Origin of the sequence: Accumulibacter sp. (assembly GCF_023806565.1) — a bacterium.
Taxonomy (GTDB): domain Bacteria; phylum Pseudomonadota; class Gammaproteobacteria; order Burkholderiales; family Rhodocyclaceae; genus Accumulibacter.
In genome coordinates, this window is record NZ_JAMTDV010000102.1 from 1 (window position 1) to 99,378 (window position 99,378).

At 63.4% G+C, this 99,378-nt stretch carries 85 protein-coding genes, 2 tRNA genes and 1 pseudogene; 52 read left to right on the plus strand and 36 right to left on the minus strand.

Annotated features, from left to right (window positions below):
- Window positions 1-10: 10 nt before the first annotated feature.
- The 4 genes from NFV80_RS11380 to uvrA form a co-directional block, all read right to left on the minus strand.
- Window positions 11-86: transfer RNA gene (locus tag NFV80_RS11380), tRNA-Ala, on the minus strand.
- A 90-nt stretch (window positions 87-176) separates the two neighbouring features.
- Window positions 177-779 carry a hypothetical protein gene (locus NFV80_RS11385; protein ID WP_295324269.1) on the minus strand — a complete coding sequence of 201 codons (603 nt, stop codon included), beginning with the start codon at window positions 777-779 and terminating at the stop codon, window positions 177-179.
- A gap of 100 nt (window positions 780-879) precedes the next feature.
- Window positions 880-1,218 (minus strand): HU family DNA-binding protein, encoded by a 339-nt coding sequence (locus NFV80_RS11390; protein WP_295324267.1) that lies wholly within the window; start codon window positions 1,216-1,218, stop codon window positions 880-882.
- A 114-nt stretch (window positions 1,219-1,332) separates the two neighbouring features.
- Window positions 1,333-4,185, minus strand: a complete 2,853-nt coding sequence (uvrA, locus tag NFV80_RS11395; RefSeq protein WP_295324282.1) for an excinuclease ABC subunit UvrA — start codon at window positions 4,183-4,185, stop codon at window positions 1,333-1,335.
- Window positions 4,186-4,263: 78 nt separating this feature from the next.
- Here uvrA and NFV80_RS11400 point away from each other — a divergent pair, with 78 nt between their 5' ends.
- Together NFV80_RS11400 and ssb are read left to right on the plus strand one after the other, a co-directional pair.
- Window positions 4,264-5,478: an MFS transporter gene (locus tag NFV80_RS11400; protein WP_295324264.1), complete on the plus strand. Its 1,215-nt coding sequence runs from the start codon at window positions 4,264-4,266 to the stop codon at window positions 5,476-5,478.
- A gap of 49 nt (window positions 5,479-5,527) precedes the next feature.
- Window positions 5,528-5,998 (plus strand): single-stranded DNA-binding protein, encoded by a 471-nt coding sequence (gene ssb, locus NFV80_RS11405; RefSeq protein ID WP_295324261.1) that lies wholly within the window; start codon window positions 5,528-5,530, stop codon window positions 5,996-5,998.
- Between the two features lie 97 nt (window positions 5,999-6,095).
- On the opposite strand, the gene NFV80_RS11410 is transcribed toward ssb, so the two are convergent.
- Window positions 6,096-6,821 carry a YebC/PmpR family DNA-binding transcriptional regulator gene (locus tag NFV80_RS11410; RefSeq protein WP_295324259.1) on the minus strand — a complete coding sequence of 242 codons (726 nt, stop codon included), beginning with the start codon at window positions 6,819-6,821 and terminating at the stop codon, window positions 6,096-6,098.
- 145 nt (window positions 6,822-6,966) lie between these two features.
- On the opposite strand from NFV80_RS11410, the gene NFV80_RS11415 reads away from it, so the two are divergent.
- From NFV80_RS11415 to NFV80_RS11440, 6 genes are all read left to right on the plus strand, one after another.
- Window positions 6,967-8,484, plus strand: a complete 1,518-nt coding sequence (locus tag NFV80_RS11415) for a helicase HerA-like domain-containing protein (RefSeq protein ID WP_295324256.1) — start codon at window positions 6,967-6,969, stop codon at window positions 8,482-8,484.
- Window positions 8,485-8,652: 168 nt separating this feature from the next.
- Window positions 8,653-9,213: an isochorismatase family protein gene (locus NFV80_RS11420; RefSeq protein ID WP_295324280.1), complete on the plus strand. Its 561-nt coding sequence runs from the start codon at window positions 8,653-8,655 to the stop codon at window positions 9,211-9,213.
- Window positions 9,206-9,487 carry a DUF1272 domain-containing protein gene (locus NFV80_RS11425; protein ID WP_295324254.1) on the plus strand — a complete coding sequence of 94 codons (282 nt, stop codon included), beginning with the start codon at window positions 9,206-9,208 and terminating at the stop codon, window positions 9,485-9,487. Before NFV80_RS11420 ends, NFV80_RS11425 begins: the two co-directional genes overlap by 8 nt.
- A 50-nt stretch (window positions 9,488-9,537) precedes the next feature.
- On the plus strand, window positions 9,538-10,533 hold the full coding sequence (locus NFV80_RS11430; RefSeq protein ID WP_296758727.1) for a helix-turn-helix domain-containing protein: 996 nt from the start codon (window positions 9,538-9,540) through the stop codon (window positions 10,531-10,533).
- Between the two features lie 135 nt (window positions 10,534-10,668).
- Window positions 10,669-12,102 carry an HDOD domain-containing protein gene (locus NFV80_RS11435; protein WP_295324249.1) on the plus strand — a complete coding sequence of 478 codons (1,434 nt, stop codon included), beginning with the start codon at window positions 10,669-10,671 and terminating at the stop codon, window positions 12,100-12,102.
- A gap of 63 nt (window positions 12,103-12,165) precedes the next feature.
- On the plus strand, window positions 12,166-13,371 hold the full coding sequence (locus NFV80_RS11440; RefSeq protein ID WP_295324246.1) for a GNAT family N-acetyltransferase: 1,206 nt from the start codon (window positions 12,166-12,168) through the stop codon (window positions 13,369-13,371).
- Here NFV80_RS11440 and NFV80_RS11445 read toward each other — a convergent pair.
- The 8 genes from NFV80_RS11445 to NFV80_RS11480 all read right to left on the minus strand — a co-directional run bounded on the left by NFV80_RS11445 (window position 13,368) and on the right by NFV80_RS11480 (window position 21,479).
- A complete protein-coding gene (locus NFV80_RS11445) occupies window positions 13,368-14,855 on the minus strand; it encodes a metallophosphoesterase (RefSeq protein ID WP_295324242.1) in 1,488 nt (495 codons plus the stop codon). The genes NFV80_RS11440 and NFV80_RS11445 overlap by 4 nt on opposite strands.
- 24 nt (window positions 14,856-14,879) lie before the next feature.
- On the minus strand, window positions 14,880-15,455 hold the full coding sequence (locus tag NFV80_RS11450; protein ID WP_295324239.1) for a DUF4337 domain-containing protein: 576 nt from the start codon (window positions 15,453-15,455) through the stop codon (window positions 14,880-14,882).
- A gap of 53 nt (window positions 15,456-15,508) precedes the next feature.
- Window positions 15,509-16,321: a Sir2 family NAD-dependent protein deacetylase gene (locus tag NFV80_RS11455; RefSeq protein WP_295324237.1), complete on the minus strand. Its 813-nt coding sequence runs from the start codon at window positions 16,319-16,321 to the stop codon at window positions 15,509-15,511.
- A complete protein-coding gene (locus NFV80_RS11460; RefSeq protein ID WP_295324234.1) occupies window positions 16,322-17,221 on the minus strand; it encodes a radical SAM protein in 900 nt (299 codons plus the stop codon). It lies immediately after the preceding gene.
- Between the two features lie 126 nt (window positions 17,222-17,347).
- Entirely contained in the window at window positions 17,348-18,106 is a 759-nt protein-coding gene (gene moeB, locus NFV80_RS11465; protein ID WP_295324231.1) for a molybdopterin-synthase adenylyltransferase MoeB, read from the minus strand.
- 10 nt (window positions 18,107-18,116) lie between these two features.
- Complete coding sequence (locus tag NFV80_RS11470) at window positions 18,117-18,536, minus strand: hypothetical protein (protein ID WP_295324229.1); 420 nt, start codon at window positions 18,534-18,536, stop codon at window positions 18,117-18,119.
- Window positions 18,537-18,559: 23 nt separating this feature from the next.
- Window positions 18,560-19,969 (minus strand): S41 family peptidase, encoded by a 1,410-nt coding sequence (locus NFV80_RS11475; protein ID WP_295324226.1) that lies wholly within the window; start codon window positions 19,967-19,969, stop codon window positions 18,560-18,562.
- A gap of 22 nt (window positions 19,970-19,991) precedes the next feature.
- Window positions 19,992-21,479 (minus strand): peptidoglycan DD-metalloendopeptidase family protein, encoded by a 1,488-nt coding sequence (locus NFV80_RS11480; protein WP_296758732.1) that lies wholly within the window; start codon window positions 21,477-21,479, stop codon window positions 19,992-19,994.
- Between the two features lie 186 nt (window positions 21,480-21,665).
- On the opposite strand from NFV80_RS11480, the gene NFV80_RS11485 reads away from it, so the two are divergent.
- The 8 genes from NFV80_RS11485 (at window position 21,666) to NFV80_RS11520 (ending at window position 26,835) form a co-directional block, all read left to right on the plus strand.
- Window positions 21,666-21,974: a metalloregulator ArsR/SmtB family transcription factor gene (locus tag NFV80_RS11485; RefSeq protein ID WP_295324223.1), complete on the plus strand. Its 309-nt coding sequence runs from the start codon at window positions 21,666-21,668 to the stop codon at window positions 21,972-21,974.
- Between the two features lie 81 nt (window positions 21,975-22,055).
- Window positions 22,056-22,475, plus strand: a complete 420-nt coding sequence (locus NFV80_RS11490; RefSeq protein WP_295324221.1) for a rhodanese-like domain-containing protein — start codon at window positions 22,056-22,058, stop codon at window positions 22,473-22,475.
- The gene (gene grxC, locus NFV80_RS11495; RefSeq protein WP_295324219.1) at window positions 22,472-22,747 is read left to right on the plus strand and encodes a glutaredoxin 3; all 276 of its coding nucleotides are present in this window, start codon (window positions 22,472-22,474) and stop codon (window positions 22,745-22,747) included. Before NFV80_RS11490 ends, grxC begins: the two co-directional genes overlap by 4 nt.
- Window positions 22,748-22,969: 222 nt before the next feature.
- Window positions 22,970-23,437, plus strand: a complete 468-nt coding sequence (gene secB / locus NFV80_RS11500) for a protein-export chaperone SecB (protein ID WP_295324217.1) — start codon at window positions 22,970-22,972, stop codon at window positions 23,435-23,437.
- 7 nt (window positions 23,438-23,444) lie between these two features.
- Entirely contained in the window at window positions 23,445-23,879 is a 435-nt protein-coding gene (locus tag NFV80_RS11505; protein ID WP_295324215.1) for an SH3 domain-containing protein, read from the plus strand.
- A 353-nt stretch (window positions 23,880-24,232) separates the two neighbouring features.
- The gene (locus NFV80_RS11510) at window positions 24,233-25,354 is read left to right on the plus strand and encodes an alkene reductase (protein ID WP_295324213.1); all 1,122 of its coding nucleotides are present in this window, start codon (window positions 24,233-24,235) and stop codon (window positions 25,352-25,354) included.
- A 56-nt stretch (window positions 25,355-25,410) separates the two neighbouring features.
- Entirely contained in the window at window positions 25,411-25,887 is a 477-nt protein-coding gene (locus NFV80_RS11515; RefSeq protein WP_295324212.1) for a DUF5615 family PIN-like protein, read from the plus strand.
- 123 nt (window positions 25,888-26,010) lie between these two features.
- Window positions 26,011-26,835 carry a glycosyltransferase gene (locus tag NFV80_RS11520; protein ID WP_295324210.1) on the plus strand — a complete coding sequence of 275 codons (825 nt, stop codon included), beginning with the start codon at window positions 26,011-26,013 and terminating at the stop codon, window positions 26,833-26,835.
- 75 nt (window positions 26,836-26,910) lie between these two features.
- Here the strand turns inward: NFV80_RS11520 and NFV80_RS11525 are convergent, their stop codons facing one another.
- From NFV80_RS11525 to NFV80_RS11535, 3 genes are all read right to left on the minus strand, one after another.
- Complete coding sequence (locus NFV80_RS11525; protein WP_295324208.1) at window positions 26,911-28,353, minus strand: hypothetical protein; 1,443 nt, start codon at window positions 28,351-28,353, stop codon at window positions 26,911-26,913.
- A 19-nt stretch (window positions 28,354-28,372) separates the two neighbouring features.
- Complete coding sequence (locus tag NFV80_RS11530; RefSeq protein WP_295324207.1) at window positions 28,373-29,272, minus strand: glycosyltransferase family 2 protein; 900 nt, start codon at window positions 29,270-29,272, stop codon at window positions 28,373-28,375.
- Between the two features lie 239 nt (window positions 29,273-29,511).
- Window positions 29,512-30,414, minus strand: a complete 903-nt coding sequence (locus tag NFV80_RS11535) for an ion channel (protein ID WP_295324205.1) — start codon at window positions 30,412-30,414, stop codon at window positions 29,512-29,514.
- 565 nt (window positions 30,415-30,979) lie between these two features.
- Here NFV80_RS11535 and NFV80_RS11540 point away from each other — a divergent pair.
- The gene (locus NFV80_RS11540; protein WP_295324203.1) at window positions 30,980-31,474 is read left to right on the plus strand and encodes a GNAT family N-acetyltransferase; all 495 of its coding nucleotides are present in this window, start codon (window positions 30,980-30,982) and stop codon (window positions 31,472-31,474) included.
- Between the two features lie 6 nt (window positions 31,475-31,480).
- Here NFV80_RS11540 and NFV80_RS11545 read toward each other — a convergent pair whose 3' ends face one another.
- The 3 genes from NFV80_RS11545 to NFV80_RS11555 form a co-directional block, all read right to left on the minus strand.
- Window positions 31,481-33,502: a methyl-accepting chemotaxis protein gene (locus NFV80_RS11545; RefSeq protein ID WP_295324201.1), complete on the minus strand. Its 2,022-nt coding sequence runs from the start codon at window positions 33,500-33,502 to the stop codon at window positions 31,481-31,483.
- A gap of 280 nt (window positions 33,503-33,782) precedes the next feature.
- A complete protein-coding gene (locus tag NFV80_RS11550; protein ID WP_295324199.1) occupies window positions 33,783-34,463 on the minus strand; it encodes a response regulator in 681 nt (226 codons plus the stop codon).
- The gene (locus NFV80_RS11555; RefSeq protein WP_295324197.1) at window positions 34,460-35,860 is read right to left on the minus strand and encodes an ATP-binding protein; all 1,401 of its coding nucleotides are present in this window, start codon (window positions 35,858-35,860) and stop codon (window positions 34,460-34,462) included. Before NFV80_RS11555 ends, NFV80_RS11550 begins: the two co-directional genes overlap by 4 nt.
- Before the next feature lie 247 nt (window positions 35,861-36,107).
- Here NFV80_RS11555 and NFV80_RS11560 point away from each other — a divergent pair, with 247 nt between their 5' ends.
- Window positions 36,108-37,265 (plus strand): sodium ion-translocating decarboxylase subunit beta, encoded by a 1,158-nt coding sequence (locus NFV80_RS11560; protein WP_295324277.1) that lies wholly within the window; start codon window positions 36,108-36,110, stop codon window positions 37,263-37,265.
- A gap of 49 nt (window positions 37,266-37,314) precedes the next feature.
- Window positions 37,315-37,710: a hypothetical protein gene (locus NFV80_RS11565; protein WP_295324195.1), complete on the plus strand. Its 396-nt coding sequence runs from the start codon at window positions 37,315-37,317 to the stop codon at window positions 37,708-37,710.
- A 71-nt stretch (window positions 37,711-37,781) separates the two neighbouring features.
- Here NFV80_RS11565 and NFV80_RS11570 read toward each other — a convergent pair whose 3' ends face one another.
- From NFV80_RS11570 to NFV80_RS11580, 3 genes are all read right to left on the minus strand, one after another.
- Window positions 37,782-39,125 (minus strand): fused MFS/spermidine synthase, encoded by a 1,344-nt coding sequence (locus tag NFV80_RS11570; RefSeq protein ID WP_295324193.1) that lies wholly within the window; start codon window positions 39,123-39,125, stop codon window positions 37,782-37,784.
- A gap of 85 nt (window positions 39,126-39,210) precedes the next feature.
- Window positions 39,211-40,113 (minus strand): HDOD domain-containing protein, encoded by a 903-nt coding sequence (locus tag NFV80_RS11575; protein ID WP_295324191.1) that lies wholly within the window; start codon window positions 40,111-40,113, stop codon window positions 39,211-39,213.
- A gap of 130 nt (window positions 40,114-40,243) precedes the next feature.
- On the minus strand, window positions 40,244-41,707 hold the full coding sequence (locus NFV80_RS11580; protein ID WP_295324189.1) for a pseudouridine synthase: 1,464 nt from the start codon (window positions 41,705-41,707) through the stop codon (window positions 40,244-40,246).
- Between the two features lie 77 nt (window positions 41,708-41,784).
- On the opposite strand from NFV80_RS11580, the gene NFV80_RS11585 reads away from it, so the two are divergent.
- Complete coding sequence (locus NFV80_RS11585; RefSeq protein ID WP_295324187.1) at window positions 41,785-43,749, plus strand: flagellar assembly protein A; 1,965 nt, start codon at window positions 41,785-41,787, stop codon at window positions 43,747-43,749.
- An 11-nt stretch (window positions 43,750-43,760) separates the two neighbouring features.
- Here NFV80_RS11585 and cphA (NFV80_RS11590) read toward each other — a convergent pair whose 3' ends face one another.
- The 5 genes from cphA (NFV80_RS11590) to NFV80_RS11610 form a co-directional block, all read right to left on the minus strand.
- Window positions 43,761-46,343 (minus strand): cyanophycin synthetase, encoded by a 2,583-nt coding sequence (gene cphA / locus NFV80_RS11590; RefSeq protein WP_295324185.1) that lies wholly within the window; start codon window positions 46,341-46,343, stop codon window positions 43,761-43,763.
- 65 nt (window positions 46,344-46,408) lie between these two features.
- Window positions 46,409-48,580, minus strand: coding sequence for a cyanophycin synthetase (gene cphA, locus NFV80_RS11595; protein ID WP_295324183.1), 2,172 nt, complete (start codon window positions 48,578-48,580; stop codon window positions 46,409-46,411).
- A 151-nt stretch (window positions 48,581-48,731) separates the two neighbouring features.
- Window positions 48,732-49,214, minus strand: a complete 483-nt coding sequence (locus NFV80_RS11600) for a DUF1854 domain-containing protein (RefSeq protein ID WP_295324181.1) — start codon at window positions 49,212-49,214, stop codon at window positions 48,732-48,734.
- Window positions 49,211-51,484 (minus strand): ABC transporter ATP-binding protein, encoded by a 2,274-nt coding sequence (locus tag NFV80_RS11605; protein ID WP_295324275.1) that lies wholly within the window; start codon window positions 51,482-51,484, stop codon window positions 49,211-49,213. Before NFV80_RS11605 ends, NFV80_RS11600 begins: the two co-directional genes overlap by 4 nt.
- 189 nt (window positions 51,485-51,673) lie before the next feature.
- The gene (locus tag NFV80_RS11610) at window positions 51,674-52,432 is read right to left on the minus strand and encodes a spermidine synthase (RefSeq protein ID WP_295324272.1); all 759 of its coding nucleotides are present in this window, start codon (window positions 52,430-52,432) and stop codon (window positions 51,674-51,676) included.
- Between the two features lie 192 nt (window positions 52,433-52,624).
- Here NFV80_RS11610 and NFV80_RS11615 point away from each other — a divergent pair, with 192 nt between their 5' ends.
- The 22 genes and pseudogenes from NFV80_RS11615 to NFV80_RS11720 all read left to right on the plus strand — a co-directional run bounded on the left by NFV80_RS11615 (window position 52,625) and on the right by NFV80_RS11720 (window position 75,783).
- Entirely contained in the window at window positions 52,625-52,987 is a 363-nt protein-coding gene (locus NFV80_RS11615) for a hypothetical protein (protein ID WP_295324178.1), read from the plus strand.
- A gap of 48 nt (window positions 52,988-53,035) precedes the next feature.
- Window positions 53,036-53,260, plus strand: coding sequence for a hypothetical protein (locus tag NFV80_RS11620; RefSeq protein WP_296758741.1), 225 nt, complete (start codon window positions 53,036-53,038; stop codon window positions 53,258-53,260).
- Between the two features lie 118 nt (window positions 53,261-53,378).
- Window positions 53,379-54,095 (plus strand): annotated as a pseudogene (locus NFV80_RS11625) (aquaporin); the annotation flags it as partial.
- Between the two features lie 297 nt (window positions 54,096-54,392).
- Entirely contained in the window at window positions 54,393-54,764 is a 372-nt protein-coding gene (secG, locus tag NFV80_RS11630) for a preprotein translocase subunit SecG (RefSeq protein WP_296758743.1), read from the plus strand.
- A gap of 67 nt (window positions 54,765-54,831) precedes the next feature.
- Window positions 54,832-54,916: transfer RNA gene (locus tag NFV80_RS11635), tRNA-Leu, on the plus strand.
- A 59-nt stretch (window positions 54,917-54,975) separates the two neighbouring features.
- A complete protein-coding gene (gene ndhC, locus NFV80_RS11640) occupies window positions 54,976-55,350 on the plus strand; it encodes an NADH-quinone oxidoreductase subunit A (protein WP_296758745.1) in 375 nt (124 codons plus the stop codon).
- Between the two features lie 3 nt (window positions 55,351-55,353).
- Window positions 55,354-55,830, plus strand: a complete 477-nt coding sequence (locus tag NFV80_RS11645; protein WP_296758747.1) for an NADH-quinone oxidoreductase subunit B — start codon at window positions 55,354-55,356, stop codon at window positions 55,828-55,830.
- Between the two features lie 24 nt (window positions 55,831-55,854).
- Window positions 55,855-56,460, plus strand: coding sequence for an NADH-quinone oxidoreductase subunit C (locus NFV80_RS11650; RefSeq protein ID WP_295331454.1), 606 nt, complete (start codon window positions 55,855-55,857; stop codon window positions 56,458-56,460).
- A complete protein-coding gene (locus tag NFV80_RS11655) occupies window positions 56,453-57,706 on the plus strand; it encodes an NADH-quinone oxidoreductase subunit D (protein ID WP_295331455.1) in 1,254 nt (417 codons plus the stop codon). Before NFV80_RS11650 ends, NFV80_RS11655 begins: the two co-directional genes overlap by 8 nt.
- Window positions 57,706-58,179 (plus strand): NADH-quinone oxidoreductase subunit NuoE, encoded by a 474-nt coding sequence (gene nuoE / locus NFV80_RS11660; RefSeq protein WP_295331456.1) that lies wholly within the window; start codon window positions 57,706-57,708, stop codon window positions 58,177-58,179. The genes NFV80_RS11655 and nuoE overlap by 1 nt, the downstream gene beginning before the upstream one ends.
- Before the next feature lie 26 nt (window positions 58,180-58,205).
- Window positions 58,206-59,501: an NADH-quinone oxidoreductase subunit NuoF gene (nuoF, locus tag NFV80_RS11665; protein WP_295331464.1), complete on the plus strand. Its 1,296-nt coding sequence runs from the start codon at window positions 58,206-58,208 to the stop codon at window positions 59,499-59,501.
- An 11-nt stretch (window positions 59,502-59,512) separates the two neighbouring features.
- A complete protein-coding gene (gene nuoG, locus NFV80_RS11670; RefSeq protein WP_295331457.1) occupies window positions 59,513-61,840 on the plus strand; it encodes an NADH-quinone oxidoreductase subunit NuoG in 2,328 nt (775 codons plus the stop codon).
- On the plus strand, window positions 61,837-62,889 hold the full coding sequence (nuoH, locus tag NFV80_RS11675; protein ID WP_295331458.1) for an NADH-quinone oxidoreductase subunit NuoH: 1,053 nt from the start codon (window positions 61,837-61,839) through the stop codon (window positions 62,887-62,889). The genes nuoG and nuoH overlap by 4 nt, the downstream gene beginning before the upstream one ends.
- A gap of 10 nt (window positions 62,890-62,899) precedes the next feature.
- The gene (gene nuoI / locus NFV80_RS11680; protein WP_295331459.1) at window positions 62,900-63,388 is read left to right on the plus strand and encodes an NADH-quinone oxidoreductase subunit NuoI; all 489 of its coding nucleotides are present in this window, start codon (window positions 62,900-62,902) and stop codon (window positions 63,386-63,388) included.
- Window positions 63,389-63,400: 12 nt separating this feature from the next.
- Window positions 63,401-64,003 carry an NADH-quinone oxidoreductase subunit J gene (locus NFV80_RS11685; RefSeq protein ID WP_295331460.1) on the plus strand — a complete coding sequence of 201 codons (603 nt, stop codon included), beginning with the start codon at window positions 63,401-63,403 and terminating at the stop codon, window positions 64,001-64,003.
- A gap of 73 nt (window positions 64,004-64,076) precedes the next feature.
- Window positions 64,077-64,382, plus strand: coding sequence for an NADH-quinone oxidoreductase subunit NuoK (gene nuoK / locus NFV80_RS11690; RefSeq protein ID WP_295331461.1), 306 nt, complete (start codon window positions 64,077-64,079; stop codon window positions 64,380-64,382).
- A gap of 2 nt (window positions 64,383-64,384) precedes the next feature.
- Window positions 64,385-66,469 (plus strand): NADH-quinone oxidoreductase subunit L, encoded by a 2,085-nt coding sequence (gene nuoL / locus NFV80_RS11695; RefSeq protein WP_296758752.1) that lies wholly within the window; start codon window positions 64,385-64,387, stop codon window positions 66,467-66,469.
- A 23-nt stretch (window positions 66,470-66,492) separates the two neighbouring features.
- Window positions 66,493-67,977, plus strand: coding sequence for an NADH-quinone oxidoreductase subunit M (locus NFV80_RS11700; RefSeq protein ID WP_295330804.1), 1,485 nt, complete (start codon window positions 66,493-66,495; stop codon window positions 67,975-67,977).
- 27 nt (window positions 67,978-68,004) lie between these two features.
- The gene (gene nuoN, locus NFV80_RS11705) at window positions 68,005-69,477 is read left to right on the plus strand and encodes an NADH-quinone oxidoreductase subunit NuoN (RefSeq protein ID WP_295330812.1); all 1,473 of its coding nucleotides are present in this window, start codon (window positions 68,005-68,007) and stop codon (window positions 69,475-69,477) included.
- Window positions 69,478-69,568: 91 nt separating this feature from the next.
- Complete coding sequence (locus NFV80_RS11710) at window positions 69,569-70,129, plus strand: NUDIX hydrolase (RefSeq protein WP_295330806.1); 561 nt, start codon at window positions 69,569-69,571, stop codon at window positions 70,127-70,129.
- A 146-nt stretch (window positions 70,130-70,275) separates the two neighbouring features.
- Window positions 70,276-74,613: a response regulator gene (locus NFV80_RS11715; protein WP_295330808.1), complete on the plus strand. Its 4,338-nt coding sequence runs from the start codon at window positions 70,276-70,278 to the stop codon at window positions 74,611-74,613.
- Between the two features lie 12 nt (window positions 74,614-74,625).
- Window positions 74,626-75,783, plus strand: coding sequence for a two-component system response regulator (locus tag NFV80_RS11720; protein WP_295330810.1), 1,158 nt, complete (start codon window positions 74,626-74,628; stop codon window positions 75,781-75,783).
- A gap of 19 nt (window positions 75,784-75,802) precedes the next feature.
- On the opposite strand, the gene NFV80_RS11725 is transcribed toward NFV80_RS11720, so the two are convergent.
- Both NFV80_RS11725 and NFV80_RS11730 read right to left on the minus strand, forming a co-directional pair.
- Window positions 75,803-76,480, minus strand: coding sequence for a YceH family protein (locus NFV80_RS11725; RefSeq protein WP_296758756.1), 678 nt, complete (start codon window positions 76,478-76,480; stop codon window positions 75,803-75,805).
- 37 nt (window positions 76,481-76,517) lie between these two features.
- Window positions 76,518-78,152 (minus strand): peptide chain release factor 3, encoded by a 1,635-nt coding sequence (locus tag NFV80_RS11730; RefSeq protein ID WP_295324797.1) that lies wholly within the window; start codon window positions 78,150-78,152, stop codon window positions 76,518-76,520.
- A gap of 431 nt (window positions 78,153-78,583) precedes the next feature.
- On the opposite strand from NFV80_RS11730, the gene NFV80_RS11735 reads away from it, so the two are divergent.
- The 5 genes from NFV80_RS11735 to NFV80_RS11755 are packed head-to-tail and all read left to right on the plus strand — an operon-like array spanning window position 78,584 to window position 84,869.
- A complete protein-coding gene (locus tag NFV80_RS11735; RefSeq protein WP_295324799.1) occupies window positions 78,584-79,912 on the plus strand; it encodes a toll/interleukin-1 receptor domain-containing protein in 1,329 nt (442 codons plus the stop codon).
- Window positions 79,909-80,862 carry a MoxR family ATPase gene (locus NFV80_RS11740; RefSeq protein WP_295324802.1) on the plus strand — a complete coding sequence of 318 codons (954 nt, stop codon included), beginning with the start codon at window positions 79,909-79,911 and terminating at the stop codon, window positions 80,860-80,862. The genes NFV80_RS11735 and NFV80_RS11740 overlap by 4 nt, the downstream gene beginning before the upstream one ends.
- The gene (locus NFV80_RS11745) at window positions 80,859-83,744 is read left to right on the plus strand and encodes an SUMF1/EgtB/PvdO family nonheme iron enzyme (RefSeq protein WP_295324804.1); all 2,886 of its coding nucleotides are present in this window, start codon (window positions 80,859-80,861) and stop codon (window positions 83,742-83,744) included. The genes NFV80_RS11740 and NFV80_RS11745 overlap by 4 nt, the downstream gene beginning before the upstream one ends.
- A gap of 3 nt (window positions 83,745-83,747) precedes the next feature.
- Entirely contained in the window at window positions 83,748-83,972 is a 225-nt protein-coding gene (locus tag NFV80_RS11750) for a hypothetical protein (RefSeq protein ID WP_295324806.1), read from the plus strand.
- A 3-nt stretch (window positions 83,973-83,975) separates the two neighbouring features.
- Window positions 83,976-84,869 carry a formylglycine-generating enzyme family protein gene (locus NFV80_RS11755; RefSeq protein ID WP_296758759.1) on the plus strand — a complete coding sequence of 298 codons (894 nt, stop codon included), beginning with the start codon at window positions 83,976-83,978 and terminating at the stop codon, window positions 84,867-84,869.
- Between the two features lie 109 nt (window positions 84,870-84,978).
- On the opposite strand, the gene NFV80_RS11760 is transcribed toward NFV80_RS11755, so the two are convergent.
- The 5 genes from NFV80_RS11760 to NFV80_RS11780 form a co-directional block, all read right to left on the minus strand.
- Window positions 84,979-85,992 (minus strand): AI-2E family transporter, encoded by a 1,014-nt coding sequence (locus NFV80_RS11760; RefSeq protein ID WP_296758760.1) that lies wholly within the window; start codon window positions 85,990-85,992, stop codon window positions 84,979-84,981.
- Window positions 85,993-85,994: 2 nt separating this feature from the next.
- Entirely contained in the window at window positions 85,995-86,780 is a 786-nt protein-coding gene (murI, locus tag NFV80_RS11765) for a glutamate racemase (RefSeq protein ID WP_295329488.1), read from the minus strand.
- Between the two features lie 33 nt (window positions 86,781-86,813).
- Complete coding sequence (locus tag NFV80_RS11770; protein WP_295329490.1) at window positions 86,814-87,158, minus strand: RidA family protein; 345 nt, start codon at window positions 87,156-87,158, stop codon at window positions 86,814-86,816.
- Window positions 87,159-87,225: 67 nt separating this feature from the next.
- A complete protein-coding gene (locus NFV80_RS11775; protein WP_295329492.1) occupies window positions 87,226-88,746 on the minus strand; it encodes a fumarate hydratase in 1,521 nt (506 codons plus the stop codon).
- A gap of 56 nt (window positions 88,747-88,802) precedes the next feature.
- Entirely contained in the window at window positions 88,803-89,342 is a 540-nt protein-coding gene (locus NFV80_RS11780; RefSeq protein WP_295329494.1) for a TIGR00645 family protein, read from the minus strand.
- Between the two features lie 269 nt (window positions 89,343-89,611).
- Between NFV80_RS11780 and acs the strand changes: the two genes are divergently transcribed.
- The 5 genes from acs (at window position 89,612) to NFV80_RS11805 (ending at window position 96,783) form a co-directional block, all read left to right on the plus strand.
- A complete protein-coding gene (gene acs / locus NFV80_RS11785; RefSeq protein ID WP_295329496.1) occupies window positions 89,612-91,576 on the plus strand; it encodes an acetate--CoA ligase in 1,965 nt (654 codons plus the stop codon).
- 99 nt (window positions 91,577-91,675) lie between these two features.
- On the plus strand, window positions 91,676-93,586 hold the full coding sequence (locus NFV80_RS11790; protein WP_295329498.1) for a DUF294 nucleotidyltransferase-like domain-containing protein: 1,911 nt from the start codon (window positions 91,676-91,678) through the stop codon (window positions 93,584-93,586).
- Window positions 93,587-93,588: 2 nt separating this feature from the next.
- Window positions 93,589-94,305 (plus strand): 3'-5' exonuclease, encoded by a 717-nt coding sequence (locus NFV80_RS11795; RefSeq protein ID WP_295329500.1) that lies wholly within the window; start codon window positions 93,589-93,591, stop codon window positions 94,303-94,305.
- A gap of 15 nt (window positions 94,306-94,320) precedes the next feature.
- The gene (locus tag NFV80_RS11800) at window positions 94,321-96,360 is read left to right on the plus strand and encodes a sodium:solute symporter family protein (protein ID WP_295329501.1); all 2,040 of its coding nucleotides are present in this window, start codon (window positions 94,321-94,323) and stop codon (window positions 96,358-96,360) included.
- Between the two features lie 153 nt (window positions 96,361-96,513).
- A complete protein-coding gene (locus NFV80_RS11805; RefSeq protein WP_295329503.1) occupies window positions 96,514-96,783 on the plus strand; it encodes a DUF4212 domain-containing protein in 270 nt (89 codons plus the stop codon).
- A gap of 488 nt (window positions 96,784-97,271) precedes the next feature.
- On the opposite strand, the gene NFV80_RS11810 is transcribed toward NFV80_RS11805, so the two are convergent.
- Together NFV80_RS11810 and NFV80_RS11815 are read right to left on the minus strand one after the other, a co-directional pair.
- Window positions 97,272-98,207, minus strand: a complete 936-nt coding sequence (locus NFV80_RS11810) for a CysB family HTH-type transcriptional regulator (protein WP_295329505.1) — start codon at window positions 98,205-98,207, stop codon at window positions 97,272-97,274.
- Between the two features lie 9 nt (window positions 98,208-98,216).
- A complete protein-coding gene (locus tag NFV80_RS11815) occupies window positions 98,217-99,284 on the minus strand; it encodes a sulfate ABC transporter ATP-binding protein (protein ID WP_295329507.1) in 1,068 nt (355 codons plus the stop codon).
- Between the last annotated feature and the right edge of the window lie 94 nt (window positions 99,285-99,378).

A 99,378-nucleotide genomic window follows, 5' to 3' on the forward strand; every position in this document is an offset into this window, starting at 1 on the left:
AAGTATTTTTTGGTGGAGACAGGCGGGATCGAACCGCCGACCTTCTGATTGCGAACCAGACGCTCTCCCAGCTGAGCTATGCCCCCGAAAACCCGCGCATTCTATGTGGCGCGACGGGTGTCGTCAATCCCGCGAATTCCGCGTCGCCAGTGTGCGACGCGTTACGCACGCTCGATCTACTTCTTCGCTTTTGCCTGCGCCGGGACCACAGCGATGGCGACCGCTTCGGCATAAACGCCTTCGACCTGATCGCCCTTGTGGATCAGCTTGAGCTGCTCGGGGTCCTTGATCTTCAGCTTGACGGTCTTCTTGGCGCCACGCAGCGTGATCGTCTGCTTCTTGCGGTCCACCTGCTGCACGTCGGCGACGAAAGCGACTTCCTTGGATTCGTACGCGGACGGCTTCTGGCCCGGTCCGGAGGTACCCGACTGTGAGCTGTCGACGCGCTCGCGAAGCGCACCACCGCCCTTCTTGAGCACCATCATCAGTTCCTGGGTGTAGGTGGCGACGACCTGATCGCCCACCTTGATCTGGTCAAAATTCTTGACTTCGTCGCCGGCGATGACCTTCGTCTGTTCGCCCTTGGCGTTCTTGAGGACGACGCTGCGCGACGCCGGGTCGATCGACTCGACGACCAGGGTGACCTTGGCCTCGACGACGCCGGCGAACTTGCCGGGGCCGACGGCGGTCAAGCCCTCGGCCACCGCGGGTTGTTGCGCGGATACGACAAGCGGGAAAAGGACTAGCGCCGCAGTGGCAAACGCGGTACGGATACGCATGGAAAACTCCGATGACTCAGGTGGTGGAAACAGGGCGCCGATTATACCGGAAGGAAAACGGGGTACGCATCGCAGGACCCCGAATGCCAAAGCGGCGAGGCTACTCGCCCCTGCCGGCAACCCTGGCCTTGAAGGTGGCGCCGGCGGCAAACTTCGGAACGATCGTTTGCGGGATCACGATCTTGGCGCCAGTTTTCGGGTTCTTGCCCTCGCGCGCGGCGCGCTCGCTGGCCTTGAACGACCCGAAACCAACCAGCGTCACCGTTTCGCCGTGGGCGACCGCTTCGACGATCGCTTCGATCACGGCGTCGAGCGCTTTCGCCGAAACAGCCTTCGACAGGTCGGTGCGGGTGGCGATGGCGTCGATCATTTCAGACTTGTTCATGGTATCTCCTTTGGTGGATAGAGGTCTTCCCTGGCGCTGATTTTTGCATTTCAATGGCGTCTAGGGAAGGGGAACGAGCAGGAACGCAAAGACTGAAAAAAACGATAATTCTGGCATGGATTTCTGCGGCGCCAAGAAAATTTTTGGCCTTCTTGCTCGGGCGAAATTCTACCCGTCGGCAGCAGGTCGCTGACGGGCAAGCAGCGGGGCCAGGAAGCGTCCGCTATGGCTGGCAGTGACCTGCGCAAGCCGTTCCGGCGTGCCGACGGCAAGGACGCGACCGCCTCCTGCTCCACCCTCCGGGCCGAGGTCGATCAGCCAGTCGGCGGTCTTGATGACATCGAGGTTGTGCTCGATGACGACGATCGTGTTGCCATGGTCGGCCAGACGGTGGAGCACGCTCAGCAGCATCTCGATGTCCTGGAAATGCAGGCCGGTGGTCGGTTCGTCGAGGATGTACAGGGTGCGACCGGTGTCGCGCTTGGACAGCTCGAGTGCCAGCTTGACACGCTGCGCCTCGCCACCGGAAAGAGTCGTGGCCGACTGACCCAGCGTGATGTAGCTGAGACCGACATCGACCAGCGTCTGCAGTTTGCGGGCGACGACCGGTACTGCGTCGAAGAATGCACGTGCCGCTTCGACCGTCATCTGCAGGATCTCGTGGATGTTTCGACCCTTGTACTGGACTTCGAGCGTCTCGCGATTGTAGCGCCGGCCGTGACAGACATCGCAGGAAACGTAGATGTCGGGCAGGAAGTGCATTTCGACCCGGATCACGCCGTCACCCTGGCATGCCTCGCAGCGCCCCCCCTTGACGTTGAACGAGAATCGGCCGGGGCCGTAGCCGCGCGCGCGGGCTTCCGGAACGCCGGCGAACAACTCGCGGATCGGCGTCAGCAGGCCGGTGTAAGTCGCCGGGTTCGACCGTGGCGTGCGCCCGATCGGGCTCTGATCGACGTTGATCACCTTGTCGAAATGCTCCAGGCCGATGATCTCGTCGTGCTCGGCGGGTTCGGCGGCCGAACCGTACAGGTGCCTGGCCGCGGCCGCGTACAGGGTGTCGTTGATCAGCGTCGATTTGCCTGAGCCGGAAACCCCGGTGATGCAGGTGAACAGGCCGACGGGAATGTCGACGGTGACATTGTCGAGGTTGTTGCCGCGTGCGCCGACGATCCGCAGCAGACGGCCGGCGTCGGTCTGGCGTCGCCGGTCGCTCATGCCGATGCGACGGCGGCCCGCCAGATAGTCACCGGTAAGAGAGGCAGGGTTGTCGATGATGGCCTGCGGTGCTCCGGCGGCGACGATCCTGCCGCCGTGTACGCCGGCTCCGGGGCCGATATCGACCACATGATCGGCACTGCGGATGGCTTCCTCGTCGTGCTCGACGACGAGAACGGTATTGCCGATGTCGCGCAGTCGCCGCAGCGTCTTCAGCAGGCGCTCGTTGTCGCGTTGATGCAGGCCGATCGACGGTTCATCGAGCACGTACATCACGCCGGTCAGTCCCGAGCCGATCTGCGAGGCCAGCCGGATGCGCTGCGCCTCGCCACCGGAGAGCGTTTCCGCCGAACGGTCCAGCGACAGGTAATCGAGGCCGACGTCGATCAGGAACTGCAGACGGCTGTCGATTTCCTTGAGTATCTTCTCGGCGACCTGTGCCTTGTTGCCGGGGAGTCGCAGTGCGTGGAAGTATTCGCGCGCTTCGCGCAGCGGCAGGCGGCTGACTTCGTGCAGGGTGCGCGCCATCTCCATGCCGCCGACTCGCACGTTGCGCGCTTCCTCGCGCAGGCGGGCACCCTGGCAGGCCGGACAGGTCTGGTTGCTGATCATGCGCGCCAGTTCCTCGCGCACGGCGAGCGAGTCGGTTTCCCGATAGCGGCGCTCGAAATTGATCACGATCCCTTCGAAGGCGTGCTCGCGCACGGTCGCCCGACCTTGCTCGTTGATATAGCGGAACGGCAGTTGCTCGCTCCCGGAACCGTAGAGCAGTGCCTGCCGGACCTTCTCCGGAAGGTCGCGATACCGCGTGTCGAGGGCGAAGCCATAGTGCTCGGCCAGCGAGCCGAGCATCTGGAAGTAGAAGGGGTTGCGCCGGTCCCAGCCGCGGATTGCACCGGCGGCGAGCGACAGTTCCGGTTGGGCGACGATGCGCTTGGGATCAAAGAACTGAATGACGCCGAGACCGTCGCATTTCTGGCAGGCGCCGAGCGGACTGTTGAACGAGAAGATTCGCGGCTCGAGTTCCGGCAGCGAATACGAACAGACCGGACAGGAGAACTTGGCGGAAAAGTAATGTTCGCGTGTGCCGTCCATTTCGTAGGCGATGGCGCGGCCATCCGCATGGCGCAGCGCGGTCTCGAACGATTCGGCCAGGCGCTGGCGGATGTCTTCGCGGATTCTCAGCCGGTCGACGACTACGTCGATGCTGTGTTTGTGCGTCTTGGCGAGTTTGGGGATCGCATCGATCTCGTGGATCTGGCCGTCCACCCTGAGCCGGGCAAAGCCTTGCGCGCGCAATTCGGCGATCAGGTCGAGCTGTTCGCCCTTGCGCTCAGCGACCACCGGCGCCAGGATCATCAACCGGCTGTCCTCGGGTAGGGCCAGCACGTGGTCGACCATCTGCGACACCGTCTGCGCTGCCAGCGGGAGTTGGTGTACGGCGCAGTAGGGCGTTCCCGCACGGGCGAAGAGCAGGCGCAGGTAATCGTGGATTTCGGTGACCGTGCCGACCGTGGAGCGTGGATTGTGACTGGTCGCCTTCTGCTCGATCGAAATCGCCGGCGACAGCCCTTCGATCAGGTCGACGTCGGGTTTTTCCATGCGCTGCAGGAACTGCCGGGCATAGGCCGACAGGGATTCGACGTAGCGGCGCTGACCTTCGGCGTACAGGGTGTCGAAGGCCAGCGAGGATTTGCCCGAGCCGGAAAGGCCCGTGATCACGATCAGCCGGTTGCGCGGCAGGTCGAGGTCGATGTTCTTCAGGTTGTGCGTGCGCGCGCCGCGGATCCTTATTTCTCTGATCTCGTCCATTGGCTGCTTGCCGGAAGGCTGGGGCAAACCTGCTAATATACGCAACTCCGCAGTCCGGCAGCAAATTCCATGACTTCCGCAACCACCGACCGCATGAGCCGCCAGGAAAAGCGCGCCGGCATCAGCCTGGCGGCGGTGTTCGCGCTGCGCATGCTCGGGCTTTTCCTGATCCTGCCCGTGTTCGCGATTTACGCCAGGACGCTGCCGTCGGGCAACGACATGGCGCTCGTCGGCGTCGCGCTTGGCGCTTACGGGTTGACCCAGGCCTGCCTGCAAATCGCCTACGGTGCTGCCTCGGACCGTTTCGGACGCAAGCCGGTAATCGTCTTCGGCTTGCTGCTGTTCGCGGCTGGCAGCTTCGTTGCCGCTGCTGCCGGTGACATCTATCTGGTCATCGCCGGTCGCGTGCTGCAGGGTGCCGGCGCGATTTCGGCGGCGGTGACGGCGCTTGCCGCCGATCTGACGCGCGAGCAGCATCTCACCAAGGTGATGGCGATGATCGGATCGTCGATCGGCCTGATGTTCGCCGTGTCGATGGTCGGCGCGCCGCTGTTCTACACTTTGGTTGGCATGCCCGGCATTTTCATGATGACCGGGCTGCTTGCCCTGCTGGCGATCTTCGTCGTGCTGCGGGTAGTGCCGGCCGCACCGGCTGTGCCCAGACAGCCGACCTGGCAGAGCTTTGTCGAAGTTCTCGGCCATCGGCAGTTGCTGCGTCTCAATTTCGGCGTTTTCGCACTGCACCTGATGCTCACCGCGATGTGGGTGCTGCTGCCGGGCGAACTGATCCACATCGGGGGTTTGCCCGTCGCCGAGCACTGGAAGGTGTATCTCCCGGCGCTGCTGCTTTCCTTCGTCGTCATGGTGCCGGCGATCATCTTTGCCGAACGTCGCGGACACATGAAGCTGATCTTCAACGCGGCGATCGTGTTGCTCCTGATCGTGCAAGCCGGTTTCGGTCTGTTTGCCGGCGGCCTCTACGCGCTCGCTTTCTGGCTGATGCTGTTTTTCGTCGCTTTCAACATTCTCGAAGCGGCGCAGCCCTCGCTGATCTCGCGGATTGCCCCGGCGCATGCCAAGGGCGCCGCGCTCGGCGTCTACAACACGACGCAGGCGCTGGGGCTGTTTCTCGGCGGTGTCGTCGGTGGCTTGCTCGCGAAGTATGCGGGCGCTGGCGCCGTCTGGCTGGCCGGAGTGCTGCTCGCCCTCCTCTGGCTCCTGCTTGGGCTGACCATGAGCATGCCTTCGTTGAGCCGCCGACCGATCGGTCAGGCGGCCGCGTAAGCTCCTATAATCGCGCTTTCGCGCACACCCACACCTTCAGGGAGGCAACATGGCTTCGGTCAACAAGGTGATTCTCGTCGGCAATCTGGGCGCCGATCCCGAAACCCGCTATCTGCCGAGCGGTGACGCCGTCTGCAACATCCGCATCGCGACCACCGATCGCGTTCGCGACAAGGCTTCGGGAGAGTACAAGGACTACACCGAGTGGCACCGCATCGTCTTCTTCGGCAAGCTGGCCGAAACCGCCGGCCAGTACCTGAAGAAGGGCCGGCAGGTCTATGTCGAAGGACGCATCCGCACCAACAAGTGGCAGGACAAGGACGGCAACGAGCGCTACACGACCGAAATCGTCGCCAATGAAATGAAAATGCTCGGCAGCCGCGAAGGCATGGGTTCTCCGGCGGGCGAAGCGGAATACGGCGGCAGCATGCCGTCGGCGCCGGCTGCCGGATCCGGGCGTGCGGCCCCGGCCAAGAAAGTGCCAAGTTTCGAGGACATGGACGACGACATTCCGTTCTGAGTCGACGGGGTCGCGCGGCGGCTGGTGGGTCTCGCGGCAACCCGGTGCGTTGCGCCAATCGGATCGTACGCCGGCAGCAGGGCGGAGTCGGCAAGAATCAGTCGTCGAGCACCACGCTGGTGTACACCTCCTGCACGTCGTCGAGGCTTTCGAGTACGTCGATCAGCTTTTGCATGCGCGCTGCGTCGTCGCCGGTGAGCTGCGTTTCGTTCTCGGCCTTCATCGTCACGCCGCCGAATTCGGACTGGAAGCCAGCCGCCGCCAGCGCTTCCTTGACCGCCATGTAGTCGTTAGGCGCGGTGATCACTTCGACCGAGCCGTCATCGTTGGTCAGGACGTCATCGGCGCCGGCTTCGATCGCCGCATCCATCAGCGCGCCCTCGTCGATGCCCGGAGCAAAAAGCAACTGCCCGCAGTGTCTGAACTGGAAGGCGACGCAGCCGTCAGTGCCGAGGTTGCCGCCGTACTTGTTGAAAGCGTGGCGGACGTCGGCGACGGTGCGCGTCCGGTTGTCGGTCAGACAGTCGACGATCACCGCGGCACCACCGATGCCGTAGCCTTCATAGCGCACTTCGACGTAATCGACGCCTTCGAGCTCACCGGTTCCCTTCTTGATCGCGTTGTCTATCTTGTCCTTCGGCATGTTCACGCCCTTGCCCTTGTCGATCGCCATGCGCAGGCGCGGGTTGAACGACGGATCGCCGCCACCCATCTTGGCGGAAACGGTGATTTCCTTGGCGATCTTGGAGAACGACGCGCTGCGCTTTTCGTCCTGGCGGCCCTTGCGGTGCTGGATGTTGGCCCATTTGGAGTGTCCTGCCATACTGACCTCTTGCTGATCTTCTGCGGCTTGCCAAGGGGCAACCAAAGCCGCCGCAAATGGTTGATAATCAAAAGCCGCGCATTCTAGCACTTCCCGCATTCGTGCATTTCCGTTCCTCCCCTGAGACCAGCTTCCGGAGTCGATCATGCTACAGCCCCTCGTCATCGCCAGACACGAAGACACCGATCTCGCCCTGCTGCCGGCGCTCGCCAACCGGCATGGCCTGATCACCGGCGCCACCGGCACCGGCAAGACGATTACCCTGCAACTGCTTGCCGAACGCTTTTCGGCGATCGGTGTGCCGGTGTTCCTGGCCGACGTAAAAGGCGATCTCTCGGGTCTCGCGGCTCCCGGCGGCCTGACGACGAAGCTGCAGTCGCGCCTGCAGGCGCTCGCGGTCCACGATTTCGCGCCGGCGAAATGTCCGGTCACCTTCTGGGACGTCTTCGGCGAGCAGGGACACCCGGTGCGGGCGACGATCTCGGACATGGGGCCACTGTTGCTGGCGCGACTGCTGAACCTCAACGATACGCAGGCCGGTGTGCTGCAACTGGTGTTCCGGATCGCCGACGACAACGGCCTGCTGCTTCTCGACCTCAAGGATCTGCGGGCGATGATTCAGCATGTCGGTGAGAACGCCAGGAGTTTCACGACCGAGTACGGCAACGTTTCGGCGGCGTCGATCGGCGCCATCCAGCGAGGCCTGCTGACTCTTGGCGAGCAGGGTGCCGAAGTCTTCTTTGGAGAGCCGATGCTCGACCTCGCCGACCTGATGCAGACCGACGACGGCAAGGGAGTGGTCAACATTCTGGCCGGCGACAGGCTGATGGCGTCGCCGCGCCTCTACTCGACTTTCCTGCTCTGGCTGCTCTCCGAGTTGTTCGAGCAGTTGCCCGAAGTCGGCGATCTCGACAAGCCGAAGCTGATCTTCTTCTTCGATGAGGCGCATCTGCTGTTCAACGAGGCGCCGCCGGCGCTGCTGGAAAAGATCGAACAGGTGGTTCGCCTCATCCGCTCGAAGGGCGTCGGCATCTACTTCGTCACCCAGAATCCGCTCGACGTTCCGGATACCGTTCTCGGCCAACTGGGAAATCGCGTGCAGCACGCCCTGCGCGCATTCACGCCGCGCGACCAGAAAGCGGTGAAGGCCGCTGCCCAGACGCTGCGGGCAAATCCGAAATTCGACGCGGAGGCCGCGATCACCGAACTCGGTGTCGGCGAGGCGCTGGTCTCCCTGCTCGACGAGCAGGGCCGGCCAAATGTCGTCGAGCGGGCCTTCATCCTGCCACCGGCGTCACGCATCGGTCCGCTGACTGGCGAAGAGCGACAGGCGGTGATCAGGAGTTCGGCGATCTTCGGGCACTACGAGAACGTCGTCGATCGCGAGTCGGCTTACGAGAAGCTCAGGGGAGCACCCCCTGCGGCGCAGCCGGGCGGTGCCCCGCAAGCTCCGGGTGGCGAGGCGGCGCCGGCAGCCACCGGCGGTGGCTGGCTGGGCAGCCTGGGTGAGCTCTTCGCTGCACACGATCGCGGACGCGGCGATTCGGTGATCGAAACCGCGGCCAAGAGCGCCGCGCGCGCGATCGGGTCGCAGGTCGGCCGCGAGATCATTCGCGGCGTACTCGGTTCGATCCTTGGTGGCAGCGGCTCGCGCCGGCGCTGAAGCCAGCCATTCCGGTCACTACCCGCTCCGGAGAGGATTCGGCACGGATTGGCTGATTTTGTCCCCTGTTTGTCCGTAGGAGGCATCGACCGCTTTTCGGCGGGGTCTTACGATGACTTCACGTTCAATGATGGAGGTCCGAAAATGTCTGCCAGTGGTTCGTCGGTAATTTCCCGTGCTGCGCTCATCGTGATTGACGTACAGGAATCGTTCCGTCACACGCCCTTCTGGTCGGAAGCCGATCTGCCCGCTTTCAAAGGCGCGCTGCTGCGACTCGATGCCGGCTGTCGCGCGCGCGGCGTGCCGGTGGTGCATGTCTTTCACGTTGGGCAGTCCGGGCCGTTCGCCGAGGCCTCGGGTCATGTACGCGCGCTGGACTGGCTGCCGGGGTCGCCCGACGCCTTGTTTCACAAGCACACCCACAACGCCTTCACGGATACCGGGCTCGACCTCTATCTGCGGCGCGGTCGCGTCGAGCGACTGATCATCGCCGGCATACGTACCGAACAGTGTTGCGAAACGACTGCGCGGGTCGGCGCGGACATCGGGTATCAGGTCGATTTTGTCAGCGAAGCGACGCTTACCTTCGCCATGACCGATCGGCGCAGTGCGCTTACCCACACTGCTAGCGAAATCAAGGCGCACACCGAACTCGTGCTGGCCGATCGTTTTGCCCGCGTCTGCACTGTCGAAGAATGTCTCGCACACCTCGGAGAATGCGATGCTTGAACTACGACCGAATTGCGAATGCTGTGATTGCGATTTGCCGCCGGATTCGACCGAGGCGCTGATCTGCTCTTTCGAGTGCACTTTCTGTGCGGCTTGCGCGCGCGATCGCCTGGCCGGCCGTTGTCCCAACTGTGGCGGAGAACTGCTGCGCCGGCCACGGCGACCAGCCGACAAGCTGGCACGCCACCCGGCCTCGATCCGGCGGGTGAGTGCCCCGCCTGCCAGCACCGGACCAGGCCAGCCGGTCGACACGGCCGCAGCGGCGCGTCCCTGAAGCGCGGGCCGGTACGCCGTTGCCATGACCCGGCCGCGATGGATCCGGCCGTGAGCGGAAAGCTTTCGGTCTGGTTCGTTCTCACCCCGAACGTGCTCCTGCTCGACTACGCCGGGCCGGCCGAGGCGATGCGCATGGCGGCCGAGATGGGCGGCACGTTCGATGTGCATACCTGCGCTCCGGTGCCGCGCCTGGCTACCTCGCTGGGCGTCGAACTCGCCAGTCTGGCGGCGCTGCCGGAAACGTTGCCGCCCCGCAGTCTGGTAATCGTCGCGGGCAATGCCAACGAAGTCGAAGACTACCAGCATCCCGAGGCGCTGGCGGTGGCTGCCTGGCTGCGCAGCGCCCCGCAGCCCGATACGCTGGTGGCCAGCATCTGCTCCGGCGCCCTGCTGCTGGCAGCCGCCGGCATGCTCGATGGCCGCCGCTGCACGACGCATCACAGCCTGATCGACGCGCTGCGGGCTGCTGCACCGACTGCTCGGGTGGAGGAAGACCGGCTCTTCGTCGAGGATGGGCAGATCCTCACGAGTGCCGGAATTACCACCGGAATCGATCTCGCGCTGTATCTGATCGAACGCCATGGCGGCGCCGAACTGGCAGCACGGGTGGCGCGTCGGCAGGTGGTCTATCAGCGCCGCGGCGGCAACGATCCGCAGCTTTCGCCGTGGCTGGCTCACCGTAATCACCTGCACCCGGCGGTCCATCGTGCGCAGGACGCGATCGCCGAGAATCCGAGCCGTTCCTGGACGCTTGCCGAGCTTGCCGAGCGGGCGCATGTAAGCCCACGTCACCTGACGCGGCTGTTCGCCGAGCATGCCGGGGTCGGTGTGACCACCTATCATCAGGGATTGCGCATTGCCCGCGCGCGCGAACTGCTCGCCGACGGGCGGCGGTCGGTCGAATGTGTCGCCGAACTGGCCGGTTTCGCTTCGGCGCGGCACTTCCGACGCGTTTGGCGGCGCTACGAGGACGTTCTCCCGAGTGCCTGGCGGTTCGCCAGGTCGTCGCTGCCGACGGCGGCTGGTGAGTGCCGGTCGGAATGACGGCAATCCGGGATTGACGCAGGGTAGGCGAAGCCCGGATACTCTCGCGGCGGCAGGCTGACCGCTTCTCCCCTTCGGCGTGGAGCGAACGACCCTTGCTGAGGAATCCCGGCTGACGAACGCACGAGGCGGCGAATGGTACTGGCGGAAATGACCCTGGGCGATGCCTCACTGATCACCGTGACCTTCCTGTTTACCGACATCGAAGGTTCTACGAGCCTGTGGGAGCGCGAGTCGGCGGCGATGCGCGTTGCCCTGCAGCGGCACAACGTGCTGCTCTCGTCGGCCATCGAACGCCATCGGGGTTACGTTTTCAAGACCGTCGGCGATGCCTTTTGCGTTACTTTCGATGATGCCACTGCAGCGCTTGCGGCCGCCTATGAGATCCAGACGAGGCTTGCCGCCGAGACCTGGCCGACACGCTTGCCGCTGCGCGTGCGCGTCGCCCTGCATACCGGCCCGGCGTACCTGAGCCACGGCGATTATTTCGGCACGACGGTGAATCGGGTCGCGCGTTTGCTGGCGGTGACGCATGGCGGACAGACACTTCTGTCGTCGACGACCGAAGCGCTGGCGCGAGCCTCGCTACCCGCGGCCAGCAGCCTCCACGATAACGGCATGATGCGCCTGCGCGATCTGCCGCACCCGATGCACGTCTTTCAGCTGGTGTATCCCGGACTGCCCGCCGAATTGATCGACGTCGGCGTCGACGGCGGCAACAAGTTGACGACGGAACCGCTGGCGCATTTCCGGCCAATCGACGTGTACGAGGTGCCGACCCTGCCGACGGTGATCCTGCAGGCGCTCAAGGTGATGCAGAATCCGGACAGCGATGCCCGGGCGGTCGAGCGCGTGATCGTCAATGATCCGGCGATTTCGGCGAAAATCCTGCGCGTCGCCAACTCGGCGTTCTTCGGATTTTCGCGCCGGGTTTCGACCATTGCCGAGGCGGTGCGCGTGCTCGGCTTCACCAATGTGCAGGGAATCCTGATTTCGGTTGGCGCTTTCGACGCCTTCCGTACCGAGCGCCTCAAACTCCTCGACTTCTGGACACACTCGATTGCCACCGCGACCGCGGCACGCTTTCTCTCCGGGCCGGTGCGCTGTTCGGGCGACGAGGCCTTCATGGCCGGTCTTCTGCACGACATCGGCAAGCTGATCTTCGCTGTTCAGGCGGAGGCCACCTACCAGCAGGTGCTGGCACTTCGTCGGGGATCGCCGATGACCAGCCTCGAAGCCGAGCGAACGCTGTTCGAGTTCACCCACCCCGAAGTTGGCCAGGTGGTCGCCGAGCGCTGGGACTTGCCGGCGCGCTACATCGCCGCGATCGCTCACCATCACGATCCCACCGCGGCAGGTGACGAACAGGTTTTCTGTGCACTGATCGGACTGGCCGACCAGGCCGCATACGCGGCGCGCAGTGGCGGTGGCGCGCCGCCGGCACACGCGGTCGAGCGCGCCGCGATGCTCGCGGCACTGGGTCTCGACGCGACGCACTGGGACGACTGCCTGCGGCATCTGGACGATGCCCAGGCGACGATCGAGGCATTTGTCGGGGCGATCCACTGAGAAGCGCCACGCGTTTCACTTGGGCGACCGCCCGTCGATCCGGCGCGTCGCGAGAATCTCGCTTTGCTGACCTCGGAAAGTGATTCGCCAGCGCGCATCTCGCTGCGCACCGTTGCGGCCGCAAGCGACATCGCGGCGGCGGTGTGGGCTCGCCTGTGTCCGCCGGGCCATCCCTTTCTCAACGCCGATTTCCTGACCATCATCGAGCGGCAGCGGGCAGTGGCGCCGGCTACGGGGTGGACGCCCTGTCATCTGCTGGCGAGTGACGAACAGGGCAGCGTCGTCGGCCTGCTGCCGCTCTACCTCAAGGCGCATTCGCACGGCGACTTCATCTACGACTGGTCGTGGGCGGCAGCCTACCGGCACAGCGGTCGTCAATACTATCCGAAGCTGATGAGCTGTATTCCCCACACGCCGGTTGTCGGACCTCGCCTCCTGGTTGCCGCCGGGCCCGCGGCCGCCGCTGTGCGGCAGGCGCTGGTCGAGGGCGCACGGGCGCTGGCCGATCGCTGCGGTATTTCCTCGTGGCACGTCGCGTTGCCAACGGCCGAGGAGGCCGCCCTGCTGCAGCGGAACGGGCTGCTGATCAGCCACGACGTCCAGTTTCACTGGATCAATCCCGGCTGCGGCGATTTTGCCGGCTATCTGGCAACTTTCAGTGCAGCCAAGCGCCGCAAGGTGCGCGCCGAGCGGCGAAGAGTCGAGGAGAGCGGGCTGTCGATCGAGACGCGTCACGGCGACCAGATCGAAAGCGCCGAATGGCCCCAGCTGCACGCGCTGTATGCCGGCACCTTCGCGAGGTTCGGCAATCACGCTGCCTTTTCGGCTGCTTGCCTGGCGGAGCTGGCCACTGCCCTGGGTCGCCGGCTGGTCGCGTTCATTGCCCGTGAGCGCGGCCTTCCGGTCGCCGTCGCGCTGTGTTTTCGCAGCGACGAAGTGCTCTACGGGCGTTACTGGGGCTGTTCCGGCAACTACCACAGCCTCCATTTCGAGCTCTGCTTTTACCAGGGAATCGCTTACTGCCTGCGCGAGGGCTTGCGTCGTTTTGAACCCGGCGCGGGCGGCGAGCACAAGCTCGCGCGCGGTTTCAGGCCGACCGTCGTCCAGTCGGCGCACTGGATCGCCGATCCGGGCATGCGGCAACTGCTCGGCCGCCATCTGCAGAGCCAGGGCGATGCGGTTGCCGAGTATCGCGCAGCGGCGGCCGGGCATCTGCCTTTCCGGCACGGTGACCCGCCATCGCCCCCGAAGGGAAGCGACGCAGCCTAGCCGGCGGGGAAGCTGCAGACGATTGCCTTGTTTTCGCCAAAGAGCCGGCAGCGGCTCATCACCTGTCCGTCCGCGTCGAGCAATATGGCTGCCCAGCCGTTCTCGTCGCGTTCGAGCAGCAGGAAGCTGTAGCGGTTCAGCACGATGCCGCCCGCCGCCGGTACGCCATCGTAGAGTCGTCCGTCGGGTCTGACCCTTTCCTTGCCGCCAACGCCGACCGCTCCTTCATAGAGCGGCGACTGCGGATCAAGCGCCTCGAGCTGGGTGCCGCTGGCTCCGACCAGTACCTGTGCCGGGCGGCCGCTCGGGTAATTCACCGGGTCGGCGGCAGGCGCAAAATTGATCGTCTGAAACGCGTGCTCGTGACCAGCGAAGGCGAACTGCACATTGCCCGGCAGTTTGCCGGCGAGCACCACCTGCAGCGCGTTGGGTTGCGATGCGGCGGTCAGCAGGTCGTACCAGATCGGCCGGTGCAGCAACAACCAGACCGCCGGTGCCTCCGGGACCGTCAGCAGCGCTGCGAGTCGGTCGCGGACGATCGCCATCTCTTCGGGATTGGTGCTGGCCGGCCGGTAGTCCTCGTGGCCGGCGTTGTCGGCGACGACGAGGCTGAGACCACCGTCGAGGTCGATCCGGTAGGCGTCGGCAGTGAGGTTGTTGGCGAGTACCGAGCGGCTGGCCGTCTTGTAGATCTGGTTGGCGCATGGCTGGTAGGGGACTGGCGAGAGGAAGCGCATCCAGCCCTCGCCACCGCGATCGCAGTTTTCGTGATTGCCGCGTACCAGGACCCATGGCGCGGCGGCGAGCAGGGGTGCCGCCGGTGCGAAGAAGTCGGCGTCCCAGCCAGGCCAGCCGTAGCCGATCACGGTTCCTCGCTCGGCGACCGCCGAGCAGAGCGCAGGGTCGTCACAATATTCGCGATAGTGGAAATCGCCCAGATGAATCACCAGATCGGGCTGCGTGCGCGCCGCCGCGAGCGCGATCTTCGGCCACGGCCAAGCGTTGGAATCCGAGCAATCCTGGATCGGGTCTCCGGGCGAATCGGCGGGCACCTTGATCCGGCAGCCGGTATCGCCGATTACGACGATTCGCCGGGTGCGGTTCCGGGGCAGGGCTACTGCCTCTCCGGCCATGCTCGCCTGCTGCGCAGAACGAGGAAGTTCGAGTTCGCATGCACCGACTGGAAAGTCGGGATCGAACGCCGGGTTGTTCTTCCTCGGCGCACGCTCCGGCGTCGCCTTGACGCGTAGCAGCAACGGCCGCGCTTCGCCATCGACGATCGCCGTCGGACAGGCATCGTCTGGGGCAACGATCGCCCGCAGGCTGCTCGTACCGTTGGCGCCGAGTTGCGTCCAGTGCCTGAGCGGCGTTTGCCGGAGGTCGGGTGGCGTCGCGCAGCCGGCGACCAGGGTGAGTGCCGCGAGAAAGACGGTGCGGCATGATGCCGACCAACCCTCGAAGCGATGGCAGGCTACTGCCGACATGCGGCCGTGGCGACTGCGGATCGGTCAGAGGTGCAGATAACCTGCCACCCCGGCGAACAAGCCGAGAGCGGCGGCACCATAGACGCCGAAGAGCATCCAGCGCTTGCGCGTCAGCAGCGTGATCGCGGCCATTGCGATCGCCACCTGGATCAGCGTCGTCGCCAGGGCCCAGCGCTCGTGCACGTGCATCTCGAGCTCGCTGTGCTGGTCGGCTTCCTTGGCAGCCGCTTCCAGCTTTTCGGCGTCGCTCTTGATTTCCTGTTTCTCCTTCTTGTAGCGTTCGACCTCCTGGAGGTACTTCTCGCGCGCCTCGCCGGCCGTCAGGGTGACCGACAGCTCGGCAAGATTCTGCTTGTTGCTCTTCGCCTGGTAATAGTTCCAGTGATTCGAGGCTGCCGTTTTCTGGATTGCTGCCTCGTTCTTGTAAAGCAGCGCGGCATTCTGCGAATGGCCGCCGAGGTAGCCGAAAATGGCGCCGATCGTCGACAGCACGGCGGTCAGCACCGCCACGCGCGAGGTGAAGCTGTCGCCGCCATGCTGCGCGACGTGCTCGACTTCGTGATCGTGCGGGCCATGCACATGAAATCCGTGATTGGACATCGCTTCTCCTCCTTGTTCCGTTGGGCGTCGTGGAAGACGCGGGGCGGCGAATTCTAACCCAGGCACGCCTCGATCGCGCGCAGCGCGGTCAGGCATCCAGCGGCGAGCGAGATGCCTTTGCCCGGCGGCAGTTGCGGCTCGCGCGGATTGATGCGGATCAACTGCCCGCGCAGGCGTTCGCCGGTCAGCCGCACGGTCGGGATATTTGTTCCGGCGCCGACCTCGATCACCAGCAGGCGCTCGACGTGCCGCAGCCAGGCTTGGCGTTGCGCCTCCTGCGCGTCGCTGCGCTCGCTCAGCCATTGCCAGTCACCAAACATCAGGATGTTGGGGCGGGCCATTCCCCGGCAGTGCGGACAGAGCGGCAATTCGGAGCTAAGCAGGCAGCGCTCCTCGTCGATCTCCGGATGAAAGTCGTCCGCTGGCCAGATGGCGTCGTGGCAAGCGCCGAAGCACTGCAGATGATGGATCGATCCGTGGCATTCGCTAATCCGTGTTTCGGCAAAGCCGGCCTTCTGGAACTGGCCGTCGACGTTGCTGGTGAACACGAAAGCGCCATGCGGCAGGCCCTCGCCGATTCGACGAAGTATCTGGAATCCCTCGTGCGGAACCGTATGCCGGTAGAGATTCAGCCGGTGCCCGTAGAAACCCCAGGCCAGGCGGGAATTTCTTGCGAACGCCGCCGGATTGGCGATTTGTTCGAAAGCGATGCGTGCGCGGCCGAGCGCCGGGTAGGCGCCCCAGAAGCCTTGCGGGCCACGAAAATCCGGCAGGCCGGAATCGACCCCGATGCCGGCGCCAGCGGTGACGAGCAGTCCGTCAGCCTGCTGGATCAGTTCGGCGCAACGTCGGTAGGCGGCAGTCAACTACAGTCCCCGCGCCCACGCCGGCCGCAGGTGCGCGCCTTCCGGGTGGGCGATGGCCGCGTGCACCTGATCCAGCAGGCGTTTCTTGTCGGCGCTCAGCGTTCCCTTGAGCACCAGCCAGTTCGATGCGTGGTCGCTGCGGAATACGGTTCGCCGCAGTTCGAGTCGTTCGAGGAAGTGCTGCATTTCGACGAACAGCTGGCCTTGGCTCAAGGGCCGCCAGTCGGGAAAATCGCTGCGGAAGCGTTGCTCGCCGAGCGGGAAGCTGACCACCAGCGTCGCCAGGTATTCGGGCTGTGCAGCGTTGGCCAGGCGTGCCGAGTTTTCCGCGTGCCGCAGCGATAGCTCGGGACCGGCGAGTCCATTGAGGATCATCACCGAGCGCGTGATTCCGGCTTCGCCGAGCTTGTTCAATGCGTCCAGCGTCGAGGCGAAGGTTTCTCCCTTGTGGACACGCTCGAGCACTTCATCGTCGCCCGATTCGGCGCCGACGTAGGCCATCACCAGTCCGGCCGCGGCGAGTTCCCGTAACTCATCGACCGACTTGCGACGCAGATTGCGCGGCAGGCAGTAACTCGAAATCCGGCGAACTCCCGGCAGGTGGGCGCGGATCGCCTCGAGAACGCGGAGCAGGCGGCGCGTCGGCACCACCAGCGCATCGCCGTCGGCAAGGAAGACGCGCCGGACCCCGCGTCCCCAGCGTTCGCCGACGCGCTCGATGCTTTCCAGAACCTCCGCCTCGTCGCGTGCGCGAAAACGCTTCTGGGGTGCCGTATACATCTCGCAGAAAGTGCAATGGTTCCACGAACAGCCGTCGGTCACCGGCAGAATCAGCGATTCGGCTTCGCTAGGTGGGCGATAGACGGGTTCGGTGTAACGGATCGGAATGACGGGCGGCACGGCGTTCGGGCGAATTCGAAAATGGGCGGACGAATCAATGGTAGCGCAGCTTCACCTGGGCCGGGCAGCTTCGTGACCTGCTGTGAGGTGCCGCCGTCGCGCTCGCACGCGTTCCCGTTTCGCCGACTACGGCACGCTGCCCGGCGAGCACACCGGGCAGCGCGGGTCCTTGGCGAAGCGCACGCTGCGCCACTCCATCGACAGGGCATCGAGGAGCCACAGGCGGCCGAGCACCACCTCGCCGGGACCAGCGATCAGTTTCAGTGCTTCGGCCGCCTGCATCGTGCCGATGATGCCGGTCAGCGGCGCAAATACTCCCATCACCGCGCACCGCAGTTCGTCGACATCTTCCCCCTCGGGAAACAGGCAGTGGTAGCAGGGTGTCCCGGCATGACGGCTGTCGAAGACGGCGAGTTGGCCGGCAAACCGGATTGCGGCGCCGGAAACCAGCGGTTTGCGGTGCTGGACGCAGGCGCGATTGACCGCATGCCGGGTGGCAAAGTTGTCGCAGCAATCGAGCACCACGTCGGCTTCGGCGACCAGTTGCGCCAGTTCGTCTCCGCCCAGCCGCGAACCGACCGCATCGACCTGCACCTCGGGATTGACCAAATGCAGGGCTGCCTGCGCCGACCGGGCCTTTGGCTGGCCGATTCGTTCCTGCGTGTGCAGGATCTGGCGCTGCAGGTTGGTCAGATCGACCGTGTCGCCGTCGGCGACAGTAATCCGTCCCAGGCCGGCGGCTGCCAGATAGAGCGCGGCCGGCGAACCCAGGCCGCCGGCGCCAATGATCAGCGCCCGCGCGTCGAGCAGCCGTTGCTGGCCTTCGATGCCGAGTTCGTCGAGCAGGATGTGCCGGCTGTAGCGCAGCAACTGCTCGTCTTTCATCGCGCAGGTTTTACTTGTACTCGCGCCACTCCGGTGGCGTGTCGTCGTGGTCGCCGTGCGGGTGGCGCTCCCAGGCGTGCGTATACGCCTCCGACTGCGAATGCTTGAGTGGCCGGTTGGGCGCTTCGAGATTGTGCAGCTGCGTCTCCTCGACGTAGTAGATCAGCGCCCGCATCATCTTGCTCATCAGGGTGTTGTCGAGGTGGTAGCCCTTGTCTTCGAGCGTACCTTCCAGTTCCTGCAGGCAGTGGTGGTGCAGATCATAGGCGACGCCGAGGGCGCGCTGCGCGTCGCGGCGTTCGAGTTCCAGATCCTGCATCTGCCCGAGATCGCTGGAAGCGGCGGGTACCTGTTCCGGCGGAAAGCGGGCGAACACGATGTTCCGCTGTTTGCGGATTGGTGCTTGCGCTTTCGCCACCGGACGTTTCACGTTCGCCACCGCGTGCGGCAGAGCTAGCGCTTGCTTTGCATGATCTGCATTCCCTTGAGCAGGTTCAGCGCCTGGTTCAACTGGTAGTCCTTCTTGGACGCCAGCTCGCGGCCCGGCAGTTCGGAGCTCTCGTCCGGTTCGTCCTTCGGCGATCCGCCTTTCGGCTTGACTGGTGCCGGCTTGCCGGTGGTTGGCTTGGCGGGCGCATCCTTGGCCGGCGGCGAGGTGTTGTTCTCCAGGTGGTGCTCGAGGTTCGCCTCACGCAGGTGCTCGGTCGAAGTACCGTCAGCGCTTTCCTCGACGACGATGTCGGGCACTATCCCCTTGGCCTGGATCGAGCGTCCCGATGGTGTGAAGTAGCGCGCCGTGGTCAGCTTGATCGCGGTGTTTCCCGGCAGGGGAAGCACCGTCTGTACCGAGCCCTTGCCGAAGGTTGTCGTGCCGAGGATCAGAGCCCGCTTGTGGTCCTGCAGCGCGCCGGCGACGATTTCGGAAGCCGAGGCCGAGCCGCCATTGACCAGAACCACCATCGGAACCTTGCGCGCTTCCGGTGGCAGGGCCTTGAGGTAGTCATCCCGACTGCCGCGGAGATAGTCGGCGGGCGACGCCGAGAAGCTGTGCTTGGCGTCGGGCGTACGCCCATCGGTCGAAGTGACCAGACTGTCCGCCGGCAGGAACGCGGCGGCGACGCCGACCGCGCTGTTCAGCAGGCCACCCGGATCGTTGCGCAGATCGAGGACGAGTCCCTTGAGCGGGCCGGGTTTGTAGAGATCGTTCAGGTGCTTTACCACCGCAGCGCCCGTGTTCTCCTGGAAAGACGTGATGCGCAGATAACCGTAACTGTCGTCGAGGAGTTTCGACTTGACGCTCTGGACCTTGATGACCTCGCGTGTCAAGCTGATTTCCAGCGGTTTGGCCTCGCCCTTGCGCAGGATCGACAGCCGGATCTGCGACTTCGGCTTGCCGCGCATCCGCTTGACGGCTTCGTTCAGCGTCAGGCCCTTGACCAGCGTGTCGTCGATCTTGAAGATCAGATCGCCGGGTTTGACGCCTGCCCGGTACGCCGGCGTGTCCTCGATCGGGGAGACCACCTTGACCAGTCCGTCTTCCATCCCGACCTCGATGCCGATTCCGCCAAACTCGCCCTGGGTTCCCACCTGCAGGTCCTTGAACGCATCGGCGTCGAGATAACTCGAATGCGGGTCCAGGTTGGAGAGCATGCCGCTGATCGCATGCGTGATCAGCTTTTTGTCATCGACCGGCTCGACGTAGCCGGTCTTGATGGCGTTGAACACCTCGGCAAAAGTCCGCAGTTCTTCGACCGGCAGACTGGCTCGCGTCTCCTTGTCGGCAATTGCCGAGAACTGCAGGCTGATCAGAACGCCACCAAGCACGCCGGCGCAAACCAGCCCGGCCTGTTTCCACTTACCCATTCAGTTCACTCCAAGACGCGCTTCATTTCGGGCTGACCCAAGCCAGCGGGTCGAGCGGTTTCCCCTGGTGACGAAGCTCAAAGTATAAACCGGATTCCGGATTGCCACCGCTGTTGCCCACCGTGGCGATCGCCTCACCAGCGCGCACTTCGTCGCCCACCTGTTTGCGCAGCGAGTCGTTGTTGGCGTAGATCGAGAGGTAGCCGTTGCCATGGTCGACGATCAGCAGGTTGCCGAAACCGCGCATCCATTCGGCAAATACCACGCGGCCAGCGGCGATGCTGCGCACTTCGCTGCCGGTGGCGGCACCGATGAACACCCCTTTCCAGTTGCCGCCCTCCTGACGCGCAGCGCCGAATCGATTACTGACGGCACCCCGCGTTGGCAAGCGCAATTGCCCCTTCAATCGCGCCAGATTGACCGTGTCGGGTTGTGCCGGACTCCCGCTGCGTGCCTCCGGGGCCGCGGTCGTTGCCGTGGGCTCTTCAGCGGCGGCCTGCCTGCCCGGTGGCGCCGGTCGGTCAGCGTCGGCTGGGCCGTGCCGTATCGTGGTCCCTGCCATAGCGCCGGAACGTGGCAATTCGCGTCGCTGCGCTTCCCGGGCCGCGGCCGCGCGCATGGCGATGATCTTCGACAGGCGATCGACGAGTTCGGTCAGGCGCTTTTCGTCACGCTGCATGTTGCCGATCTCGCGCCGCTGTGTGGCGATCTGCTTCGACAGCTTGTCGAGCACGGCCTGGCGCTGTTCGCGCTGGCTCAGCAGTCTCGCGTGTTCCTCCTTCTGCCGTGCCTCGCTGGCCGAAAGTCGCTCGGCCTGCAGTCGGGTTTCGGCAGCGAGCGCCTGCTTGCGCTGCAAGGTGGACTCGATCTCGCGCAGGATCTGGCCGCGTGCGCGACCGATCGTCTCCAGATAGTACAGGTCGCGGGCCAACTGATTGGGGTCGTCGCCGTTGAGGAACAGGCGCAGGGGATCGGGGCTGCCACGCAGGTATTGTCGGTAAAGCAACCTTTCCAGTTGCACCTGCTGCGCGTTCAGCCGTTGTTCGAGTTCCCGGGACTGTGCCCCCAGTTCCTTGAGTCTTGCCTGCAGCAGGTCGGATTGCGTCGTCAGATCATGCAATTCGCGCTGGGTGACAGAGATTGCTCGCTCGGCATCCTGCAACTGATCGCTGGCGTCCTTGCGCGAACCTTCCGTATTGGCCATTTCCTTGCGCGTTGCCTCGATCTGCGCGCGCAGCGATTTCAGGTCGCCCTGCCGTTCGGCGATTTCGCTGGCCGGAGCGGCGCCGACCTCGCGGGCGTTCTGTCTGGCGCTGGCGGCGCAGGCACTTGCGCCAAGCACGGCGGTCAGCAGCGCAACGCACAGCGAGCGCCAGCGAAGACTTACCGCAATGCGCGACCGGTGAGTTCCGGAGATACTGGCTGCCCACTGTGCCTGCCTCGCGGAGATCTTCCTGCTGGCGGCGGCGAATCCTATGGTGGCGTGAGGGGGGAAGTTCTTTCTCGTCAATGAGCGGCAGACGCCTTGCTGAACTTGGGTTACCTGGCGAAGAGGCAAACACGATCATCGCAGCCTGTCGCGATCTGTCCACGATCGTGACCTGCATCACGCTTTGCGCGTGGAGCGCGCGATCTTCCGGCAGTTTTGTTTTATAATGGCCAATTATATGATAAATAAAGAGTCTGGCATACCATCGTGCCGATCCAGGCGAGCATCATCGACAAGCAGGAGCATATCGAGCAGGCGGCACGCGCGCTGAAATCGATATCGCACCCACTGCGCCTCAAGATATTGTGTGTCATCGGTGATCAGGATGCCTGCGTTCAGGAGATTGTCGCAGCGGTGGGTACTTCGCAGAGCAACATTTCTCAGCATCTTGCCATCCTGCGCGAGAAGGGAGTGCTGTTCGCACGCAAGGACGCCAACCGGGTTTACTATCGCGTCGGCGATGCGCGTACGCTGCAGTTGATCGGCATGATGCGCGAGGTTTTCTGTGGTGACTAAAACGGTGTTGTCCCGCCGACGTTTGTCGGACCGGCGCGTTCCACCCCGGTCCGCTTGACCGAGTCCGTTACGGAGAATGTATTGGAATTCATACAACAGAACATCCTGCTGGTGGTGGTTGCGGTGGTGAGTGGCTCGATGCTGCTGGCGCTTTCGGTTCGCCGCCCGGGCCGCGGCAACTCGCTCACACCGACCCAGGCAGCGATGCTGATCAACCGCGAGAACGCGCAGTTGATCGACATTCGCGAGCCCAACGAGTACGTGGCCGGACACCTGTGCGATGCACGCAATATTCCGGCAGGATCGCTCGCCGAACGTGCCGGCGAACTGGAACAGTTCAAGGATCAGCCGGTGATTCTCGTCTGTCAGTCCGGGTCGCGGTCATCAACCGCCTGTTCGACCTTGAACAAACTAGGTTTTTCTCGGGTGCACTCGCTCGAAGGTGGCACTGCGGCGTGGGTCGAGGCGGGTCTTCCGCTCAAGAAGGGAGCGCGGAGATGAGCGAGACTCCACGTGTACTGATGTATGCCACCGCGGTCTGCCCGTTCTGCATCCGGGCCGAGCAGCTGTTGCGCGCTCGCGGAGTGGTCGAGATCGAGAAGGTGCGTATCGACCTCGATCCCGAGCGCCGTGCCGAAATGCTCCAGAGAACCACCAGACGTACCGTGCCGCAGATCTACATCGGCCAGACCCATGTCGGCGGGTCCGATGAATTGGCTGCACTCGATCGTGCCGGCAAGCTCCTGCCACTGCTCGCGGGCGAAGCGGTCTGAGAGCGGGTGCGGAAATCTTCGCCAGCAGCCCGCGATGTGATGCGCCAGGAAAGGCGAGCTTGCTTTCCCTGCTGGCGAAAGCGGAAAAATATCAAGTACATGGTTTCGTATTGCGCGAGTCCGCCAGGCCACCGGTCGGCCGCACGCCAGAGTGACTGGCAAGCTCCGACTAGCACCTCCCAAGTTTCCTAACCCTCTAGAATGCAAAGGTAACAGAAGAACATGAGCGAACAAGAAAACCCCGTATTTGCGATCGAGAAACTCTACATCAAGGATCTGTCGGTCGAAGTGCCCAACGCGCCGCAGATTTTTCTGGAACGTGAGGCTCCCAAGGTCAGCATCCAGTTGCAGACCAATGCCCGGGGCATTGGCGAAGGCGTGTACGAGGTTACCTTGACCACTACCGTCACCTCGAAGATCGAGGAGAAGACCGTTTTCCTGGTCGAAGTCGGGCAAGCCGGCATATTTCGCGTCCAGAACGTTCCCGCCGAGAACATGGAGCCCTTGCTGTCGATTGCTTGCCCCAACATTCTGTTTCCCTACACTCGCGAAGTTGTATCTGACGCCGTGATCCGTGCGGGTTTTTCGCCGGTGCTGCTGCAGCCGGTCAATTTCGAGGCGCTGTACATGTCTCGTCTGCAGCAACAGGAAGCTGCCCAGGACGGGGCGGGCGAAGCGGCGATCCAGTAGCGAATCGATGAAGCGGCTATTGGCCTTGCTGCTCGCCGGCGGCATCTCCCTGCCGTCGCTGGCGATCGAGTACCGTAGCGTCAATGTCGCGACGGTACTCTACGACGCGCCATCGCTCAAGGGCAACAAGCTTTTCGTCATCAAGCGGGGAACGCCGGTTGAACTGGTGGTGAACCTCGAAGGATGGTCCAAGGTCCGCGACGCCGACGGCGGTTTGGCATGGATCGAGAGCAAGGCTCTGATCAACCGGCGTTCCGTGATCGTCACCGCGGGCCGTGCGACGGTTCGGCAAGGCGCCGACGAGGCGGCGTCGGTGGTGTTCGAGGCCGAGAAGAATGTTTCTCTGGAGTACATCGAGACGGCACCCGGCGGCTGGGTGAAAGTGCGCCATCGCGACGGACAGGTGGGCTTCGTTCGCGCCAACCAGATTTGGGGCCTGTAAGCTGGCGAGGACCGGGTGCCGGCTGATGACTGCCGATGACCTTGCCGCCGGTCCGGCATGTCACCCGTCGCCGGAGTTGACACGCAGATCCGGGCGAGCCGGCGGTGACGGCGCTGGCGCAGCGAATTCGTTCCCGGCATCGATTTCCGTTTTCTCCCTGCACTCGACCGAGAGCTGACCAGGCAGCACCGGCCAGGACGGAGGGCCATCGCTGCTCCCGTTCCCTCTGCGGTCACAAATCCGAAGTCTCGCAAGGCCATGATGCCGAAGCGTCGTGCGGCGATCGTCGAGGTGTCATGGCACGCAAATTGCTTCCGAAAGTGTTGCAAAGCGTCAAAGGAGGTAATCAACAAATGACCAGAAGAATGTTTTCTCGTTATTCGCTTGGCGGCCTGTCGCTGCCGAACCGCGTCGTGATGGCGCCGATGAATCGCAATCGCGCGCTTGAGCCGCAGCTCGCGCCGGCCGCAATGAGTGCCGTCTATTACGCGCAGCGTGCATCCGCCGGCCTGATCATCGGCGAGGGAACGCCGGTGTCGTTGCAGGCCCGCGGTTGCGCCGGTACCCCCGGAATCTACAACGCCGCGCAGGTGGCCGGGTGGCGATGGGTCACTGATGCAGTACATCGGCGCGGCGGCCGCATCTTTTTGCAACTCTGGCATGTTGGCCGAGTTGGTCATTGCAGTTTGCGGGCCGACGCTTCGCCGCCTGTTGGGCCAAGTACCATTGGCTTGCAGAACGATCGGGTGCCGGTGCTCGATGGCAACGGCGAGCCTGTCCTGGTTCGCTGCGATCCGCCGCGTGCGCTGCGCACCGAGGAGATCCGGGCGATCGTCGGGGATTTCGCCCGGGCTGCCGGCAATGCGATCGCTGCCGGCTTTGACGGCGTCGAAATCCATGCGGCGAATGGATACCTGTTCGATCAGTTTCGCTGCCCGTACCTGAACGACCGGGCTGACGAATACGGCGGTGCGACCCGGAAGCGTTGGCGCTTTCTCCTCGAAACGGTTGCCGCCGTGGCCCGTGCGGTCGGCAGCGAACGCGTCGGGGTGCGCATCTCGCCACTCGGTACGGCGCACGAAATGCAGCCGGATCCCGCCCCGTTATTCACTTACGGCTATCTCGCCTGTCGATTGGACGAGCTGCGAATTGCCTATCTGCACGTCTATGATCAGTCCGGAAGCTGGATCCACGATTCGCAGAGCGACTTGCTGCAGCAGCTGCGTTCCTGCTATTCCGGCACGATGATTCTCTGCGGCGGTTTCGACGCTGCGCGTGCAGAAGCTGCATTGCGTGCCGACAGCGGCGACCTGATCGCCTTTGGCAAGCACTTCATTGCCAATCCCGATCTCGTCGAGCGACTGCGCATAGCGGCACCGTTGGCCAGTTGGCACTCGTCCACGATCTACAAGGGCGGTGCCAACGGCTACATCGACTACCCCACGCTGCAGCAAGAAGCGCTCGGCACGCACTGAGCACCGGATGAGGTCGGTTCGCCGGCAGGTGTCGGACGGCTGCGGAGGGTCGAGGAATGAAATTCCTCTGTGACGAAATGCTCAAGGGTCTGGCCCGATGGCTACGCATCGCCGGCCATGACGCGGAAATGGAGCCTGACGGTACTCCGGACCGGCGCCTGATCGAACGTGCGGCGGCAGACGATCGACTGCTGCTGACGCGCGATCGCACGTTGCTGCAGATCCGCGACGCACCGCGAGTGGTCGTGCTGTTGGCGGGCAACGATATCGAGAGCTGCGTGCGCGAGCTCGACCGAAGACTGCACATCGACTGGCTGCATCGGCCGTTCAGCCGTTGCTCACGCTGCAACACGCCGTTGGTCGAGGCGGTAGGCGCGCCGGAATTCTCGTGGCCGACGGACATCCGGCAGGCCTACAAATGCGAGGTCTGTGGGCAGTATTACTGGCAAGGCGGGCACGTGGAGCGTATGCTGCGCCGCCTGCAGCGGTGGCAGCAGTGGTCGGACTCCCGGTCGGACGGGTCCTCACGCTAGGTTTGCGGTGATGCCGCGGACGTTCAGCGGCGGCTGCTGCCTGTCGGCACCACGCGACGGTGACCAGATTCCGGCCCAGCGTCGCTTACAATGCGACTTTTCGCTGAAATCCAGATTTCTTGCATGAACGATCTTGCGGGCCCGCAGGTTGCGATTCTGATTCCGCATTTCCGTACCCTCCAACTCACCCAGCTTTGCTTGCGGTCGCTGCGGAAGTACACGAACCTTGCACGCATCCAGGTGATCGTGATCGACAATGGTTCGAAGGACGCGTCGACCGATTATCTGCGCCGACTTTCCTGGATCACCCTGATCGAGCGCGAGCCCGTTCCGGGCGAGAGCGTTGCCCAGGCACACTCGCGGGCGCTTGATCTGGGTATGACGCGCGTGGTTGCGGCGTACGTGATTTCCATGCACACCGACACCGTTGTCATTTCGCCGGGCTGGCTGGATTACCTGCTCGAGCAGATCGGGACGGATCAGCAGGTGGCTGGCGTCGGTAGCTGGAAGCTCGAATTCAAGCCTTGGTACCGGCGTGCCGCGAAACGACTGGAGTCCACCTGGCTGGCGATGTCAGCCACTTGCCGTAAACGCTTGGGGCAACAGGGAGCGGGCGGTTCCGACGACAAGGCCAGATACCTTCGCAGCCACTGCGCCTTGTACCGGAGCGATCTGCTGCGACGCCTCGCGTTGAGTTTCGATGAAGACGAAGTCGCCGGAAAGGTTCTGCATGAGAAGCTCGTGCAGCAGGGTTTCACGATGAAATTCCTCGACATTCATGGCTTGGCGAGGCACGTGCGCCACATCAACCACGCCACGATGGTCCTGAACCCCGGTATTGCCGGTCGCAAGACGGGATCGGAGGCAGAGAGACGGCGCGTGCGCCGTGAGCTGGAAAGGCTGGATTATCGAAACATCCTGCAGGACGCGAGTCTCGACGACGTCTGATCGGCAGCAGCTGCGAAGCCGAGTTTGGCCGGTCACGCCATTGGCGGGCCGTGAAGAAGCCGGGTGCACGCAGCGTCAGTCGCCGATGATCAGCACTGTCTCGCCCTTGCGATTGGCAAACCGAATCAGGACCCGCTTGCCTTGCTCGGCGAGCCAGTGCTCGAGCAGAGGGTCATCCTTCCTCGCCGCGATCACGAAGTAGCGAATCCTCTGCAAGAACTCCGGCGGTGCAGCGACCAGATCCTCGCGCGTTGGCATCATGGGATAACCTCTGCCGGCGTAATAGGCGATCCGGGAATCGTCATAATAGATGAAGTCCGAAGGCTGCGTATTCTGCGATAGCCAGGCACTCGCTTCGAGATAATGAGTTTTCCTGGCAGCCAGCGAAACGACGTTGGTGAGCATGACGATCGCCGCCAGCACGACGAACGGCTTTGTCCAACGCGGAAAGCGTTTGACCGAGACGAGCAGCGCCATGGCAAACAGCGGAATGGCCAGCAGATTCAGGAAGCCGGCATAGCGACCATTGACGAAACCCTGTTGCACCAGAAAGAGGAGCAGGATACAGAAATAAAGCAGCCATGCGACGGCGAGCGGCCGCAGTTTCCGCCAGTAGTCGCCGACAGCAGACCAGCTGGCAGGGTTGAGGAAGAGCAGGGCAAAAGGCCCGCTGACGGCGAAGAACTTCGCCAGCACGGAGAAAAGCAAGCCGAAGAAAACGATCCGGCGGGCGTCGTCCGCTGCGTGTTTCTGCAGCGCTACTTCGGCAAAGCCCCTGGCGATGACGTCGAATCTCTGCAGCACCGCCTGCGGGCCAAGCAGTGACCAGTAGTAGGTGACGCGAGCCTCACCGGCAAGTCCCGACAGCGCGAGCACAGGCACCGCGGCAAGCGGCACTGCGATGAGCTGCACCAGCCCCAGCCAGCCGCGGCGCGTATTCAGTTCCGGTAGCAGGCAGAGAACGAAGACAGGCACCAGGAAAACCGCTTCCAAACGAAACAGTGCCGCCAGCACGATGGCAAGCTGAATCAGGCCGGCACGCCACCACCCTCGCTGCTCGAACCACTGCAGCGCCAGCCACAGTGCCAGGACGCAAAAGAACCAGAAACCGTATTCTCTGAGAATGTCGTCGCGCAACTGGTTGAAAGCGGGAATCGACAGGACGACCAGACAAGCCCAGTAGCCGCTGCCCGCAACGTAGCGCTGGCAGATCGATACCAGCAAGGCGCTGGTCCCGGCCATGAACAGAACACACCACAGGTAGGCTGCGGTTTCGAAGGGTAATCGGAGCAGGCTGTGCGTTCCGGCGATCAACAACGAGAACCACGGCCAGTCGAATTGGGCCTGTGCCGCTCCTGGCCCCAATTCCACTACTTGCCGTGCAATGTGCAGGTAGAGTGCGGCGTCCCGGTTCACGATCACCGTCCCGGAGATCGCCACCAGGTGCAACAGCAGGCTCCCCACGAAGGCAAGCGTCACCGGCGGAATGCGCAACAGTCGCCGAATCCGGTCAATCACCAGGAACCTCCAGAACGAATCAATTCTGCCCGTGTGGGCAAGCGAGCGTGCGCATTGCCTTGTTCAGGTATCTCCAGCGCAAAGCCTGCAGCGGGCTCAGGTGCCACGCGCAACGATAGAAGCGCAGCGCCGCCGGCCGGTCATCTGCCAACAAGGCCGTACGGAACAAGGACAGGTAGCGCTGCGCCTGGTAGTCGATGCGCAACGCCTGGCATTCGGCCGGCAGACTGGCGAACACCTCGGAAACCATCAGCAAGGCGCGCTGTTCCGCATTCTCCCGGTTGTGGCGCAGACTGTCCGCGTGCTTGTGGATGCGTGCCAGCGGCGCGCGCGTGACGGCGACCGGAGCGCTGACCAGCAGATACGCGAACACCGCGACGTCTTCCCCGCCGCGCAGCTCTTCCGGATAGGGGCGCTGCAGGAGCAGGTCGCGGCGAAACAGCGAACACCCGTGTGCGATCGAAACACGTTTGTCGAGCAGGTAGCGCCTCGCCAGTTGCAACGCTGTGGCGCGGGGCATTGCCGCCGGTGTCAGCAGTCGTTCGCGTCCGTCCGGATGAACAGCGAGGTGCGCTCCGAGGATCATCCCGACGCCGGGATTGCTGGCCAGCACGGCGCGCAGGTTCGCCAGTGCGTTCGGCATCAGCTCGTCGTCCGCGTCGAGGAGGAGCGCGTAAGTGCCTCGAGCTTCGCGGATTCCCCGGTTGCGGGCCGCCGCCGCGCCGGCGTTGGCCTGACGGATCACCTGCAAACGCGGATGACGCGCGACATATTCGGAGAGCACTTCGCCCGTATGGTCGCTGGATCCGTCGTCGACCACGATCAGTTCGACATCAGCGGCCTGTTGTACGAGTACGGAATCAAGCGCGCGTGGAAGTACCTGCGCATAGTTGTAGGTCGGAACGATGACGCTGAGCACGATCTCGCAGCGCTCAGCCTGATGTCTGCCGGTATCGGCCGATGGCGGCTCCGATCGCCCTGGTTCTTCGCTGGATTGGTTTCGTACAGACAAGACTTGCTACCCCACTGCCCGAGATCGTGTCGACCAATGCCGGTAGCGACCCCCGGTATTGTCCGCAATCTGTACCGAGATGCAAGCAGTGTCGCAGCCAGGTTCGGCGACTTTCACGGCGCCGACCGGAATGTCCGGATTACGCGTCAATGCTCTGGCATGCGCCCCGGCGTGCTGGGCAGGACGTCGTGGAAGCGGTGGTAATCGAGATAGCGCTGGCCGCCTTCAACGACCTGGAGCACGTCTGCAAAGCGTTGATTCCACGCGATGTCATCGGCAACATAGTTGTGGCGCGCATGCACGGTCTGAGCGAAGGTCTCATCCATGCCTTCGACCGTGACCACGAACAGCGCGTCGGCTGCCTTGAGACTGGGTGCGGTTTCTCCGAACAGCGGACTGTCTGGCGTGATCGGGTGCATTACCGTCCAGCTCAGCGAGAACACCGGTGTCTGCTGGCGCAACAGGGCAAGGTCGTGGATGCGACGCATCTCGATTCCCTCGCGGGTCAACTCGCGGCGAACCAGCCGCAGCCGAACGGAAGCCTCGATGATCTCATTGTGACGCTGATTGGCGAGGCGGAACATGAGCGTTGGCTGGCCGTCGAAGAGCGTTACCACCATCGGTCGGGAAAACAGAATGCGCGCCCGCGCCCGCGCAAAACGACCGAAAATCAGACCGGTCGTCATCGCGACACTGATCATGCCGGTGAATATTTCCACTGTGGCAACCACGTGTCCGTAGTACGTCTGCGGATTCATGTTGCCGTAACCGACCGTCGCCAGAGTTTCCACGCTGAAGAAAAAGGCATCGGCGAACGAGCCGGGACGAGCGTTGGCGATGGCGTCGCCGGGTGCGAGATAAAGCAGCGCGAACAGCGTATTCAGGGCGAGGTGAGCAATGCCCAGGCAGGCGAGAAATATTGGCCAGGAGACTGTCAGACTGAGATGGTACAGATCGCGCAGGCCGTGGCTGGGCGCACCGACCGGAATGATCTCCTGCTCGCCTACCCGGATTCGCTTGCCTGCTCTGGTCGTCCGCTGCGTGTTCATGATGGGATCTTCCCTGATGTTCTGGAGGATGGATAGAGTAGCGCGATTGCCAGTGGTCGGAGCGGGCAGGTGGCAGGCAGCGACGCACAAGGTCGTTCCGGCAAATCATCGCGACGCAGCCAATCCATGCACGCCGCCGCTTGCAGACCATCGACCAGCCAGTAACAATTGAAGTTCGATTGGACGACAATGCCGGAAGTCTCTTCTTCCTCCGACGCAAGCAAGGAGATAATTCAGGGCAGATCGTTGGCCAGGTGTTTCTCCGCTGGTACCGGGTCCTCCTCATTCGTTACCGTTACCATGCTGTTGTTCGAGAGCACGTCCATTCCGCCATGTTTCCTCTTCGGTCTCCAGTGCCTGTCGCGGGTTCGCAAACTTGCTCACGCCCCGCTGCCTCATCGCTGGCGCTCCACGGCAGCAGGATGGGACGCGACGCGATCAACGAGTGGGCACGCGCGACGAGTCGCGTGAGGAAGCAGGCCGCCGTCATGGTCCTGGACGGGAAACGTCGTGTCGCTGCGCTGTGGAACCCGCTCGTGCCATGAGAGGAAAGGCCGCACAGTCGATGGCAGGCGCCGAGGTGCGGGCGGTCCGGCTCGACGAACCCGCCGATGCCACGGCTCTGATCGATCTCCTCGACCACTACGCGCGCGACCCGATGGGCGGTGGCGAGGGCCTCGCGCCAGAGGTGAAGGGATCGCTCGTCGCGCGTCTGTGCGAGACGCCGAGCTACGTCGGCGGCCTTGCCTTCGTGCAAGGACAGCCGGTTGGTCTCATCAATTGCTTTCTGGGTTTCTCGACCTTCGCGGCGCGGCCGCTGCTCAACATCCATGACATCGTCGTCCGCGCGGGCCAGCGCGGAGTCGGGATCGGGCGGGCGCTGCTGGCCTTCGCCGAGGCCGAGGCGCGCCGTCGGGGCTGCTGCAAGCTGACGCTGGAGGTCCTTGCCGGTAACACGGTGGCGATGAATGCGTACGAGCGGGCGGGCTTTCGACCCTACGCGCTCGACCCGGCAGTCGGCACGGCGACGTTCCTGCAGAAGAAGCTGCCTGCGGCCTGAACCGGATCAGGCCAGCTTGAAGTAGGCGACCTGCTGGCGTAGTTCGTGCGCCATTTGCTGCAGCCGCGTGGCGTTCTCGACGTTGGTGCGCATCGTCGCGTTCGTGTTCTGGGTCATCTGCGCGACGTGTTCGACGTTTTTGGCCACTTCGTTGGCGGCTGCCGCCTGTTCGCGGGTCGCGTTCGCCACTGCCAGTGCACGCGTCCGGGAGTCCGTCGCCTCGGCCGATATGGTGTCGAGCATGCTGGCCACGGCGCTCACCTTGGCAAGACCGTGCTGGATCTTCGGTGTGACTGCCTCCATGCCGGAGACGGTTTGCCGGGTCTCGTCCTGGATCTGCCCGATCACGCGGGCGATTTCATGTGTCGCCTTGGTCGTTCGCTCGGCCAGCTTGCGTACCTCGTCGGCGACCACCGCGAAGCCACGGCCCTGTTCGCCGGCGCGGGCTGCCTCGATGGCCGCGTTGAGTGCCAGCAGGTTGGTCTGGTCGGCGATCTCGCGAATCACGCCCGCGATCCCGCCGACCTCTTCCGATCGCTTGACGAGACCGGCGACCTGCTCCGACGATGCGCCGATCGCATTGGCCATCGATTCAATTTCATCGACCGCTGCGTGGATTGCGGTCACGCTCTCCCCGGTCAGGCGGGAAGTCTTCTGCGAGCCGGCCTCAGTTTCGCCGGCGAGTGTCGATACCTTGTTGCTGCTCGCCGTGACTTCTTCGAGGGCCGCCACCGAGGCTGCCGACGCACGCACCTGTGCCTCGGTCGCCGTGCTCACCTGGTTCGTCGCGACCGACATCTGTTGGGCCGCCTCGCCGATGGTGTCGGATGCTGACCGCACTCCACCGATGATCGAACCAAGTTTCGCGGCCATTTCGTGCATCGAGCGCATCACCGCGCCGATTTCGTCGCCTCGGTTGGTGTCGAGGCGCACGCTCAGATCGCCGTCGGCGATGCGCTGCGAGCTGCGCACCAGTTCGACCAGCGGTACGATCACGATACGGTTCAGGTACCAAGTCAGGATCGCGAGGAGTACGATCGTCAGCACGAAGCTGGCGGCTATCGTCAGGTTGCGTGCGCGTTCGGCGAGACTGAAGATTTCGTCGGTGTAGCTGCCCGAGGCGACGATCCAGTTCCAGTCCTTGTATTCGTTGTAGACGACGATCTTGTTGCGCGGACGCGTATCGCCGGCCTCCTTGTTCATCCATGGGTAGATGACGGTGCCGTTCCTCTTCTCGATCATCTCGCGGATGAATGCACGGCTGTCACTGTCCTTCACATCGATCAGGTTCTCGCCTTCCGATACCGGATGGACGATGAGTGTGCCGGACTTCGGGCCGGACGAGGCGTCGAGGACGTAGACGTAGCCGGTGCTGCCGAGCTTGATCTTCTTGATCGTCTCCTTCATGCGCGCGATCGACTCGACGATGTCGATGCCGACGAAGTGCAGACCGATTACCTGACCGGAGGCGTCGCGGATCGGGTCGTACTTGGTCATGAAGTCGCGCCCGAACAGGGTGGCCTTGCCGGTGAAGGACTTGCCTTCACGTACCAGCGCGTAGGCCGGGTGTTCCTTGCCGAGCAGCGTGCCGACAGCTCGTGTGCCGTCCTCCTTCTTCACTGAGGTCGTGACGCGGACGAAGTCGTCGCCCTTCTTCGCGAAGACGGTCGCGACGTTGCCCCTGGTCCGCAGACTGAAAGCATCGACCTCGCCGGTGCTGCCGTTCAGCGCGACACCATTGAGCTTGAGGACGGGGTCGTCGTCTCCGCCTTCGAGCGCGTAGCGTCCGGCGAGCGCAGTCGTGAACGAGTGTGCCCAGCTCTCAGCCTGCCCGCGCAGGATGGAGTCGGTTTGCGCGATCATGTCGAGCACCATCATGTTCGTCTTGTGCAGCTGCTCGGTTTCGTCGCGCTCATTGATGTCGCGAATCTCCGCGTTGAGGAACAGGGCAAAGCCGCCGAGTGACAGCACGATGGCGAGCGACACCATGGCGGCGATGCGAAAGCGGATGGACTGGGTTCGGTTCATGGCGAGGCTACCTCCCGTTTCGTTTATCGTCTCCGGAAGCAAGGATCCGGTACGCAGAAACAAGCAAAGGAAAACGATGGTACTTGTTTGCCATCTTGACGGCAAACCGGTTCTCGCACGAACTCCTTGCAGCACGGTCATTCCAGGCTTGATCAGCAATGCCTGTGGGGCGTCCACAGGAATACGCCTTTCCGGCGCAAGCGACACACCACCTCCCGGTAGTCCGATCCGCTGTGGTGTGCCTCGTCTGGTTTTGCCCGTGCCGCGGAGCGGGCTCCGATCAATCCGCGGTCGGATCGAGCCGGTTTGCGGCAGTGGGAGCCGATGCAACCACCATCGCTTCCTCGTGCGTCAGGAAGAGGCGGAACAGTTCGGCCAGCGAACCGACGCGCAGCTTCTCGCGAATGCGGCTGCGGTGGAATTCGACCGTCTTCACGCTGACGCACAGGATGTCGGCAATGGTGCGGGTCGGCCGGCCCTCGAGGACATGCTCGAGCACCTCGCGTTCGCGCATCGACAGCAACGCCAGCCGCTGGTCGAGGTCCGCCGCTGAAGCCAGGGTCGTGCTCAGCCCGGCGCGCTGTTCGGCTTCGGCGCGCAGCGCGTTGCGCGTGGCCAACACCAGCCGCTGCTCGTCGTGCGGTTTTTCGATGAAGTCGAAAGCGCCCCGCTTCAGTGCGCGTACGGCCGTGGGGACGTCGCCGTGTCCGGTCAGAAAGATGATCGGCAGGCGGCATCGCCGCTGATTCAGTTCTTCCTGCAGTTCGAGGCCGCTCATGCCGGGCATTCGGATGTCGAGCATCAGGCAGCCCGAATGCTCGGGGCGGAACTCGCGCAGGAAAGTCCGTGCCGATTCGTAGGTTCGCACCGGGAGGCCGGCGGCGCGCAGCAGCGTGGCCAGAGAGTCGCGCACGGCGCTGTCGTCGTCGATGACGAATACGGTGGCGGCGGCTTCGCTCACCCCTGCTCCGTGGCGATTGTGAAGTGAAAGGTGGTGCCGCCGTCCGGGTTGGCACTGTGCCACAGATGCCCGCCGTGTGCCTCGACCACCGAACGGCAGATCGACAGCCCGAGCCCCAGGCCCTGCGGTTTGGTCGAGCGGAATGGAGCGAACAGGTGCTGGTCGATCATCGCCGGGATTCCCTCTCCGTGGTCGCTGATCGACACCCCGATTGCACCGTCGGGCTGGCGGCCGGTAGCGACCCTGATCCGGCGATTCGGCGGGGCCAGAGAGCGCATCGCGTCGACGGCGTTTTCGAGCAGATTGACCACCACCTGCCCGAGCAGGAAGCGATCGGCGAGGACCGGCGGCAATGGTTCGGCGAGGGCGACATCGATCGCTACGCCCTGTTCTTCAAGGCTCGTCTCGATCACTTCCAGCGCTTCATGGACGATCGCGTTCAACTCGCACAGCACCGGCTGCGGGCGCCTGCTGAGGATGAAGTCGCGCATGCGGGCGACGATGTCGCCAGCGCGCAGTGCCTGAGCGCGGGACTTCTCCAGCGCGCGCACGAGTTCCGCGCGATCCGGCGCTTCGCTCGTCAGCAGGCGAAGACAGGCGTCGTTGTAGCTGGCGATGGCCATCAACGGCTGGTTGATCTCATGCGCCAGCGCCGAGGTCGCTTCGGCCAGCGCCGACAGGCGTGCAGTACGGTGCAGCATGTCCTGGTTTTCGCGTCGCAAAAACTGCGCATGACGCCGGTCGGAGATGTCGGTGATCACCTTTAGGCTCGCCGTCGATCGGTCTTTCCAGGGTATCCGTCCGCTTTGCACCAGATACCAGCGGCCCGTCGCGGGGTCGCGCAGTTCGTCCGAAGTGAAACCGGCTGAGCCGCTAACCACGACGCGCCGGTCGCCTGCCGGGGTACCGTGGGCCGCACTGGTGAGGTGCTGCGGCAGGTCGGATTCGCAGAGATCAATGGCAGTGGAGCCCAACATCTCCGTCAGGCGCCGGTTGGCGTACAGGATGCGACCGTCGTCCGGATCGGTCACGTACACCGCCGCGTGCATCTCGTCGAGCACGCGGACGAAACGCTCGTCCGATCGCCGCAGCGCGAGCCGCAGACGGTCGAGCAGCAGGACAAAGACGAGGAACGTTGCGGCCAGCACCACGCCATCCCAATAGAACAACATCGGCGGCGTGTCGCCGTGCGTTGGGCCGAAACTGAACAGCCAGCACAGACAGGCGAGCGCGGCGAGCAGCAGCCCGGCGCGACGTCCCGCGCTCCAGGTGGCGACTCCGATCGGCAGCAGATAGAGGCTGCCGAGGCGAAGGTCGTAGCCGCTGAAGTAGTCCAGTCCGCCGATCAGCCCCGTGAGCAGCAGGGCCAGCGCGCACCGTCTGCCGATGCCAGCCAAGAGTGGCCGTGACGGCGGCAGCGGTCGTGCGACGAACCGCGGCGGGGGGGAAGCATTCCGGATCATTGGCGAAGCATCGGCGGGAAACACGGGGGAAAATCTAGGGAGAACCCTAGTTATGCGCTTGCTTGCCGCTACTTATACTACAAGGCGTCACCGTTGGCGACTTCCGGCGCGACGGTGCGGCGGCAGGATCCCCGATCGTTGCCGCCCTTTCCGGGTGCAGGAGGAAACCGTGGACCAGATCATGGTGTTTTTGCAGGCCTTGCTCGACCAGACCGGGGCGGTGCATTTCTCGTTTGGCAACCTGATCATGATCATCGTCGGATCGACCATGATCTACCTCGCCATCACCAAGCATTACGAACCGTTGCTGCTGGTGGGCATCGGCTTCTCGTGCATCGTTGCCAACGTCCCCGGGCCACCTGACGACGTTCCTGGCGGGCAGGCGATTTCGGCGCTGCTCTACGTCGTCAAGGAGGGTGGTCTGTTTCACTACGCCTATGAGGGTGTGGCGAAACTGATCATCCCGCCACTGATCTTCCTTGGCGTCGGCGCTATGACCGACTTCGGTCCGATGATTGCCAATCCCAAGCTGGTGATTCTCGGCGCTGGCGCGCATCTGGGCATCTTTGTTGCACTGATCCTCGCCAAGCTGCTCGGCTTCAGCTTGGCGGAGGCCGGCGCGATCGGCATCATCGGTGGGGCCGACGGACCGATGGCGATCTTCGTCACGGTGAAGCTGGCGCCGCATCTGCTCGGCCCGATTTCGGTGGCCGCCTATTCCTACATGGCGCTGATGCCGATGATTCAGCCGCCCGTGATGCGCCTGCTGACCACCAAGGCAGAGCGCCAGATCGGCATGGCGCAGTCGCGCAAGGTGACCAAGCAGGAAAAGATCGCTTTCCCGGTAATCATCGCGATCATCGTCAATCTGTTCTTTCCGCCGGTCGCACCACTGATTACCATGCTGATGCTTGGCAACCTGCTCAAGGAAGTCGGCGTTACGGACCGCCTGTCGAAGACCGCTGCCGGCGGGCTGATGAATGTGATCATCATCATCCTCACCGTGGCGATCGGTTCGACCATGGCCGCAGACAAATTCCTGACGCTGCAGACGCTCGAAATCGTCGTCCTGGGCTTGGTCGCCTTCATTTTCGGCACCGGATCGGGAGTGGTGACCGCGAAAGTCATGAACCTCTTCCTCAAAACCAAGATCAACCCGCTGATCGGCTCGGCCGGCATCGCCTCGGTGCCCATCGCGGCACGCGTTTCGCACATCGTGGCGTACAAGGAAAACCCGAAGAACCTCCTGATCTACCACGCGATGGGGCCAAACCTGGCCGGGGTATTCGGGACAGCGATTTCAGGCGGGATCATGCTCGCGCTGATCGGCGTATCGTGATTCGCGTGCGTACGGCACCTGTTCCTTCCCAACGAGGAGACCGAGCGAAATGAATCCAATCATCCCTGACACCCTGGAAGGCGCGCTGATCCTCAGCCTGATCGATTTTTTCCTGAGCTTCGTGGTGATTTCGTTCATCGGCGTCGTGCTCGCCGGCTTTCCCCTGCTCAATCGCATCGGAGACTGGGTCGCGGCGCGGGCCGCGGTGCCCACGCCGACTGCCAAGAAGGCTGCGCCGCTTCCACCGCCGCAACCACCGCCGGCGCCGATTGCCGATCAGGAGATCCCCATCGAGGATGTGGTCGCCATTGCCGCTGCGATTGCGGCGATGGTCGGCGAACACCGCATTCTGCACATCGAGCCCCAGCAACGCAGCGGGGAATGGAGCACGGCTGGCAGACTGGAGCATCATCACTCGCACCTGCCGACGCGCCAGAAGCACTGAGTCTCGCCCGCGCGCCTTGTCTCCCAGAGACCGCCCGCGTCGTGCCGGAGCACTCAGCTTGGGTCAGCGGATCAGCGTGAACGCGCCAGATCGAAGTCCGCCGTATTGCGTTCGTCGATGAACAGGCGGGGCGGCTCGGGTGGCTCGCCGTTGCGGCAGGTGACCACGACGTTGGCCAGCACCTGCTTTTTCTGCAGCACTTCGACGGCGCAGCGACCGTAGACGCTTTCGATCGTGGCCAGCAGGTTGCGCGAGTAAGGGGTGGCGAGCGCACTGTCGAGGATCAGATTGGCGATGAGCAAACCGTCGGGATCGAGCACGCGCCGCGTTGCCTGCCAGAATTCGCGGGTGACCAGATGCCCCGGAATCGACGAATGCGCACTGTAGACGTCCACCAGCACTGCCGCAAAGCGCTGCGAGGTTCGGATCAGAAAGCTGCGGGCGTCATCGGCGATGAAGTCGCCGCGCGCCGCTGCGTGCAGAAAGTGCTTTTCGGCGATGTCCCGCACCGCCGGGTCGATATCGACATAAGTGTAGTGGTTGCTCGGCTCGCGGTGCGACAGAGTGAACCCGCCGGCGCCCAGGACCAGAATCCGGCGGTCGCGGAAGCCCATTTCATCGAGCAGCAGACTGCGGATGTGGCGAATGTAGCGCGCGTAGCGCGGCGGTTCGGATTCGTCGATCAGCGAGGCATACGAGCTGTTGTTCTTCAGAGCTCGCCCGTTGGCTGCGCCTTCGTAGTTGGCCGGCACCACCAGATAACTGGCGTACGCGGTTTCGATCTCCGGGCGCAGCCAGGAGTTGACGCCGACGGTGAGCAGCATGACGCTCAGGCCACCTGCTGTCGTCATCCAGCCGCGCCCGCGCAGCAGCATGTAGCCGATCGCCAGGCAGATTCCGCAGAGCGCCACTGCAGCCGCCACCCCAAGCCACTGCATGACAAGGAGCGACAAGGAGAGCGAGCCGAGGAACGAGCCGAGTGTCGAGTAGTAGAGTGCCCGGCCGCTGGCCTCTCCGACGCGTTCGTGCTGCAGCAGGTTGCTGAGGATCGGGACGGTTTGGCCGAGCAGCCAAGCGATCGGGCCGAGCACGCCGATGATGAACCCGAGATAGGCGATTTCCGGCGGATTCAGCTTGTCAAACAGGAGGTCGACGCTTACCCCCGACAGCCCGGTTCCGGTCAGCAGCGCGGCGATCAGGAAATTCCTGGCGACGACTTCGCGAAAATCCTCGGCGACGCGCGCGCCGGCGTGGTAACCGAGTGCCAGCGCCAGCAGAAAGAAGCCGATGGTAGGGGCGGTGACGACGATCGAGCTGCCCATGTGCGGGACCAACTGGCGCAGGGCGATGATCTCGGCGCCGAGCGAGCAGAAGCCCTCGATGAAGACGACCGTAAAGACCGGGAATCGTGGCATGGCGGGCATGGCGCCGGGTGAACCGATCCGGCACTATAGCGCAGCAGCGCATCTGCTGCTGGTCGATGAACAGCCAGGAAGAGGCTCAGGAACCGACGGCCCGGTTTGCCAGCTGGTCCGGGGCATCGCCAGCCGGTCGCGACGAGTCCGCGCCGCTCACGCACGACAGAAATTCTGGAGGGATCTGCAGGCGGTCGAGCAACGTTTGCCGATCGATGTGCAACAGTTTCTCGATCGCCGAGAAATCGTCTGACAGGGCCGGATCGGTCCAGCCGTCGATCGAGTGACGGGCGAGGCAGACTGCCAGCTTGACGTTCCGCACCCTGGCCAGTTGGGCGTTGTTGTCGTCCATCATGGCGATCAGCAGTTCGGGCAGATGCCAGCTGCGGCACAGCACCAACTGCAGCTCGATCAGCGGGAAGCCAAGTGCCGCCTGCTGCGCGCTGGCGCTGCGCAGTGTCCGGTCGGCCTGCAGGCGCGCGCGGATCGCGGTGGCCAACTGTGGGGCAAAACACCACAGCAGAATCTCGGCGATGTCGTGCAACAGTGCCGCCAGCGCAACTTCCTCGATGTTCATGTCGTGACGAGCGAATGCCCAGTCGTGCGCGTAGCGCGAGGCGCGTTGCGCGCGCAGGATCACCTGCAGCACGCCGAGCAGGGCTTGTGGTTGCTCGGCGAGCAGGCTCTCCAGGGTGAGCGGCTGGTCGAACCTCCGAAAAAACGGGTCGACGCCGAGCATCATCACCGCGCTGGCGATGTTGGTGATGTCGCTCCGCAGGCGGCTGCTGCCGACGGTATGCGTCAGCAGACGCAGGGCCATCAACGGATCCTGGAGGACGATGTCGGTGATGTCACGGCCGCTGATCCGGTCCGCATTCCGGCGCGCCTGCTCGAGACGGCGTGCCGTCTGGCGCAGGATCGGCATTTCGCAGCCGCTGAGGAAAGTCACCCAGCCTGCCAGACCGTCCGGGGTTGGCTTGTCGAGCATCGAGCCTGTCTCATGGGGGCGCCGAAGGAACGTACCGGGCGGGGCGATCCTCCGAGTGGGTCGTGCCAACGATGGTAGCCGTGGCGCCGCTGCCGTGCAAGTACCTGTTCCGGGCCGTCGGTCGCCGACATCAGAAGCGCTCGTCGGGCCGCAGGTAGCGCCATTGACCGGAAGGCAGCTGGCCAAGAGAAACACTGCCAATGCGCACGCGTTTGATCGTCGCCGCCTTTGTGCCGACCAGTTCGCACATCCGCTGAATCTGTTGTTTGCGGCTTTCATGCAGGACGAAGCGCAGGAGCTGCGTGCCGAGCCAGGAAACCTGCGCTGGCCGCAGCTTGACTCCGTCCAGTGAGAGGCCGTACCGGAGTCGTTCCAGCGCGTCTGCCGGCAGCTTGCCCTCGATACGCACGTGGTATTCCTTCTCAAGTTTCGCGTCGCCGCCAGTTACGCGGCGGGCCACGCTGCCTTCGTGGGTGAACACGAGCATGCCAGCCTCGTCGGCGTCGAGCCTGCCGGCAGGCGCCAGACGGCGGAGATGCGACGACTGGAAGCGCCGCCCACTACTGTCTTCCGTCCAATGATTGTCGGGCCGGATCAACTGGGCGACGCCGCTACGATCGTCCTCCTGCGGCACCGGGCCGGCAGCGTGGGGTTTGTTGTAGAGGACGGTGACGCTTTCGCTGTGGTGGCGGATCGCTGCATCCTTGATGCGGATCGTGGCTTGCGGGTTTACCCTGGCGCCAAGCCGTGCGACCACCTCTCCGTCGACGCTGACCCAGCCGTTCTCGATCCACTCGTCGGCCTGGCGTCGTGAACACGCTGCCAATTCGCTTACCAGCTTCGCCAACCGTGGTGATTCCTTCGCCAGTCCGCGCGTGACGGCAACTGCATTGCCCGGTGTGCTGGCGGCCACTTGCTCTGCTGACGGTGTTTCCGTCGCCAGATCACCTCGCGCACGCGCCGCAAGCGGCGAGGTTTGCGTGCGCGGCGCCGGCAGCGAGGCGCGTGCGCCGGTGCTGCGGGCAACGCCGCGCGGAGGGTGCAACTTTGCCGGCTTGACCGATGGCTCGGGGCAGGCCGGTTCGCAGGAGGTTCCTGTGCGGGCATGTGCGCCGCTTGCGTCCGGCGCAGCCTCTGCCGGCAGGTCGCCATTCGCCTTGCTGCGCGAGGGCGCTGGACGCGCAGCCGATTTTTCACGGCGGCCGGCGGTTCGTGAATCGTCGTCGCAGCGCGGAGCGTCGATCGTCTCCGGCATCGGCGCAGCGGACGGCTCTGCTGGCACGACCGTACGCCCGCGTCCGGCCTGCCTGGCGTTCGGTGCGCCGCCACGAATCGGCTTGCGCACCGCGGCCCGCGGGTCTCGCCCAGTGGCGGCAGGTTTCTTGGGCAACTTGAGCGTCGGGCGAGGCATGGCGTGGCTTTCCGCGGGGTGGGGGATCAGGGGCGGACAGTTTACGCCAGAAATGGCGGTTTCCTCCTGCGGAATGGTGTCGCGACGCTGTCCCGGAATGCCCGGCTGCTCCTTGCGCAGCGCCCCCTGCACGTGTTGCCGGCCGCCGTTTCTGGTACGCTGCGCAGCGAGGGGGGAGAACATGATGATCGGTCGTTGACCCGACGCGTTCCGTTCTCTGGAGATCTGCGCTGCCCAACTGCCCAGGATAGACTGCCGTCATGCCACAGTATCCAAAAAGCGCCATCGGCAATCTCGCCGATCTCGAGGAGGGACAGATCGCCCTGTCGGGATTCATCGTACAGCACGACAAAGGGCTCTACGTAAGAATCCCGCAAATCGGATCCGAGAATGATTTCCCGGAATTCGTCAATCGCGTGGCCGCTTCCGGCCTCTACTTCCGGGAACTCGACTATCTGCAGTTCTCTTCCCTGCTCTACGACGAGCCGGCCAGTCGCAGCCCCGGAGCCGGCGACGAGGTGTTCCTGGCAGCCGATATCACTGCTTTTCGGCCAGAGCGCCAGGCTCTCTATCAGGATTTCTCGATCGACAACGGCGAGGCAAGCTATCTCTTCGAGCCGCTCTATGGCACCGAAGGGGGCGACGACCAAGCATGGATCAAGGACGGCGAGGACGGTCATCAGGCGTCCCCGGGCAGAGCGCGCCGCCCGTTGGAGATCCGAATCTACCTAGATATCGACGAATTCATCATCAACGCCTGGAACAAGGGGGTCCGTTTCGGTATCGATCTTGCCGCTCTGGGCGAAGCGATCGAAGTCGACAGGCCGGAACGGCGCGTGGTCGCGCGCCGGCGGCCGTATCTTCCCGGCAAGGACGCCGAAATCATCGAGCAGGCGCCTGGACTGCATCGGAACAATGCGCCGCGCCAACTGGTCGGTGGCCGCTTCGATCTGCGCCAGTTCGAGACACGTTATCCGCAGGTCACCGCCGGCCTCCGCCTGGTGAGGAAGACGCCGCGCACGCTCGGTGTGGATGGGCGCGACCTCAGCGGTGAGATTCTGCCCGCACCTCTGCCCAAAGATTTCGACCTGGAGACGCTGGCCGGTCCGGGAACCCGGGTCAGCCGGGAACAGGGTGGCGATTACCTGCTCTCGTCGGTCTACGGATTCCTCAATATCGACCGGCGCAGCAACCAGTTTTCGGTGGTCGACAAGATCGTCAGCCATGAGGGGGTAAGTGCCCGCACGACCGGTGACCTCACGCTCACCGGTGACGTCTATGAGCAGCACGGCGAGATTCAGGAACATCGCATAGTGCAGTGTCGCAGTATCACTGCGTACGCGGATGTCTTTGGCAAGATCGTTTCCGGCGGCGGAGTCGTCCACCTGCGGCACAACCTCGTTGGCGGCAGCGCCAGCAACGAGGATGGCGACATCGTGGTCGACGGGCGGGCTTCGGCATCGACACTGGTCGCGCAGCAAGGATGCATCACGGTAAAGCGGGCGGACAACTGTGTGATCGTTGGTCGTCGGGTCGTTGTCGGGCAGGCGACGAATTGCGACATCGTAGCCGACGAGCTGAGTCTGGATCTCTCGGAAGCCTGCGCGCTCGCCGGCAGGAGCATCCGCGTCCGGGTGAGCCGTTCGCGCTGGGAGGTAGAGAGCGTGCTGCTGCTTCTGCTGCCGGATCTCTCGGGCCATGCGCTGCAACTCGCCGCGCTCGAAAAGAAACGCGTGGCACTGCGCAAGGCGCTTGCCGATCAGCGTGCCCGGATGGGCGCGCTGCAGGGCGAGAAAGACGTCGCGAGCTACCTGTCGCTGGGCGGCAAGCTGCGCCGTCACGAAGTCACGCTGAGCCCGGAGCAGCAACTCGGCTGGCGCCGTCTCTCGGCGTTGGTCGCTCCGGCCTTGCGGACCTTGTCGCAACTGACCGATACGATCCGCGAGCATGACGAACAACTGGCGGCACTGGACGCGCAGGTCGAGGAACTCCTGGCAGCCAGAAGACGGTGCTGCAGCGGTCTCTCCTGCACGATCGACCGGGTCGAAGGGGAAACGCGGGTCGATACCCTGTCGCTTCGTCTATCCGATACACCGCTTGGCGATCTGCCGAGCAAGGAATTGAGAATTCGCCTGCGTCGGACCGACGCCGCCAGGAGGCGGCTCTTCAGCGGAGCAAGCGGCCAGTTCTCCTGGACTTACGACAACCAGTCGGCTGCCAGCTAGCGGCTCCTCCGTCAGCCTTCGGCCAGGCGCTGGTGGATGTGTTCGAGCGCTTCCTCGATCTGATCGATCAGGATCAGGCAGAGATCGCCGGATTGCAGCTTTGCCAGCGCCATGTCGATGGCGAGAAACTCGCCGCGGATCTCCTCGACTTCCGATGTCCGTCTGGCGTTTCTCAGGCCCTCGCGCAGCAGGGCGAGCACTTCACCGTCGGCACGGCCGCGTTGGCACTGATCCTGATAGAGCAGTACCCGATCGAAAGCGTCACCGAGAATTTCGGTCTGCTGGCGGATGTCTTCGTCTCGCCGGTCGCCCGCACCGCTGATCACCACCGAGCGTTTGCCGCCCGCCGCCAGGGGCAGGTTGTCGATCGCATCCACCAGCGCCTGAATGGCATCGGGGTTGTGGCCATAGTCGGCAATCAGCGTCGCACCACGATAGTGGAACACGTTGAAGCGTCCAGGCGCAGTACGCGCGTCGTTTACGAAGCTGCCGAGACCACGCTCTATCGTCGGCCAGTCGAGGCCCAGAGCCCACGCCGCCGCGGTTGCCGCCATGGCGTTTTCTATCTGGAAGCCAATGGCGCCCTGCTGGGTGACCGGGATTCCTGCCAGCGCGATGCGGTGTTCCACGCCTCCCCCGGAGGCGACGATCGAATCACCGTCGCGATAGACCACCCGCTTTCGTTGCGCCCGGTGCATTGCCATTACCGGATGGTTGCGATCGGAGGTGAAGAAAGTGACGCTGCCCGGGCAGGAATCGGCCATTCGCGCGACCATCGGATCGGCGGCGTTGAGCACGGCGACGCCGCTTCCCGGTCGCACGTTCTGCACGATCACGCGCTTGACGACCGACAAGTCCTCGACCGTGCTGATGTAGGAAAGCCCGAGGTGATCACCGAGACCGATGTTGGTGACCACCGCGACGTCGCAACGGTCGAAACCCAGTCCTTCGCGCAGTACTCCGCCGCGCGCCGTCTCGAGCACGGCTGCATCGACGTCGGGGTGGAGGAGGACGTTCCTGGCGCTCTTCGGGCCACTGCAGTCGCCGGTATCGATCCGCCTGACGCCGACATAGACGCCGTCGGTGGTGGTCATGCCCACCCGCAGGCCGTTCTCGCCAAGAATGTGGGCGATCAGGCGGACGGTGGTCGTCTTGCCATTCGTCCCTGCCACCGCGACCAGAGGAATGCGCGCGTCGTCGCCCGGCGCGAACATGTTGGCGATGATCGCTTCGCCGACCGGCTGCCCCTTGCCGAACGAGGGCTGCAGATGCATCCGTAAGCCCGGTGCGGCATTGATTTCGACGATGCCACCGCCCTGCGCCTCGAGCGGACGCAGCACACTGTCGCAGACGACATCGACCCCGGCGATGTCGAGGCCGACGGTCTGCGCCGCGGCGACCGCCTGCGCCGCAAATTCGGGATGGACGTCGTCGGTGACGTCGGTTGCCGTGCCGCCGGTGGAGAGATTCGCGTTGTTGCGCAGGACGACGCGTCGGCCGCGCGCCGGCACCGATTCCGGGGTCAGTCCGGCAGCCGTCAGGCGGGCGAGCGCCACGTCGTCGAGGCGAATCTTGGTCAGCGATGTAGCGTGGCCTTCACCGCGGCGCGGGTCGCTGTTTACGCGGTCCACGAGTTGGCGGATGGTGTGGCTGCCATCACCGATGACCAGTGGCGGATCGCGGCGCGCGGCGGCGACCAGTTTGTCGCCGACGATCAGCAGCCGGTAGTCGTGACCAGGAAGGTAGCGTTCGACGAGGACTTCGTCGCTGACCTCATGGGCGATCGCGTAAGCGGCTTCGATCTGCTCGCGCGTGTTCAGATTGACGGCGACGCCTTTGCCCTGGTTGCCGTCCTGCGGCTTGACGACGACCGGGCCCCCGATTTCGCACGCCGCCGCCCATGCGTCCTCGGCACTGAGGACCGGTCGACCGGTGGGAACCGGTACGCCGGCGGCGTGCAGGAGGATCTTGCTGAGTTCTTTGTCCTGGGCAATCGACTCGGCGACGGCGCTGGTCGAATCGGTCTCTGCCGCCTGGATGCGCCGCTGCCTGCTGCCCCAGCCAAACTGTACCATGCTGCCCTCGGTCAGCCGCCGGTAAGGAATGTTGCGTGCGACGGCGGCGTAGACGATGGCGCCGGTACTCGGGCCGAGGCGCCTGTCTTCGTCGAGCTCGCGCAGGCGATCGAGCGCTCCGGCAAGGTCGAACGGCGCGTCCTCGACGGCTGCCTGACAGAGTTCCTGCGCCAGTTCCAGCGCCAGGCGGCCAACTGCCTCTTCGCTGTACTCGACCACCACCTGATAGACGCCATTTTCCAGCGTCTGTGACGTGCGGCTGAAGGTGACCGGGCAGCCCGCCTGCGCCTGCAGGCCGAGGGTTGCGAATTCGAGCGCCTGCGCCATTGCTATCGCTTCCTCATGTCCGGCCGGTCCGAGCATGGCGAGCTCCGGGAAGCGTTCGCGGAGACGGTTTTCGAATTCCGGCATCTGGTCGATGCTGCGCTCGTCTTCGGCGCAATAGACGATCGCTTCGAGCGCCGTGTGTCTGCTCCAGAGATTCGGGCCGCGCAGGGCGCGGATACGCGAGACTTGCATGAAAGGGTTCCTCTTCTGATTGGTTCCGGAGAGCGGATGGCCTGGCGCCTGCCGAGCGCGGTGAATCAGGCGACGGGGAAGGTTTCCAGTCCGGTGCGAATGATCTCCGGCCCGATTCCCAGCGCCCAGGCGGCGGCGCTCGCGGCGAGGACGTTTTCTACCTGGAATTCGGCCTCGCCGTCGCTCGTCAGGGGAACGCCGTGCAGGCCGACGATCTCCCTTTCCTGGTCGCCGCTAGCGAGAATCACACGCCCATTGCGCGCATATACCGCCCGCTTGCCTTGCGCCCGGTGTTCGACGATCGCCGGCAGCGTCGGGTCTGCGGCAAAGAAGATGACTTCGCCGTCACAAAGTGGTGCCATTTCGACCAGCATCGGCTGGCTTGCATTGAGCACGGCGGCGCCCGTCGGCAGCACCAGATCGACTTGCGTGCGCAGGATGGTGAACACCTGCTCGGCAGTGCTTACGTCGTAGCGGCCGAAATGCCGGGCGGCATCGAAGTTGGTGATCACCCCGACCTGACAGCGGTCGTAGGCGAGGCCTTCACTGAGGATGGTGTCGCTGCCGTTCTCGAAGACGGCAGCCTCGACCGCGCGGTTCATCAGGATGCGGTGCGCGGCTCCCCAGTTGGCGCTGTCGCCCGCGTCGATGCAGCGTCGATCAACGAACAGGCCGCTGCTGCAGGCGAGCCCCGTGTGCTTGCCGGAAAGGGCAAGCAGGCGCGTGATCAGGCGGGCGACGGTGGTCTTGCCGAGGCTGCCGCTGACGCCGACCACCGGAATGCGGCCATCGTCGCCATTGGGGAACAACTCGTCGACGATGGCTTGCCCGACCGGGCGAGGTTTGCCGAACTGTGGCTTGAGATGCATCAGCAGGCCGGGGCCGGCATTGACTTCGACGATCGCTCCGCGCTGCTCGTCGAGTGGGCGCGAAATGTCCTCACAGACCAGGTCGACGCCGGCGATGTCGAGACCGACGATGCGTGCGGCAAGCGAGGCGGTCGCCGCCGTCTCGGGGTGAACCAGGTCGGTGACGTCGTCGGTATGGTTGCCGCTGCGCACGATCAGCACCTCGCGACCTGCTGGCGGGATCGACTCCGGAGTGAAGCCCTGGCGAGTTACTTCGAGTCGGGCGACCGGGTTGTCGGCGAGGTCGATGACGTCGAGCACGAATTCCTCCGCCGCACCGCGGCGGGGGTCGGAGTTGATCTGGATGTCGATCAATTGGTTGACCGTCGACTGGCCGTCGCCGATGATCCTGGCCACCTCACCGCGCGCCGCCGCGGCGAGCTTGCCACCGACGATCAGAAGACGGTGTTCCGAGCCACGTACGTAGCGTTCGACGATGACGCCGCTACCTTCCTCGACTGCCGCGGCGTAGGCCGACTCGACCTCTGCTCTGCTCACCAGATTGGTGAACACGCCGCGTGCGTGATTGCCGTCGGATGGTTTGACCACCACCGGGAAACCGATTTCGTCGGCTGCTTCACAGGCATCTTCGACGCTATCGACCAGGCGTCCTTCCGGAACCGGGACGCCACACGAACTGATCAGCGTCTTGGTGAGATCCTTGTCACGCGAAATGCCTTCGGCGATCGCGCTGGTGCGGTCGGTTTCGGCGGTCCAGATGCGCCGGCTACGTGCACCATAACCGAGCTGAACGAGGTTGCCGGTGGCCAGCAGGCGAATCGCGGGGATGCGGCGCTCCTTGGCGGTCGCAGCCTCGACGATGCATCCGGTGCTCGGGCCGAGCAGCTTGCGCTCGGCCATGTCGGCGAGATGCGCCACCGTGCCGGCGACGTCGAAAGGCGTGTCCCTGATCGCAGCGAGCAGCAGGTCGCGTCCGGCGTAAAGGCAGGCGCGGGTGACGTCCTCATGCCAGGCGCGCACCACGACTTTGTATACGCCGCGCGTCGAGGTTTCGCGTGCCTTGCCGAATCCGCCGGGCATGCCGGCGAGGTTCTGCAGTTCGAGCGTGACATGTTCGAGGATGTGCGCCGGCCAGGTGCCTTCCTGGACGCGGCGCAGAAAGCCGCCGCGCTCGCCGTAACTGCAGCGATGCTCGATCAGCGACGGCAGCAAGGCGCTCAGGCGTTCGTAAAATCCCGGAATGGTGTTCGACGGAAAGTCCTCGAGTTCACCGATATCGACTACCGCTTCGATGGCCGGACGGTAGGTCCAGATGTTCGGACCGCGCAGGTAGCGAATCTCGATGAACTTGATGTCTTTGCTTTTCATGTCGTCGGTCCAGGCACAGGAAGGTTGGCGCGTATAGGCGCGGGGCAGGCAGCGGACCTTGGGACAACGGAGCAGGCCCGGCTTGTCGTCGAAATAACGTGGCATACGTCAATCGGCTGACCGTTGGTCGCCGCAATTGGCTCAGCCGCGCTCACAGGAAGCGGTCCAGAATCCGGCGGCTTTGCTGATCGAGTGCGTTACGGTCGCGAATCAGGAAGTGAATGCCGTGGCTGTCGGCGATCAGCAACGCCGGTGGCGTCAGACGGCGGATGTCCTCTTCGCCCTTGAGGACGAAGCTGGTCGGGCCACGATCGGTTTCCACCTGCCAGGTGCTCGGCGTCGCAAAACTCGCGACGCCGATGATGCGGGTGATTACCGGCATGAACTCGCGCTGCGCGAGTTCGTCCGCGAGCAGTCCGCACGTTGCTTCGGGCAGGTCGGCCAGTCGCTCGATCCAGGCGAGCTCGTTGCCGTAGGGATCGACCAGAGCGATGCCGTCATCGGCCGCGGTGATCGGGAAGGCGCGTACCGGCACCACTCCGCCATGAATCTCGCCGTCCGGGCCGACGAGTTCGAGCCGGCCAAAGGCATTTCGACGCAACTGCAGCGGGTACTCCGTCGGGCTGACGTTCATTCACGGTCTCCCTCGTCTATGCGGTCGATGTCCATCCGGCGGAGCTCGTCTTCGGTGTCGACGTTGCGCGCCTGCGCCTGATAGAGGCGGTAGTAGTGCCCTTCCTGCGCCATCAGCTCGTCGTGGCTGCCGACTTCGACGACGCTGCCCCGATCGAGAACGACCAGGCGATTGGCGTCGCGCAGCGTGGACAGGCGGTGCGCGATGGCGATCGTCGTGCGTCCGCGTACCAGGTTGTCGAGAGCTTTCTGGATTTCCTTTTCGGTGGTCGTGTCCACCGACGACGTGGCTTCGTCGAGGATCAGAATGCGCGGGTCGATCAGCAGGGCGCGGGCAATCGATATGCGCTGCCTTTCTCCGCCCGACAGCGCCTGCCCCCGCTCGCCGACCAGGGAATCGTAGCCGTGCGGCAGGCGCAGGATGAACTCGTGCGCATGCGCGGCGCGAGCGGCAGCGACGATCTCGGCCCGGGTCGCCTCGGGCTTGCCGTAGGCGATGTTCTCGGCGATTGTGCCAAAGAACAGGAAGGGTTCCTGCAGGACCAGGCCGATGTGCTTGCGGTACTCGGCAACCGGCAGCGAGCGGATGTCGACGCCGTCGATCAGGATGGCGCCTTCGCTGACATCGTAGAATCGGCAGATCAGGTTGACCAGCGTGCTCTTGCCGGAGCCGCTGTGGCCGACCAGGCCGATCATCTCGCCGGGTTCGATGACCAGGTCGATGTCGCGAGTGACGCTGCGTGTGCCGTAGCGAAAGCCGACATCGCGCAGTTCGATGCGGCCGGCGACCTTGGCCAGGTGCACCGGGTTCGTCGGCTCGGGAACGCTGGAAACGTGGTCGAGAATGTCGAAAATGCGCTTGGCACCTGCCGCCGCCTTTTGGGTGACCGAAACGATGCGGCTCATCGAGTCGAGGCGCAGGTAGAAACGGCTGATGTAGGCGAGAAAAGCGGTGAGGACGCCGACCGTGATCCGATCCTGGGCGATCTGCCAGATGCCGAAAGCCCAGACGATCAGCAGACCAATTTCGGTGAGGAGCGTCACGGTCGGGGAAAACAGCGACCAGACCTTGTTGACCCGGTCGTTTACGTCCAGATTGTGCGCATTGGCCGCGCGAAAGCGCGCCGCCTCTCGGCTTTCCTGAGCAAAGGCCTTGACCACGCGGATGCCGGGAATCGTGTCGGCGAGCACGTTGGTCACTTCGGCCCAGATGCGATCGACCCGCTCGAAACCGGTGCGCAGCTTCTCGCGCACGACGTGGATCAGCCAGCCGATGATCGGCAGTGGCAGCAGGGTCACCGCCGCCAGCCAGGGGTCGATCGACACCAGGATCACCGTGGTCATCAGGATCATCAGCACGTCCGTGGCGAAGTCCAGCAGGTGGAGCGAAATGAAGATGTTGATGCGGTCGGTTTCGGAACCGATGCGCGCCATCAGGTCGCCGGTCCGCTTGCCGCCGAAGTATTCCTGCGAAAGCTTGAGCAGGTGCTCGTAGGTGGCGGTGCGCAGGTCGGCGCCGATCCGCTCCGATACCAGCGCCAGAATGTAGGTGCGTCCCCAGCCGAGCACCCAGGCGAAGAGCGACGATCCGAGCAGACCCGAAAGGTAGAGAGCGACCAGTCCGGCGTCGATCGGCTGGCCGTTCTGGTAGGGAATCAGCACCTTGTCCATCAGCGGCATCGTCAGGTACGGTGCCACCAGTGTGGCCGCGGTGGTCAGCAGCGAAAGGACGAAGGCGACCAGCAGTCGTCCTCGGTACGGTCTGGCGAAACGCGCCAGGCGCAGCAGCGTCCAGGTCGAGGGTGGCTCGTGGATTTCCTTGCTGCACGCCGGGCATTCTTCCTGTCCGGCAAGCAGTGGGGTCTCGCACTTCGGGCAAAGCGCCTGTGGCGACGCCGGCGGCATTTCGCCGGTGACCCGGAAAGCCAGTTGACGGGCGAAATGGTCGACCAGGCGACCGGCGGCGACGTCGGCGCCCAGCGTGTAGCGCCAGTGGCCCAGGCGTGATTCGCGGTCGCACAGTTCGAGGCTGCCGACCCCCGAATGATCACGCCGCGAAAGGGAAAGTCCGGGCCGGTACGTCCAGCTTCGCCACTGCTGGTCGTCGGCCGACATCACCAGCAGGCGGTCGCTGGTCACCACCACGATGCCGCTGCTGAAGCGCAGTCCTGCATCCAGGTCGATCTCCAGCGCCGCCAGCACCTTCTCGTCGCGAGTCAACTGCTGTTCGAGCGGCGCGACCCATGCGGCGGGCAGCGTCGGTGGTGCCATTGCGGCGAGCAGCGAGTCGAGGGGAGGGGATGCGGATTCGACTGGAGTCATTAGTGGATCGCTGAATTACCGAGCAGGCTGTGGGAGGCGTCGCGAGGCCGCAAGTATAATACCCTCCGGCGATGCGGGCGCCTTCCCGATTTCCCTCGCCCGTACCCGGCGCTGTGGTCGGCGAGGAATCGCCCCACACTAGAGGCGGAGACGATGGCTGCCGAGCTGACATTGCTGCTGCAGGCGGGCGACGGTTGGCAGGAGGTTGAGCCCGGTTTCCTGGCGGCACTGGCTGGCGCGGTCGAGCAGTTCGTCGTAGCCGGCATCGACGCAATCGCCGGCGGCAGCGAGGGCAATGGTATTGCCGCCGTCGCCGGAGGGAAAGACCAGCGTTCGGCCATCGAAGGCCTGGTTGATGCGATCGACGCTGGCCTGAAAACCGCGCTCGCGACCGAGCAGGTTCACCGCCAGCAACCCGTGCTCACCGAGGCGGGCGCGACAGGCCTGGTAGAAGGGGAGGGTATCGAGGACGCCGGCGCGGGCGTTGCGGTCGAAGCCGTCGATCAGCAGGTAGTCGTGGTGGCTGTCGCCGGCGAGCATGTAGTCGGCGCCGTCGGCGATGATCACACGCAGTCGCGAAGGGTCGTCGGGCAGTTGGAAGTGCAGCCGTGCGACAAGCTCGATCTGCGGGTCGATTTCGACGACCGTGATCCTGGTTTTCGGCAACTGGTGGTAGATGAACTTTGCCAGTGACCCGGCGCCGAGGCCGATCAGCAGCGCCTGGCGTGGCCACGGCGGATCACGCAGCAGCAAGCCGGTCATCATTTCGCGCGTGTAGGCGAGTTCCAGCGCATTCGGGTATTGAATGCGCATCGCTCCCTGCACCCAGGCTGACGAGAAATGCAGATAACGGACCCCGGCCTTCTCGCTGATTTCGATCGAACTGCGGTTGACCAGCCGTTGCCGCAGTTGTCCGAGCCGCTCGGCAAGCCGATCTCTAGGTGTGCGCAAGGAGGCGATCGCTCAGCGGGCTGGCGGAAGTGTGGAAAGCGTTGCCAAGGATAGAAGGTTAGGAAATCCAACGGCGCCATCGGAAGTGTATGAGTCCCCGTGAAGCGGTGTCAATCTCGGATTGGGTCCCGTGAACCCATGAAAAGTCATCTGACTCCCGCTTCGCCCAGTGCCTGTGGTCATCCAGGAATTGCCGATTCCATTCTTGCGCTGGCGGCGAGCGGCGTCCTTTGCCTTGCGGGCGTGGGGCATGGCGGCAACGTTCCCAAGCTAGCCGCGGCGGACGTGGCCTCCGGGGCGGCGCTAAAGAACAACGTTGTGTTTGGCAGCGTGAACGCCAACAAACTGCACTGGTTCAAGGGCGCCGAAGCGCTGGCGCGCGCGGATCGTTCCTGGTTGACTCGCCTCATTACCCGGCGCGAGCGCCCGGAGAACTTCGCCCAGGCTCTGGCGAGGAAGACGGAGGAAATCAAAGTCATCATCCAGTTCTCAGAGGTATGATCGCCCAATGACTGTCGGGTGGGAATTGGCAACCACATCGCCGTGCGCATGATGAGCCCAGTCGGGCATCTGGTCTGCCTTGGCGTTTTCGGCTTGATGGTCCCGCTGCTGCTCGCCCTGATCGTCACGACCGCTGCAGCGTCTGGCTATCTTGGCTATGTTGGGACCTATACCGGCAACGGAAGCGAAGGAATCTACGACTACCGGTTTAGCCCAGCCACCGGTGAATCCACTCCGATCGCTCCGGCTGGTCTTCAGCATCGCTTCGGATAGCGGCAGCTTGGCACCTGTGCAATGGATTCGCGGCGGAGGCAGGACGCCGCGCACTCTCGCGACAAAACCGAAGGGCTCGAAACGCGTTCCCTGGCGGCCGTTGTAGTCCGAGTTCGCCGGAACCGCCCTGTTCGTGCTCGTTGGCCTTTCGATCGTCATCGTGATGTTCGGGTCGGGCAGTCCCGTGCCGAGCGCGACTCCCAGCCTCGATGCTCGCCACCTCATCGCAGGGTTTCTCTTCGGCTCGACGGGGGCTCTGATTGCGCTGTCTCCGGTCGGCAAGATAAGCGGCGCGCACATCAACCTGGCCGTCACGCTGGGCTTCCTTCTCATGCAGAAGCTTGATTTCCCAGTGGCGCTCGGCTAAGTGCTGGCCCAACTGGCGGGCGGAATCCTTGGATCTCTGCCGCTTCTGGCGTGGGGTTCATTGGGGCAAAGCGTGTCCTACGGTGCGACGTCGCCGGGTCAGGGCTACTTTACCCAGGCCGCCTTGCTCGGCGAGGTGGCAAACACCATCACCATGGTCACGCTACTGACCGCTTTCTTGGCGTTCAGGCGAATTCGTCCGTTCACGCGCGCTCTTTTCCGCCCGCTTAACGTGATCATGGTGTATCTGAAGGCGGCAGTATCGGGCACCAGCACGAACCCGGCGCGCAGCCTCGGCCCGGCGCTCATCTCGGGCCAATGGCACGGTAAATGGGTGTACTGGGCCGGTCCGCAGACCGGCATACTGCTGGCACTTGTTGGCTGCAGTTTCCTGGCTCGACGCATCAAGGTCGCCAAGCTTTACCACTTCGATAGCGATCGCGACGGCCTGTTCCGCAGGGAATGTTAACGGCTTCCAACCAACATGGAAATCTGGCGCTGAGCGTCTGACCGGAGGCAGCATGGTCGGCGCCCGTTCCCGGAACTTTGGCAGTCGCCCATGGTGCCCAGCCGGAACAGGGCGTGCGCCGTATTCCAGTTCTGGCGACAGTGGGTGGAAGCAGTTTCGTCTGGGACAAAGGGCCGGTGTGGCAGACAGTCGTCGCACGAAAATTGACCGGAAACGCGCAATCTGGCTATACTCTGCAAGTTTTTTCTGCGTCGTCCGGTTGGCGACGCGCATGCGCCAGGTCGATCAAGAGGTAATATGGATTATCTGTTTTCCGTGGTACTGGTGGTGCACATACTCGCCGCGATCGGCGTGATCGGGCTGGTCCTGATGCAGCATGGGAAGGGCGCCGACATGGGCGCTGCGTTTGGCAGCGGTGCTTCGGGCAGCCTGTTCGGTGCTACCGGGTCCGCCAATTTTCTCAGCCGCACCACTGCGGTACTGGCGATGGTGTTTTTCGTGACCAGCCTGTCTCTCGCCTATCTTGCCTCGAGCAAGCCAAAAACGACTGGCAGTGTGATGCAGGATGCGGTAAACTCCGCGCCTGTTCCGGCAGCACCGGCCGGTGGCGCCGAGCAGGGGACAAGCCCGGCGAATCCAGATTCGAAGGCGAAAGATATTCCCAAGTAATTCGGTTGCAAGGCAGCAGCGAGCGAAGCAGGATCCCTCGACGAGCTCGACCGTTGTCCGTGGTAATGCCGACGTGGTGAAATTGGTATACACGCTATCTTGAGGGGGTAGTGACTTCGGTCGTATGAGTTCGAGTCTCATCGTCGGCACCAGGAGGAGCCATGCGGGGCGGGTGGCTGCAGTCTGAGTTGAAGTGCTTGTGGGGCGGATCATGCTGGAAAGCTATTTCCCGGTCTTTGTCTTCATCCTGATTGGCATCGCATTTGGTTTCGCGCCGGTGATTGCTGGCATGGTGGTCGGACCGCATCGCCCCGACAGCGAAAAACTCTCTCCTTACGAATGCGGCTTCGAGGCTTTCGAAGATGCGCGCATGAAGTTCGATGTGCGCTATTACCTGATCGCCATCATCTTCATCCTCTTCGACCTGGAAGTGGCGTTCCTGCTGCCCTGGGCGACGATCTTCCGGGAGATCGTGCACACCGAGTCGGTCAGGTGGTTCGGTTTCCTCGAGATGCTGGTTTTCATCGCCATCCTGGTCGTCGGCTACCTCTATGCCTGGGCCAAGGGCGCTCTGGACTGGGAGTGAGTGATGGGCATTGAAGGCATTCTTCAGGAAGGCTTCGTCACCACCACGGCGGACAAGCTGATCAACTACGTGCGTACCGGCTCGCTGTGGCCGATGAGCTTCGGGCTTGCCTGTTGCGCCATCGAAATGATCCATGCGGGCTGTTCGCGCTACGATCTCGATCGCTTTGGCATCGTCTTTCGCCCCAGTCCGCGCCAGTCCGATGTCATGGTCGTCGCCGGGACGCTGACCAACAAGATGGCGCCGGCAATGCGCAAGGTTTACGACCAGATGGCCGAGCCGCGCTGGGTGGTTTCCATGGGATCCTGTGCCAACGGCGGCGGTTACTATCATTACGCCTACTCGGTGGTGCGCGGTTGCGACCGGATCGTTCCCGTGGATATCTACGTTCCCGGCTGTCCGCCGACTGCGGAAGCGCTGATCTACGGCCTGATCCAGTTGCAGAACAAGATTCGCCGGACCAATACCATCGCCCGCTGAACACAACCAACCCGAGAGTGAGTCATGTCCGCCACGCTGGAAGCGCTTTGCCAGAACTTGCAGAAACATCTCGGTGATCGAGTCAAGTCCCTGAAGGTGGCGCTCGGTGAAGTGACCATCGAGGTCGATGCCGCCGACTACCTGGCGGTGATGCAGAACCTTCGCGACGAGCCGGAGTTGGCTTTCGAAGAATTGATCGACCTGTGCGGCGTCGACTATTCGACGTATGGCAATGTGGCGTGCAAAGGCAGGCGCTTTGCGGCAGTCAGCCACCTCTTGTCGATCACCCGGAATTGGCGCTTGCGCGTTCGCTGCTTCGCACCGGATGACGATTTTCCTTCGGTGCCGTCGGTCACTTCCGTGTGGAACAGCGTCAACTGGTTCGAGCGCGAGGCTTTCGACCTGTTCGGAATCGTTTTTCCGGGACACAGCGACCTGCGCCGTATTCTCACCGACTACGGCTTTGTCGGGCATCCGTTCCGCAAGGATTTCCCGGTCTCGGGTTACGTCGAGATGCGCTACGACCCGGAGCAGCAGCGAGTAATCTATCAGCCGGTGACGATCGAGCCGCGCGAGATCACGCCACGGATCGTTCGCGAAGCGACTTACGGGAACGTCGACAATGCCTGAATTGCGCAACTTTACCCTGAACTTCGGGCCGCAGCACCCGGCTGCGCACGGCGTTCTGCGAATGGTGCTCGAACTGGACGGCGAGGTCGTGATGCGGGCCGACCCGCATATCGGCCTGCTGCACCGCGCGACCGAAAAGCTCGCCGAGAACAAGACCTGGATCCAGTCCGTGCCGTACATGGATCGCCTCGACTACATGTCGATGATGTGCAACGAGCACGCCTACTGCATGGCGATCGAAAAGCTGCTGCAGATCGAGGTGCCGCTCCGGGCGCAGTACATCCGCGTAATGTTCGACGAAATCACGCGTGTCCTCAATCACCTGCTCTGGGTTGGCTGCCACGGTCTGGACGTGGGCGCAATGACCATGGTGCTCTACGCCTTCCGCGAGCGTGAGGACCTGATCGATGCCTACGAGGCGGTGTCGGGAGCGCGCATGCATGCAGCCTACTATCGGCCGGGTGGCGTTTACCGTGATCTGCCCGATCGCATGGCGCAATATCAGGAGTCGAAGTGGAAGACCGCCGCGCAGATCAAGCCGTTCAACGACGTGCGCAGCGGTTCGCTGCTCGACTTCCTCGACGATTTCGTCGGTCGTTTTCCGAAGCTGCTGGACGAGTACGAAACCCTGCTGACCGACAATCGCATCTGGAAACAGCGTTTGGTCAATGTTGGCATCGTCTCGCCCGAGCGCGCGCTGCAGCGGGGCTTTACCGGGCCGATGTTGCGCGGCTCCGGTATCGCCTGGGATCTGCGCAAGAAACAGCCGTACGAAGTGTACGATCGGCTGGACTTCGACATTCCGGTGGGAGTTACCGGTGACTCGTATGACCGCTATCTGGTCCGCATGGAAGAGATGCGACAGTCCAATCGCATCATCAAGCAGTGCATCGACTGGTTGCGGCAGAATCCGGGTCCGGTGATGTCCGACAACCACAAGGTGGCGCCGCCCGATCGTGCAGCCATGAAGTCCAACATGGAAGAACTCATTCACCACTTCAAGCTTTGCACCGAAGGCCTGCATGTCCCGGAGGGCGAAGTCTATTCGGCGGTCGAGCATCCGAAGGGAGAGTTCGGCATCTACGTGATTTCCGATGGCGCCAACAAACCGTATCGTTTGAAGATCCGCCCCCCCGGTTATGTGCACCTTTCGGCGATGGACGAGATGGTGCGTGGCCACATGCTCGCCGACGTGGTGACGATCATTGGTTCGCAGGACGTTGTTTTTGGCGAGATTGACCGCTGATGCTGACTTCAGAATCCCTCAAGAGAATCGATCGTGAAATTGCCAAGTACCCGGCCGATCAGAAACAGTCGGCGGTCATGGCAGCTCTCGCCATAGCACAGGAAGAGCAGGGCTGGCTGTCGAGCGAGGCCATCGAGTTCGTCGCCAATTACCTCGGCATGGCGCCGATCGCTGCCTACGAGGTGGCCACCTTCTACAACATGTACGACCTCAAGCCGGTCGGCAAGTACAAGGTGTCGGTATGTACCAACCTGCCGTGCATGCTCACTGGCGGGGTCGACGCTGGTGAATATCTGAAGAAGAAGCTGGGTATCGGTTACAACGAAACGACTCCGGACGGTCTGATCACGCTAAAGGAAGGCGAGTGCATGGGCGCCTGCGGCGACGCGCCGGTGATGATCGTCAACAACCGGCGCATGTGCAGCTGGATGAATCCCGAGCAAATCGACAAACTGCTGGCGGAGCTCAAGTAATGGCGATTCTCGGTGCGATCAACCCGATGCTCAGCGTCGGTCTGGATGGCGATAATGCCTGGCGTCTGGCGGATTACGTCAAGCGTGGCGGTTACCGGGCGTTGCGGCGCATTCTCGAAGGCAAGATTCCGCAGGGCGACGTGATCAACGAGGTCAAGAAATCGGTCTTGCGCGGTCGCGGCGGTGCCGGATTTCCTACCGGCCTCAAGTGGAGTTTCATGCCGCGCTCCTTCCCGGGTGACAAGTACGTGGTCTGCAATTCGGACGAAGGCGAACCTGGGACTTTCAAGGACCGCGACATCCTGCGTTACAACCCGCACTCGGTGATCGAGGGGATGACCATCGCCGCCTATGCGATGGGCGCTGCGCGCGGTTACAACTATATTCACGGCGAAGTGTGGGAGATCTACGAGCGCTTCGAGGAGGCTCTCGACGAAGCGCGCGCCGCTGGCTTTCTGGGCGCGGAGCTGCTCGGTTCCGGGTTCAGCTTCGACCTCTTCGCGCATCACGGCTATGGCGCCTATATCTGTGGCGAAGAAACTGCTCTGCTCGAGTCGATCGAGGGCAAAAAGGGGCAACCGCGTTTCAAACCACCTTTCCCGGCGTCTTTCGGTTTATACGGCAAACCGACGACGATCAACAACACCGAAACCTTCGCCTCGATCCCCTACATCATCAACATCGGAGGCGAAGCCTATCTCGAGGCCGGCAAGCCCAACAACGGCGGTACCAAGCTGTTCTCGGTTTCGGGGCATGTCAATCGCCCCGGCAACTACGAAGTACCCCTTGGCACGCCGTTCGCGACCCTGCTCGAAATGGCTGGCGGCATGCGTGGCGGCCGCAAGCTGAAGGGCTGCATCCCGGGCGGCTCGTCGGCGCCGGTGGTTCCTGCGGCGACGATGATGGACTGCACCATGGACTACGATTCGATCAGCAAGGCCGGCTCGATGCTCGGCTCGGGCGCGGTCATCGTCATGGACGAAACCACTTGCATGGTCAGGGCGCTTGAACGTCTCTCCTATTTCTACTACGAAGAATCGTGTGGTCAGTGCACACCTTGCCGCGAAGGAACCAGTTGGCTGTACAAGGTGCTGCATCGCATCGAGAATGGCCAGGGGCGGGCCGACGATCTCGATCTGCTCGCGAGCGTGACCACCAATATCATGGGTCGCACCATCTGCGCGCTTGGCGACGCGGCATCGATGCCGGTGCAGAGCTTCATCAAGCATTTCCGCGACGAGTTCGCGTACCACATCGAACACAAGAAGTGCCTTGTGCCCGTTGATGTGCAGCGCGCCGGCAGCGGCTTCTTTACGGCTTAGGGTGCGAGACGATGGAAATCGAAATCGACGGCAAGCTGGCGAATGTGCCTGATGGCAGCACGATCATGGACGCCGCCCAGCAGCTTGGTGCTTATATCCCGCATTTCTGCTATCACAAGAAGCTCTCGATCGCGGCCAACTGTCGCATGTGTCTGGTGCAGGTGGAGAAGGCGCCGAAGCCGATGCCGGCCTGTGCCACTCCGGTCACGAACGGGATGAAGGTGTTTACGCACTCCGAACTGGCGGTGCAGGCCCAGAAAGGAGTGATGGAGTTTCTGCTGATCAATCACCCCCTCGATTGCCCGATCTGTGACCAGGGGGGCGAGTGCCAGTTGCAGGATCTGGCGGTCGGTTACGGTGGCAGCGCCTCGCGCTTTCAGGAAGACAAGCGAGTCGTCTTTCACAAGGACGTTGGCCCGCTGATCTCGATGCAGGAAATGGCGCGGTGCATTCACTGTACGCGCTGCGTTCGCTTCGGGCAGGAAATTGCCGGGGTGATGGAACTCGGCATGGCGAGCCGCAACATGCATTCCGAGATCACCACCTTCGTTGGTCGTTCGGTCGACTCGGAACTGTCGGGCAACATGATCGATCTCTGCCCGGTCGGCGCTCTGACCTCCCGGCCGTTCCGCTACACCGCGCGCAGTTGGGAGTTGTCGCGCCGCAAGTCGATCAGTCCGCACGACAGCGTCGGTGCCAACCTGACCGTGCAGGTCAAGAACAACATCGTGATGCGCGTCCTGCCGCGCGACAACGAGGAAGTGAACGAGTGCTGGATCTCCGACAAGGAGCGCTTTTCGTACGAGGCATTGAATTCTCCGGCGCGCCTGGGCAAGCCGATGGTTCGGGTAGACGGTGCATTGCGCGAAGTCGACTGGAACGTCGCGCTCGATTACGTCGCGCATGCCCTCAGGGATGTCGTCGGCAACAGCGGCGGCGAGTCGCTGGCGGCACTGGCCTCACCGCAGGCCACGCTCGAAGAACTCTATCTGCTGCAGAAACTGACGCGTGGTCTTGGCTCGGGCAGCGTCGATTTCCGTCCGCGGCGGCGGGACTTCTCGGCCGATGACAAACTTGCCGGCGTGCCCTGGCTGGGACTTCGGTTCGCCGAAATCAAGGATCTCGATGCGGCGTTGGTGATCGGCAGTTTCCTGCGCAAGGACCACCCCCTATTCGCACAGCGGTTGCGTCAACTGGCCAAGAAGTGGGGCAAGGTCAGTCTATTGTCGGTTGCTGGCGACGATCCACTGATCAAGTTGCACGCGCAGTTGACCGTTTCGCCGGCCGATCTGCCGCGGGCACTCGCTGCGGTCGTCAAGGCAGCGGCAAGGTTGAAGGGCGAACTGGTTCCGCCTGGGCTTGAGGCAGTCGAGCCCTGCCCGATCAGCGAAGCCATCGCGAGCAGCCTGCTCGCGGGCGAAAAACGGGCGCTGTTTCTCGGCAACGCTGCCGAGCAGAATCCGCAGGCAGCACAATTGCACGCGCTGGCGCTCGAACTTGCGAGACTGACCGGTGCCAGCTGCGGTTTCCTCGGGGAGGGTGCCAATAGCGTCGGCGGCCACGTGGCGAAAGCGCTGCCGACTGCGCTCAATGCGTACGAAATGTTCGCGCAACCGCGCAAGGCCTATGTTCTTCTCGGAGTTGAACCGGAACTCGATTGTCACAACCCGCAACAGGCACTTGCCGCGCTCAAGGATGCGGCGCTGGTGGTCGTGCTGACGCCGTTTGCCGATGGTCTGGTGCGAGACTACGCGGATGTGCTCCTGCCGATTTCGCCGTTCACCGAGACCGCGGGCACCTTTGTCAACGCCGAGGGGCGGGTGCAGAGTTTCCAGGGCGTCGTTCGCCCCCTCGGCGATTCGCGACCCGGCTGGAAGGTACTGCGCGTGCTCGGCAATCTGCTGGGACTGCCGGGTTTCGATCAGGACTCGAGCGAACAGGTGCGTGACGAAATCGCACCGCCCGGACAGGAATTCGTGGCCGGATTGAACAACGGACTCGCGGCTCTGCCCTTGTCGTTGGCCTTTGCCCGCAGTGGTCTGCAGCGCGTTGCCGATGTGCCGATCTATTTCGCCGATCCGCTGGCTCGCCGCGCGCCGGCGCTGCAGAAGACGCGCGATGCGGCGGCACCGATGGCGCGCATGAGCGCGCAGACACTGGCGACGCTGCGTATCGGCGACGGCGTCCCGGTTCGCCTCAGGCAGGCCGACGGAGAGGTTGTGCTCACGGCTCGAGCGGACGAAACAGTACCGGCCGGCTGTGTTCGGGTTGCTGCAGCCCATGCTTCGACTGCGGCGCTGGGCGAGATGTTCGGTGCGATCAACGTGGAGCGTGCATGATGGTCGATGCGCTGCAGGGACTATTGCAAGGTCTGTTCGGGGCGGCATTTCCGCTGGTCTGGGCCGTCCTCAAGATCGTGCTGATCATTGCACCGCTGCTTCTCGCGGTTGCCTACCTGACCTTCTGGGAGCGCAAGGTCATCGGCTGGATGCAGGTGCGCATCGGACCGAACCGGGTCGGACCCTGGGGCCTGATTCAGCCGATCGCCGATGGCCTAAAGCTGCTCTTCAAGGAAGTCGTGATCCCCACCGGTTCCGACAGGAGCGTGTTTCTGCTCGCGCCGATGTTCGCTTTTGCTCCGGCTCTGGCCGCCTGGGCAGTGATCCCGTTCAACGATACGCTGGTGCTGGCGAACGTCAATGCCAGCCTGCTCTACATCATGTCGATCAGCTCGATCGGCGTCTACGGGATCATTCTCTCGGGCTGGGCATCGAACTCGAAATACGCCTTTCTCGGCGGCATGCGCTCTGCGGCCCAGATGATCTCGTACGAAGTCGCCATGGGGTTGGCACTGGTCGTCGTGCTGATGGTGTCGAACAGTCTCAATCTCGGCGACATCGTCGGTGCGCAGGGCCGCGGTCATTTTGCCGACAAGGGTCTGGGCTTCCTATCGTGGAACTGGCTGCCGCTGCTCCCGATGTTTGTCGTTTATCTGGTGTCGATCGTTGCCGAGACAAATCGCGCGCCGTTCGATCTCGCCGAGGGTGAATCGGAGATCGTCGGTTTCCATGTCGAGTATTCCGGGATGGCTTTCGCGGTCTTCTTCCTCGCCGAGTACGCCAACATGATCCTGGTTTCGACGCTGGCCTCGATCCTCTTTCTCGGCGGCTGGCTGTCACCGGTCGGTTTTCTGCCGGATGGCATTCTCTGGCTGTTCCTGAAAATCTCGGCCGTCCTGTTCGTCTTTCTCTGGATCCGCGCCACTTTTCCGCGCTATCGCTACGACCAGATCATGCGCCTCGGCTGGAAAGTGTTCATCCCGCTCTGCCTCGTATGGCTGGTCGTGGTCGGCGTCTGGATGATGTCACCTTTGAACATCTGGAAGTGAGAGGCCAGGCATGGGTTCGATGAAGGAAGTTTTCAACAGTCTACTGCTCAAGGAACTGTTCAAGGGCATGTCGGTGACCGGACGCTACATGTTTTCGCGCAAGATCACCGTCCAGTATCCCGAAGAAAAGACGCCGCAGAGTTTCCGCTTTCGCGGTTTGCATGCGCTGCGGCGTTATCCCAACGGCGAAGAGCGCTGCATTGCCTGCAAGCTGTGCGAGGCGGTCTGTCCGGCCATGGCAATCACCATCGAATCGGACCAGCGGGCCGACGGCTCGCGGCGCACGACGCGTTACGACATCGACTTGACGAAATGCATTTTCTGCGGCTTCTGCGAGGAGGCATGTCCGGTCGATGCCATCGTCGAAACGCGGATTTACGAGTACCACGGCGAGACGCGTGGCGACCTCTATTACACCAAGCCGATGTTGCTGGCCAATGGTGACCGTTACGAAACGCAGATCGCGGCAGACCGCGAGCTCGACTCGAAATACCGCTGACAGGCAGACACGATGGAATTCAAGACCTTCGTTTTCTACTTTCTTTCGGCGATCCTCGTGCTTGCCGGACTACGCGTCATCACCGCCCGCAATCCGGTGCACGCTGCGCTCTACCTCGTCCTTGCGTTCTTTACGGCGAGCGGCGTGTGGATGCTCTTGCAGGCGGAGTTTCTGGCCATCGCCCTGGTGCTGGTCTATGTCGGCGCGGTCATGGTGCTCTTCCTGTTTGTGGTCATGATGCTCGACATCAATCTCGACCGCCTGCGCGAGGGCTTCTGGAGCTACCTGCCACTCGGATCGATCATTGCACTGCTGATGGTCGTGGAAATGGGTCTGGTGCTCGGTGGCAATTATCTCGGCCTGTTCGAGAGCAGCGTTGCCCAGGCCGCTGCCGAGGACAGCAATGTGCAGGCGGTCGGGCGCCTGCTATTTACCGATTATGTCTATCCCTTCGAGCTGGCGTCGGTGATCCTGCTCGTCGGGATCGTCGCTGCGGTGGCCCTGACGCAACGCGACAAGCGGAAGAACAAGGCGGTCAGCCCCTCGCAGCAGGTATTTGTCAAGGCGAGGGACCGCGTACGCGTGCTGCAGATGCCCGCCGAGAAGAGCGAGTAGCGCCGCGTTTGAAGCAAAACCGGGCGGCGGCGGGATGCCCGCACGCCGTGCAGAAGGAACCAGGGAGGCACCCTTGCTTACACTGTCCCATTTCTTGATCCTGGGCGCGATTCTGTTCGCAATCAGCGTTGTCGGCATCTTCCTCAACCGAAAAAATCTGATCATCATATTGATGTCGATCGAGCTGATGCTGCTGGCGGTGAACATGAACTTCATCGCCTTCTCTCACTACCTGCAGGATCTTGCCGGGCAGATTTTCGTCTTCTTCATCCTGACTGTTGCCGCGGCCGAATCGGCCATCGGCCTGGCGATTCTCGTGGTGCTGTTCCGCAACCTGAAGACCATCCACGTGGATGATCTGGACAGCCTGAAGGGTTGATCATGGAAATGCAAAAGCTCTACCTGCTGGTTCCGCTGGCCCCGCTGTTTGGTGCCATCGTCGCCGGCCTGTTCTGCCGGGTGATTCCACGCTGGGTGGCGCATACCGTGACGATCGCCGGGGTGGCGGTTTCCTGCTTCGCTTCGTATGTGATCTTCAAGGACGTGTTGGCTGGCAACAGCTACAACGGCCCGGTTTACCAGTGGCTTACGTCGGGCGACTACCGGTTCGAGGTGGGCTTCCTGATCGATCGGCTCAGCGTGACGATGATGCTGGTCGTCACCTTCGTTTCCCTGATGGTGCACATCTACACCATCGGCTACATGCAGGACGACCCTGGGTACAATCGCTTCTTCAGCTACATTTCGCTATTCACCTTCTCGATGTTGATGCTGGTGATGAGCAACAACTTCATGCAGCTCTTCTTCGGCTGGGAAGCGGTCGGGCTGGTATCGTATCTGCTGATCGGTTTCTGGTACACAAGGCCGACGGCGATCTTCGCCAATCTCAAGGCGTTTCTGGTCAACCGGGTCGGTGACTTCGGCTTCATCCTCGGTATCGGGCTGGTGCTCACCTACTTCGGGACGCTCGATTACGCGGCGGTATTCGCCAAGGCCCCCACCGTCGCTGCCCACAACACCATCGTGCTGTTCGGCGAGGGCCAGGGCGTCGCCGTGACGACGGCAATCTGCATCCTGCTGTTCATCGGTGCCATGGGCAAGTCTGCGCAGGTGCCGCTGCATGTCTGGCTTCCCGACTCGATGGAAGGTCCGACGCCGATTTCCGCGTTGATCCACGCCGCGACGATGGTGACGGCGGGGATCTTCATGGTCGCACGCATGTCGCCGCTGTTCGAGTTGTCGACTACGGCGCTGTCCTTCGTCATCGTGATCGGCGCGATCACCGCACTGTTCATGGGCTTCCTGGGCGTCATCCAGAACGACATCAAGCGCGTGGTGGCGTATTCGACGCTCTCGCAACTCGGTTACATGACCGTCGCCCTCGGCGCGTCGGCATACTCGGTGGCGATCTTCCATCTGATGACGCATGCCTTCTTCAAGGCGCTGCTGTTCCTCGCCGCCGGCTCGGTGATCATCGGCATGCACCACGACCAGGACATTCGCAACATGGGTGGTCTGCGCAAGTACATGCCGATTACCTGGATCACTTCGCTGATCGGTTCGCTGGCGCTGATCGGCACACCGTTCTTCTCCGGTTTCTATTCCAAGGATTCGATCATCGAGGCGGTTGCCCTTTCGCACATTCCGGGATCGGGTTTTGCCTATTTCGCCGTCATGGCTGGCGTCTTCGTCACCGCCTTTTACTCGTTCCGGATGTATTTCCTGGTGTTCCACGGTGAGGAGCGTTTCGGCAAGTCGAGCCATCACGACGATACCGCGCACGCCGCGCAGCATGTGGCGCACGACGACCAGGCAGCGGCACACGACAGCCACGCGCATCCCGCCGACGATGCGCACGCGGAGCATCATGGCCTCGCACCCGGGCAGAAGCCGCACGAAACGCCTTGGGTGGTCACGCTGCCGCTGATCATGCTGGCGATCCCCTCGGTGATCATCGGCTACATGACCATCGAGCCGATGCTGTTCGGCGATTACTTCAGGAGTGCGATTGTCGTCGACGCCGAGGTGCACCCGGTGATGGAGGAACTCGCGCATCACTTCCATGGCGCGTTCGCGATGGCCACGCATGCGGTCACTACGGCCGTCTTCTGGCTGGCCTTGCTCGGCGTGGCAGCTGCCTGGTTCCTGTACATGAAGCGCCCGGATCTCCCGGCGGCGGTCAAGTCCCGATTCGGATTCCTGTATACCCTGCTGGACAACAAGTACTACTTCGACAGGTTCAACGAGGTGTTCTTTGCCGGCGGCGCCCGCCTGCTCGGCCGAGGCCTCTGGAAGGGCGGCGACGCTGGCCTGATCGATGGCATCATCGTCAATGGTTCGGCACACCTCGTGGGCTGGTTTGCTAGCGTGGCTCGATTGTTCCAGACCGGTCACATTTACCACTACGCTTTTACGATGATCATCGGCGTGTTCGTCTTGATGACCCTGTGGGTCACGCGCGCCTGAGCTAGAAAAAGACTGGGAACGATATGTCAGCCACGCCGCTTCTCTCTCTCGCCATCTGGGTTCCGATCCTCGCCGGGCTGGTCGTCCTGGCGACGGGCTCGGATCGCAATGCACCGCTGGCCCGGATGCTGTCCCTGGCGGGCGCTCTCGCCGGCCTGTTGGTGACGATTCCTTTGTATACCGGTTTTGACCTGCACACGCCGGCGATGCAGTTTGTCGAGCTGAAGACCTGGATTCCGCGCTTCAACGTCAATTACCATCTTGGCGTAGACGGAATCTCGATGCTTTTCGTGATTCTCAACAGCTTCATCACCGTGACCGTGGTGTTGGCCGGCTGGCAGGTGATCGACAACAAGGTGGCGCAGTACAACGCCGGCTTCCTGATCATGTCAGGACTGATGAACGGGATTTTTTCTGCGCTCGACGGTCTCCTGTTCTACGTCTTCTTCGAGGCGTCGCTGATTCCGCTGTATCTCATCATCGGTGTCTGGGGAGGCCCGCGGCGGGTGTATGCGGCATTCAAGTTCTTTCTCTTCACCTTGTTCGGTTCGCTGCTTTTTCTGATCGCGCTGCTTTACCTGTTCATTGCTTCCGGGGGAAGTTTTTCGATCCTCGACTGGCACGAGTTGCCCATCGGCATGACCCCGCAGAGTTGGCTGTTCCTGGCGTTCCTCGTCGCCTTCGCCGTCAAGGTGCCGATGTGGCCTGTCCACACCTGGTTGCCGGACGCGCATGTCGAAGCACCAACTGGTGGGTCGATCGTGCTCGCGGCAATCGCCCTGAAGCTCGGCGCCTACGGCTTCCTTCGCTTCTCCCTGCCGATCACGCCCGATGCTTCGCATGCCTTCGCCGGCCTGCTCGTCGGGCTTTCCCTGATCGCCATCATCTACATCGGATTCGTTGCCCTGGCGCAGGAGGACATGAAGAAGCTGGTGGCGTATTCGTCGATCGCTCACATGGGTTTCGTCACTCTCGGTTTCTTCCTCTTCACGGCTCTTGGCGTCGAGGGTGCGCTGGTGCAGATGATCTCGCACGGTTTCGTTTCCGGCGCGATGTTCTTTTCGATCGGCGTCATGTATGACCGGGCCCATTCGCGGCAGATCGTCGATTACGGCGGTGTGGTGAACACGATGCCCAAGTTCGCTGCCTTCTTCATGTTGTTTGCCATGGCCAATGCGGGGCTGCCTGCGACCTCCGGCTTCGTCGGCGAGTTCATGGTCATCCTCGCTTCGGTCGAGCACAGTTTCTGGGTGGCGTTCGCCGCGGCTTCCACCATGATCGTCGGTGCCGCCTACACGCTGTGGATGTACAAGCGTGTCGTATTCGGCGCAGTGGCCAATCACCACGTGGCTGATCTTACCGACATCAACGGGCGCGAGTTCCTGATATTCGTCCTGTTTGCCGTGGGCGCGCTGGGCATGGGCCTCTATCCGCAGCCCTTTACTGAAGTGATGCATAGCTCGGTCAACGACTTGTTGCGTCACGTCGCCCTCAGCAAGATCCAATAATTGGTAGCCGCTATGACTCTTGCCGACATGCAGTTCGTGACGCCAGACCTTCGCCTTGCTGCTGCGGAGATCTTCATCTCGCTGATGGCTTGCCTGATCCTCCTGTTCGACCTTCTGGTAAAGGACAGGAAGCGCACGGCGACCTTTGTCGCGACGCAGCTGACGCTGGTCGCAGCCGCGCTGATCACCTTGGCGACCAGTTCGGGCGAAATCAGCTACACGTTCAGCAACATGTACGTCGGTGACCTGATGGGCGACCTGCTGAAGTTGCTGCTCTACGTGACGGTGCTCGTTGTCCTCTTCTATTCGCGAGGGTACATTCTCGAACGCGAACAGATGGCCAAGGGAGAATATTACGCGCTGGCACTCTTCGCGACTCTGGGCATGATGGTCATGATTTCGGCGAATCACTTCGTGATCGTCTATGTCGGTCTGGAATTGCTCTCGCTTTCGCTCTATGCCATGGTGGCGATGAACCGCGACTCGGTACCGGCCACCGAGGCGGCAATGAAGTATTTCGTTCTCGGGGCCCTGGCCTCCGGTCTGTTGCTCTACGGCATGTCGATGATTTACGGCGCGACCGGGACTCTGGAAATCACCGCTGTTGCGGAGCGCCTGTATACCGGACAGGTCGACCGGATGATTCTCGTTTTCGGTCTCGTCTTCGTGGTGTCCGGCGTCGCTTTCAAGCTCGGTGTGGTGCCTTTCCACATGTGGATTCCCGATGTTTATCACGGCGCGCCGACGGCAGTCACCCTGTTCATTGCCAGCGCGCCGAAGTTGGCCGCCTTCGCAATGCTCGTCCGTCTGATGGTCAACGGAATGATCGTTCTCGCCCAGGATTGGCAGGCGATGTTGATCCTCCTCGCGGTCCTTTCGATGGCCATCGGCAATATTGCCGCCATCGCGCAGACCAATCTCAAGCGCATGCTTGCCTATTCGGCGATCTCGCACATGGGCTTCATGTTGCTCGGAATGGTTACCGGAGTGGTCAGTGGCGACGCGCGTTTTGCGCTCAACGCCTACAGTTCGTCAATGTTTTACGTCATCACTTACGTTCTGACCAGCGCCGGCACCTTCGGCATGATTCTGCTGCTGGCGCGTGGCGGTCTCGAGTCGGACGAGATCGACGACTTCCGCGGTCTCAACAAGCGAAGCCCATGGTTTGCCGGCATGATGATGATGATGATGTTCTCGATGGCCGGCATACCCTTCTTCGTCGGTTTCTTTGCCAAGTTCTCGGTACTGCAGGCGGTCGTGGCCGCTGGCTACCTGTGGCTGGCGATCGTCGCCGTAGCCTTCTCGCTGATCGGTTGTTTCTACTACCTGCGCGTGGTCAAGATCATGTACTTCGAGCAACCAGTCAGCCCAACGCCGATCGAGGCGCCGGCGCAGATGAAGATCCTGCTTTCGGCGAACAGCCTGGCGGTCGCCTTGCTGGGAATCTTCCCGCAGGCGTTGATGTCGCTCTGCGCGTTCTCGTTGCTGCGTTCCCTCTGACCTGCCGGCAGCTTATAGCCGTCGCGCCCCGCCAGTCGGGGCGTTTTCGTTGTGCGCCCGGCCTCGGGCGTAGGCACCCAGGAGTTCCACCATGGACAGCGATTTCCCCCACCTGCGTGAGGAGACCATCGAAAGCACACAGCTATTCCGCGGCAAATTGCTTGATCTGCGCCGCGACCGCGTGCTGCTGCCCGATGGCAACGAGTGCCTGCGGGAATACGTTCGCCACCAGGGTGCGGTGGCCGTCATCGCCGTGCTCGACGATGGTCAACTTCTTTTCGTCCGTCAATACCGCTATCCACTCGGACGTTCCTTTCTCGAGTTGCCGGCAGGCAAGATCGATCCCGGCGAGGATATTCTCGAAACCGGCACCCGCGAACTCCTCGAAGAGACTGGCTATCGCGCCGAGGAGTGGCGCCATCTCGGCGTGATGCATCCCTGCGTCGGGTATTCGGACGAGCGTATAGAGATTTTTTTCGCCCGCGGCCTGCAGCGCGCCGCCGAGCCCACCCCGGATAGCGCAGAGTTCCTCGACGTGCTCAGCCTCCCGCTGGCCGACGCGCTCGCCGCCGTGCGCAGTGGCGCGATTACCGATGCCAAGACGATCACCGGTCTGCTTTGGGCCGAGAAAGTGCTGCTCTCCGACTGGTAGCACTGCGCTTCTTCCCTGACCAGCGCCGCCGCTCTTGCGAAGTTGCGGGAGCGCGCGCCACAGACCTCCCGCCGACAATGGACCGCGTTGGCCAAATGCCGGAGAATCTGCCGTCCTGATCAGTGTCGCAGCGAATCGGAGGGGCCATGGACTTCCTGACCGCACACCTCGAGCGACTGACGGTCGCGCGTCGAATGCTCGGCTTTGCCGCTGTCGCTTTCCTCACGCTGTTTGCTGTTGGGCTGTCGATCCTGCCCCAGTTAAGCAAGCTGGCAGAAATCAATCGCGATTTTTACCGATATCCTCACACTGCGCTGAGCACGGTCAAGGATCTGCAGTACGAGCTGTTCGCGATGCGGCTCGTCCTGCGCGATTTGCTCAGGGAAGACAATGCTGAGAGGCGTGAGCAGCTTGCCCGCGAGTTGCTTCTTTGTGACGAGCGATTTCTTGCCTCAATGGACAGGCTGCAAACATCGTATGGCGGACCGGAAGGGGACGTCGTTCAAGTCCGGACCCAGTACGCCGATCTGCTCTCTCACCGTGCGGCCACGCTCGCACATTTCCAGCGCGGTGAGGTCGATCTGGCGCGGCGCAGAACGCTGGATGCGACGCCCGGCAATCCCGCGCCACAACTGGTGCAAAACCTCGCCCGGATCAGCGAAGTGTCCGCGGCCAGCGCTCTGGCAATGGACCGCCATGCCAGCGAAATCCACTTGCGGCAACGGCAGCAAGCGATCTACCTCACTGCCGCGAGTCTCGCCGTGCTGCTCATCGCAGCGTTTATTTTCGCCCGCTCGATTACCGCGCCCTTGCGGCGTTTGCAGCACAGCATCGTCGCCTTATCGGAAGGAAAACTGTCGCAGACCATTCCCGCGCAGGATCAGCAGAACGAAATCGGGGAGATTGCGCGTGCTGTGGCGATCCTGCAGAAGGTCTATCAGGGAATGGTGGCCCAGCGCTGGATCAGGACGAATACCGCTGCGATCGCGAGCGAGTTGCAGCAGGCAGCAAGCTTCACCGAGCTGGCAGAAACGCTCATGTCATCCCTGGGGAGGCTGTTCGCGGCTAGCCAGGGGGCGTTTTTCATCGTCACCGAGGATCGTTGCACGCTGAAAAGGATAGCCGTCTATGGCGCTGATGACATGCAGGGTGCCGTCCTTGTCGAGCGCGGCGAGGGCTTGGTCGGCCAGTGTGCGAGCGACTGCAGAGTGTGGGTGAGTGCGGATACCGGTGACGTCGTGGCCGAGAGTAATGGCATAGGCAGTGAGTCCGCGCCGGCAGTCATGTTGCTGGTCCTGGTGGTCCGTTCCGGACGCTGCCTCGCGGTGATTCGCCTGTCGAGGCCAAAGCCCTTCGGCGAGGATCAAAGAGCGGTTCTCGACGCTTTGCTGCCCACCTTGGCGATGAACCTCGAAATCATTGAGCGCAGCACGCGTACCCATCGGCTGCTCGAAGCCAGCCAGCAGCAGGCAGCGCTGCTGGAAACTCAGGCGGCCGAACTGGCGGCCCACGAAGAGCACAGTCGACTGATTCTTGGGTCCGTGCGCGACGGAATTCTCGGTCTCGACACGGACGGGCGAGTGATCTTTGCCAATGCAGCCGTTCTCGCGCTGCTCGGATACAGCGAAGCCGAGCTCCGCGGGAAATCATTCCATGATCGCGCACACTACGCCTATCCCGATGGCCGAGTCTTTCCTTACGAGCGCTGTCCGATGCACCTGACTCTGCTCGACGGGCTGGCGCGCAACGTAGGCGACGAGGTACTGTGGCGCAAGGATGGTTCACCGCTGGCAGTCGAATACTCCACGACGCCGTTTTACAAGGCAGGCGAGCTCTTTGGGACGGTGGTCGCCCTCCGCGACATCACTGCGCGGCGTGCTGCCGAAGAGCGCATACGCCAGGCCCATGAGGAACAGACTGCCATTTTGGAGACCGCCAGTCTTGGCATCGCCTTCATCAAAGGCGGCCTCTTCGTCAACGCGAACCGCCGTCTGGAGGAATTGCTGGGCTACGCTCCCGACGAACTGATCGGGCAGGTCGCGGGTATCTGCCGGCCGGACGGCGAATACCCCGGAGGCATCGGCAACCTGAACGCGCTACTGAAGCGCGGCGAGATCATCAAGCAGGTCATGGAACTGCTGCGCAAGGACGGATCGTGTTTCTGGTGTCGGATCAGCGGCCGCGCCGTCGATGCCCAAAAACTGTCGCAAGGGACGGTCTGGATGTTCGAGGATGTGACCAAGGAGCGCGAGGCTGCGGAGGCCATGCAACAGGCTCGTGACCTGGCCGAGGAAACGACCCGGATGAAGACGCGATTTCTCGCCAATATGAGCCACGAAATCCGTACGCCGATGAACGCGATCATCGGCATGTCGCATCTGGTGCTCAAGACTGAACTGACGCGCCGGCAGCGCGATTATGTACGAAAGATTCAGGCTTCCGGACAGCACCTGCTGGCGATTGTCAACGACATCCTGGACTTCTCGAAGGTCGAAGCCGGAAAACTGCTGGTCGAGCGAACCGAGTTTGCCCTTGAGGAGGTGCTCGACAACGTCGCCAATCTGGTTGCCGAAAGGGCCAGCGCCAAGGGGCTGGAGCTGGTTTTTGAAGTCGATCCGGCAGTGCCCGCGGTACTGGTGGGCGATCCTCTCCGCCTCGGCCAGGTCCTCGTCAATTATGTCAACAATGCGGTCAAGTTTACCGCGGAGGGCGAAGTCGACGTTCGCGTGAGCGTGGATGCGAGTCATGGCGACGGTCTGCTGCTCCACTTCGCCGTTCGTGATACGGGGATCGGCCTGACCGAGGAGCAGACGGCCCGACTGTTCCAGAGCTTCTCCCAGGCCGATACCTCGACCACGAGGCAGTTTGGTGGCACCGGCCTGGGGCTGGCGATCGCGAAGAAGCTTGCCGAGTTGATGGGCGGCGAAGTGGGCGTACGCAGCGAATACGGCAAGGGTTCGACCTTCTGGTTTACCGCGCGCGTGGGTCGTGCCGCGCAAGCCCCGCCTGCACTCCTGCCCAGCCCGGACCTGCGTGGCCGCCGCGTGTTGGTGGCCGACGACAACCCAGCGGCGCGCGCCGTCATTCGTGACTTGTTGAAAGCGATGACCTTCGTCGTCACCGACGTTGCCTCGGGACAGGCGGCGATCGACGAAGTGGCGGGCGCCGGCGACGTCGACCCGTACCAGATCGTCTTCCTCGACTGGCGGATGCCAGACCTGGACGGCATACAGGTCGCACGCCAGATTCGCTCGCTCGCCCTTGTGTCCGCGCCGCATCTGGTGATCGTCACCGCAGACAGCTCCGAGGACCTGCTCGAGCAGGCCACGGCACTCGGCATTCGCGACGTTCTTCTCAAGCCCGTCAACGCCTCTCTGCTCTTCGACAGCGCAATTCGCCTGATTGGTGGCGCCAGCGACGAGTCGCCCGCAACGCTGGCGCCAGGGCTGTCGGACGAGCGGCTGCTGGCGCTCAAGGGGGGAAGGATCCTGCTGGTCGAGGACAATGCTGCCAACCAGGAGGTGGCGACCGAATTGCTTGCCGGTGCCGGCCTCCTCGTCGACCTCGCCGAAAACGGGGCCCTGGCGGTGAGCAAGGTGCGCGGTTCCATGTATGACGCGGTCCTGATGGACATGCACCTGCCGGTGATGGACGGTGTCACGGCGACTCGTGCGATCAGAGAGCTTCCGGAGTGCGCCGAACTGCCGATCATCGCGATGACGGCCAACGCTCTGCCGGCGGATCGCAACAGGTGTCTCGACGCGGGCATGGCCGACTTCGTCGCCAAACCGATCGAGCCCGAGGCCCTCTGGCAGGTGCTCCTCCGGTGGATTAAGCCGAAACTGCCCGAACCGTCGCCGACTGCCGATGCGGCCGACGTCGCTTTCGACGCGACGCTCGGCATCCGCGGTCTCGATTCGGTCGCCGCGCTGCGCCGTCTTCTCGGCAAGAAGGCGCTTTATCTGTCGATGCTGGGGAAGTTCGTCAGCGGGCAGCGAAACGTGGCGGCCGAAATTGCCGCGGCGCTCGATGCCGGAGAGTGGCTGACTGCGGAGCGACTGGTACACACGCTGAAAGGGGTCGCGGCCAACATCGGCGCAAACGATCTGAACGCGGAAGCGGTCTTGCTGGAGTCGGCGATCGGGCAGCGCCGCGAGCGCATCGAGCTTGCTCCATTGCTCGACTCTGCAGCTAAAATGCTGGCTGCGCTGATCGCCGAACTGGCTGCCAAGCTGCCCGCCGAGGCATGTCCCCCGGCAGCCGTCGATCTGTCCCGCTTGCAGGGCGTTTGTCGCAGGCTGGCGGAATTTCTCGCCGACAACGATGCCGAGGCCGGCGACGTGCTCGACGCCGAGGAGGCGTTGCTGCGAACCGCTTTCGCCGGCGATTATCGGCCAATCGAGGCGGCGGTGCGCAGTTTCGACTATGAGGCGGCCCTGGCTGCATTGCGCGCGAGTGCCCTGGCCGCTGGCATTATCGTTTGACCAGGAAAGGAAATGGACACTCTCGACTTCAATGCCAAAGCCACTGTTCTCGTGGTTGATGACACGCCGGACAATCTTGCACTGATGTCGGCGCTGCTCCGGGATGCCTACAAGGTCAAGGTCGCCAACCAGGGCGAGAAGGCGCTCAGGATTGCCGCATCGACGACACCCCCGGACCTCATTCTGCTTGACGTGATGATGCCGCAGATGGATGGCTACGAGGTTTGCCGGCGGTTGAAGGCCGATCCGAAGACGCGCGACATTCCCGTAATCTTTCTCACCGCCAAGTCGGAGGTCGAAGACGAGCAGAAGGGCCTGGCGCTCGGTGCCGCCGACTACATCGTCAAGCCGATCAGCCCGCCGATCGTGCGTGCGCGTGTCGCCACGCAGCTCTCGCTCAAGGCGAGCGCCGACTTCCTGCGCAGCAAGAACGACTTTCTTGAAGCCGAAGTGGAGCGGCGGACCCGGGAACTCGAGGCGGTACAGGACGTGACCATCCTGGCGATGGCGTCACTGGCAGAGACCAGGGATTCGGAAACCGGCAAACATTTGCTGCGCACCCAGCGCTATGTCAAGGCGCTGGCGGAAAAGCTGCGGCCGCATCCGCGTTTTGCCGACTTCCTCACCGACCAGAACATCAAGCTACTGTTCAAGTCGGCACCCTTGCACGACATTGGCAAGGTCGGCATTCCCGATCGCATCCTGCTTAAGCCGGGCCCGTACGAGCCGGAGGAGCTGGAGATCATGAAGAGCCATACCCTGCTTGGCAGGGACGCGATTCAGCTCGCCGAAAAATGGTTGGGCAAGCGCGTCGAGTTCCTCACCCTGGCCAAGGAGATCGCCCTTTATCACCAGGAAAGATGGGACGGAAGCGGTTATCCGGAAGCGCTCTCCGGCGACGGCATCCCGCCTTCGGCTCGCCTGATGGCGGTCGCCGATGTCTATGACGCATTGATCAGCCGGCGCGTGTACAAGGATGCGATGACGCACGCCCAAGCCGCAGAGATCATTGCCGAAGGGCGGGGAAGCTGTTTCGACCCCGACGTCGTCGACGCCTTCCTGGGCGTCGCAACGGAATTTCAGGCGATTGCCGCGGCCTATCCGGATTCCGACGAAGACCTGCAAAAAAAGATCGAGTTTCTCGCGCAGGCAGTGGCCGTCGAAGTCTGAGTCACTGCGGCATTGTCGGTCAGGCGTCGTTGCCCCGGCTGTCAGGAGTTCCCGCCACGGGCAGCAGGCGTTGGATCATGCTGCGCAGGTCGGCGACCTCGGATTCCAGGCGAGTCAGCCTTTGTTCCAGTTGGTCGGGCGCCGCCGCCCGCTCGCGCGCGGCGGCGCCTGCCTGGGCGGACGCGGCTACCGCGCCACAGAGCAGGTGTGTCCAGCGATGTTCACGCGCGCCGATTTGTTTCGGCAGCTTGGCGACCAGAGCGCCGCGGCTCCGTTCGGCGAGCTCTTCGAGATAGGCCTCGACCGACGATCCGTCGTCAAAGCGATACAGGCGTTCGCAGTTGGCGCGCAGTTCGCTGACCGTCTGTGCGCCGCGCAGCGCCAGCATGGCGAGCAATGCCACGCTGGCGGGCGGCAGGCCGTAGACCTTGCCGAAGTTCTGCGCATAACGCAGTACGCGACCCGAAGCGCCGTAACTCTCGATCACCAGCACCCGGCTGCGCAGCTCTTCGAGTGCTGCCTGCACCTCGCTTTCCGGCGCGCTGATCACCGGTTCGCGAGCGGATTTCTGATTGCAGCCGAGGGTCAGGCTGTTCAGTGTCAGCGGATAGGCGTCGGGAGTCGTCTTTTCCTTCTCGACGAGCACGCCGAGGATGCGCGCCGCGAGAAAACTGAGAGGGGTATCCGTAGGGTTCAATGGCCGGCCCGTTTCAAGAACTTCCCGGTTTGCGGGGTCAAGCGAACAACTGTCCGTGTTCGCGCGAGTCGTGGAAGCCCACGCGTGGCCATTTCTCGCTCGTCACTTCGAGATTGTAACGGGTGTTCGCCAGATACACCGGGTTGCCGTCGACGTCCCTGGCCATGCGGTGGAGCTGTTCACGCTCGAAGTTGCGGCGCGTCGCATCGTCGGGAAAGGTCAGCCAGCGCGCCGTGTAGATGTCGGCGGACTCGAAAACGGCATCGACCTTGTACTCCGTCTGCAGGCGCTGCGCGACGACTTCGAACTGCAGGTTGCCGACGGCGCCGAGCAGCAGGGCACCGCTGGCGAGGTTCTCGAAAACCTGGATCGCTCCCTCTTCGCCGAGCTCCTGCAGGCCCTTGAGCAGCTGCTTGCTCTTCAGCGGGTCGCGCAGCCGGGCCGCCCGGAAAAGTTCCGGCGAAAAATAGGGGATCCCCTTGAAGCTCAGCGTTTCTCCTTCGCTCAGGCAATCGCCGATGTGCAGGTTGCCGTGATTGTGAATGCCGATGATGTCGCCGGCGACCGCGTCTGCCATCAGCAGCCGCTCGTTGGCCATGAAGGTCAGCACGTTGGCCAGTTTCATCTCGCGGTCGAGACGCACATGCCGAACTTTCATTCCCGGCGTGTAGCGGCCCGAGCAGACGCGGAAGAAAGCGATGCGATCACGATGCTTGGGATCCATGTTCGCCTGAATCTTGAACACGAAGCCAGTGAAGGCGGCCTCTGCCGGTTGCACCAGACGCGTGCCGCCATCGCGCTCCTGCGGGGGGGGCGCCCAGTCGAGCAGCGCCTGCAGGATCTCCTGTACGCCGAAGTTGTTGATCGCCGACCCGAAAAACACCGGCGACTGTCGCCCCGCGAGGAATCCGACGAGATCGAAAGGACTGCTGGCGCTCTGGATCAGGTCCACATCCTCGCGCAGCTTGCCGATCTCGCCGGGGAACTGCGCGTCGAGGATCGGGTTGTCGAGGCCATCGAGCCGCTCCGACTCGCTGCGCCGTTCTTCGCCAGCGGCAAAATGCAGCAGGCGGTCGTTCAGCAGGTGATAGACGCCGCGAAACGTCTTGCCCATGCCGATCGGCCAGGTGATCGGTGCGCACTCGATGCCGAGCACCGATTCGATCTCCTCGAGCAGCTCGAAGGGCTCGCGCACCTCGCGGTCCAGCTTGTTGACGAAGGTGATGATCGGCGTATCGCGCATGCGGCAGACGTTGAGCAGCTTGATCGTCTGCGCCTCCACCCCCTTGGCGGCGTCGATCACCATCACCGCCGCGTCCACCGCGGTCAGCACGCGGTAGGTGTCTTCCGAAAAATCCTCGTGGCCGGGCGTGTCGAGCAGATTGATGGTGTGCCCCTGGTACTCGAACTGCATCACCGAGCTGGTCACCGAAATGCCGCGCTGCTTCTCCACTTCCATCCAGTCCGAAGTGGCATGGCGCGCACTCTTGCGCCCCTTGACCGTGCCGGCGAGCTGGATTGCCCCGCCGAAAAGCAGCAGCTTCTCGGTCAGCGTCGTCTTGCCCGCATCGGGGTGCGAGATGATCGCAAAGGTGCGACGTTTGGCGACGTCGCGCGCGATTTCGGGGGGAAACCGGCTTTCGTTCCGGGAGTCGCTCGGGGGGGTACTCATCAGCAAGCCTTGGGTGCCAGCAAGAACCGCTGGCCGGGAAGTAGAGGGCTGACCGGCCGGCGGCAGCGAGGGTGAACTATAGCAAGACTTCAAGACGAGCGACGGTCGTTCGCCTCTTCTCTGGCTGCTTTCGCCCGAGTGGAACGGTCGCTGACGGTGGACCGGGGCGCGGCGCGACGGCGGCAGGGATCCGTCCCTCGCCCACTTGCAGGCGCTCCACAAGCTTCCCGCAAGCGTGGATCTTCGGCGCCCATGTCTCGTTGTACGAAGCCAGAAGCCCTCGCGCCCGTCTAGCCCGTTCCCACGCAGACTTTCTTTCCTGCCGCCGCTTGGCCTTGCCACGACTGGCTTCGCCCGTTCCTGCTTGAGGGCTGCCACTGCACGGGGAAAGGCCATAGAATGAATGCTGGCTTCTATGGAGTGCCCCGGACATGGCCGGCATTTTCATCAACTATCGACGAGAGGATTCCCAGGGCTCGGCGGGGCGTCTGCAACAGACACTGCGCGCGCACTTTGGAGCTGATTTCGTCTTCATGGACGTGACCGCGATCGCCCCTGGTGCCAACTTCCCCAGCGAGATCGATGCCCGCCTACAGTGCTGCGACGTATTCCTCGCCGTCATCGGCAGACATTGGCTGACCATGCTCAAGCAGCGGGAGGGAGATCCGCGCGACTTTGTGCACATCGAAATGGCGGCTGCTCTGCAAAGGCAGATCCTGCTGATTCCCTGCCTCGTCGAAGGCGCCGCGCTGCCGGGCGCGGACCAACTTCCGGACGATCTGACCGACCTCGCCTCGCGCAACGCCAAGGAGTTGCGCCATCTCAGTTGGGATGACGACTGCGCAAGCCTGATCAAGGCGATCGACGAGTATCTCTCTGTGCGCGGCGCGGCCGATACCTCACCCACTTGGCACCAGTGGCTGGATCAAGCGAAAACGGGAATCACCAGAGCCTTCACGTACCGCGTTTTCGACAAGTTCGATGACGCACTGCCGGACTGGAAGAGTCTCGGGATGCCCAGAGCGCTGGACGAGGCCTTGGCGGCGCCTCCGCAGTCGGCCGGGCGCGAGACGTGTGAAGCCTTGTACCGGCTGGTCATCCAGATGTGCCGGGTGCTGCAGGCAGAAGACGTCACGCTCACCGCCGGCGAAAGCAAGGAGGCACAGAAACGCCTCAAGGCCGCGATGGGCTGCGCAGCGCGGCTCTGTCTCGACCCCCTGCTCCGCAGTCGGCTGCGCCCCGCCCAATCTCCGGGCAGTTCCCGCCGCCTGAGCGCCCCGGCCAGTGAAATAGCCGGATCCACCTTGATCCATAGGGAGGAGCCAGACAAGACTTGGGCGCTGCCGCAAACGGTTGGCCAGACCCCGCTCGAAGACAAAGCGGCGATTCCCATCACCGTGGAAACCGGGGACGAGGCTTCGACGCGGGAAAAGCTGGCCAAGGCCCTGGCGCGCCATACCTGGCCATTGGCGCCCGTGCCGGAACGTATCGACCCGACCACATGCGCGCGCCTGAGGGGTGAGAGCGACGTCGCAAGGGTGCGCGGTGAGGCATGCTACCTGGTACTGGACGGCAAGGAAGAGTCGGCACTCAGGCCCAGCCTCGAACAATGGATCGCCGACGAACTCAGAACGGAAGTCCTGGTTCTGCAGAAAGGCGAGACGTCGAATCCGCTGTTTCTCTATGACGAAACGACGCTCCTCACTCTGATTGCACATTTCTTGCGTCTGCTCGAAGGACCCGAATGGAATCCCAGATGACCCTGCCTGCCTACCCCGACAAGATCGATTTCGTCGCAATGGGCGCGTGGCCGGCCAGCCGGCACCTCTTCGACACCGACCAGAAGAGCGCGTTGCGCGCTGCCGAAGCCGCCGGCCGGCCGCTGCTGGTACGCGGCGACCCGGGAACCGGCAAGAGCCAGCTCGCGCAGGCTGCTGCCGCCGCCACCGGACGTCTGTTTCTGGCGATCGTCGTCGACGCGCGCAGCGAGGCCAGCGACCTGCTGTGGCGTTTCGATGCTGTCGCCCGCCTGGCCGACGCGCACCTCGCGGCCGTCCCGGGCAGCGACACCCCGAAGGATCTGAACGCCGGCCGCTACGTCGAACCGGGTCCGATGTGGTGGGCCTTTGACTGGGATGACGCCGCCAAACAATTGGAGCACAGCCGTGTCGGCGGCGTCGTTCCCGATCTGCCGGAGTCAGACTGGACGCCGAGGCGCGGCACCCTTCTCCTGATCGACGAAATCGACAAGGCCGAAGCCGATTTGCCCAATGGCCTGCTCGAGGCGCTGGGTAACGGGCGTTTCTCCGTGCCGCCGCTCGGCAAGGTGGTGGCGCGGCCGGCCGACGTGCCGCCGCCGTTGGTGATCGTCACCTCCAACGAAGAACGGGAGTTGCCCGCCCCCTTCCTGCGCCGCTGCTTGGTATTGACCCTGAAGCTGCCGAAATTGCACCGCGAATTGACGGATTACCTCGTCGAGCGTGGCGCGCTCCACTTCCCGGCGATGTACCGGGACTATCCTGACGCCCTCACCAAAGCCGCCGCGGCGTTGATCGCCTACCGCAACAAGGCCGCCGAAGAGGGTGTCTATGCGCCCGGTCTTGCCGAGTATCTCGACTTGCTGCGCGTGCTTGATCGGATCGGCGGCGATCCCGCCGGACCGCTCGGGGAGTTCCACGCCCTCTTTTTCGAGAAACAGCAGCCGGCATGAGCGCGCGTGTGTCGAGCGAGACCCTGCCGCCACGCAAGACCTCGGTCGGTCCCGCCGACCTGCTCTGGCTGCTGCACACACAGCCGGCTGACGAGGTTCGCCGGGCCGCCTCATGCTTCGGATTCGTCTGGCCGGAGGCTTCCGGCGAGCCCCCCAACCGCTCACCCGAAACGCTGCCGAAACGCTTCAAGCCATCCGCGCCGCCTCCCGGCCGGCAACCGCTGCGCGCCAGCCAGTCTGCCGTCGTCGAACACCAGCGCTTCCGCGAGGAAGCTGCGTCGGCGAGCGGGGCAGCCGCAGTTGACGATGGTGAACTTTATGTTTCCGTGGGAGCCGTTGCCGCTCCTGTTCGCACCCGCATTCCCTTGAGTCCACCAAGCCGGCTGGCGGCCTTTCTGCACCAAACGCTGCGCAGCGGGCGGCCAGGCCGCACGGTCGACCTGCCGCGCCTGCTCGCTGCGTTGGTTCGCCTTCGCCTGCCGCCCCGCCTGCCGCTCCAGTGTCGACCGCGCTGGAGCGCGGAAGCGGCCCTGATCCTCGACCTTTCGCTGGCCGCTTTCCCGCTGCGCGACGACCTGATCGAACTCGCCGAGCAGGCGCACGCGCTATCGGCGGGTTCCCTGCCGATCTTCTGCCACGATTCGGCGCAGGGATGGCTGCAGCGCTTGCCCGGCCGTGCGCCCGTCTGGCACCGGGTTGATGCGAGCGCGCCAGGGCGCGCCCGGCACTGGCTGGTTGCCGGCGAAGCGGGCAATCCGGCCGCTCACCCGGGCCGCGGCGCGGTCTGGCCGCTGCGCTGGCAGGTGCATCTCGCCGCTGGCGGTCGGCTGACGATATTGACCGGGCGTACGGGTGCCGGTGGCGCGGCGCGCCTGCCGCGCGACGCGGCGGCCGTCGTCTGGGAGTACGGCCAGCGTTTGCGCAGCGGTCGCGCCATCGGTCATCCGGGTAACGACACGGCCGCCACTGGCAGGCTGCTGGCGGCGCTGTCGCTGGCGGTGGTCGTCGAGCCCGCCCTGCTGCGCGAAATCCGGATCGCGCTCGGCCTGCCGACTGCCTGCGAGCTGGCCGCCTGGAGCCACCCAGACAGCCAACCTTGCCTGCTCGGGATGCAGATTCGGCGCGAACGACTCGCCGATTACCGTGATCGCTTGCGCAGCGAAATGCCAGCGCTCCGGCAGCGCTTGGCTGCGATCATTGCCGCTCATCATGCCGGCGAGTCCCGTCTGATCCGGCTCGAAGAGGCCGCGCTGGCAGCGGATCTGGCGGATTTTGACGCCGCGCAGGCGCATGCCGGCTGGGCCCAGGCCGTGCGTACCTTGCGCCGCGAGCCGCAGGGAGGGGCGGCGCGAGAACTCGCCGCCTACCTTCGCCGCACCGGTTTGCGAGCGCACGAAAGCCTCTGGCGATCGATTCCCAACCTGGCCGAGGCCTATGTGATTGCTCGCCGCGAAGATCTCGAAGCCGGCGCATCCATTCCGGCGGGATTGCCTGCCAATGTTCTTGAACGGCATCTGACGGCGCCGGGGCAGGCGGGAGAAGTACGCCGCTGGTGGCTGGTGCAGACTGCGGCAGATCTGGTGGTCACGTCGGAAGCGCCACAACTCGGGCAGTTTCTGCTGGCCGAGTGCGACGCGGCCGTCGGCTTTGATCTGCAGACACCGGCACACGCGCGTCAGTGGCACCCCCTGCGCGGCGGGAGCGAACGCGTCGACATGCTGCAGGCCGGTGGCGGGCCGTGGGTGCTGCGCAGCGCGCGGGAAAGGATCGTCGTCGCCGAAGTGCCACGGCCTTCCTGGGCGCTCGCCTGGGGCCGCGACCGGCAGGGCCTGTACGCTGTCCCGCCATCGTTGGCGGGGTGTGCGGTGAAGCTCTACTGGAACTGGGATGAAGCGGTACCGGCTCTCTGGCCGCCGTCGGCGCGAGGTTTCCGCTCGCCGCGACAGCAAGTTGCGCCTGGCTGTTGGCAAGGCGCCGACCTCGAATACGGCCTTTACCTCGACGTCGACTTCGCCGGCGTCGTGCAGCGCTTCCGCTGGATCGAGCCGGGCGAGTTCCTGATGGGATCGCCAGCCGACGAGCCGGGCAGGCGTGACGACGAAGGGCCGCGCCACCGGGTACGCCTTACGGCTGGCTACTGGCTGGCCGAGACGGCGTGCACGCAGGCCTTGTGGCAGGCGGTGATGGGCGACAACCCGAGTCTATTCAAGGGCGATCCGGAGAAACCGGTGAATTCGGTGAGCTGGGACGACGTGCAGGTTTTCCTGCAACGGGTACAGGCGAGGCTCGCCGGTGTGACGGTGCAATTGCCGAGCGAAGCCGAATGGGAGTACGCGTGCCGCGCCGGCAGTGAAGGGGCGTACGCTTGGGGCGAAACGATCACCCATGAGCAGGCGATTTACGAAGAGAAGAAAGGCGGAGCAGTGCCGGTCAAATCGTATCCGCCGAACGCCTGGGGTCTCTACGAAATGCACGGCAACGTCTGGGAGTGGTGTGCCGATGGGAAACGGCGGTACGACGACATGCTGCAGGAGAATCCGCGGGGTCCCGAAGATCAGGAAGCGCCGCGCGTCGTGCGTGGCGGCTCGTGGGACGTCGACGCCGGTTGGCTTCGCTCCGCCCGCCGCTTCTACTGGCGCCGCGGCTACCGCCTCGACTTCCTGGGTTTCCGCTTTTCCCTGAGGTCCACGAGTCAGGTCGCTGGCGCGGAGCGCCGGCGACAGGAGCCGGTGGCCTTGGAAGGGCCGCCCGTTTCCGCGTCCTTGCCGGGACGGGAAGGCGGTGCTGCTTCGGCGGAGGCCGAAGCAGCACCGCGCGGCCTCGGCGGGCCGGCAGACAAGACCGTCAACCCGTCCCGGGGATCGCCGAAGAAGAGGAAATAGGCGATGAGCTTGCGTTTTTTTGCGATTCCGGCGTGCAACCCTGGAGCTGCCGAGGCCGAACTCAACGGCCTGCTCGCCGCCAGCCGCGTCTTGAGCGTCGAGCGCCAGTTGGTCCTGGCCGGCGCAAGCCATCGTGCCGGCGAACTGCAAGGCGCCCGGGGCGCCGGTAGGCGCGGAAGAACCGTACCGACAGCCCCTCGGGTCGCCGCCTCGCACGGGATGCCTTGAGCGATGGCGGCGTTTCCCTCGGATCCACCGTTCCCGCCCGAAGCGCAGCGGCGTCCGCCGGTCTTTCCGCTCCGCTGCGCGTCGGCCTGGGGCGACGACGCCCATGGCCTGTGGGTCGAGGTCGCGATTGCCGGCGTTGTCCAGTGTTTCCGCTGGATCGAACCCGGGGAGTTCCGGATGGGATCGCCGTCGGGCGAACCGGAGCGCTTGGAGGACGAAGGGCCACGTCACGGGGTGCGCCTGACCGCCGGCTACTGGCTGGCCGATACGGCGTGCACGCAGGCACTGTGGCAGGCGGTGATGCGCGACAACCCGAGCCATTTTCGGGAGAATCCGGCGAACCCGGTCGAACAGGTATCCTGGGACGATGTGGATGCTTTCCTGCAGCGGGTCGAAGAGATGCTGCCGGGAGTCGAAGTGCGCTTGCCGAGCGAGGCCGAGTGGGAGTACGCGTGTCGCGCGGGCAGCGACACGCCGTTCCACTTCGGCGAGACGATCAGCCCGGACCAGGCGAACTACAACGGGGATCATCCCTACGCCGGGGGCGAGAAGGGCCTGTATCGCGGGAAGACCGTGCCGGTGAAATCCTTCGCGCCGAACGCCTGGGGGTTGTACGAAATGCACGGCAATGTCTGGGAATGGTGCGCCGACGGTCTGCGCGAGTACGACAGCGAGATGCACGAGGATCCGCGTGGCCCGGAGGGCGATGCGCCGCGCGTCGTGCGTGGCGGCTCGTGGTTCGACGACGCCGGGAGTCTTCGCTCCGCCTGCCGCGACGGCTGGCCCCGCGACTTCCGCCTCCACGACCTGGGTTTCCGCTTTTCCCTGAGGTCCACCAGCCAGGCGGCGAACGCAGAGCGTTCGCCGGTAGGCGCGCTGCTCACGCGGGAGGCGTGAGCAGCGCGTGGCGCCTGCGGGGGAGACTCCGCGAGCGTATTTCGTCCAACCAGGCGCATCGCCGGCACCCCGATTCTGGTGCCAAGTCCGCCCGCTGCTCGCGCGCGTCTCAAATCATGCCGCGACTCGCCAGTTCGTCCTTCAGCCAGGCGTAGCAGATCGGCGCGGCGACCAGGCCGGAGAGGCCGAAGGTACTTTCCATGAGCAGCATCGCGCACAGCATTTCCCAGGCCCGGGCGTGAATCCGGGCGCCGACGATGCGCGCGTTGAGGAAATACTCGAGCTTGTGGATGACGATCAGGAAGACGAGCGAGGCGACGGCGACTGCCGGCGAGTGGGCGAGGCTGACGACGAAGATGATGGTGTTGGAAATCAGGTTGCCGACCACCGGCAGCAGGCCGACGACGAAGGTGACGACGATCATCGTCTTGGTCAGCGGCAGGTGGGCACCGAAAATCGGCAGCGCGACGGCGAGGTAAAGGGCGGTAAACGTGGTGTTCAGCGCCGAGATCCGGATCTGCGCGAAGACGACTTGGCGGAAGGCTTCGCCCAGGCGGAAGACGCGTTCGCCGAGCGCGCGCGCCAGTGGTCCCAGGTTCTCGCCCGGTCCGGCTTCGCGCAGCGAAACCAGGCCACCGATGACCATGCCGATCAGCAGGTGTGCGAGCAGGCGCCCGGTTTCCTTGCCGATCACTTGCAGCTCGGCCGAATGTTCGCGCAGCCACTGCCCGGCACGCTCACGGATCGCCTCGCCGCCGCGCGGCAGCAGATCGGCGAGCCAGGTCGGCAGCGTCGAGCGCGAAGTCTCGATGATTTCAGCCATCTTGGTGAGCAGCGCGGCGAAGCTGCCCCCCTCGCTGTTCATGAACACGACCAGGCCGAGCACTGCGGCAGTGACCGCGCCGACGACCAGCGACACCACCAGAAATACTGCTATGGCTTTCGCGCGGCTGCTCGACAGGCGGCGCGCAAGGAACGGTGCGAGCACATGCACGACTTCAAACACCAGCAGTCCGGCGATCAAGGCCGGCACCAGGTGAACCTCGATGACCAGCAGCACGAGCACTACGGCCAGCACCCAGGAAGCGTGATCGCTGTTCGTCGTGCGGCGGGCAGCGGTCATGCTCAGGTGATCACCAGACGCGCCGCACCGTGCAGGTGAGCGGTGAGGGCATGCAGGCCGAGCGCCGGCAGCGCCGCCTGCAACCTTTCCGGCCGGGCGGTGGCGAGCAGCGTCAGCCGCCCTTGCCCGTAAGCATCGGCGCCGGCGAGGCGGACGCATTGACGGGCAACGGCGTCTGCCACGTCGACCAGCGCTGCCCGGTCGGCAACGATCGGTTCCAGCACCGGGCAGAGAAAGGCGTAATGCGTGCAACCGAGAACGATCTGGTCGACTCCGGCAGCGAGCAGCGGCGAGAGGTGGCGGTGTGCTTCCCCGGCGAAATCGGGGTCGTCGAGCGCCAGCGCTTCGACGCGCGTCGCCCAGCCCGGGCAGGGTTCGACATCCACCTGGACGCTGCCCGCGTGCTGCCGGATGAGCTGGGCCAGACGCTCGCTGCGCGCGGTCGATTCGGTGGCGAGAACCGCGATGCGGCCGCTGCGCGATCGCTGCGCCGCCGGTTTGACGCCGGGCTCGACACCGACCACGGGCAGGTCGGGAAAGGACTCGCGAAAGGCGGCGACCGCCGCCACCGTGGCCGTGTTGCAGGCGACGACGATGAGGCCGCAGCCCTGCTCGACCAGGTGCCTGCCGATCGTCAGCACACGCTGGCGGATGTAGCCATCGTCCTTGTCGCCATAGGGCAGGTGCGCAGTATCGGCGAGGTAGACCAGATCGGCGCGCGGCAGGGCGCGGGCGATGGCGGCGAGTACCGAGAGGCCGCCGAGGCCGCTGTCGAAGACGCCGATCATCGTTTCGTGCCGTGCATCGGCAGCACCGGGGCGCTAGCGTGCAGCAACGACGGCGATTTCCACGAGAAAATCGGGGTGGCTCAGCTTCGCTTCGACGCACACCCGGACCGGTGCCGTGCCGCGTGGCACCCAGCGGTCCCAGACCGAATTGAAGGCGATCGAGTCGTCGATGTCGCGCAGGTAAATGGTGGCCATCAGCAGCCGGGTCTTGTCGCTCCCTGCCTGATCGAGCAGCTTTTCGATGCCGGCCAGAACCTCGTGCGCCTGCGTGGCGACGTTGCTGTCCATCGTTTGCGGTGTTTCGACGAGATAGACCGTGCTTCCGTAGGCACAGATGTCCGAATAGCGCTGCGTCGTCCCGCGCCGCTCGATCGTCATGGCTCCCCTCTCCAGCCACGGAAAGGTCGGCCAGGAACCGGCACCCTGTCTCTGACCGGCAGGCATGCTAGGCGACTGTAACGGGGATCTTGCCGATTCTTGCCTGCCACTCCTTCGGGCCCGTGTCGTGCACCGAAGTCCCTGACGAATCGACCGCGACGGTGACCGGCATGTCCTTGACATCGAACTCGTAAATTGCCTCCATGCCGAGATCGGCGAAACCGACCACCTTGGCTGTCCTGATCGCCTTGGCGACGAGATAGGCGGCGCCACCGACGGCCATCAGGTACGCCGAGCGGTGTTTCCTGATCGCCGCGATCGCCGCCGGCCCGCGCTCCGCCTTGCCGACCATCGAGATCAGCCCGGTTTCGGCGAGCATCATTTCGGTGAACTTGTCCATTCTCGTCGCGGTGGTCGGCCCGGCCGGACCAACGGCTTCGTCGCGCACCGGGTCGACCGGGCCGACGTAATAGATGACGCGGTTGGTGAAGTCGACCGGCAGTTTCTCGCCCCGGGCCAGCATCTCCTGGATGCGTTGGTGGGCGGCGTCGCGGCCCGTCAGCATCTTGCCGTTGAGCAGCAGCGTCTGTCCGGGCTTCCAGGCGGCAACTTCTGCGGGCGTCAGGGCGTCGAGGTCTACCCGCGTCGAGGTTTCGGTGTTCGCAGTCCAGCTTACCTTGGGCCATTCATCGAGATCCGGCGGCGTCAGGATCGCCGGCCCGGAACCGTCGAGATGGAAGTGTGCGTGGCGGGTTGCCGCACAGTTCGGGATCATCGCCACCGGCAGGCTGGCGGCATGCGTCGGATAGTCGAGGATCTTGACGTCGAGGACGGTGGTCAGGCCACCGAGGCCCTGTGCGCCGATGCCCAGCGCGTTCACCTTCTCGTACAGTTCGAGTCGCAACTCTTCGATGCGATTGGCCGCGCCACGTGCGATCAGTTCGTGGATGTCCACCGGGGCCATCAGCGATTCCTTGGCGAGCAGCATTGCCTTCTCGGGCGTGCCGCCGATGCCGATGCCGAGGATTCCCGGCGGACACCAGCCGGCGCCCATCGTCGGGACCGTCTTGAGCACCCAGTCGACAATCGAGTCGGAGGGGTTGAGCGCGTAGAACTTGGACTTGTTTTCCGAGCCGCCGCCCTTGGCGGCGCAGATGACTTCGACGTGGTGGCCGGGAACGAGTTCATAATGCACGACCGCCGGCGTATTGTCGCGCGAGTTCCTGCGCGCGCCCGCCGGGTCGAGCAGCACCGAGGCGCGCAGCTTGTTGTCCGGGTGGTTATAGGCGCGGCGGACTCCCTCGTCGCACATTTCCTGGACGGACAGCGTGGCGTCCCAGTGCACGTCCATGCCGACCTTGAGGAAGATCACGGCGATCCCCGTATCCTGGCAGATCGGCCGCTGGCCTTCCGCGCACATGCGGCTGTTGGTGAGGATCTGGGCGATCGCGTCGCGGGCTGCCGGGCTCTGCTCGCGTTCGTAGGCGGCACCGAGGGCCTTGATATAGTCGAGCGGGTGATAGTAGCTGATATATTGGAATGCGTCGGCGACGCTCTGGATGAAGTCTTCCTGCTTGATGGTGGTCATTTCAACCCTCTCTCGTGGGGACAAGCAGCAGGGGGCTCCCTGCTGCGGATGGCTGATCAGTGCCCTGCCAGGTGCTGTGTTTTTCCCAGCACAACGGTCTGGGTCATGATTCGGTCAACCCAGGCCATGGCCAGCGCCGAGCACAGAAAGACCACATGGATGGTGACCTGCCACTTGATCGTGTGCTCGTTCAGGTTTTCGGCGTTGATGAATGTCTTCAACAGGTGAATCGACGAGATGCCGATGATCGCCGTCGATAGCTTGATCTTGAGTACTCCGGCATTGACGTGCGAGAGCCATTCCGGCTGGTCGGGGTGGTTTTCGAGATCGAGTCGGGAGACAAAGGTTTCGTAGCCGCCGATGATTACCATGATCAGCAGGTTGGCGATCATCACGACGTCGATCAGGCCGAGGACGACGAGCATCACGTCTGTTTCGTTGACTTGCGCACCGCTGAAAAAGAGGTTATGAACCAGGTGCGACAACTCGACCATGAACAGGTAAACATAAGCGCCCTGGGCAATGATCAGGCCGAGATAGAGGGGTGCCTGCAGCCAGCGGCTCCAGAAGATGAACGTCTCGAGCCGGTTTAGCATGGGTTTCGATGAGGCCATGGGACAAGCGCCGAAGTTGCGGGATGCGAGATTCTAGCACCAAGCCCCGCTTCGGTTACGGCGCATGGCCATGGCGTAAGTGGTGTGTAAGAATGGCGGCGTTTAATCCTCGCGAATTGGCGTGACACGGGGTAGCGCCGGCAACGTATCACCTGCCTTCCGCCAAGCAGGAGTCGCGAACATGGGTACGCTTCGCCGCTTGCTGCATCGCTTTCTTGAATCCTCCACCAATACCAAACAGGAGATGGGACATGTCACTGAACGAGGCCGTTAAATTTTTTGAGCCATCCGCCGAGTTTGTCAAGCAGGCCACGATTTCTGGCATGGATGCGTACAAGGCGTTGTGCGCCGAGGCGGAACGGGATTACACCGGTTACTGGGGTCGCCTGGCCCGCGAACATGTTTCCTGGAAGGAGCCCTTCACGCAGGTGCTCGACGAGTCGAACGCCCCGTTCTTCAAGTGGTTCGCCGATGGCAAGTTGAATGCCTCCTACAACTGCCTGGATCGCAATGTCGAAGCCGGGCTGGGGGACAAGGTCGCGATCGTCTTTGAAGCCGACGACGGCGAAGTGACGCGGGTCAGCTACGCGGAACTGCTGTCCCGGGTCAGCCGGTTCGCCAACGGTCTGCGGTCGCGTGGCATCAAGAAAGGTGACCGGGTGCTGATCTATCTCTCGATGGGCATCGAGGGCATCGTCGCGATGCAGGCCTGTGCGCGCATCGGAGCGATTCACTCGGTCGTTTTTGGCGGCTTTTCGGCGCAGTCGGTGCGCGACCGAATCAACGATGCGGGTGCGGTGGCGGTGATTACCGCCGACGAACAGTGCCGCGGCGGCAAGAAGATCCCGCTCAAGCCGGCGGTCGACGAAGCGATGGGCCTTGGCGGTTGCGAGTCGGTGAAGGACGTCATTGTCTTGCAGCGCACCGGCGGGCCTTGCGACATGGTTGCCGGTCGTGACATCTGGTGGCACGACGTGATTGCCGGGCAGTCCGACGTGTGCGAGCCGGAGTGGGTCGAAGCCGAACACCCCTTGTTCCTCCTCTACACCTCGGGTTCGACCGGCAAGCCAAAGGGCGTCCAGCACTCGACCGGCGGTTACCTGCTGTACGCCATTCTGACCATGAAGTGGACCTTCGACCTGAAGCCCAACGATCTCTTCTGGTGTACTGCGGACATCGGCTGGGTCACCGGGCACACCTACATCACCTACGGTCCGCTGGCGTGCGGCGGCACCGAGATTGTTTTCGAGGGAATCCCGACGTATCCTGATGCTGGCCGCTTCTGGAAGATGATCCAGGATCACAAGGTCAATATCTTCTACACCGCGCCGACCGCAATCCGCTCGCTGATCAAGGCAGCCGACAGCAATCCGACGGTCGCGCCGGTGCAATATGACCTGTCGTCGTTGCGCCTGCTCGGTACGGTCGGCGAACCGATCAACCCGGCGGCCTGGCAATGGTATTACGACAGTGTCGGTGGCGGTCGTTGCCCGATCGTCGACACGTTCTGGCAGACCGAGACCGGGGGTCACATGATTACGCCGCTGCCTGGCGTGACGCCGTTGGTGCCGGGCTCCTGCACCCTGCCGTTCCCGGGAATCCAGGCGGCGGTAGTCGATGAAACCGGTACCGAACTGGATTGGGGGAAGGGTGGCCTGCTGGTGGTCAAGCGACCCTGGCCGGCGATGATCCGCAACATCTGGGGCGATCCCGATCGCTTCAAGAAGTCGTATTATCCTGACGATTTCGCCGGCAAACTCTACCTCGCCGGCGACGGCTCGATACGTGACATCCACACCGGCTATTTCACGATCACCGGCCGGATCGACGACGTGCTGAACGTTTCCGGTCACCGCATGGGGACCTTGGAAATCGAATCTGCGCTGGTTTCGCACCCGATGGTTGCCGAAGCCGCGGTGGTCGGTCGCCCGGACGACCTGACCGGCGAGGCGATCTGTGCCTTCGTCGTTCTCAAGGGTCCGCGGCCAACCGGCGACGCGGCCAAGAAGATGGTCAAGGAGCTACAGGATCACGTCGGACGCGAAATCGGGCCGATCGCCAAACCGAAGGATCTGCGTTTCGGCGAGAACCTTCCCAAGACTCGTTCGGGCAAGATCATGCGTCGCCTTCTGCGCTCCCTGGCGAGAGGGGAAACCAGCGCGCAGGACGTGTCGACCCTCGAAAACCCAGCGATTCTCGATCAACTGCGAGGCTGATCCAGCGCAGCGTACGGCCTTCGGGCACTGTCCGACGGCCGCGCGCCCAGACGGACCGGCGTCAGTGTCGCCGGTCCGTAACGTGATCGAGGAACTGCGATGAGCAACCGTGCGACGGAGATGCTGGTCTCGGCATGCATCCGGTTCCTGCAGGGTTTTCCGCCTTTTGATCGAATGGAACAGAATGCTCTGCGCTTCCTCGCCGAGCATGTCACCCTGAACCATTACCCGAAGGGTGCGCGGATTCTTTCCAGCGAAATGGGTACGGCGCACGCCCTTTATATCCTGCAGCGGGGCAGGGTGCGAGTCCGGGCGACTGGCGGGGCCAGCAATCTCGAGTTTTCGTCGGTGACGCTGGGTCCCGGCCAAGCCTTCTCGATTGGTGCGCTGATGGCGCAGCGTCCGACCTCGGGCGCCTACGTCGCGCGTGAAGACGTCTTCTGCTACGAACTGCCTGCCGACGATTTCTTTGCGTTGACGCAGAAGAGCACGGTCTTCAACCTTTTCTGTACGCAATACATCGCCGGCTTGCTCAAGCAGTCGCAGCAGCAGCTGCAGTTGCAGTTTGCGCAGCGTGCCGCCGAGCAGAAGACGATGAATTCGCCCCTGTCTGCGATCGTCAAGCGCGAGCCGGTAGCGGTTGCTGCGGATGCGTCGATTCGCCAGGTTGTCGAGCTGATGGCCGAGCGCCATCTGGGCTCGATGGTCGTGGTCGATGCCAACGGGCATCCGGTGGGCATTTTCACCCTGTCCGACGTCCTCAAAAGGATCGTTCTGCCCGGTACGCCGCTCGAACAAGCGATCTCGTCGGTGATGTCGGCCGCGCCGCAGACCTTGCCGCTCGCTGCCAACGCGCACGATGCGGCGCTGGCGATGGCAATGCACGGCATCCGCCACGTGCTGGCGGTCGACGAGGGCGGCCGCCTGAAGGGAGTGGTCTCGGAACGTGACCTGTTCAAGCTGCAGGGCGCCGGGCTGCGGCAGATCCGGCACGCGATCGATGCGGCGAGCAGTGTCGACGTCCTCCTGCATGCCCGCGAGGACGTCCGTCAGTTGGCCCTGACCATGCTCGCCGAAGGCGGCGGGGCGCAGGAGATCACCCAGTTCATTTCGACGCTCAACGATACCGTTACCCGTCGGATCATCGAACTGAATCTCGATCGGCATGACTTGTATGGCATAGATTGGGCGTGGCTGTCGTTCGGCTCGGAGGGTCGCGACGAGCAGACCTTTACCACCGACCAGGATAACGGCATCGTCTATATCTGTACCGATATCATGGATCGCGAAATGACGCAGTTGCGCTTGCTCGAGTTTGCGCGCGACGTCAATGCCGATCTCGACAAGTGCGGGTTTCCGCTGTGCAAGGGCAACATCATGGCGAGCAACCCGGAACTGTGTCTGACGCTTGAGGAGTGGGAGGAGAGATTCGCCCACTGGGTGCGCACGCCGGAACCACAGGCCTTGCTCAACGCGACGATCTTCTTCGATTTCCGGCCGCTCTACGGCAAGTTCCATCTGGCGCACCGCATGCGCATCTCGCTCTTCCGTCAGACGGTGGGCAATCCGCTGTTCCTGCGCATGCTGGCACAGAACGCGCTGAGTGTGGCGCCGCCCTTGGGCAGGATTCGCGACTTCGTGACCGACGCCGATCCCGAGCACCCGGGAACGATCGATCTCAAGAAATTCGGCGTTCGCCTGTTTACCGACGCGGCACGTGTTTTTGCGCTGGCGCGACAGGTCGAGGCGACCAATACGGTGGCGCGCCTCAGGCGAACCGGACCCATGATGAACATGTCGTCCGAGGAAGTGGCAGCAAGCCTCGAAGGTTTCAACTTCATCCAGTTGCTGCGCCTGCGGCACCAGCATTTCGAGCAGGAGCACGGGCGTGCCGGTGACAATCTGGTCAGGCCAGTCGAGCTCAACGAAATCGAACGGCACATTCTCAAGGAATCGTTCCGGCAGGCGCGCAAACTGCAGGGGCGGCTCAAACTCGATTATCAACTCTGATCATGAGCTGGCTTTCCAGGCTCTTCGCGGGACAGGAAGCAGGCGGCTTGACGCTCACCGCCGAGCAGCAGCAGTCGATCGCCAACTGGCGGCAGTTGCCCGAGCCGGAACTTCGCCGCTCGCACTTCCGCAGTCGCTACGTGGTGGTCGACGTCGAGGCCAGCGGCATCAACGTGAAGACCGATCGCCTGTGCGCGATTGCCGCCCTGGCGCTGGTCGACGGGCAGCTCCGTTTTCGTGACGCCTTCCAGTTGCTGCTGACAGATGCGAAGGCGGTGGGTGATCCTGTGCCGCGGGCCGACGGAATTCTGAAGCCGATAGCGGAAGATGGCGAGCCCGAGGTCGACGCGCTGATTTCCTTCCTGCACTTTGTCGGCAAGTCGCCGCTGGTGGCCTACAACGTACCGTTCGTCGCGGCGATGATAGAACGCGAGCTGGCAGCCAGATTGGGGGTCGAATTGGCGCTGCCGTGGATTGATCTGGCGTGGGTGATGCCCGATCTCTTTCGTCAGGTCGACCAGACGCAGACCGGGCTGGACACCTGGCTCGACCACTTCGGTATCGAGAGCATCAGACGCCACGATGCCGTTTCCGATGCTTACGTCGCCTCGCAGATGCTGCAGATCGCGATAGCCGCCGCTGCGCACAAGGGCATCGATACACCGGCCGGCCTGCTGGAACTCGAAAAGGCTCGTCGCCACATGCACCAGAGCGGCTAGGCTGGGCGTCTCGCGATGGCCGACTACAAGATCCCGTTGCGCCGTTATTACGCCTCCTACACCGTCGGCTTCTTCGTTTTCATCCTCGGCCTGGGTGTACTCGAGCGCCACGGCATGCCGCCGCGCTGGATCGGCTATTCGTTTCTGCTGCTGACCATTCTGCTCTACGCGACGATTGGCGTGCTGGCGCGCACCGCCAGCGTCTCCGAGTATTACGTCGCCGGGCGGCGGGTGCCGGCGGTGTTCAACGGCATGGCGACCGGTGCCGACTGGATGAGTTCGGCGTCGTTCATGGGCCTCGCCGGTACGCTCTATCTGTCCGGTTACCAGGGCTTGGCCTACGTCATGGGCTGGACCGGCGGCTACGTTCTGGTTGCCCTGCTGTTGGCACCGTACCTGCGCCGCTTCGGACAATTCACCGTCCCCGATTTTCTTGCCGCCCGCTACGGCGGCAATCTGGCGCGACTGGTCGGCGTTTTTGCCACCGTTCTCGCGTCGTTCGTTTATGTGGTCGCCCAGATCTATGCGGTCGGCCTGATTACCAGCCGCTTCGTCGGTCTTCAATTCGAGGTCGGGGTGTTCGTCGGCCTTGCCGGCATCCTGGTCTGCTCGTTCCTTGGCGGCATGCGGGCCGTAACGTGGACGCAGGTGGCGCAATACGCGATCCTGATCGTCGCCTATCTGGTTCCTGTGACCATTCTCTCCTACCAGGTCACCGGCATTCCCTTGCCCCAGCTGACCTACGGCCAGGTCCTGCAGAAAGTACAGGTCCTCGAAGAAGGGATCTTCGACGAGCCCGCCGAAGTTGACGCGCGTCGTCTATTTCACGAGCGCGCCGACGGCTATTACGAGCGAATCCTCTCCCTGCCCGCATCTCTTGATCAGGAGCGACACCACCTCACCCAACAAATCAACGACCTGAAGAGCAGCAATGTGCAGATGCGCGAGGTGGCTGCGCTCGAGCGGCAGCGTCGGGAACTGCCCACGAGCAGCACCGAGGCGAGAGCTTACTGGGAAACGCTGATGCGCCAGGCAGGGCAGCGCAGTATGGAACCCGAGCATCACCTGACGCCGTTTCCAGGAAATGGGGAGGCGGTGAACGATACGGCGCGCCTCAATTTCCTCAGCTTGATGTTCTGCCTGATGGTCGGCACTGCGGCCTTGCCCCACGTGCTGACGCGCTACTACACGACACCCAGCGTGCGTGAGGCGCGCAACTCGGTTTTCTGGTCGCTGTTTTTCATCCTCGCGCTGTACCTGACGGCACCGGCGTACGCCGCTTTCGCCAAGCACGAAATCTACTCGCATCTGGTCGGCTCCTCGATGGCACAGTTGCCGGTCTGGGTGAGTTCGTGGGGCAAGATCGGAATGGTCTCGATTGAGGACATCAATAACGATGGCATCCTGCAACTCGCCGAACTCTCCTTCAATCCGGACGTGATCCTGCTCGCCACTCCGGAGATTGCCGGGTTGCCGTATGTCGTTTCCGGGCTGGTGGCCGCCGGTGCGCTGGCGGCGGCGCTATCCACTGCCGATGGTCTGCTTCTGACGATTGCCAGCGCCTTGGCGCACGACGTCTACTACAAGATCTTTCGCCCGAAGGCGACCACCCAATGGCGGCTGGTCGTCTCCAAATCGCTGTTGCTGGTGGTCGCCGTGCTGGCTGCCAGCGTCGCCTCGCAGAAGCCGGCGACCATTCTGTTCATGGTTGCCTGGGCTTTCTCGCTCGCCGGCTCGGCCTTTTTTCCGGCGCTGATTCTCGGCGTGTTCTGGAAGCGGGCCACCGCAACCGGCGCGGTGAGCGGCATGATAATCGGCTTGGCATCGACCATCTATTACATGGTGCGTGTGCATTTCGACTCGATCCCCTGGCTCGGAATTCACGGCATCGGCATGGAACCCTGGCTGGGCATCCAGTCGACGGCAGCCGGTGTCTGGGGAGTCGCCGCCGGCTTCCTGACGATCGTCGTGGTCAGCCTGTTCGGCAAGCCGCCAAGTGGAGCGACGCAGGATTTTGTCGAAAGCGTCCGCTATCCCGAACTGGACGGTTCGTGATTCCCGTGACGGCGTTCCGCCGGCGCCTCGACCATTGCCGCTGGCGCGTGGCAACAGTGGACGAGGATTGTCGTTTTTTCCCGCGGCCTTCGTGCAGGGAAAGGGGAGCGACACCCGGAATTTTGCTGCGGCATTTCTGACCGGGGGTAGCGAATGCGGCTCGAGCGAAAACAGCGGGAATACTGGCGGCGCAACCTGCGGATGACTGCGTTCCTGTTGGCGATCTGGTTTGTCGTGACTTTTGTCGTCAGCTACTTCGCGCGTGATCTCGGGGGAATCGTCGTGCTCGGTTTCCCGCTCGGCTTCTACATGGGGGCGCAGGGCGCTCCCGTGATCTATGTCCTGATCATCTGGTGGTATGCCCGCTACATGAACAGGCTGGACCGCGAGTATGGGGTGAGCGACGCAGAAGCCGAGGACTGAGAAATCCGGGGATCGCCACGGGCGATCGCGAGCGTGCAAGCGACGTGTGTACCGCGTTCGCCACTTGATCGAATGCATCCACTCGACATCGAGCTTCCGACTCATTGCCACGCGCAAGGCAAGCGTGCCGAGTATATTTCCGGTTCAAGAAAACTATGCAGACGATCCGGCTTCACGTCGTCACGTTTGCGCCAGTTTCAGGTTGGCCGCGACAAAGCCGGAGAATTTCCTCGTTTGGGGGGTATCTGGAGCCGCCCCACCCGGACTCGACCGGAGGCATCGCGCGCAACGTCAGGAGAAATCTCGAATCTTGCCCGGGAGGCTGAATTTCCCCGTTGCCGGCAAGCCCGCTACGGACGTCTTTTCCCCGCGCTTGCCGCTTGCTGTCGCTGGTTCCACCACATCGAGAACGTCGTCCGAGGCCATCGACCAGGCACCATCATCGCAATCGGAAGATGGGCGCCGGCGTCGTTTTGCCAAGAAATGAATCAATCATTCCCGTTCTGTTTCTGGATCGCCGCCTTGAGGTTTTCCTCACCGATGTCGGGGCAGACCTTTTCGATGAACGCCAGGGCATAGCTGCGCAGGTAGATGCCGCGACGCACCGCCAGGCGGGTGGTGCTTTCGGGAAAAAGCTGCGGGACCGAGATCAGGACCAGATTGCGATCCTTGATGGCATCGTAGGCCATCGACGCGACAATGCCGACGCCCAGATCAAGCTCCACGTAGGTCTTGATGACATCCGCGTCAATTGCGGAGAGCACGATATCGGGAACGACACCGGCATCGGCAAAGGCCTTGTCGATCAGCGTCCGACCGGTGAATCCTTCCTGGTAGGTGATGATCGGGTACTCGCCGATGGTTTCAAGCGTCAGCGTCTCGACCTGCAGCAGCGGGTGACCGTAGGGAACGATCAGCGCATGGTGCCAGCGATAGAAGGGGAAGGTCACCAGCTCCGGGACCTTGTCCAGCCGTTCGGTGGCGATGCCGACGTCGGCCTCGCCGGCAACGACCAGGTCAGCGATCTCGCTCGGGCTTCCCTGGTGCAGCGCGAGGTGTACCCGGGGATAGTCGGTCTTGAACCACTTGATGATCTGCGGCAGCGCGTACCGGGCCTGTGTGTGGGTGGTGGCAACGACGAAGTGGCCGGTTTCCCGGCTCGCGAACTGGTCGGCGAGGCGACGCAGGTTCTGCGTGTCGAGGAGGATGCGGTCGACTACCGCGGCCAGCTCCTTGCCCGGTTCGGTCAGCCCGAGCAGCCGCTTGCCGCGGCGAACGAAGATTTCGATGCCGAGTTCGTCCTCGAGATCCTTGATGTGCTTGCTGACTCCCGGTTGCGAGGTGTACAGTGCGTTCGCCACCTCGGTGAGGTTGAAGTCCTGACGCAGCGTCTCGCGAATGATGCGTAATTGCTGTAAGTTCATCGAACGGCCTCAAGCTGCCAGGGCTTCCGCCTGGAAAACGCGAATGTGGCGCGGACGCAGCGACACCCGATCGCCCTCCGCGAGCCCCAGTGAGTGGAAAGTTTCCCGGGCGATGGTGACTTCGATCAATTCGCCGTCGAGGCGACTCAATTCGATCTGCGCGCTCGGTCCCACCGAAACGACGCGGAGGATCGTCGCCGGCAGACCACCGTCGGCTCCCCAGCCTGGAACGATGTCGAATTCGTGTGGCCGTACGAAAGCCACGGCCTTGCCTTCACTGCGGCTATCGACGGCGAGCGCCAGCGCATCCTCGCCGAGATGCAGATGCCCACCCTCGACCCGGCCATGGAAGAGATTGACCGAACCCAGGAAGTTGGCGACAAAGGGCGTCGCGGGATGGTCGTACACGGACTCCGGCGTGCCGATCTGCTCGACCTTGCCCCGGTTGATCACCACCACCCGGTCGGATACCTCGAGAGCCTCTTCCTGGTCGTGGGTGACGAAAACGCTGGTGACGTGGATTTCGTCGTGCAACTGCCGCAGCCACCGGCGCAGCTCCTTGCGCACCTTGGCGTCGAGAGCGCCGAAGGGTTCGTCGAGGAGCAGCACCTTCGGTTCCACCGCCAGCGCGCGTGCCAGCGCGATGCGCTGGCGCTGGCCGCCGGAAAGCTGCGACGGATAGCGATCCGCGAGCCAGTCGAGTTGTACCAGTTCCAGTAGTCGCTTGACTCGTCGCTTGATCTCTGCCTCGGCGAGGCGCTCGCGCCGCGGCTTGACACGCAGCCCGAAAGCGACGTTGTCCGCGATGCTCATGTGGCGGAAGAGGGCGTAGTGCTGGAAGACGAAACCGACGTGTCGCTCGCGGACATGGCGCGCCGAAGCATCATCGCCGTCGAGCAGAATCTGGCCCTGGTCGGCGAAGTCGAGACCGGCAATGATCCGCAGCAACGTCGTCTTGCCGCAACCGGAGGGGCCGAGCAGGGCGACCAACTCACCCGAGGGGATGTCGATCGAGACATCGTCAAGCGCCTTGAAGGTGCCGAACTGCTTGCTGATGTTACGGATGGCGATGCTCATGGCTCATTCTCCGGAAGTTTAATGTGAAAGTCGCCTCAGAGTCTTTTCCAACATGGTATGAGTCTGAACGGGCTGGGGTGTTTCCAAGGAGTAA

Bases quoted from the DNA above. Each gene is read 5' to 3' on its own strand.
- NFV80_RS11385 (WP_295324269.1), bottom strand. From the start codon at position 779: ATGCGTATCCGTACCGCGTTTGCCACTGCGGCGCTAGTCCTTTTCCCG.
- NFV80_RS11400 (WP_295324264.1), top strand. From the start codon at position 4,264: ATGACTTCCGCAACCACCGACCGCATGAGCCGCCAGGAAAAGCGCGCC.
- ssb (WP_295324261.1), top strand. From the start codon at position 5,528: ATGGCTTCGGTCAACAAGGTGATTCTCGTCGGCAATCTGGGCGCCGAT.
- NFV80_RS11410 (WP_295324259.1), bottom strand. From the start codon at position 6,821: ATGGCAGGACACTCCAAATGGGCCAACATCCAGCACCGCAAGGGCCGC.
- NFV80_RS11415 (WP_295324256.1), top strand. From the start codon at position 6,967: ATGCTACAGCCCCTCGTCATCGCCAGACACGAAGACACCGATCTCGCC.
- NFV80_RS11425 (WP_295324254.1), top strand. From the start codon at position 9,206: ATGCTTGAACTACGACCGAATTGCGAATGCTGTGATTGCGATTTGCCG.
- NFV80_RS11435 (WP_295324249.1), top strand. From the start codon at position 10,669: ATGGTACTGGCGGAAATGACCCTGGGCGATGCCTCACTGATCACCGTG.
- NFV80_RS11445 (WP_295324242.1), bottom strand. From the start codon at position 14,855: ATGTCGGCAGTAGCCTGCCATCGCTTCGAGGGTTGGTCGGCATCATGC.
- NFV80_RS11450 (WP_295324239.1), bottom strand. From the start codon at position 15,455: ATGTCCAATCACGGATTTCATGTGCATGGCCCGCACGATCACGAAGTC.
- moeB (WP_295324231.1), bottom strand. From the start codon at position 18,106: ATGAAAGACGAGCAGTTGCTGCGCTACAGCCGGCACATCCTGCTCGAC.
- NFV80_RS11475 (WP_295324226.1), bottom strand. From the start codon at position 19,969: ATGGGTAAGTGGAAACAGGCCGGGCTGGTTTGCGCCGGCGTGCTTGGT.
- grxC (WP_295324219.1), top strand. From the start codon at position 22,472: ATGAGCGAGACTCCACGTGTACTGATGTATGCCACCGCGGTCTGCCCG.
- secB (WP_295324217.1), top strand. From the start codon at position 22,970: ATGAGCGAACAAGAAAACCCCGTATTTGCGATCGAGAAACTCTACATC.
- NFV80_RS11505 (WP_295324215.1), top strand. From the start codon at position 23,445: ATGAAGCGGCTATTGGCCTTGCTGCTCGCCGGCGGCATCTCCCTGCCG.
- NFV80_RS11510 (WP_295324213.1), top strand. From the start codon at position 24,233: ATGACCAGAAGAATGTTTTCTCGTTATTCGCTTGGCGGCCTGTCGCTG.
- NFV80_RS11515 (WP_295324212.1), top strand. From the start codon at position 25,411: ATGAAATTCCTCTGTGACGAAATGCTCAAGGGTCTGGCCCGATGGCTA.
- NFV80_RS11520 (WP_295324210.1), top strand. From the start codon at position 26,011: ATGAACGATCTTGCGGGCCCGCAGGTTGCGATTCTGATTCCGCATTTC.
- NFV80_RS11535 (WP_295324205.1), bottom strand. From the start codon at position 30,414: ATGAACACGCAGCGGACGACCAGAGCAGGCAAGCGAATCCGGGTAGGC.
- NFV80_RS11540 (WP_295324203.1), top strand. From the start codon at position 30,980: ATGGCAGGCGCCGAGGTGCGGGCGGTCCGGCTCGACGAACCCGCCGAT.
- NFV80_RS11545 (WP_295324201.1), bottom strand. From the start codon at position 33,502: ATGAACCGAACCCAGTCCATCCGCTTTCGCATCGCCGCCATGGTGTCG.
- NFV80_RS11560 (WP_295324277.1), top strand. From the start codon at position 36,108: ATGGTGTTTTTGCAGGCCTTGCTCGACCAGACCGGGGCGGTGCATTTC.
- NFV80_RS11565 (WP_295324195.1), top strand. From the start codon at position 37,315: ATGAATCCAATCATCCCTGACACCCTGGAAGGCGCGCTGATCCTCAGC.
- NFV80_RS11570 (WP_295324193.1), bottom strand. From the start codon at position 39,125: ATGCCACGATTCCCGGTCTTTACGGTCGTCTTCATCGAGGGCTTCTGC.
- NFV80_RS11575 (WP_295324191.1), bottom strand. From the start codon at position 40,113: ATGCTCGACAAGCCAACCCCGGACGGTCTGGCAGGCTGGGTGACTTTC.
- NFV80_RS11580 (WP_295324189.1), bottom strand. From the start codon at position 41,707: ATGTTCTCCCCCCTCGCTGCGCAGCGTACCAGAAACGGCGGCCGGCAA.
- NFV80_RS11585 (WP_295324187.1), top strand. From the start codon at position 41,785: ATGCCACAGTATCCAAAAAGCGCCATCGGCAATCTCGCCGATCTCGAG.
- cphA (WP_295324185.1), bottom strand. From the start codon at position 46,343: ATGCAAGTCTCGCGTATCCGCGCCCTGCGCGGCCCGAATCTCTGGAGC.
- cphA (WP_295324183.1), bottom strand. From the start codon at position 48,580: ATGAAAAGCAAAGACATCAAGTTCATCGAGATTCGCTACCTGCGCGGT.
- NFV80_RS11600 (WP_295324181.1), bottom strand. From the start codon at position 49,214: ATGAACGTCAGCCCGACGGAGTACCCGCTGCAGTTGCGTCGAAATGCC.
- NFV80_RS11605 (WP_295324275.1), bottom strand. From the start codon at position 51,484: ATGGCACCACCGACGCTGCCCGCCGCATGGGTCGCGCCGCTCGAACAG.
- NFV80_RS11615 (WP_295324178.1), top strand. From the start codon at position 52,625: ATGAAAAGTCATCTGACTCCCGCTTCGCCCAGTGCCTGTGGTCATCCA.
- NFV80_RS11620 (WP_296758741.1), top strand. From the start codon at position 53,036: ATGATGAGCCCAGTCGGGCATCTGGTCTGCCTTGGCGTTTTCGGCTTG.
- secG (WP_296758743.1), top strand. From the start codon at position 54,393: ATGGATTATCTGTTTTCCGTGGTACTGGTGGTGCACATACTCGCCGCG.
- ndhC (WP_296758745.1), top strand. From the start codon at position 54,976: ATGCTGGAAAGCTATTTCCCGGTCTTTGTCTTCATCCTGATTGGCATC.
- NFV80_RS11645 (WP_296758747.1), top strand. From the start codon at position 55,354: ATGGGCATTGAAGGCATTCTTCAGGAAGGCTTCGTCACCACCACGGCG.
- NFV80_RS11650 (WP_295331454.1), top strand. From the start codon at position 55,855: ATGTCCGCCACGCTGGAAGCGCTTTGCCAGAACTTGCAGAAACATCTC.
- NFV80_RS11655 (WP_295331455.1), top strand. From the start codon at position 56,453: ATGCCTGAATTGCGCAACTTTACCCTGAACTTCGGGCCGCAGCACCCG.
- nuoE (WP_295331456.1), top strand. From the start codon at position 57,706: ATGCTGACTTCAGAATCCCTCAAGAGAATCGATCGTGAAATTGCCAAG.
- nuoF (WP_295331464.1), top strand. From the start codon at position 58,206: ATGCTCAGCGTCGGTCTGGATGGCGATAATGCCTGGCGTCTGGCGGAT.
- nuoG (WP_295331457.1), top strand. From the start codon at position 59,513: ATGGAAATCGAAATCGACGGCAAGCTGGCGAATGTGCCTGATGGCAGC.
- nuoH (WP_295331458.1), top strand. From the start codon at position 61,837: ATGATGGTCGATGCGCTGCAGGGACTATTGCAAGGTCTGTTCGGGGCG.
- nuoI (WP_295331459.1), top strand. From the start codon at position 62,900: ATGGGTTCGATGAAGGAAGTTTTCAACAGTCTACTGCTCAAGGAACTG.
- NFV80_RS11685 (WP_295331460.1), top strand. From the start codon at position 63,401: ATGGAATTCAAGACCTTCGTTTTCTACTTTCTTTCGGCGATCCTCGTG.
- nuoL (WP_296758752.1), top strand. From the start codon at position 64,385: ATGGAAATGCAAAAGCTCTACCTGCTGGTTCCGCTGGCCCCGCTGTTT.
- NFV80_RS11700 (WP_295330804.1), top strand. From the start codon at position 66,493: ATGTCAGCCACGCCGCTTCTCTCTCTCGCCATCTGGGTTCCGATCCTC.
- nuoN (WP_295330812.1), top strand. From the start codon at position 68,005: ATGCAGTTCGTGACGCCAGACCTTCGCCTTGCTGCTGCGGAGATCTTC.
- NFV80_RS11710 (WP_295330806.1), top strand. From the start codon at position 69,569: ATGGACAGCGATTTCCCCCACCTGCGTGAGGAGACCATCGAAAGCACA.
- NFV80_RS11715 (WP_295330808.1), top strand. From the start codon at position 70,276: ATGGACTTCCTGACCGCACACCTCGAGCGACTGACGGTCGCGCGTCGA.
- NFV80_RS11720 (WP_295330810.1), top strand. From the start codon at position 74,626: ATGGACACTCTCGACTTCAATGCCAAAGCCACTGTTCTCGTGGTTGAT.
- NFV80_RS11730 (WP_295324797.1), bottom strand. From the start codon at position 78,152: ATGAGTACCCCCCCGAGCGACTCCCGGAACGAAAGCCGGTTTCCCCCC.
- NFV80_RS11735 (WP_295324799.1), top strand. From the start codon at position 78,584: ATGGCCGGCATTTTCATCAACTATCGACGAGAGGATTCCCAGGGCTCG.
- NFV80_RS11740 (WP_295324802.1), top strand. From the start codon at position 79,909: ATGACCCTGCCTGCCTACCCCGACAAGATCGATTTCGTCGCAATGGGC.
- NFV80_RS11745 (WP_295324804.1), top strand. From the start codon at position 80,859: ATGAGCGCGCGTGTGTCGAGCGAGACCCTGCCGCCACGCAAGACCTCG.
- NFV80_RS11750 (WP_295324806.1), top strand. From the start codon at position 83,748: ATGAGCTTGCGTTTTTTTGCGATTCCGGCGTGCAACCCTGGAGCTGCC.
- NFV80_RS11755 (WP_296758759.1), top strand. From the start codon at position 83,976: ATGGCGGCGTTTCCCTCGGATCCACCGTTCCCGCCCGAAGCGCAGCGG.
- NFV80_RS11760 (WP_296758760.1), bottom strand. From the start codon at position 85,992: ATGACCGCTGCCCGCCGCACGACGAACAGCGATCACGCTTCCTGGGTG.
- murI (WP_295329488.1), bottom strand. From the start codon at position 86,780: ATGATCGGCGTCTTCGACAGCGGCCTCGGCGGCCTCTCGGTACTCGCC.
- NFV80_RS11770 (WP_295329490.1), bottom strand. From the start codon at position 87,158: ATGACGATCGAGCGGCGCGGGACGACGCAGCGCTATTCGGACATCTGT.
- NFV80_RS11775 (WP_295329492.1), bottom strand. From the start codon at position 88,746: ATGACCACCATCAAGCAGGAAGACTTCATCCAGAGCGTCGCCGACGCA.
- NFV80_RS11780 (WP_295329494.1), bottom strand. From the start codon at position 89,342: ATGCTAAACCGGCTCGAGACGTTCATCTTCTGGAGCCGCTGGCTGCAG.
- acs (WP_295329496.1), top strand. From the start codon at position 89,612: ATGTCACTGAACGAGGCCGTTAAATTTTTTGAGCCATCCGCCGAGTTT.
- NFV80_RS11790 (WP_295329498.1), top strand. From the start codon at position 91,676: ATGAGCAACCGTGCGACGGAGATGCTGGTCTCGGCATGCATCCGGTTC.
- NFV80_RS11795 (WP_295329500.1), top strand. From the start codon at position 93,589: ATGAGCTGGCTTTCCAGGCTCTTCGCGGGACAGGAAGCAGGCGGCTTG.
- NFV80_RS11800 (WP_295329501.1), top strand. From the start codon at position 94,321: ATGGCCGACTACAAGATCCCGTTGCGCCGTTATTACGCCTCCTACACC.
- NFV80_RS11805 (WP_295329503.1), top strand. From the start codon at position 96,514: ATGCGGCTCGAGCGAAAACAGCGGGAATACTGGCGGCGCAACCTGCGG.
- NFV80_RS11810 (WP_295329505.1), bottom strand. From the start codon at position 98,207: ATGAACTTACAGCAATTACGCATCATTCGCGAGACGCTGCGTCAGGAC.
- NFV80_RS11815 (WP_295329507.1), bottom strand. From the start codon at position 99,284: ATGAGCATCGCCATCCGTAACATCAGCAAGCAGTTCGGCACCTTCAAG.